Source organism: Pedobacter cryoconitis, from assembly GCF_001590605.1.
GTDB lineage: Bacteria > Bacteroidota > Bacteroidia > Sphingobacteriales > Sphingobacteriaceae > Pedobacter > Pedobacter cryoconitis_A.
Map to the genome: position 1 here is coordinate 5708523 of NZ_CP014504.1, position 115343 is coordinate 5823865.

The window sequence follows — 115343 nt, forward strand, 5'->3', positions numbered from 1 at the left end:
AGCAATTTAAATTTATGATAGTCTCTTGTGAAATTCGCATAAATCCTGTCTGGTTCAGCATGCCTGATTAAAATATACATAATCAGAATTGCACTGCAAAAAAGTGCAGAAAGTATAAGCAGGTTTTTTTTCATAAAAAAGAAGGCCGCGCAAGCGGCCTTTTTGTTTTAAAATTTAGAGCGCATTAAAATTTACGATAAGTATTTTCTGTTTTTGAATTAAGGACAGATTTGAGTTTTAATACCCCACGCCCCGGTAGAATTGCATTTGATATCCGGCTCACAATGGCAGAAAGCTGCTAATTTTGATTGATTGGCTTTAACAGCAAAAGCGGTGAAAGTGCCTGCAATAAGCACCAGTGAAAGTAAAGCTAGTTTTTTCATAGTTTTGTTTGTTTTAGGTTATTGGTTTGAAAATAATAGTTAACAAAAGTAAATCTGATAGTTTTTCAGTAGAATATTTGTCTAATTGTTAGTTTAAATTTATTCATTTAGTTCGTGTTAACTAATTTAAAGAAATTTTTTACACTTCCAATTTTTTTTCATTTAAATTTTTTATTTATGTGTGTTGTAAGACAGGGTCTTAGGTCTGAGATTAGCTAAAAAAAAAGAGATGCTAAAAGCATCTCCTTTTGAATAAAATATTAAATTTAACTTAATAACCGAATATTTGTTCCAGTGTAAGTGTATTCAACTTACCAAATTTCTCTATATCCTGCGTTTTTACTTTTTTATCAGAAGCTACTATACAATAGTTATAGGGCTTATTGGCTACCTGGCTAGTATGAAAAGCTTTGATATCTGCGAAAGTTAAAGGCTGTAAACCTTTATACTCATCGATTCTGGAATCATGATCAAGACCTAATCTCTGATCAGCATAATAATGATCGATAATTGCATTTTTGGTGATCCTTGAAGTTTCTAAAGAGTTTAAAGTATTAGATCTCGATGACTGAAAGTTTTTCTCAGACTCAGGTAATACATTCAATAGCTCATTCATTGCACCAACAGCATCATTCATTTTATCTGCCTGACTCCCTACATAAGCAATCATTGAATAGTCTTTTTCTTTTTTATCCGGAGCTGAATAATACGCATAAGTTGAATAGGCTAAAGCTTTGGACTCTCTGATCGTCTGAAAAACTATAGAACCCATGCCACCCCCAAAATAGCTGTTAAACAGGTCAATTTTAGCCGCCTCCGAAGGGTTGTAAACACCACTGTTTCTTATCCAGCGAATTTCGGACTGTACCATATCATAGTTTGCGAAATAAACCTGGTTGTCCTTATGATCAGTGTAAACAAACTGCTGCGCAGGAGCTGTTTCAATGAAAGCTTTAGGCAAGGCATGAGCTTTTTCAATGTTTTTAGTGAACACCTCAATTGATTCAGGACCATAATAATTTATAGAATGCTTAGTTTCATTGATATGGTGTAAAACGTCCAATAATTGTGCAGAAGTTAGTTGTTGTACCTCTTCATTGGATAAAACAAAATTAGTCGGATTTTTTGGACCATACTGCGCGTAACTCATCAGGCCGGAAAGTATTGCACTCTTGTTGAGCTTTGTATTCTCCCTTGATTTAAGAATACTGCTTTTCATCTCTTTCAATGCCTCCTCATTTGCTTTACAATTTGCAAACACATGTTCGACTAAATTTACCGCCTTGTCAAAATTCTCCTGAAGGCCGCTGATTTCAATCGTAGTTACCTCATTTTTTACAGAGAATGAATAATTACAAGCAATGTTATAGAACTGCTTGCTGATCTCTTCTGCAGTATATTTATCGGTACTTAAAAAAGCAAGATATTTTGCAGCATAAGGCATTAATTTAGAATTCCAGGCACCCATGTCAAAACGATAGGTCAAGTTGAAAATGCTGTTCTCTTTATTTTGAACAGTTACTACATCAGCAATACCAGCTTTGCCGAAGTTCAGATCCTTCTGGTAATCAAGGAATCTTGCTTCAATAGGCTTTGAAGGTGTATCCAGTAAGGTTTTGGTGAAAACAGAAGTCTCATTTGTATTCGTTTTAACCGGAGTGATTGCCGGTTTATCTACCTTTTGAATACTCTTGTCTTCTCCTTTATGTTTCAAAATAACCACATAATTATCCTTGAAGAACTTGTTCGCAAAATCAACAACTTCTTTCTTGCTGATTTTAGCCATCTCATCAGGATTTCTTAATGATTTGTCCCATTTCGTTGCACGGTTTGAGATAAACTCAGTGGTGACTGCTTCTACACGGAAATCATTTTTATCGAATGACTCTAACAAGCTTAATTTACTATTGGCAACTGTTGCCTTAATCAGACTCTCGTTAAAATCACCTTTTTTTAATAAAGTAAGCTGATCTAGTAATAATTGTTTGGCCTGATCCAGTGACTGGCCCTCTTTAGGTTGGGCAACTAAAAGGAAAGTACCATAATCTTTCATCTGCTGATAACCCGCACCCGCATTTAATACTTTCTGTTGTTTGTTTAAATTAATATCCATTAAACCAGCTTTACCATTAGCAAGAATGCTGGAAATTAAATCAAGCATCATACTTTCCTTCGTATTTTCCGCATACCCTCTGTAACCGATTCTAACTGCTTCGGCACTTGGGCCATTGATATTGGCAGTCTGAATTTTGGTTAATGGTTTTTCAGCAGCAGGATTGTATAATTCAAGAGGTTTTGCTTTCATATAAGAGAAAGACTGATCCACCTTTTTAATCATCTCATCGGCTTTAAAATCGCCAGAAAGAATAACAGCCATATTATTAGGAACATAATATTTGTTATAATACTTGCGGATTTCTACCAGAGAAGGATTCTTTAAATGTTCAATTGTTCCGATGGTAGTTTGCTGTCCATAGTTATGCGTAGGGAACAACAAATCATTCATCTTCTCACTGATTTTCCAGGAATCATTGTCAAGTCCGCGGTTTTTCTCCTCATAAACAGCTTCTAGTTCTGTATGGAAAATACGGAATACTGGGTTGCGGAAACGTTCAGCCTGTAAAGCAAGAAATTTATCAGTCGCATTAGCAGGTAAATCTTCATTGTAAACAGTTTCCTCATACCACGTATGTGCATTTGTCGACTGTCCGCCGATAGATTTCATCATTTTATCATACTCATTTGCAATAGAGTAATTAGAAGCTTCACCAGAGGTTTTATCTATTTGGGCATAGATTTCTTTCCGTTTAGCAGGATCAGTTGTTGCATGGTATTTTTCATATAATCCTTCTATTTTGTCCAGTAAAGGTTTTTCTTTAGCATAATCCAGCGTACCAAAGCGGTCGGTCCCTTTAAATAAAAGATGCTCCAGGTAGTGTGCTAATCCAGTAGAAGTACGCGGGTCGTTATTGCTACCAGCTCTCACAGCCATACGAAATTCGATGCTAGGTTCCTTTGCATTTTCAGAAAGAATTACTGTGAGACCATTTTGCAAAGTATAAAAACGGGATTTGGTAGGATCGTTGGTCACATACTTATAAGTATATCCACCAGAGGATGCCGTTTTCCACTCATATCCCACCTGCGCCATTAAGGACGATCCAGCAAGGATAAAGCAGGATAAGAGTAATAGTTTTTTTTTCATGTTTAATAAGTTATGACCAAATATACTTTTGAAATATGAGAAACTAGTTATATATATCCTATAATCTTGTACTTTTACCCCCATGAAGAAAGAGCAATCCAGACCCAATATTTTAGTAGTAAATGATGATGGTGTTACCGCGCCAGGTATCAGGAATCTGATTGAAGCCGTTAAGGAATTTGGTAATGTTGTAGTGGTCGCCCCCGATGGGCCACAGTCAGGAATGGGACACGCAATTACCATTGGAAAGCCCTTGCGTTTTGACAGGGTACACCTGTATGAAGGCGTTGAAATGTATAAATGTTCTGGTACACCTGTTGATTGCGTTAAACTTGCAGTAAACAGAATATTTAAAGGTAAGAAACCTGACTTGTGTGTTTCAGGTATTAATCATGGATTGAACAATTCCATTAATGTTATTTATTCGGGAACGATGTCAGCTGCTATGGAAGGTGCAATTGAAGGCATTCCTTCTGTTGGTTTCTCTTTAGATGATTTCTCTGAAGAAGCTGATTTCAGTCACTGCATTAAATTTGTTAAAACAATAGTCCGCCAGGTACTTGATCATGGTTTGCCACAAGCTACCCTGCTGAATGTTAATTTCCCTAAAGGCGCAGACCTGAAAGGAATTAAAATTTGCAGACAAGCAAATGCAAAATGGGCAGAAGAATTTGATGAACGTAAAGATCCATATGGCCGTCCTTACTACTGGTTATCCGGAGTATTTCAGAATAACGATAAAGGAGAAGATACAGATGTATGGGCATTGGAAAATGGTTTTGTATCGGTTGTACCCGTTCAATTTGATTTAACAGCACATCATGTAATTCCAATATTAAACTCATGGACATTTAATGATTAATCAGATTAAAGACAATGTATGGGTAGGTTTTGGAATCGGTATTTTCCTTCCGGGAGTACTGCTTTCCATCGTCTGGTTTATTATGCACCAGATAGCCTACCTCGCTAAAGCAGACCTGTTGCTGATTGGCTGTATTGCCGTGAATGCTTTACTGCTGAAGTACTTTTTTAAGGTGAATAAAGAAAATACCGGGAGAGGCGTATTAGGTGCAACATTTATATGGGGGATGCTTTTCTTTTTCTATAAAATATCACAATCATGAAATATTATCTTGTAGCCGGCGAAGCTTCCGGAGATCTCCATGGAGCTAATTTAATGAAGGCGCTGAAGGATCAGGATCCTGAGGCTGAATTCAGATATTTCGGCGGGGATAAAATGAAAGCAGAAGGAGGAACGCTCGCAAAGCATTATGCAGAGATGGCATTTATGGGCTTTACAGAAGTACTGCTTAACCTGAGGACGATATTCAGGAACTTAAAGACCTGTAAAGAAGATATCCTGGCCTATTCGCCCGATGTTTTGATTCTGATTGATTTTCCTGGCTTTAATTTAAAGATTGCTGGTTTTGGAAAAGAGAAAGATATTAAAGTGTGTTACTATATTTCTCCAAAAGTCTGGGCGTGGAACCAAAAGCGGGTACTGAAGATAAAAAAAGTAGTTGATAAAATGTTTTGTATCCTTCCATTTGAGGTAGATTTCTACAAAGGCTGGGGGATGAAGGTGGATTATGTAGGTAATCCTTTACTGGATGAAAAAGCTTCCTTTATACCAGATCCGGATTTCCGGGTACAACATCAATTCAATGAAAATAACATAATTGCTTTGCTTCCGGGAAGCCGTAAGCAGGAAATAGAACGCCTGTTGCCTGCAATGCTCAGCGTTACTGAACAGTTTCCAGCTCAGCAATTTGTTGTTGCGGCAGCACCAGGATTTCCGGTAGTTTATTATCAGCAATTTATTGGCGCAAAAAATGTAAAGCTCGTTTTCGGAAAAACCTATGATCTGCTTCATGTGGCAACAGCAGCTGTTGTGGCTTCAGGCACTGCAACTTTAGAAACTGCTTTATTTCATGTACCACAAGTGGTGGTTTATAAAGGAGGGACAATTTCTATTGCAATTGCAAGAATGCTGGTAAAGATCCGGTTTATATCTCTGGTGAATTTGATTATGGATAGAGAAGTAGTCACTGAACTGATTCAGGAGGATTGCAATACCGTGAATATTACAGACCAGCTGCACAGGGTGATTGAAGGGGCGGGGAGAACGAAAATGATGGAAGATTATAAGGAATTGTCGGTCATTATGGGCAAACCCGGAGCTTCTGCCAGGACTGCGTCACTGATTTCAGCATTTCTGCTAAAAGGTTAAATAAAATATCTGCCTTGAGACCTTCATGGCAGATATCCGCAGCTGTTTTAAGCAGTCTTTTTGACTAATAAATTACTGATTCTTTTGACCACATCATCCAGATCAAATGGCTTGCTGATATAATCATCTGCACAAGCCTGCGAACTCATTTGTTTACTTCTTGGATTTGCAGACATCACGATAACCGGAATATGTTTGGTAAACATGTCATTTTTAAGATCATCACAAATTTCAATTCCATTCCCGTCAGGCAGCATCACATCAATAATAAACAGATCAGGCAAAGAGTCTCTTAGTTTACTTTTTAGTTCACTAACCGACGAAGAAAGCTGCAGTTCATACCCCTCATCCTTCAATAAATATTCAATGATATACCTGATATCACTGTCATCTTCAAGTACGTGTATCCTTTTAATCATAATTAATTATGTTTGGCCATTATTTGAACCAAAAGTTCATCAAATAGTGTTCCATAATAGCGATAAAGGACTATGTCGGGTTAAATATTACATAGCATTGTGTAGAACTTATTCTTTTAAAAAATGAAAGACGGATCAATATTATTGACCCGTCTTTCCAGTGAAATAATTTTAATTATACAGCATCAATTGCTTCGCGTAAAGCTTTTGCAGCAGCAGCAGGGTCTTCTGCACCATAAATTGCAGCACCAGCAACCGCTACTATTGCACCTGCTTTAATCACAGCTGTCACATTGTTGATGTTTACACCACCAGCGATAGAAACAGGGACACCAGCACGGGCAGCCTCATCAATTAAAACCTGGATAGAATAACCTTCAGTCCATTGCTCATCTAAACCTGCATGTAATTCTACGAATTCAGCACCCAGTTTAGTTACTTCCTGTGCACGTTTAACACGGTCAGCTACACCAATTGTATCTACAACGATACCTTTACCATGCGCTTTGGCAGCTTTAATTGCACCAGCAATAGTAGCATCTCCGGCAGCACCTAAAACCGTAACTAAATCAGCACCCGCTTTAAAAGCAATATCAGCCTCTAATTCACCAGCATCCATTGTTTTTAAATCAGCAAATACTAATTTATCAGGGTGCGCTTGTTTCATTGCTGTAACTACTGCAATACCTTCATTTTTAATTAATGGAGTACCTAATTCAATAATATCAATATAAGGGGCGATTTTAGCAGCTAATGCTAAAGCATCTTTTGTAGTTAATAAATCTATTGCGACTTGTAATTTTGCCATTGTAATTTGTTTTTAATTATTGTTTGTATTTCTTTAAAATCGATTGTGTAAGCGGGTATCTCTTATTCAAGATTAGCATGTCTTTTCCATAACTCTTCAGCAGGAGTGCCATCAGCAGCCCACATGGTCTGAAAAAGTGCATCTGTCAGTAAGAATAAAGCTTGTTCAAATAAACTGCCTGCATACTGCTCAGAAATAGTCTTTCCATGATCCTGTTTTTGTGCAGCAGGAATTAGCAGCACAAGCGTAGCTAAACTCGCAAGAGGAGAATCGCTGGTTGTAGAAAAGGCAATGACCTTTGCACCAGCAGCCACAGCTTTCTCCGCTGCCTTTACGATAGTACTGGTCGTTCCTGAACCGGAAGCTGCAATCAAAAGATCCCCCTTTTTAATTGCAGGTGTGGTTGTTTCTCCCGCAACAAATACAGTGAACCCAAAATGCATTAAGCGCATTGCAGCAGCTTTCAATGCTAAACCTGTACGGCCGGCACCAATCACAAACACACGTTCTGCCTGCTGTAAATGAGGTATTATTGCTGTTAACTGAATAAAATCCAGTTGCGTTGCTAACTTCTGGTTCTCTTGTAAAATCAATTCCAGGTTTGCCTGTAAACTGGCTGCCTGGTCATTTATGTTTGCACTACCCATCTCTTTTTTGTCTGCGTCAAAGGTAGTGGGGGCATGCAGTCTTTACGTTACACTATATGCGCATAGTATGGGACTATTTGGAAACGACTACTAATACATCCTTAACTATTAATATATTTGACCCAGATGGAAGAAAGTACCGGCCTTGGATTAGAAAAGTCATTAATATATATCAGAAACCTGGAGAAATGTCCGCCCAGTTATCTGAATGATCCGGGAAGAAAAGACTTTTTTGAAATTGTCTGGCTGCAAAATGAATTTCCATTACATGCCGTTAAAGAAGAAGAGAAACCAGTAGCAGGACACTGGATCTATCTTATTCCACCATACCGGGTGCATCAATTGAACAAAGCAGGTAAAAATGGTATCTTATTATCATTTAAAAGAGACTTTCTGGATGAAGAAGACAAAGAATTCTACCTCGACATCTTTAAAATCTTTAATATTCAGGGAGAATTTTCATGTCTGCCCTTAACCAAAGAAAATGCTGTCGAACTGGATAAAATTTATCAGTTGCTCGAAGAAGAGTACAAACAGCAAAGCAACAGCTTTTTGATCCTGAAAGCATTACTGAAAGTTTTTCTGCTGAAACTCATCCGCATTAAAGAACACGTATTTACCACACAAGACGTCAATCAGAAAAGAGTATACGAATTTATGATGCTGCTGGAAGAGAATTATCAAGTGGAAAGGAATGCAGACTTTTATGCCGGAGAATTGGGTTTAAGTGCCAAACGCCTCAACCAGATCTTAAAAGATAAACTGGATAAAACAGGCATGCAACTCATCCATGACAGGATTATTCTGGAAGCTAAAAGGCAAATCATCCACAGCGAAAACACACTCAAAGAAATAGCTTATAACCTGAACTTTACAGACCGTTCTTACTTTAGCCGTTTCTTTAAAAAGCAAAGCGGGCAATCTCCTGAAGATTTTCAAAAACAAGCTAAAAGCCATATTGAATCCAGATTTAATACCCTGATCGAATAGACAGAACCTGATAAATATTGACTAGCTTTATTTTCTAAACTCAAAATTTATGAAAAGAATAGCCTTTGTTCTTCTGTTTGCTGGTACTATGGCGGCTTGTAAACAGGGAGACCAAAAAAGTAATGCGAATCCGCAATTCAGCAAATTATGTGATCAGTATTACGAAGATTATTTAAAATTAAATCCAATTTCTGCTACCTACGCAGGAGATAACAGGTATAACAGCGAGTTGCCCAATGATGGTTCTGTCGCTTATCTGAATACCACTAAAAACTTCTACAAACAATATCTGGATAGTTTGGGCAAATACAAACGTGACCAGCTCGATGAAAACGATAAGTTATCTTTTGATGTGTTAAAAGATAACCTGGAAACTGGTCTTGAAGGTTTAAAATATCATTTTGAATATCTTCCTTTTAATCAGATGAATGCCTTACCCTTAACTATCGGGCAATTGGGATCTGGTACAGGTGCACAACCATTTAAAACAGTTAAAGACTATGAAGACTGGTTAAAACGTGTCAATGCATTTTCCGTATGGGCAGATACAGCTATTGGAAACTTTAAGAAAGGAATAGCATCTGGTATCGTTTTACCTAAAGCATTGGTCGTGAAAATGTATCCTCAAATGCTGAGTATGGTCGTTACCGACCCTGCAAAGAGTTTATTTTATGCACCGGTTACCCAAATGCCAAAAGACTTTGCAGACGCAGATAAAAAAAGACTGACCGAGGCTTATCGCAATACCATTCTGAATGTTATCGTTCCAACGTATAAAAAGCTTGGCACGTTTCTGAAAAATGAATATCTGCCGAAATCCAGAACTACTTCTGGCTTTTCTTCTTTACCAGAGGGTACAGCCATGTATACTTACCTGGTTAAACAACAAACTACGACAACCAAAACCCCTGAAGAAATTTATCAGACCGGACTGAAAGAAGTAGCAAGGATCCATTCATTGATGGATAGCATCAAAAATAAAACAGGATTTAAAGGTGACCTTAAGGCATTTTTTGAGTACATGAAAACGGATCCTAAATTCATGCCTTATAAAACATCTGCTGAAATTCTGGCTGCTTTTGATAACATTCATAAACGAATGGAACCAAACCTGAAAACCATGTTTACGACCGTTCCCAAAACACCATTTGAAATCCGTCAAACAGAAGCTTTCAGGGCAGCGTCTGCCAGTGCAGAATACAATCAGGGATCTGCCGACGGTAAACGTCCTGGGATTTTTTACGTACCTATACTGGATGCCACCAAGTTTAATACCACTTCTGGGATGGAATCTCTATTTCTTCATGAAGCAATTCCTGGTCATCATTACCAGATCTCCTTAACACAGGAAAATACAGAACTTCCTAAATTCAGACGCTTTGGAATGCACAACGCTTACGTAGAAGGCTGGGCATTATATTGTGAATCCTTAGGTAAAGAGCTTGGTTTATATACTGATCCTTACCAGTATATGGGCGCATTGGGTGATGAAATGCATCGTGCTATCCGCTTGGTTGTAGATGTAGCGATACATACCAAAAACATGGCCAGAGAACAAGCTATCAAGTATATGATGGACAACGAAGCCATTAACGAACAAGGAGCAACAGCCGAAATTGAACGCTATATGGGAATGCCTGCACAAGCATTAGGTTATAAAATAGGGGCGATGAAGATTCGTGAATTGCGCAGCAGATATGAAAAACAACAAGGTGCTAAATTTAAGCTTGCCGAATTCCATCATCAAGTACTTAAAGATGGTTCATTGCCGCTTAGTGTTTTTGAAAATAAAATGGACAACTGGTCAGCTACAGTAAAATAATTCCGTTCAAACGTGATCAGGAAATATCCTGATCACGGAGAAACCTCAGGTATTTAGCCTGTAGCCCTATGTAACAGATATAAATTCTCAATTTCAGGTCCTATAAAAGAGGCCGAGATCAGGTCATCAGGATTGGAACGGAAAAGCACCGACCATTTTCCTGATGACCTATTTTTATATATTTCCAAAATTCCCCGTCTATGTACTATTCTGAATAAGGAAATATGGAGTGACAGTCGTTTCACCTGGAAATTTTCGCCTAAAAGTGACATCTTGTAATAAATCATAGTGGCTTTTTAAGGTTCTAAGCTAATTGATTCTCAACACGCTTTAATAAATCGTCTAAATCAAATGGTTTACTTATAAAATCATCTGCAAAAGCTTCTTTACTGCTTTGTTCAGCATTGGCATGTGCAGAAATGATAATTACCGGAATATGCCTGGTGTCCAGGCTCTGTTTCAATTTCCGGCACAACTGTATCCCATTTCCATCCGGAAGTCTTACATCCATCAGAATAAGATCAGGCAAGGTATTAAAGAGGTTAATTTTAAATTCTTTAGCATTGGCAGCCACTGTAACATCAAATTCTGACTGTTGCAGAATATATTCTATTACATCTCGTATAGCTTCGTCGTCTTCTATGATTTGAATCAGTTTTGACATAATATCTATTGGTGAAAAATATGTTTATTAAACAAGGCGTTCTGTACATTGTTTAACAAATTATTTATTATTAATAAACGAAGAGTTGAGGCGAATTGTTGTGACGGCATGACGAAAAATCTGTAAATCAATTGATTAGTTTAATATTATTGTCATGAAAGGAATTTAGACTGGATATTGTGGGGAAAGTTAAATAGTATAAAAATTTATCTTTTAATTTCGGATCAAGTCATCAACTTTTGGAGCAGGCTCTTTTTTAAGCATAAATTTTGACACGCTAAACAGAAAGTCTTTGCTGTCACGGATGCTCTTATGTCTCTGGAATTTGCGCTGAAAGCTTTCAATTTGCATGGGAATGACTCAGCCGAAACAAGGCCGGCTGTTCGTAAATAAATTCAAAATAGCTAAATAATAAATCTATATCTGCCGGGTACTGCCTGAGTACTGGTCGGGTACTCGTTAGGGTAAGAGCAGTGCTAAAGTAACGCGAGAGCATGGCAAGTCCAAGTCAAAACAACTAGTTGAAATGACTTGGACTTGCCATAGTTAAAGCCTGTTTTCAACCTGGTGTCACCCCGACCACCACTCAGGCACAACCAAACCATAACTAGTTGAAGATTAATGAAATTATAATTTTCCCTTGGGCTAACCCACGGACAACTGCGGACAGCTGCGGACAATTACGGACATTTTTACGCATCAGGATAATCTTCAACGCTAATAGCCTACATTGGTGGAAAGGCATTTATTTATTATGGGAAGTTTAACGGGTAAATTTTCAAAGGGAATCCTGGACGATTTCATTTTTAAAGCAGCAGTTTGGCGTACAAGTTGTTTCAAAAGTTCTGACTTGATCCTTAATTTCTCCAGAGTTGATTTAATTCAATGCGCAAAAAAAAAGTCTTCCAGAATTAACTGAAAGACTTTTTTGTAGTGGGGGGAGAAGGATTCGAACCTTCGAAGTCTCGCGACAACAGAGTTACAGTCTGTCCCATTTGGCCACTCTGGTATCCCCCCGATCATTTTGCCTATATCCCTGCGGCACTGAAGGGTTTATAAAGCTAAAAAAGAAAGCTTCAGTTTTTCTCTGAAATTCTCTGTGGAGAATAGCGGAGTCGAACCGCTGACCTCTTGCCTGCCAGTAGAACGCCGTATCGTCCTCTGATAGGCTTTTAGCCCCATTTAAGCCCTCTATTGTTAATTTGCACTAACTATGTACTAACATGCAACCTCGTTAAGAAATAATTTGATTGGTAGTTTAATTCGTTGTGTTGGAAATTTATATTAAGCCTTCATCAGCAAAACTGTAAAAGGTATCCTTACTTATGATCAAATGATCCATGATTATTAAGTCTAGTAATACACCTCCGTCTTTGAGTTTGTTAGTTAATGAAATATCTTCACTGCTTGGATCTATTTCTCCACTAGGGTGATTATGACAGAGGATAATGCTACTTGCACATGCTTTTAACGCTGATGCAAATACAACTTTAGAATCTACTGCTGTTGCAGCAACACCACCATGTGAAATATTAACCACTCTCAATACCCTGCTTTTTCTGTTTAATAACAGGATTTTAAACTCTTCCAGAAACTCAATCTTACCTGAATCCCATTGCTGTATCAATATTCGATAGGCGTCGTTAGAGCTTCTTATTTGCGATCTTTCTGAGACCTTAAATTTTGGATTGTAACTGATCTGCACTTCTGTAACCTTGAATAATTCTGATTGTAATACCATATGATTTATATTAATTATGGATACCTAACCAAGCTTTCAGCCTCAATCTAAGTCAAGAAGCAACGGGATAAATGGATAGTGCGTAATGGCTATTGGAGCGTTTATGCCGGAATTTCTTGAAACGTGTTGAGGTGAGAAGCTTAGCTTTGTGCAATGATTAATAAAACATGTAAGGATATTCACTTAGTACTCTTTCTTGCCTTGATATGCCACAGAAGTCAACGGCCTTAGGACAGTAATCGTAGATATCCTAAAAATCAAAACTTTCGTATTTAATAGCTTGATCATTGATTTCTTTTTTTCTCTGGACTGCAAAAGGTTTTACAATCGTTTCATATATCAATTCCACTTCAGATGCAACAATTTTTGAAATCTCAAATGTCTTATTACCACCAATGCCATTAATTGATCCTCCGAGGCGCAATCCTAATCTTTTATCATATAGTAGCATGTACCTATCATGAAATGGAGACTTATCAATTTGGTTTTTCACGGATATATAAGAGTTTTGCGGGGGAGGCTCTGCTGAGAATTTAGTCCATTCATTTAAGTAAGAACTCCGACCAAAATCTCCTTTTGACTCACAGCTTGTGAGAATTGTTACATGGGCATCAAGAGTCCAATCATCCATCTTCTTTATGAAGCTCATCTCACGCTCTGAGAAATATGGATCTATAATATATATTTCCTTAGCTTCACTATTTTCAACTAAATTTCTTATAAATTGAAATACTTCTGTTTTTTTATCCGCCGTAACCAATATGCTGTTTGTTGCGGCATTAATATTATAATTCATAGTACTGACTTTTTTATTTGAAATATTACAGATGAGATTGTAGCATAATTTAGCATTTTCATTAGCTGCTTCATAGTACTTCAACAAAAGATTATCACGATCTCCATTTTTAATTAGGTTTTCAAGGAAGAATTCATAAAGGGGCATCGAATAGAATATAGGCATTTTCGAAGCAGAATGTAAGAAAGTCAAAGTTTCGTTTACATCTTTTACTTTTCTTTTGCTAGAATTCAATTGCCCAAGTAGTGACCAAGCTAAATTTCCTTTTTCCCTTCTATCTTTGATTTTTCCAATTTGGGAATAATCAGATTCTGCAGACTTCCTCAAATCTATACGGTCATAGTGATTGTTAGCTGGCTCCGCCATTTTTTTACGTGCCGGATCTGTATCTAAATTCGAAATGAGACGCTGGGCAACAGTCTTATCATATCTGTAGGCAAGATCAATTAATTTTTTAAATGAAGGATATTGATCATTTTCATCTAAATTGTAAATGTCAGCTTCAATTTTTTTCAAATAATGATTAAATAAATCAGTAGAAGCCTTAATTGTAAGTTCTAAAATGCTTTCATACATTTCGATCCTTTCAGTTAGAGATAAAATTTGATCAGCTTCGTCGAAAGCTTTTTTGAGAAATTCAATCTTTTTCTTTTTATTGTCACCACTTTCAGTGGCAAGATTACAATAAATTACAGCCCTATCACATGTGTTCTTTATTTTCTTGATTTTTTCTTCGAGATCTGCAAATTCTTTATATATCTTCTCAAAACCGCCTATATTAAATTGTTCTGCGCATGCTTTTGAGCTTATTGCATATCCGTCATGTTTAATTCCACGACTTACATTGGGTAATTTTTGCGCAATTAGTTTATTAATCTTACTATATATTTCAGGTTTCTGAACACGTGTAAAGTTATTCGGATTTAATCGTGATAAATTTGATAATTTTCTAATATAGTGGTGTATTAATGCGTCGTCTTGGCACAATTCTAATAGATTAATGTATTCAATAGCATTTTGATACGTAAAATGAGTTGCACCTTTCAAATCATCATAAGGTTCAGATTCATAGCAGTTAGTTAACAACACAACACATGTAGAAGATACAATATTTTCCCGTTCAATAATCTTTAAGTTCTTTAAATATAGAAGAAGTGTTTCAGGCTGTGCACAATGAATTGCCGAAGCTGATCTTGTTAAAACGTCAACGAACTGTTCATTATTCTCCTTTTTATAAAGTTCAAGAGTTGGGATTATCTTTGCTGTGACTATTTCAGCGGTAACCCTCTTTTTTCCTATTAAGCCTATTCGCGTTGCTAACTCTGCCCATAATGCTATCTGATCTAGTTTCTCTGGAACATAATTAATTAAATAAGCAATCTTATCATATGAATAATCTTTTTTCTGAGTTAATCCCGCATAAATCCTGATCATTAGCCTAATCGATAAAATCAAAGAACCTGTATGAGTCATATCCTCGAAAATATTATCCTTCGATAAGTATTCAGCCTTTGTAAAATAAGTAGTCGCCAATTCAAGATCATATTCCGCAAGAGTTGATGCCAAGCTATAACCAAGACTTGCCTTGTCGGCTTGATCCACAATTGCATCGTAATGTTTTAGTAAAAATGCGCTTAGTTTATCTATAAGTTTATCATAGCGAGCATTGAATGTATTAGCATCGGTTTGTTTGACACGTAATAAAATTATGGCTGTTGATAACACCTCACATTTGTGTGAATTGCTTTCTATCCGCCCAATTAGAGGCAGCAATTTGGTAATCATAAATTTATTATTTTTACTTGATTTTATTTGTTCAAAAGCTCCATCAAATATTAAGGTAATGCATTCCGTGATATACTTTTCAGAGTCCAAGCATGATATAGTAAATTCTAAGTCGTCCAGATTCCAAGTAGAAAACTCCTTCTTTATGTATATTCTGAAACAAGAAAAAAGTGCCTTATTTCTTCTCGCAGAAGTATTCAAAGAGTTTGCAACCTCGATCGCAAATGGATAATTAACTTCAGCAAGAACTTCTAAAGTACTTTCAAGCTCAGAATGTTGATCTGCGGAGGATTCAAGAAAAAGAAGTAAACCTGAGGATAATTTTTCTTTCAGGTACTTTTCATCCAAATATAGGCTCTCTAATATGGTAGTTGCATTTTTCTCAAGCTCCTTATAGAGCTGCCAAAAGTGAGCATAAGCTTCTAATTTTATAGAAATATCAGATATAGTTTCTATGAATTTGGAAAGTTCAATAGTTCTATCATTCGCTCGGTCTATATCCAGCATTGTTAATGCCTGAATTATAGTCAATTCTAATGATACTTTTCCAATCGTCGGACTGTTTATGGAAATCATTAGATCGTCGATTCGTAGAATCATTTCTTCAACTCTTTCAGGATCTGCAAGATTTTTAATTGGAAAAACTATATCATATAAAACTTCAGTTGAAGGTTTTGTGATGGAAGACTCTTGGATAAGAAGATTTAATGAATAGTCCATTATATGAAAAATTCCAGAAGAGCCCGAATGTGCCTTGATCCACTTTCTTAAAAGAAAAAGCCTATCAGAGCTTTTCTCCACTTTCTCGATTTCTTCTATCAAATCCTTTTCAGGTAGATCATTTATTCCGTGTAAGATGGAGTTTCCAAACTTATCAAAAAACGAGTATTTGATTATTTTATCGGATTCAATTTTTAGATCGTCTTCTTTTTTGCCAGCTCCATTTTCTTTTGCAATAATAGATATTATTCCCATGAGCCATTCAATAGAAGTGTTATTTTGTTTCAATCCAAGTGAACCTTCAATCATTTCTATCGCCCTTTGGGGTAAAAAGTAAGCGAGCCCTATTGCAATTTCTGTTAGGTTTTCTTTAATATAACCTTCATCAGCATCATTTAATAGCTCTTCAATCTCATCAATTATTAAAGGATCAATATCTTTTTTTGCGATTTTAGACTCTTGAACATAAAACACTAACATTTTTAACCTATCTTCTTTTAAAACTGAATTAGCTATAACTGTGAATGCATCCTCGGATTTATTTAAATGTATGTAGGCCTTAATTTGCTCTTTCTTCCCATCACTGGATTGTAACCCAATCAATATACTTCTATGTAATGAAAATCGGAATACATTCTCAAATGAGTTTTTTAATGATGTTGAAGCTTTAAAACCATAATTAATTTGTTTTTTAATTTCTGCAAATGACTGGCTATTGGAAATAATTAAGTCTAGGTTATCTATTGTGAGTAAGTCTACAATATTATTCCACTCGTCATTTTTGTGAAACAATGTGGGTAAATTCAAAACTGAGTTGATATCATCCATCGTCGTATAGAACTCAATTAATTTTGCATTAATTTGCTTCTCAAATCGCTTCAGTTTTATTATTGAATATTGTCGATAAGAATTTGAGACAAAACTTATATTATCCATTTTGAGAGTTAGAAATGAGACGTTCTCAACTAATGTTCTAATCTCCTCACTGGTTATATTTAGAATGTTCGCAAGACGATCTATAGATCTAATGTTATCACCAAATGCAAGTAGCGATGTGATCATTATGATAGGATTGTCGAATTCAATGTCTGATATATTAGCAGTTTTCCATTCGACTTCTAGTAAGTCATTCTTTTCGGTAATCTCCATATTTGACAGGAAATCATCAGGGCTGATCCCGCTGTCAATAATTCTTTTTACTTGACTTAAGTTTTCGGGGTGTCCTTTCCAAGTATTATGAATTTCAGTAATAAACTCTTTTGCTTTGAGGGTATCCTCCAAATTAAAAAGCAGTTTAGTTTCATTTTCTGTAAAACGAGGTACTCTTAATATTTTCGAGCTTTTAAATGTAAGTGGTGGAAGTATTTCTTTTAGTTCCTCAAGAATACCTGAAACGATGAAATAAAAATTATTGGTTCCCCAAGGGAGGATATATAATGCACTTTTTAGCAATTCAATATCCGATTTTTCTATCTGATCCAATCCATCTAATATAAAATATAGAGGTTTGTTTTTTTTTCCAGGACTTGTTGTTAAATCGAAAACCAGCTTATTAAAAACTCCCTCTGTAATGGCAAAATCACTTGGCGGCGATTCACTCTTATTATAAAAATATATTTGACGCCCCAAATCCTCCATAAGATAATCTAGTCTATAAGATGTTCTAAACGCGGGATTAATAAAATAAGTGAATGAATTAAATATATATTTTTCAGAGAACTGAAGAAGGATATCAGTTTTTCCTGCACCTTCTTTACCTTCAATAATTACTAATTTGCAGGATTTGTCAAAAAGATCTTCTATTTCGTGAACAAGATTGTTCCGGACAACCCTGAATTCAGAAGTGATATGCTGATATGATAATGAATGAGTTCTTAAAGAAATGAGATTAGTGTCCATAGAGAGGTTAAGTAATTTGGTGATTATTTGTACGAAAGATAACGAAACTTTTATCTTTCTATATCGTCATACATCTATTTATGATTTGTTATAAATCTCCGTTGTTTATAATTTATATTCAAAATCCGAAAATTATATTAAGATTCTTTTATTATATTTATAGTGAAGCTTGTTGTTTGATAAATTTAACAAAAACAATTATAGTTATGGATGTAAAACTCGATATCAATACTTTACCTAGAGATAATCAACATGTAAAATTCCAAGTAGCGGAAGAGGAAGTGAAAGGAATATGGCATCAAGGGAAGTACAAATCAAATGAGGAATCCATATATGAAACAGACATCTTAATATATGACATGTGGTCAGAAGTGGTACGTTGGGAACCTATTCAAGATCTTCATCAAAAAGCAGAAATTGATGCTTTAATCGTAAATCCAGATAGACTCGATCCTGATATCAGGGATTTTGTTATAAAAGAATATAAGGATTTCATTGATTCTAATGGATAGAAATAAAGCAGTCTTTAAAAAACGCAATGTAAGCTTATTAGAGTATGATTTACAATAGAACACCTTGTTTACATTGAATCATTGTCTAAGGTATATTAATAAACAGTATCAATTGGATACGTTTACTATAAAATGGACGAACCATTTCCTCCTTACAAAAGATGGTATGCAACTACAGACTATACCCAATTATACCTTTTAGAACTAAGCTTGTTTATTGAATCAATTCAAAATTAAGTAGGTCTGTATGCAGAGCTTTGAAATTATAGTTGATGGTTTATCACTTAAAGTAATTGCAAATTACCACCTGAACACTTATCAGATAATTTCCAACGGAGACCGAATAGGTTTTATTTATTATTTCCAATATAGAAGTTGAAACTAAGTCAGCAGTTTGGTTAGGCTCAAATGCTTTTACAAACAAATATGCTGCGGTTCTTGGTGGTTTTGCTGAAAGATATGGTATATAAGATACACTTCTATATCGATTGATGAACTGGTAAAGATTAGGAAACCACTTATTAGAAAAACTTCACAAGATAGTTTCTCACTTCTTCTAAGCGAACCTAACCAAGCGAATTTGAGGTTAAAATGTACAAGCATGCGATATTCCTATAATAAGCATCTATATAATTAGTTCAACTCGGTTTAAAAAATTCAAATAATAATGATAAAATAAATTACTATATTTAATTACAAACCTCTCATTATGAATAATTTAAAAATATTTAGTTACTTCGCGCTATGCGCCTCACTTATCAATTTTTCAATTGGATGTAGTTCTACCAGACTAGCGGAATCAACGGTTGACTTCAAGAGTACTTCAAAACGACTTTTATCGTTGGACTCATCTCTGGTTATTGCTGATGCTTTGATATTGGATGTAGATACTTCATCTGTTGAACATGCGCACAAAGAATCCTTTGTGACTTTGAAAGATGTCGTTGCCGAACTTTTCGACCCAGCATCACATCCCTGTCCTTTGCCATCAAATGTTGCTAAAAAGCTCATTTCCAAAATGAAAAAAAAGGAACCTTGGATCCCAATTTATATAGATTCATATTTAAAGGGCTTACCTCCAACAGCTAGGTTAGTAAAAGGAACAAGCATCACAGGAGTTTTACATACCGTGACATTAAAGAGAGCAGACGGGAGTACATACGAGCGGTTGTTGAAAGATTCTCCAACTTATAAAAATTTGAACATTAATGATTACATCAATACAATTGCGTACGGAAACTTTGCCTATAGCCTTGATTGTTCAGGATATATCAATGCTGCTATAGTAGCTTCAGGCATTGCACCATCCGGAGATTTTAAAGCAACTGCTAAAAGCGCGCTTGACAAAAAAAGCTCTATGTTTATAGCAGGGGGCACACTTAGTTCCCCAATCATCGGGGCTATATATCCCAGTGGTCTGGACACGGAAATGGATAAAGATACAAGACTATCAATCTTAAAGTCAATACTGTTGATTCCTGATCTATCAGATTCGGATCTTCTTATCACACCGGAATTGATAGAAGTGATATGGGCTTCAAAACAAGGTGGTTCTAATTTTAATGGTGAAGCTGACTTTTCTGCTAGAGGCGGTATCGGTATGGGAGTAGCTCAAGTTTCTGGATCTTTAGGCGCAGGGGGAACTGTTTCACGAACAGGATCCTTTTCTAGCTTCGACACTTATGTCACTGATACAAAGAAGTCCGAATTAAAACCAATTACTATAAAACAAATTAGGGATCTTACGAGCTCGCTTAGTGGTAAATAGTTAACATTTTTTAGCTCACCGCCTGCGAATGGAGCTTTAGGTCTTTGCAGAGACAATGCAAAGCATGGCTGCAAAGAATGTCCACACAAGAAACTGGCGTAACCTTTGACATCGGCAGAAGCGTTGGGCATTCAAAGGGCATGACAGTTTTGTGGCCTAAAGTGACCGCAGGTGAGCCCATACTAAAAGATAGCTGATTCATTAAAATGAAGGAGTTCAACGAGTATCATTTTGAATGAGAGAGAAGCTATCATGGAGCGATGACTTTGCGGAAAGCATTCATGTATGACAGATTCTGGGCTGGGATGTGAAGCCAGGATAAACTTATCCTAGCTGAACGGAATTGCGATCTGGCAAACTTAATGCACCGCTTAGGAATGCGGAATACCTTTTTTCCTGCGACTTGCTTTGTTAATCCTCAGCCAGAATGATAGGACGAATAGTCCGTACTGCCACGGGTTTGATACCACAGCAAGAAGTTTATAATATAACCGAATGACCACTCCATCCCTTTCACGGCTTAAGCCGCTTTTCTGTGTAAGGGATGTTGTTGGGAATTCTATTATTTACTATAAGTAAAAGTAATTAATATTGATCAAGCCCTTTAATTACTGTAAGCTCTTAGCCCGTTTCATGTAACCATCAAGATAACCAGAGACACTATGAATCATTGTTTGAAATATGGATTCTTCCGTAATGGCTTCATTATGTTTATTGATGATGTTCCTGCGAAATGCACGTGTAATGTGACCAGTTGAGTCCCTTAAACTATCATTTTCTCTATCAAAATCTAATACAATTACAGGTTCTTTTGTTGATTGTTTTACAAGGTTCTCGTACAAGTTACTGAAAGAAACATCGGTAACTAAGCCCACAGATTGAGTTCCAAGCCCAATATAAGAAAACGTTTTGGCTGCATAAGAAGCTGCTGCACCAGCAGTAAATACTGATCCTAATAAAGGCCCTGTTGAGCCTAATGTAAATGCACCATCCATATATTTTTTACCATAGCCTTTACGTTCAGTATAGAAGTTCTTTCCTTCGCTGAAATGGGCTTTGTTATATGATCTAATATTATAAATCAGGTTATTGAAATTACGTATGCCTTGTGGGAATAAGGATTGTAGTCCGTTTACGTTCATTAAGTTTTGGTGATGAGTCGGAGAATTCTCTGTTTTCAACTTACCAAAAACTTCCTCTATTTTGCCATCAGATCTTGTCGTTTCACCACTCCGTATTCTGCCTTGTTGACCATCAGCAGTTACAGTATCTATAAACCTGCATTGATGTGTTTGGGTTATTATAGTACGCCCCTGTTCTATAAATTTAATCCATATTCCGTTAAATTGAAGAGAACTAGTATTTGCTCCGTCTCCAGATAACAGAATATTGTGAGATTTTATATGCCACGTTTTCATAACTGTATATTTAAGAACCTAATAAGGTAGATTATAAAGGAAATGAAGAGTATATACGCGATCATTCCGAAGAATCCCGCCTTTTTATTTCCCTCTTTAAAATACCTAAAGGTTGTGAGTCCAAATAAAAATGTAATGGCTATAAATATTAATCCAATTATTACACCCTGACGTTGATGGCTATAATATGCTATAAAAGGTAATATCCATAAAATAACCAAAAATGGCTTAACAATCTTATCAGATTTGTATTTCTTATCTGTTAGCATGAGAATGGCGGGTAAATGTCTATCTATCAAATATAAACAACGGATCAATATATCTTGTTTTATTTGAATGAATTTTATCCATTAGTTAATTAACAGTATACTTAGCTTTTCATTTCTAATAATCACACTAATTTGTGTAATAGAACATAAGGAAGTTATCTAATTCCTCTAAATGCTCTTCCATAATTATTGTAGAGAAGAAGGTTAAATGAAAAGAGCCACAAATGCGGCTCTAATCTTGGTGTGTTGCAATATGTTTTTATACATTATTGGCATTGGTAAGTGAAGTTTACGGTATTCACTCCGTTAAAATAACCGCCACTTGCTTGCCTTTTAATCTCCAATGATACAATTTTACCGTCCGTATCCTTTTTATAAACATAAGTATCATTAAAATTCTGTGTAATTCCTGATATTGTCCTCTGCTTGGTAATGCTTTTAACTAAATTCTTTGATCCTTTACCAAGGAAAGCAATATTAAAGTTTGAATAAGTACTCTCATTGAATATTAGCGAGCTATGGAGAGCATTCTCATATCCTAACAGGTTTTGTACTGCTTCGGCATCATAATAAGTAATGTTCACTGTTTCAAAGCCATCAATAATAACCTTCGTTAAATTGCCATTGGTATAGGAAAGTATAAAGTTAGATGTCGTTGGATTCGGTCTGTAAGCTTTTTCTATTAGATAACCATCAGAGTTATATTTATAGGTATCAAACTTATCTAAGGTAATACGACCAGAAGCATCAATATTGAAGGACTGGTTTTCAGTTCCTTTAGCATCTGTAAAGTTTACCTTATCTGTTTGATATGTGAATATTCCATTGCCGTAACCATAAAGGTTAGTTACTTTGGAAATCTTACCAGAAGCATCATAACTGTAAGTAGATGCAGGATCATTATCTTCTTTTATTGAGACAATCTTGCAATTACCAGAGATTTTCTCAGGCTCATTAATACCATTTTTCTTACAAGCACTAAAACAAAGTACCGCCATTAACATTAACATGTTTGCTGTTTTCATTTACGATTATATTTTATAGTTTAATTATTAGAATCAATACTGATGTCGACCTCACTTCTTAATTCTTTGATTGGTAAAAATAATAAATACTTAGTTATAACTAAGTAATATACGCAGATTTAATTTCGTCATTAGAGCGTGTCTAAATCAGTTGTAAAATCAGAAATAGAATTATTTGCAATTAATAAAGCAAAGAAGCTGAGAGAAGAAGCAAACCTCTCACAATCAGAGCTTGCATTTAAACTGGGAGTTTCCAACGGTTTCATAGGTCAAGTAGAAAGTATTAAATTCCCATCTAAGTATAATCTGGATCATATAGACAAATTAGCTTTGATCTTTAATTGCTCTCCTAAAGAATTTCTTCCAGAACTGCCAATCAACAAAAACTCCGAAGAGTTTTTGTTGTAGCTTATCTTTCATGAAGGAACCTTCTCTTCTGTTGTTACAGTCACATAATCCTTTTCCTGATTGAATAACCTGTTAATAAAGAATGGCTGAATATCTGTAGCGGAATGATCTATACGGATACAGTTTTCAATATTAATATCTGAGGATTCCAGATTGGTACATCTAAATACAATCCGTAGCATTCTGTTGAACAGTTTATCCCCGAAGCGTGTTAGAGCGTCTTCATCGTAGGATACGTAAATCATCTTATATCCAAATCTGTTCATTGTTAGGGTGTAGTTATAAAAGAAGCATAGCCATTCATTTATAAGTTTAGTTTCCTTTCCAGACTTAGCATGATCCACAGTTACAGAAATCCGGTATTTCAGCGTTTCAAATGCTGTTAGTAGTTCTTTAGTTCCTTTAACAATGTTGTAATATGCTTTTTCAACATTTTCATTTCTTAATTCTAAGTTCTGCGCGAGAATAGTTTCCTCACTTGGTGCAATTACTGTCATTTCATCTGGGGTTTTAAGGGTTTGTAATTTGGTTAATGATTGTGTTTTTTTTGACATAACGATATGATGCCCTGAGATTTCAGAGCTTGCTTTTAATTGGGTTTAATGAATTATTACTGATTTATATATATGTATTGTGGGAAGGAAAATGGATGGATTAGACATGCGTAATTTTATGCAATGAAATTGTCGCGTATGTCTATCAAGTGGTTTTAGGATTCTCTTCGGGTGAGTTTTATCTATTATAAAAGAAAAGATGCAGTCTGATTCAGCCGCCATGTTCTTAACTGAGGTTTGTCTTTTCTAATAGGCAATCGTTTCCCATCGAGATAATGTAAGGGGGCTGTTTATGACAGAGGATCTGCTCGAAAATGCCTCAGAAATTAAAAAATAAAATTTTACTTTAAGTAGGTGCTGATCTTAATCTGCTAAAATCATTACTCCTTTTCCACAGATATTGTCTGTAAGTCTAATCATAAGCTCTGTTCCTGTAAAATTGACATTTTCTGCATCTCCCTTATAGAAGAAGTTTAAGTATATTTAAGAAGAACAGGAAGAATTAGTATTCCTTTATGATATATCCATTTTTTGATGTGTCATCATCCATCTTACACGTTGTCACTTTGGTGTAGTAGTCTTTTAGATGAATAGCCTTAGCAACCATAATTGTGTCAGGACTTTTCTTTGGATCTAAGACACCAAGTTCACTATAGATCCTGTCCAATGTCTCTGTAATCCAATGATTGGGCTGTTTATCATAGCCAGCCATTTTAAAATATTCTTCGCTTATGAATACTTTTTTCTTTTCGAATTGAGATTCAAGAACCTTGCGCCTTATGGCTTTCATATCACCGTTTAGACTCTTTACCACTTCAGCTCCAATCTCGTAATAAGCTATTCTGATACTTTCGCATTCGATCGGGAGGAACTTCGCCAACTGTTTGTATTTGGGAAACTCTTCATCACTATTTATATCAAGTTCCTCTAAATAAGCTAATGTTGCATTTATACGGTGCGTTTTATTTCTAAGAATGGCACTAGTTGGGATGTTAGGTGTAAATAGCTTTTTGATTACCGTTTTATATCCCATTAACTCCCAGGCTTCTTTTATAAAAGTGATATTATTAAATTCCTGATTGCAATGTTCTTCGTTTACAATCTGATCAACCTTAAAGTTGTCAAGACTAGCCTTTGATCCTTCATGCTTTATATGGCTTTCGGAATATTTGTCAATTGAGGCTTTAAGTTGTTTATCAGGACTAAACTTTATTTTGCCCTGAGAATCATCCAAATGTTCATTATATAACCTAACTGCACTCTCGGCCTTTGTAAGAGTCATAGATACCAGTTCATCAAATGAATGGTGTGAATTAATTTGTCTATCATTAGTAATATGCAGGATTTCATGTGATATCTTTCTGTTACGCCCTGCTGCTTGGATACACTTGTTGGATACTCCAAATTTTAGTGTAGATACTTTATAATCTGAAACTATTATAGTAGTGGAATTAGCATCTTCCAAGTCCCATCCTTCAAAGTATTTAGAAGTGTAAAAGTTAAATTTACTGTAGTTGGCTTCGTTTGGTTTAGCTTTTATAAAAGGAGAAAGACCATCTAACTTATCCTTGTTTTGCTTACTTTCTTTACAAAATATACTGCATTCAGTAAGTTCAGCCATTTTTATAATAGAATCGATTTGCTTGATTGAATTTAAAAATATATGTACACGTCCCGGGAACTTATCCGGATTCAATAGCTCTATGTAAAGAGCAGATAGTACGTTAACTGCGGATAGTACATTGATAGTACCTATTTTATTATTGAATTTAATATTATGAACGTCAAAGGACTTGAATCTGTTATCAGAGAATCTATAGGGAGTTGCGCTAATTAATGCTGCATGTTTAAAATTGAAGAGATATTGGAACGGTATTAGAACATCAGCTCTAAAGCTATCCGTAATTGCAGTATGAGATTCGTCCAGTAAGAGGAACCAATTATTGTACAGATCATCCTGTAAAGCTCCGCACTCCATAATCTTTTTAATGCCGGCAGGAGTAGAGAAGATCTTCTTTTTTGGCAAGTCTGACTCAATGAATAGCTTTAACCTTCCCGCATCAAATGATTTCTTGCTTCCTCTTACGACGAAATAGTTTGGGAGAAGGTTATTGTCTTCATCGTAGCATTTATCTTCGATGATGGAATGAGTAGGAACTATTATGATAGAATTTCTGTTTGCCTTGATTTCAAGATAAGTTCCTCCTATACCGCATCTTCCTTTATTTATTATGGAATTTGAAGGAATTACTTCAAATGCTTTAGATAATCTATCTGTTACACCTAGCGTATAATTATATGTGGTCTGTTGGTCTGTCTTTATAACTGAAGGTAAGCGTCTGTTAGTATCGAAATTTTTCATATCTGTGCTTATAATAGCAAGCTTTACCACTTGCTTGGCACAAATATTCACCTAGTTTGAATGTTAAACTTCACAATGGAAATAAGTATAATGTGGTAGTTTTATAGCTTTGTAAATCAATGTGTTATTTGTAGTGTAAAAAAAAGAGATGGATCAGAACCCATCTCTTATACCTTAATTAATAATGTGTAACTAGTCTCCTTCCTCTTGTCCGCCTTGGTTTACTATGGTGTTTTCTGATTTTGTAAATTCGTCAGCTAAACATTGATCCATTTCAACAGCAGAAAGTTCTAAGTCTATATACTCTTTATTAGAAAACATGACTTGATCACATAACAAGAAATCAGCTGCAATCTCATTATCCTCCTCAATTAGTTCATTATAATTATCCGGCTTAATAACTTCCCATTTAACACAATACTGAGGTTTCTCAGAAATATTCGTCTCGTGCATCTCGTTTATAAGCAAATAATGAAGATAAAGCTTATCAATTGGGAAGTCTTGTTTTGGCCCTTCTGAATTTGAATTATACAGAGATCTTAATCTTACCTTCCTAATCTTGGTGTCAAACTCTGTCCAGTTAAATTGCATATAAAGAACTTCCGCTACGGGTGTTTCTTTACCGTTGTGCATTTCATTGTAAGCCTTTAAAACTTGGTATCTTCCGATCTGTGGTGCTTGATGTTTCATATTGTTTTTATTATGTTAATTATGAACACAAATCTGATCAAACTCTAAAACTGAAACTGCACAATGGATTTTATTAAATAAAAGTAATTTTATAGCACTATCTATTAGTTAGTTATGATTCCATTCATTGGTTTGATATTGCTGTTGTTCTTCAATAACATTCGTGTATAGTTGAGTGCATCACGTTCCACATCGTGCGTCACAGATAATAATCCATGAATTTTACAGGTATAGTATATTACTCGTGCTTGATCACTCGGGAACTCAGCGTTATTTGGATTAAGAAGAGACCAATCATTTAAAAATCTTCGCAGAGTTAGGCAAACTGTGTATAATAACTGCATTTTGAATGGTTTCATGCTGACTGCACTAGCTTTGGTTACAAGGTTACTTATATTTTCCACGCTAGGTTCTTTAATCGTTGATAGTGAATTAGCTATGTCAAATGAGTAAGAATATGATTTACTTTTAATAATTTCAAACTGTGAGTTGATTGCGCTGGCAACTGTAGCCTTTATAAATGGCTTATTAGATATTAAACAATAGTGTTCAAATTTCTTGTTATCAATTCCCTTCTTACTGGTAAACTCTAGGTTTAGAGTTTCATAGGCTTCATCTCTTTGAATGATAAGTAATCTTTCTAATAATTTTAAATCATCGATGACCAGATCGTTCTTGACCGCATCGTCATTTATGTAGTTGCCTTCAAATTTGATAAGACTCTGCGTAATGAAAGCTAAATGACCTGCATGATGAGCAATTCCAAGATCATTTAATTTTCCTATGTAATCAAGAAATACTTGTTTAGCTTCCTTTTCAGACTCAACATCCATAAGGATCTCATAGGTGAAGTCTTCTTCTAATGGGAGAGCTTGCTTAAGCTTTTCTTCATAAAGTGCTTGAGCAGAAAAGTGGTAGTCCTTAATGGCCTTATAACTTATTAGACATCCACCTGTTACGGTTATTAATGGCATAAAATGAGTGTGATTTGTAAAATGTGTACCTCAGAATAAATCTGTTGGTAGATCATTTATGGTTTATTGACATGTATAAAAATATGATCGAAATAAAAGCGGAGCAGTTGTGCCACTCCGCTGTAAAGATATTTAACTAGGTCAAACATTCAAGCACTTTATCATTTACCTCATCAACTATTGATTGTTCAAAGGCATCTAAATAGATGTTTGTTATTTTATTCCCGTACTCGTGTCCTAATGCTTCTGCTATCAATTCATTTGAAAAACCTAATCGTTTTGCTGTAGTAGCCCATGTATGTCTGGCAACGTAAGTGGTAAGCTCATCGATTTCCAATTCTGTAGCCATCCTCTTCAAATATTTATTTGTTGTCTTTATGCATTGTTTGATGATTTTATGTGCCGTCAAAGAGTCTTCAACAGTTGTAGAGGGAAGGATTGGAAGTAAGTACTTTTCGCTCCTGCCTTTGTATATCTGAATTATTGAATTGGCAAGTGGAGTGAGTTTTATATTGTATTCTTTGTGCGTTTTTCTCCTTCTATATATCAGCCTGCCTTTTTGAATGTCTTTGTGTCTTAAATAAGCCAGGTCGGTGAATGCTATTCCAACTAAAGATATGCTGAGCATGAAGTAATTCCTGCTATGCCATGCTGATGTCTCTGGTTTAATAATTATTGTTTTCAATCGAGCAATATCAGTTATGTTTACTGCTCGCTTCGTTGTTCGTTCTGATTTTATTGTTACATCATGAAAGGGGTAACATGATCGATCCACAAGTCTCGCTTTGATTCCACGATTGTATAATGCCCTTATTGTCCTGAAATAATTACTTATTGTGTTTGTCTTAACACCATCCTTCATTAGGTGTTGTTTGAATGCCTCCAGTAACGTATAATCAATATCAGTAAAATTAAGCCTCTTGTTTTTGATGAAGCTGGATAATCTGTTCCATGAAGCTTGATAAACTAACGCATTGCCAGACTTGTTAGATTCGTGAAGTTCCCTTATTATCTGTTCTGCGAACTCATTAAATGAGATCTTCGCTTGGATTGAAGTTTGTACAGGCTGTTCTTTTAAACTCAGTTTAAGATTCTCGAATGAGAAGTCTTGCTGATCTTGAAGTTTAAGAATAGACCGCTGTACTTTGGTGTAAAAGTCTAAAAGCTGATGATTCAGTATATGGCAATTTGGATGACTATTTTTAATAACGGCTTTAATTGCATCCCATTCTTTAATGTGAACTCTTAATCCGGTAGAAACTGTAGTACTGATTCTGTTACTTGTAACTCTTACTACGATTGGGTAAATCTGATCTGATTTAGATCGTTTGTCATTTAGGATAAGTTTATAATAAACCATAATTAGTGATTATGGTCACATGTTGTACTAACAATGTACTAACAATAGAGTGCTTTATAGAGACAGAATCGCTTGTTATTGGCTAACTCCCGTAAACAAAAAAACCTTTCAGAATTAACTGAAAGGTTTCTGATAAGAGTGGGGGGAGAAGGATTCGAACCTTCGAAGTCTCGCGACAACAGAGTTACAGTCTGTCCCATTTGGCCACTCTGGTATCCCCCCGATCATTTTGATTCTCTGGTGGAGAATAGCGGAGTCGAACCGCTGACCTCTTGCCTGCCAGGCAAGCGCTCTAGCCAACTGAGCTAATCCCCCGGGGTGGCAAAAGTAATTAAATTTGAATGGGATGCAAATTAAATAATGAAAATATTGTGGCTTACATACATAGCTATAGCCATAATGAGGATTAATCGATTGAATATGTTAGACTTGTACGAAATTAAATAAGTTGAGAAATTATTGAATTATTCCTTTTAAGCTGAAAAGCAATGAATATTTTGCATGGAGTTAACAGTATAAATGCAAATTGCTCTGGAATTTACGCTTACAGACTTGCTCATGCGAAAACCTTTACTTCTTTTGTTCGTCTTTGTTTTGGGGTGTATCAGGATTGCTGTTGCTGGTTTACCATCAGAAAATATTTTTTTGCTCTCAAAGAGCGCTACTGTAAACCTCCTCACCTGCAGCAAAACCAGTAAATATATTTACGCCTTATTCGGTCATAGCGCAATCAGGATTACAGATGAAGAAAAACAGCTGGACCTGGTCTATAACTACGGAACATTTGATAATGAGGATCCTGATTTTTATATCAACTTCATCAGCGGAAGAATGAAGTATTTCTTATCTGTTTCGTCTTATCACTCATTTTTGCAAGGATATATAAAAGATCAGCAAGCAGTCTCCACACAAAAACTTAACCTGACACAGCGAGAGAAAGATAAACTCTTTTTCCTGCTCAACGAACAACTCAAACCAGCGAATAAATATTATTACTATAATTTTATAAAGAACAACTGCGCAACAAAAATAGTAGACTTGTTAACACAAAGCATAGGCCCTGATTTTGAGCATTCGCTTTCTATTACTAATCAGGGAACAGGTAACCCGGTCAGAATGCTGGTAAGTAATTACCTGACCAATAATGAAATTTCTATGATCGGAATGAATGTATTGTTAGGGAGAAAAGCAGATGTGATTTCCAGTAAAGCTATCAACCTATTTCTGCCTGATACTTTGCAAAAAAGATTAGACCAGATTCAATTGGGAAAGCGCAAAATGGCTAACTCTGCTATTTATTTATTTAAACCCGGCAAAATAGAGCCTGTTTACCCGAATATTTTTGCCATAACTCTTTATAGTTTTTTACTCCTGCTCCTGCTGCTCAGTCCATTTATAGAAAAGACAAGCGGGGCGAATAAACTGATGAAATGGGTAACATTTACCGTTTTTACAATGATTAGTCTGGTGGGATGTTTACTACTCTACCTATCTCTTTTTTCCAGTCTGGAATTAGTGAAGTATAATTTAAACCTGCTATGGTGCCATCCTTTTTATCTGCTGGTTTTTTTCAAAAAACTAAGTAAACCCTTATCCGTAGTTTTCCTCGCCAGCATTTTAATATTCGTCATTTTATATTTTAAAACAATAAGTTTTCCGGTTATGTTCCCGGTCCTGATCTTACTGATTGTTTTATTATCTCTTTACCACAATGCTTCTGCCAGTCACCAGATTAAAAGTGTAGATCCGGTATAATCCATCATCACTGATCTCAATTGTTTCTACCAGGCCTGTTTTACTAAAAGTATCCGTTACTAAGCTACCTTTCTTAACCTCCTGCAATATATCGGTGGGTGTTTCATTGTTCAATCTGACCATGGTGTGTGCTGTGAAATATTAAGATAAGCTATGAGAACCAAAGATAAGGGCATCTATTCGCTTATTAGTTATTTCTTTTGTAAAAACAACGGAGTTTCTTTTTTGACGATATTTAGAAACTTGAGGAGTTCGTGGCTAAATTGCACTGGCTTTTCATAATGAATGTTGTGTTCAACTCCGGCAAATTCAATCCTGGTTATCAGCTCTGGAAATTGATTGGCCAAGGCAATGTTATCTTTTTCGAAAGGCATGGGGTCATGATCAGATACCGGATCAAGTATTAATAGAGGTACACGCAGATTTCTAAAGATAATTTTCGGTTGAACCATTGTGATCGAGGCCCCATACAATGGCGAATTATTTGGCTTTAAAACCAGGTTTTTAAATTGCTGATCATCTTTCATATAGAAAAAGTCACTTAACCCTGCATAAGTAACCCACTGATTGCCTTTTCGTTTGACAATATTTAATAATTCAAATTGATTGCCACCAGCACTCTTGTCATATAGGCTCTCATAAGCCGCCATTGGCGAATCAAAAGAGGCTTCATAAATACTATTGACTCCTTGTTCAGGTACCCTAGATCTGATTTTAGTAAGGAGCGCTTCTTCGCTCATTTGATGGTTAAATGTATTAAATGCTACAGAGCCTCCATCCTCTAATATTAAGGCCTTAACTCTGTCCGGATAACTTTGATAAAAAGCAGCAGCAATATATCCTCCCCTGGAAAATCCTCCAAGGATAGCCTGATCAATCTTTAAAGAATCCATTAATACCCGGATATCGTCCGCAGAATTATAAAGTGATACTTCTTTTTCAGGAATCGGTGTCTGACCATGTCCATAATAATCAACAGCAATTAAATAATATCCTCCATCAGTGAGCAGCTTTGCCAGACCAGCCAGTTCATAACTGTGACTAAAGCTTCCATGTGACCAGATTAAAGGAACATTTTTTGGATTTCCCCAGCACAGATAATGCATCAATACATTAGCTGTTTGAATATAACCTCCACGTTTCCTTTCAAATTCCCGATAAGAAGAGTTTGCCTGAGCATATACTTGTTCCATATTCATTTCAGCAGCTTTCCTGGATTGTGCCATCAGACAGGAATTTCCTAAAGTGAGCGACAGATAAGTAAATAAGAAGAATATTTTCATTTGGGGCTTATTTATTTTTCTTTTTAAAATAATAGTATTAAATTAACTAATTAAAAACAAGACTGTGATGAGAAAAAGTATTTGCTATTTATTCCTGGTGCTATTTTTCTGTTCCTTTAAAAATGGAGATCAGAAAAACCAGGTTGCACAATTTAACGCTTCAAAGATAACCAAAGCTAAGCCTGTTACCGGGACAGGCTGGTTAGGAAATGTTCAGACAGTTGTCACATTCAAGCCTTATATACTCTGCGACAATAACTATTCCTTTATTTTATATGCAAACCCGGTAGCTGGAGCATCAAACAGAAAATGGGTAGCCCGCACAGCGCAGGGAAATATCGAACTTACGGAATACAATTCCTGGAGTGTTGAAGTTCCGCCGCATACCTTATGGGTAGAATTGACAGTGACTACAAATTCTGGTGAAATCAAAGGCAGAGAACGTATCGGATTGACGAATTGCCTGAATTGACAAACAGGCAGCATTTCTTTTTATAATTTAAAACTGAATATTATTCAATGTGTTTGTATTGAAATAATGACTTTCCATGAGAACGTTATTAATTGGTTTTTATATATTTATATTCTACCGTGGAGAATATTGATTTATAGTTATTAACTGATATTTGAAACAACCATCATATGTTTAATGAATTGAATAAATACAAAAAGAACGGGCATTTCTTTTTGATGCCGGAAGATAAATTAAAGGACGTGTGTAACGCACCCGAGAAGCAAGTCGGTATATTCCTTACTTATGCCCTGAAAAATGGGAGAGTTGAACTTGTATTTATAGGAGGGACAGGGGAAGTTACCAAGAAAGGATTAAATTCTATTCAGAATACAGGAATTGGAGGACTCAAAGATCAGCTGATTAACGGGATGCAATTTACAGACATACCAAGAGAAATATCCTGGCCTGCCCAAATGAAGAAGGAAAACGTGGAGGCGCTGGATGTTTACTGGTACATTACTTATAATGAGAAGTATACAGACAGCCCGGGTAAAGTGGAAAATATATTGTTTGAAAGACATTATCAGCTCTTTCAACGGATGCCAAGGTGGAACGCAGACTTGTAAAATAGGTTTTAGGCATTTTGACTATATTTGCCGGAATGAAAAATTCAGTATATAACTCCAGGTATTTAATTACCATCGGAGTATTTATCTTACTGTGTTTTAGTGGGATTGGGTTTTTTATAACCAGTAAATTCAATAAGCGCACAGAACGGATCAGCATGGATATGGCAACCAGCATTTATCAGCTGAAATCCAACGTTATCAATAATGAGTTCAGAGGTTTTATCGGAGGATTGAACAATGCTGAACTCATTATACCACAATTTAAGTCGGCAAATGATTTTCTGAAAGGCGAAAAGCTGATCAATGCACTTTTACTGAGCCACTCTAAAATAAAACATGGTTGGTATGCGATGATCAATGGCCGGGATACGGTTTACAGGACAATCAGAGAAAATGGTACTCATGATCAGCATGGTGAGATCTTACCCTATCAGAAGAAATGGATTCATAGTCAACTTCTTTCAAAAGATACTATCACAAGAATAGGGACTATTATTAATGTAGAAGATTCTATTCACGGCCTGCTGGCTACCCGGCATCGCCTTGCAGATTCCTCTACGCTTATTCTGGGTCTGGATATAAATTTCAAAGAATTACAACGTTATTTATGGGGGGTAGACAGTAAAAGCCGTGCATCTATCTATATTGTTGACGAGCAGGGAGATTATGTCCTGAGTCCAGATGAAAAGCAGATTGGAAAACAAATGCCTGGCGGAGTCAGAACAACTGGTCTTGAAAAGCTTGCCGATAGTATAAGCTTCTATGAAATAGCCACCTCTTCTTACCTTGGGATGCCAGTTTTTAGATTTTATACTCCATTTGGCATCAGCCGGATGAAATGGACCATGGTGCTGGAAACACCTGTTTTTGTGATAGATGAAGACGTAAAAGCGATCGAAAAATATGTATTCCTGATGCTGATTGCTACCACCCTGATTATTCTGGTCCTAATTGAATGGTCACAAGTCAAATGGCAAAAGCAATTTATGCTGAGGCAGCAAGCCGAAATACTCGCTGCACAACAGGAAAAAGAAAATGCAATTCTGCAACTCGATAAACTCAAAGAAAAGCTCGACCCGCATTTTCTGTTTAATTCATTAAGCTCTCTGAATGGTTTAATCGAAGAACAACCCGATCTGGCTAAAGCATTTGTCGTTAAACTTTCGAGAGTATATCGCTATGTTTTAGACCCTACACCAAATGGATTGGAAGAAGTTTCCAGAGAAGTAAGTTTTGCCAGTGAATACTTTTTCCTGTTAAAAATACGGTTTGGTGAAGCACTGGCATCTTTGGAAATCGATATTGATCCTCAACACTCTTCCGCTTATATTCCATTTATGAGTGTGCAGACTTTAGTCGAGAATGCAGTAAAGCACAATATTGTTTCTAAACCTCAGCCCCTTCATATCAGTATCAGGAGTGTGGGAGAAGGTATAGTGGTCACCAATAACTTGCAGTTGCGCAACGATGTGAAAGATTCAGGGAAACAAGGGTTGAAATATCTGCAGGGTATTTATGCGCACTTTGGAGACTTCCAGCTGAGCTATGGAATTAAAAATGGGACCTATCAATGTTTCTTGCCACTGATTAAAAAACCTTCCACTCCTTAAAACTGCGCTTTCACTTCACATAACAGGACTTTCACTTTTAATAATTTCATAATCTCCTAACTAAGGGGGATTTTGTAGCATGATTTTGACTAAAAAACTTTTGAAATTGTCTTTTACGGCGCTCTTTTTATTCTTGTGCAACGTAAACGGTTTTACCCAGATACCTAAAAAACTACCTGTACAGCCTAAGAAATTACCTCTGCATAAAGGTAAGATTACCAGTAAAAAATCAGTTACAGATACGGTTAAAAAGAAAACAGATAGCACTAGTAAAAAGGAAGAAAAAAGTTATGCCGAATTAGTAAAGAAAGCAACTACAATAAAAGGTCTATTTAAAGTACACCAGGTGGAAAACGATTACTACTTCGAAATTCCACTGAACCTGATGGAAAAAGACTTTTTAGTAGTCAATAAAATATCCTCAGTACCATTGGCACTTAACGAGTCGGGTGTCAATAAAGGAATGAACTTCGATAACAGAGTTATTCGGTTTTCAAGAAATAAAGCGGCTAAAACAGTATGGGTTAAGGTTATCGTACCTCAGGTTGAATCCCCTGCGGGCGATGCCATTACGCGCTCAGTGAAAGATAACTTTACCGGTTCTGTGATCGAATCATTTAAAATCGAAGCTTACTCGCCAGATTCGTCGGCCGTTGTGGTGAAGATGAATAAGGTTTTTGATGGAACAGAGAAAAGTTTCAATGATGTATTTAACGATATGGGATTAGGGGCAACACCTAAAACTTCCCTGTCAGCTATTGAAAAAATTAAAAGTTTCCCTCAGAATATTGTTGTTCGTGCATTAATGAGCACCAGGGTAATGGATGCGGGAATCAGCGTACCTATTAGTATTACGGTAACCACTAATATTCTTTTATTACCTGAAAAACCAATGAAACCTCGTTTTGCAGATAACAGAGTTGGTTTTTTCAGTACACCAAGATGGTATTTTTCAGATGCACAGCATAAACTGGAAACCAGAGAACTAGTTACCCGCTGGAGAATGGAACCTAAACCAGAAGACCGCGCAAGATATCTTAAAGGTGAACTGGTAGAACCAGTTAAACCGATCATTTTTTATATAGATCCTGCAACTCCGCCAAAATGGAGAAAAGAAATTATAGCCGGGGTATATGACTGGCAGAAAGCCTTTGAACAAGCAGGTTTCAAAAACGCAATTCAAGCCCGTGAAGTTACAGATACCACAGATTACGATGGGGACGATGTACGTTACTCAGAAATTACTTATGCCGCTTCGCCTAAATCAAATGCAATGGGCCCGGCTGTAGTAGATCCGCGATCAGGAGAAATTCTGGAATCTGATGTCATCTGGTGGCATAATGTAATGACTTCAGTTCAATACTGGATGCGTGTGCAAACCGGGATCATTGATCCTGAAGTAAGAAATAATGACGTGTCTGATCAAAGAATGGGACATGCAATCCGTTTCGTTTCTTCTCATGAAATTGGGCATACTTTAGGGCTGAAACACAATATGTCTTCTTCGGCATCCTTCCCGGTCGACTCTTTACGTTCCCCGGCTTTTACCAATCGTATGGGCGGAACAGCTTCTTCCATTATGGATTATGCACGTTTTAATTATGTAGCACAACCAGAAGATAAAGTCACTAATATCACCCCTCAAATCGGTATTTATGATAAATACGCTATTGCCTGGGGATACCGCTGGTTACCGGCAGAAGATCCGCATCAGGAACTGCCAATCCTTAAAGAATGGATTAAAGTACATGCAAATGATCCTTTGTACCATTATGGAGAACAGCAGCAAGCGAAAAACATCGTAGATCCAAGAGCGCAATCCGAAGACCTTGGTGATGATGCAGTAAAAGCAAGCCGTTATGGACTGGCGAACTTAAAACGCCTGATCCCACAAATTTTAACCTGGTCTGCACCAGAAGGTGATAATTATTACCAGGCCGGTAAACTTTACCTGGCTGCAATCTGGCAATGGCAAACCTATGCAGAACATGTAACTGCAAACATCGGTGGTTATTATCTGGAAAACCCAGTGAGCGGAGACGGTAAAGATGCTTATGCCCCAGTGCCTGTAAAGATTCAGAAAGGTGCATTGGGATATTTCAAAGACCAGGTATTTACTATGCCGGAATGGTTGTTCAACAAAGAGTTACTTAAAAAAACCTTCCCGATAAAAGATACACCAATAGGCCCGATGGAATATGCACCATTAAACCTGAGACGTGAATATCAGTATGGTTTGCTTTACAGTTTACTGGGCGAAGACCGGCTATTGAGAATGTTGGAAATGGAAGTTCAGTTTGGCAAAGAAAACGTATTCACTGTTGGTGAATTGTTTCAAGATATCCGCCCTGTAATTTTCGCAAAGACCCTGAAAGGAAAAACATTGTCTATCACAGACCGTATGTTACAGCAAAACTATGTAGATGTATTATTGGTGAGTACCGATAAGATGCTGGAGAAAATTACGAAGAAATCATTGTTCCAAACCAGCCTGAATAACTTACCACAGACCTGCGATTTGGGTTTAAATCAAGAGGAAACTGACTTGAATCATGCGATGGAAAATAATATCAATCCATCGGCAAACCTGAGAAATATTTATGTCACTGCAATGACCCGGACTTCGGAAGTTGCAGCGGCCAAAAGAGGAGAACTTTTACAAATCTTAACCCTATTGGAAAACAATAAGAACAGAGGAGATGAGGCAACTAAGGGCCACTACATGGACTTGATCCTTCGTATCCGTCAAAGTCTTCAAACTAAATAAAAATACACAAAAACACACACAAATAAACACACCACACACACCAATTCACACATTCTCAAACACACCTAAACAACAAACTATGATTAAAAATCTACTGTTAATACTCTTCCTGACCGGCCTCAGTCTTTCAGGATACAGTCAGAAACAAACCACTATCAGTGGACAGGTTCTGGATCCGGAAGGATTGCCAATACCAGGTGCATCTGTTTATGTGGACAAATCCACGATAGGTGAACAGACCGGCGTCACCGGAGTAATCCAGAATACAGCAATCGGTACCGTAACTAACGCGGAGGGTAAATTTACATTAACTGTTCCCGAAGGCACACCAGCCATTCGCGTGAGTTATATGGGGTATAGTTCTGTATTGGTAAATATCATCAATAAGACTAAGCTCACTATCTCTATGGCGAGTAGCGACAATAACCTGGGCGAAGTAGTTGTAAACGGTTATACTGCGATTTCAAAACGTAAGAATACTACAGCTACCACTGTATTGGAATACGACAAAGTTCGCCAGTCTGGTGTTTCAGGAATTGACCAGATGCTGGAAGGTCAGATTGCTGGTGTCGCAGTAACCTCATTGGGTGGCGGCCCATCGGGAGCACCAAAAATCCGTATCCGTGGTACAGTTTCATTGAACGGCGGACAGGATCCTTTATGGGTATTAGACGGGATTCCATTAGAAGGAACAAATTTACCCAATAACCTGACAGATAAAGACAACATTGACCAGCTGCGTAACTTGCCAATTGCCGGCTTAAACCCTGATGATATCGCTGACATTACAATTTTAAAGGATGCAGCAGCAACCTCTATTTATGGGGCCAGAGCAGCAAACGGCGTTATTGTGATCACGACTAAAAAAGGGAAGAAAGGACCGATATCGATAAATTTTAATGCCAATACTTTCATCTCTGAACGTCCCAACCTGGATAAACTGAACCTGATGAACTCAACTGAAAAAGTTGACTTTGAATTAGGACTTGCCGCAAGACCAGATCTTCTTTACCGGAACAGTCAGGGTGGGGTGGCCAGGATTCTTAACCAGAACACAGAATTGGAAAACTACCAGACCAATGGTTTTTCAGCTTTGAGCCCTGCTACTCAGCAAGCAATTAACGCACTGCGTGGAAACAATACAGACTGGGGTAAAGAGCTTTATCAGACAGCGATTAACCAACAATACAGCTTAAGTCTTTCTGGTGGGAATGACCAGGCCAATTATTATTTTTCTGGTGGCTATTACGATGAAAAAGGAACAACCATAGGGACAGGGCTGAAAAGATATAATATGACTTTGAAGACTGATTTTAATATCTCTCAGAAGTTAAAACTTGGTGTTGCGATTTTCGGTTCCAAATCAGATCGTAAAAATTACCTGGCAGACGTAGATGGTTTTACGAATCCTGCAAGATATTCCAGGAATGTTAACCCATACCAGCAGGTTAGAAATGCTGATGGAAGCTATTCTTATGATAGGGATATTTTCGGGACCAATAACCTGCGTGGTGATATTTATGTCCCTTTCAACATTATTGAAGAAAGAAATAACACCCGTTATACTTTAGGAAATAAAAGTGTAAAGAGTATTATTGATATGGATTATCAAATCATTAAAGATTTGAAATTACATTCTGAACTGGGTTTGCAGTTTGAAGAGACAGGTATTGAAAAATATGCAGGTGAAGATTCTTATTTTACCCGTAAATTCAAACAAGGTACAAGTTATTATAACGCTAAAACCAAACAGTACGAATACTTTTTACCTGCCGGTGGAATTATGCAAAATCAGCAGACTTCTTTCTTCCAGTACAACTGGAAAACTTTACTGGAATATAAAAAAGTAATCAACCAGAAACATGAAATCGAAGCGCTTGCTGGTACTGAATTCAGGAAAAATAACAATGATGACCTGGCTACTAAAGCTTTCGGTTATAACGAACGCACTTTAACCAACCAGAATATCCTATTCCCAAGTTCAGACAGGATAAACGATGAAATTTATCGTGCGTACAGAAAGTCAAAACTGAGCAATGCTTATGCTTCTTTCTATGGTACACTTTCTTATACTTATGACAGAAAATATACGGCTTACGGAAGTATTCGTTACGATGGATCAGATTTATTCGGTGTAGATCCTAAATACAGGTACCTGCCAATTTACTCTATCTCGGGCGCATGGAATGCGAATGAGGAAGATTTTATAAAAAAAGCAAAATGGATCTCGAATCTGCGTTTCCGTACTTCATACGGTATACAGGGGAATATTGACAAAAACACTACGCCGAAAATTGTTGGCAGATATGGTAGTGCTGATATATTACCAGGAGGCACACAAGAAACAATTAACGTAGAAAACCCGCCTAACAATAAACTTCGATGGGAAAAAACAACAACTTTTAATGCAGGTGTAGATCTGGGTTTATTTAACAATGCTTTCCAGATTACTTTCGATTATTACAACAGGAACAGTAAAGACCTGATCGGCTTACAATCTTTACCGTTGGAGAATGGTTTTGAATTTACCAACTCTAACTTTGCACAGGTTAAGAATAAAGGATTAGAGCTGACTATTTCGACAAGAAATATCAGTACTAAAGGATTCCAATGGTGGACTGATTTCAACATCGCCCATAATAAAAGTAAAGTTACCCGTGAAATGGCCAGAGCGAATCAATTCACGCCATCAAGAGAAGGTTATCCTGTAAATGCATTATTCGTTTTGAAAACAGCAGGATTGGACGCGAATGGAATTCCACAATTCATCCAGGATGGTAAAGTGGTATCTGTAGAAAACTTCTATAAATTATATGATCCATATGCAGATTTCTTCCCTGGAAACGCTACAGCTTCTTCTTTAACTAATAAAGAATACCAAGGGCTATTTACTTATGCAGGCGATAGAGATCCTAAATATACAGGAGGCTTGATTAACCGTTTCCGTTTTGGAAATATTGATTTGTCTATTTCAGCGATCTTTAACATCAGTCAGCTGATGACTGCTACACCTGCTTATAATCCAGCAGCCGTTGACCGTGGAATGAATTTCTCTAAAGATATTTTAAACGCATGGACACCTGCCAATACAAACACCAATCAGCCACAGATTTTTGATAGTGCAACTGGTGATGGTAGCCGCTGGATGGCTTTTAACTGGTATAACAATACTGATCCTGGAAACTCTTACAAATCTTTAGACGTTTTCGCTAAAAGAATGAGCTATCTGCGTGTAAATAGTGTCCGCGTAGGTTATACTTTACCAGCAAAAATTTCATCGAAAATTAAAGCGAATTCATTGAGATTTAGTATTGAAGGCAGGAACTTATTCGTATTGAGTACAGGATACAAAGGATATACTGATCCTGAAACTTACGGTAATATTTATGCTCAACCTATTTCCAGAAGTATTTCAGTTGGTTTAAACGCAACATTTTAGACTTAAAAACAGATTCAAAATGAAGAAAATTATAAAATTATCTGCTGTACTATTGGTGTTACTCACCCTGGGCAGTTGTAAAAAATATTTAGATATAGAACCCATAGGAAAAGTTGTCCCTAAAACTGCAGCCGATTTCAGGGATTTATTGAATACAGCTTATGCCGGTTTCTCCACAAATAAATCACTTTTGGCTATACGGACAGATGAATTGGCTATCGATGAATCTGGTGTTGATATTGCATTTTATCGTGATATTTTTAAATGGAACGATGCTTCTCCAGATCCGGTAACCACTTCTTTCCAATACCTGGAATTTTATAGAACTATATTTTATGCCAATGAGGTAATTGCAGAAGTACAGGATAAGGCAGGTAAAAATGCAGAAACAGATCAATTGAAAGGGGAGGCTTACTTGTTAAGAGCTTATAGCCACTTTGAATTATTGAATGTATATGCGAAACCATACCAGGCAGCTACTGCTGGAACTGACCGCGGAGTACCTTTATCAATCAAAATGGATTTGGAACAAAAATATGCTCCTGCCACCGTTGAGGCTGTCTATAATCAGGTAATTGAAGATATTAATGAAGGTCAGAAATTATTGAATGTGGCTACCTTCGAAGCTGGAAAAAACTATCGTTTTACCACACGTGCGGCATTGGCGCTGAAAGCCAGAGTCTATGAATTTAAAGGTGACTGGAACAATTCATTAGCAGCAGCGCAACAGGCTTTAGCACTAAACAATCAATTAGAAGATCTGAATGTTACAGGTAGTAAATTGCCAAATCATTTTCAGGCCAAAGAGAATATCCTGTCGATGGAGAAAACACTGGTAATTTCTGTAGCGCAGTCGTTCTTTATCTCATCGCATTTATTGAGTATTTACAATCAGGCGAATGATCTTCGTTTTCCAATGTATTTTAGTAAATCAAGCAATGGATATGTTTCTCAGAAAACGACAGGTAACGAATCTAAGATTTCCTTCCGCAACGGAGAATTATATCTGATCCAGGCTGAAGCAGCTTTGCAAACTGGCAATACAGCATTGGCAACAGAAAGTTTACTGGCACTAAAAGCGAAGCGTTTAAAACCAGCCTACTTCGAAACAGAGCAAACAAGAATTCAGGCCTTGGCGAAAACAGATCTTTTAAAAGAGATTTATGCAGAGCGTGAAAGAGAATTAGCTTTAGAAGGTCACCGTTGGTATGATTTAAGAAGATACGGACAACCTGCTTTAACGCATACTATAGCTGGAACAACTTACACTTTACAGCTAAATGATCCAAGATACACGCTGAGATTTCCTAAGGAAGCTGTCGTGAATAACCCAAATCTATTATAGCATTTGAGTTAAACTATCAAATGCTATATTAAAGCTGATTTAACTCCGGTCTGTTTCTGCAGGCCGGAGTTTTTTTTTACATTTACAGTTAAGCAATTCAAGCATGACTGTACTGATTATTGAGGACGAAGAACTAGCTGCAGTTACCCTGCAGAATATGCTCGTGCACATTAATCCAGAAATAAAAGTACATGCCATAGTCGGGACAGTTGAAGCTGCGGTAAACTGGCTGCAAAACCATCAGGCAGATCTTCTCTTTATGGATATTCATTTGGGTGACGGAGAGAGTTTCCAGATCTTCCAAAGGGTAGAAGTGAGCAGTCCGGTCATCTTTACTACAGCATACGATCAATATACTTTAAAAGCTTTTAAGAACCAGGGAATTGATTACCTGCTTAAACCATTTGATGAAGAAGATGTGCGCAGCGCATTAACTAAGCTGAGTAATATCCGCCAGACCAACATCAATACTCCCCAGCTGGTGCAAAAGGTAGAAGAAGTATTAGGGAGAACGCGTAACCGGTTTATGGTGAAAGTAGGCAAGCTGATTAAAACAGTAGCCGCCGATCAGGTGGCTTATTTTATGGCCGATGATAAGTATCTTTTCCTGGTTACTAAAGATCAGCAAAACTATATTATTGAAGAAACGATCGGCAGTCTGGAACCCAAACTGGATCAGGACAGTTTCTTCCGGATCAATCGCAAGTTTATCATTCATATCAATGCAATCAAGGAAATGTACAAACTTTCCCGCAACCGGGTCAGGATACATTTATCCCCAAAACCAGAAACTGCTGAGGTCGTTGTCAGTGAAGAAAGAGCCGAAGCTTTTAAGAAATGGCTTGACCAGTAAAAAAATAAATTTTACCGTTTATCTGTGGTTAAAGGTGAAAAGATAACGGGATATTGTAAGCCACTCTTACGGGTTCACCTCTCATTTTTCCAGGTTCCCATTTTGGAGATGCACGCATCACTCTGGTTGCTTCTGCTGCGATATCGGGATGTATGGCATTCAGCACTTTGATATCAGTCAGGGTACCATCTCTTTCTATGGTAAATTTCATTTGTGCCACGCCTTGAATCCCTGCTTTATAACAACTTGGCGGATATTTAATATGGCTGGCCAGATAACTATAGAATCTCTTCATTCCACCTTTAAATACGGGCTGAATATAGGCTTCAGTGTATTTATAGGTGATATGCTGCGCATTTATACTTTCTCCGGAAATTAGTTTACCATGAACATAAGTCTCTGTATAATTCGCGGAAGAGTCTTTTGTTTTTCCTGTCCAGACTCCTTCGTGCAGACCCTCCTTAAGCTGGCCTCTTTCCAGAATTTCTTTAAAATCATTATCATAAGCGATGTATTCACCATTTCCGTTGACTGTCAAATCTTTACCGGTCATATCTTTGACGGTTAGTATCTTTTCATCAGGTGCCACCCAAAGTAATTGTTTAGCCTGTTCGGGAGTGATACTGTAGACCCGCACACTATATAATTTGCCATCCGGATAATAACTGGTTGCCGTATCTATTTCATGACCTTTAATAAAATGAGCTGTTTCCTCCAGATTACCGTTCGGATAAAAGGTAGTGCGTAGCCCTTCATAAAGCGGAGGGTAAATTTTGCTGGAAAATCCAGTGCTCTTCACAGTACCATCCAGATAGTATTCCTTAACCTTATAAAATTCACTGCCCGGATCTGGTTCTATGACGTGACGAATAAAATCAGCACTGTCACGTTCGGTAACACGGGCTCCATTGTTTTTGATAAAATAAGTGTTCCTGCGTTGTGCGGATGCGGTTAAAAAGACGCAACACAAACCAAAGAAAAGAAAATTGAAGCGATACATATACTGGCGAAATTGAAGTGCAAGTTATCTACTGTTATTTTAAATTAAAAATTAATCTGATTTTTAATTCGGAGTAGTTGATACCTGTTTAAACAAGCTTTAAAAACCATCATGTTTTAATCTTATATTTTGTTAGAAATGCTGTAATTTTATAACATCATATAAATGCTATCTGCTCATGAAACCAGCATGATTTTTCAAATCACAAATAGAATGAACATAAAATCAGGATAGCTTCATCACTGCTGAAAAAAAAACAAATACAGACCCATGAAAAATGTTACGCTCTTACTTTTCTTTTTACTTAGTGCTGCTTTTGTTAAAGCACAAGATTCTTTAAAATACAGGGTGATCTTTATTGGCGATGCTGGTGAAATGAATACAGCACAAAGAGCGTCTTTGAAGAATGCGGCGAAACATGTCATCGCTGGAAAAACAACAGTAATGTACCTGGGAGATAATATATATCCAGCAGGAATGGGCTTGCCTGGAAGTAAAGAAGAAGAAACAACCAAGCAGATTCTGCAATCCCAATTTCAGCCGATGCGTCAAATGGGAGCCGCGGTGTATTTTATTCCGGGAAACCACGATTGGGATAAAATGGGACCTGATGGTTTAGCTAAAATTATCCGTCAGGGAGAATACCTGGCTGAGCAAAATGACTCTTTATTAAAAATGATCCCGCCAAGCGGATGTCCTGATCCGACAGCGATCCAACTCACAGACAATTTAGCGATTATTGCATTTGACAGCGAATGGTGGTTATATCCTTACGCTAAACAAAACCCTGAATCTGAATGCAGCTGCAAGACTAAGGATGATGTGATTGCCCGTATGCAGGAATTGCTGGAAGCTAACCGCGGAAAAGTTATTTTATTTGCTGATCATCACCCATTGCAGAGTTATGGGGCCCACGGCGGATATTTCACCTTAAAAAATCATATATTCCCTTTAACCTCACTGAATAAAAATCTATATATTCCTTTACCTATTATCGGTTCTTTGTATCCTTTGCTGCGGTCTTCTTTTTTAAGCCCTGAAGATTTGAAGCATCCTTTTTATAAGGATATGATTAAAAAGATAAACGGTGTTTTCGGTGCTTATCCTAATCTTACTTATTTCTCTGGACATGACCATGGCTTACAACTGATCAAAAGTGAACAGTTGAATCTGCAGGTAGTTAGTGGTGGTGGTGCTAAACATTCTGCCAATAAGAAAGGTAAAAACTCTATTTTCCAGGAATCAGAACAAGGCTACGTAATTGCCGATTTGCTGATGAACAATGATATGCGTTATGATTTTTACGTATATACAGCGGATGGTGTCAAAAAGGTATATAGTTATACTAAAACCTTTGTACCTGTTGCCCGTGAATCTGCAAATACAGTGAAGGTGATCACAAAAGATAGTATTTCTATCAAAATATATCCGAAATATGATAGTGTAAGTAAAGTTCACCGTTTCTTTTTCGGAGAGAATTACCGGAAAGAATATGCATTGGAAACTAAAGTACCAGTAATCCGGCTTTCTGAAATTAAGGGTGGTCTGACACCGCTGCAACGCGGTGGTGGTTTCCAGTCACACTCCTTGCGTATGGTGGATAAGCAGGGAAAAGAATGGGTATTAAGAAGTGTAGAAAAATATCCGGAATCCCTGTTGCCGGAAAACCTGAGAGAGACTTTTGCGAAGGATATTTTAAAAGATAACATGTCTGCACAGCATCCGTTTTCGGCATTAATTGTACCGGATATTGCTGAAGCTGTAGGTGTGGCTCATGCTAATCCAATTATCGGGTGGATTTCTCCGGATGCTAACCTGGGTAAATATGGAAGGGTGTTTGAAAATACGCTTTGTCTTTTGGAAGAAAGGGAGCCAACTGGCAAGTCTGATAATACTTATAAAATGTATAAGAAACTGGCCAGGGACAATGACTATACTTATGATGGACCTCAATACCTGAAAGCGAAAGCACTGGATATTTTGATTGGAGATTGGGACAGACATTTTGATCAGTGGAGATGGACGCTGGATAAATCTGGAGAAAGAGAAGTTTATCAACCCGTTCCACGTGACCGTGACCAGGTGTTTTATTTGAGTCAGGGACTGATTCCAAGATATGCACAATCTTCTTACCTGTTGCCAATGATCCAGGGATATGAAAGAAATGTGAAGGATGTAAACTGGTTTGTTTGGGAAAGCAGAGCAATGGCCACCCGCTTATTAAGTCAGTTATCAGAAAAACAATGGATGGATGTTATTCATACTTTTTGTACTGATTTAACGGATGAAGTGCTGGAGAAAGCATTGAGGAAATTGCCGGAGCCAGGTTATTCTTTACGCCACGATCAGCTGCTGGCACAATTGAAAGAGAGAAGAGCGAAATTACCAGAAATGATGAATGAATATTATCATTTCTTTAATAAAATTGTAGACATACAAGCAAGTGATAAGGGTGAACTGATAGAAATTTCGGATGCTGCTGGTGGCGGATTAACGGTGGACATCCACCAGTTATCAAAAAATAAAAAGGTGAAAACGCAAATGTTCATCAAGACTTTTGATCCGAAAATTACAAAAGAAATCAGGTTATATACTCACAATGGAAATGATAGTCTTGTTTTAAACAACAAAGCAACTGATATTAAATTGCGTATTATCGGCGGGCATGGAATTAAAGCCTATCATATAGAGAACTCTTATCACAAAGTAAAACTTTATGATAAAATTGATAGTGCTGTTTTTACTGGTGATGCGGGCAGGTTTACTAAAATATTGTCAAATGATACGGGCAATGTTTCTTACAAGCAAACAGATTTATACCACAGAAGTATGTATTTGCTGAATGGTGGATTTAATAAGGATGATGGATTGTCATTAGGCTTCTCTATTAAATTTATGAACCCTGGATTCAGAAAATTCCCTTATGGAAATACACAGCAGTTCTCTTTTATCCACTCTTTTAGTACCAAGGCCTTTAAGTTTGATTATCGCGGAGAATGGATGCACACTTTCGGAAAAGCAGATCTGATTCTGCAGGCCAGTGCATATGCACCACACAACACACAGAATTTCTTTGGCGCAGGAAATGAAACTTCTTTTGATCAATCCATTGATGGGATCAGCTATTACCGGGCAAGATTTAGTTTATATCAGTTTGATCCGGCATTGCGCTGGAAACGGCCAAAATCTTCATTCAGTATTGGTCCGTCTTTTCAATATTATAGTTTCAACAAGGATGACAATACCGGAAGGTTTATTAATAACAGTACGAACCTGCACTCATCAGATAGCCTGACTATCTCAAAAGATAAATTATATACAGGTGTTGTAGTTAATTTTATCAACAATACCCGTAACAATGAAATCCTGCCTTCTTTAGGAAGTTATATCAACTTGAAGTTGCAGGGTTATACCGGTCTGAATAAATATGCGAACACCTTTGGTCAGTTCCTGGGAAGTGTCGCCTTATATAAAAACCTCGATAGTAAGTCTAATTTTGTAATCGCAGAGCGTTTTGGTGGTGCAATAACTGTCGGTAAACAACCCTTCTATCAATCTGCATTTTTAGGTGGAGAAGGTACTTTATTAGGCTTCCGTCAATTCAGATTTGCTGGTGATCATAGTTTTTATAATAACCTTGAAATGCGGGTTAAACTGGCAGATTTTGTGAGTTATGTATTACCGGGGCAATTAGGCTTGGTTGGTTTTCATGATATAGGCAGGGTCTGGAAAAAAGGGGAAGAATCAACTAAATGGCATAATGGCGTAGGTGGGGGATTGTATTTTGCCCCTGCTTCGATGGCAGTTGTGCGTCTTGTTGCCGGACATTCTGAAGAGGGCTGGTATCCTTATATCTCTTTAAATTTCCGTTATTAGGCCTGAGCTGAAATTGAATTGGATACAGGAGTTATCAACAATTTATAGTGCCTGGTTTATTAGGTTTTTAAATTGTTTATAGCATCTTAGTGAAAAATTATTACCTTAAGGAATGAGCGAATTACTGAAAGAAACTACAATTATATTAGAGAATGAACGCGCTTTAATCCGCCCGCTTAGTGTAGCAGATCATGAACATTTATTGCCTTTTTCATTGAATGAACCTGAAATCTGGCACTATTCGTTAACGCGTCCGGATAGTGCTGAAAATCTGACTGGCTATCTCCAGGCGGCGATGGAGGATAAGGAAAAAGGAAACGCTTACCCATTTATTATTTTTGATAAGCTAACCAATAGTTATGCTGGTTCTACAAGATATTATGATATACAACCAACTTATAAAACCCTGCTTTTTGGCTACACCTGGTATGGTGGTGATTTCCAGGGAACCGGGCTTAATAAAAACTGTAAATATCTTTTATTAAAATATGCTTTCGAAGATTTGGGTATGGAAAGGGTTGAATTCAGAGCAGACAACAGCAACCACAGAAGTATAGCTGCGATGAAAAGTATAGGCTGCAAAATTGAAGGGGTGCTTCGGAATCACATGCCCGATGGACATGGTGGCAGAAGGGATAGTGCCATTCTCAGTATTTTGAGAAAAGAGTGGTTTGATTTTGTAAAAGCAAAACTGGAAGAAAAGATCGCAAGTTAATCTGGAAAAAAGATCGCAGGTTAAACTGGAAGAAAAGATTGCAAGTTAAACTGGAAGAAAAGATCTCCAGTTGAAATAGATTTGATGTGGCCGCAAAGGAGAGCCACATCAAAATCTGAAAAATTAAAAGTTATATTTTCTCTTTTTTCTTATTAAAAGAAAATCTTCTGGCAATACTGAAACCCCACCTGTATTGTCCTTTTAGCCAGGAACTGGTTGTTTGAGAGATATACTGCATCTCTTCTATGGCGGCAGCATTAGTAAAGTTCAGGTGGAAAACGTGTCCGCCTGTTTCAATCTCCAAGCCTACACCTAAGGGATTATAAAACTTCACCCCACTGGTTTGTTCCAGATAAGCCTTGTCATCTTTGTTCCGGAACGGAATAAAATAATCAACTACAATAGCCATTCGCTTACTGATTTTAGCTCTTGCTCCTGCACCAATAGCAAAAAGATCATTCTGATCTCTGAAGGCGGTAAAGTTTTTATGCAGGTAAGTTGGCGTCAGGCTAAACGAGAAGTTTGAATTAAACTTCCTGGCCAGAATAACCTGGCTGACAAAATTCATCCGGTCACTGAACTTGCGGTAAGCGGTAGCTGCGGCAGGATCATCACTGGCTTTAACAGCGGCAATTGTATTACTTCCAAATAAAGTAACCGCAAAAGGAATATAATCGTCAGTGGTCTGTTCCAGTAGCCTGTATTTTATGCTTCCTTCATAGAGCTGTTGTACATTAGTTGCACCTTTTGCTCTGGCCAGACCAATGCTCAACCGGTCGGTCAGCCCATAATCAAAACCAATCCGTACATCAGTAGAATTGTCCAGTCCAAAAAACTGTTTTAACCCACCATTGCTGCCTGCGATATCTCCAAAGCGGTGATCGACTTTAAATTCCAGCTCATTTTTATGGATCGTTTCGTTGGTATGCCCATTAATTAATTTGGTGTCTTTAAAGGTGGCAAATACCTTTTCATGAACAGGATTCGTATTGGTCAGTTCTTTCTCCAGGTCCTGCTGTCCAAAACCACGAAAGCTGCTGAGAACAAGTCCTATCAGCAGCAGGTTTTTCCGGAATGACGTTAATCGTTTTTGTATCATTTTATACTATTTACTTAAATGGTCGGTTGATGAAAATCAGGATGATTTTTTAGGTTGGTAAACTGCGGATAAACGTACTTCTACGAATTCGGCAATATGCTTGAAAACCAGAGAAGGTACTTTGATATTGTGATCTTCGATTTTTACTTTAAAGGTTGTTTTTGCAGTAATAACTCCCTGAGCGATAGCCAGGGTTACTTTGCCTTGATAAGGCTTCACTACCCCGTGGATATCCAGATTTCCTGCTACAGAAACGGTGTAATTTCCGTCTTTGCTCAGGTCAACATTATCAGTAATTTTTCCGCTAAACTTAGAAAATGGAAATTTGTCGCTCTCCATATAGTTCTCATTAAAGTGCTCCTGCATCAGTTTTTTTTGGAACTGAAAAGAAGTGTTGCTCACTTTAAAAACAAGCTCTTTCGTTTTAGCATTAATGACAGAACTTGCTGTATTGCTTTTTCCTTCTATATCTTCCATGACTGTACTGGAAAAGAAAGAAACGGATGCGTTTTTGCTAATTAAAATATCCTGGGCACGGGCATGGATTGCGAACAGGCAAATACAGATAAAGAGTGATACCCTTTTCATTATATAGTATGTTTTCATTGGATAGTATAATTTCATATGGTGATGATTAAATAATTATTGAAGCATACCCTGGTCAAACCAGTCTTTGATAGACTGAAGTTCTGTGGCAGAGAGTGTTCCTCCGATTGGCATGGTTTTGCTGACTAAAACAGCCTGTTTAATTCTATCTGCATTACCAGTAACGGAAGTATACCCGTTAAAACTCCAGGCAGTAGAGGCTCTATTACCCGGAGCATGGCATCCGGCACATTTGGCCTGAAGCAGCGGTTGCAATACTTCGGCATAAGAAACCTTGGTACCGGGTTTTTCCGGTACCACAGGTTTAGGTTCATCAGCCTGGTTTTTTGAACAGGCAGATAAAATAAGTAAAGTCATCATGATCGTAATCACAGGATAGGTGAATTTTGACATAGTAGTTAAATTAAGGAGTTAATGCAATTGTGTTTACAGTAAGAATCGGCCACAAACCTGCGCCTACGTTGACTCCTCTAGTGTCACCGCGTTTGGCGTCAGCCCCGAAATAATAGAGTGGATGGCCTTTGTAGGTTAATTGTTTTTTGCCCGCAGCTGTAATCTGTACAAGCATATCTTTTTTGATTACTGAGGGTACATTGAGCACGTCTGATTCATAGATAGGCCAGGCGCCATCATTACTCAAATCGGCTTTGGTATAGGTATTCAGGTTAAACTGATCAGGTGCATATGCATACAAAGTTCTGCCGGCTGCATCAGTCAGATATTGGGTAATTCCTGTACCTTCTTTTCCATCAGCGGTATAATTTTTACCGTCAATGCCGCCTACCAGCTGATTGTTCGCGAACATCAAGGAGTAATCCGGTTTAGCGATAAACCATGTTCCGCCTGAGCCATCTCCATTCACGTCTCCTTTAGTTGCATCTCCTGAGAAATAGTATAAAGGCCATCCTTTATAAACAGTTTGTTTTTTGCCGTCTGCACGGGTAATGGTACTGATGTCTTTTGCTGTAATTCCTGTAGGAGCAGTTTCATTTCCTGCATAATAAGGCATCCATGCAATCGCACATGAGCCTGAGCATCCTGATGTACCATTGGCATCAATAGCAAAAGCATAAAGTGATTTTCCATTGGCATCGGTCAGGATACTGCCAAATTTTGCATTGGTAGTCAACGCAAGACTGGATGTGGCTGGTGTAGTGACCGGTGGGTTACCATAAGGATTTTGCCCGCCAGGTGTGGAGTCATTGTTTTTTGAACAGGCCGAGAGCATAACTATCAATGTTAAACTGCAAAGAGCCATCCCTTTTCTAAAAGATAAATTCATGGTTGCTGAGGATAAATGTGAATAATGTTTTTAATTATTGCGGTTACGGCGAATAAGAGCTAAAGGTTGTGTGGAATAGAAATTAAATATTATTAATAAAAATAATGGTCTGTTATACAGGTTTTTAGGTGTGAAAACAAATTTTATGATTAGGTTTGGCAACCTTTCGTCTATAAGCGACGTATTGGTAGGAAAATGGCTCAGGTTAAATTATAAGAATAGGTGCAAAGTATCATTATTGGGTGCATCAAGAAGGAAAGGTCAAGTCAGTATTTACTCTATAAAGAATTTTATAGTTATTGCATGGCTATATGCCGTCGGTACGCTTTAAATGATTTTGACGCTGCCGAAGTATTAAATGATGGATTCCTGAAAGTTTTTACACATATAGAAAAATATGATCTTGAAAAACCCTTTAAGCCATGGCTTGCACGCATTATTACAAACACGGCGATTGATCGTTACCGGATGAATCTGAAGTTTTCGGATCATGATGACGTAAATGATCATGAGGAAATTGGCCAGGCTGCTTCGATTTATGAGCAACTGGCTTATAAAGATTTACTGGTTTTAGTCCAAAAACTTTCCCCGGCTTATCGTACCGTATTTAATTTGTATGCTATTGATGGTTATTCGCATGAAGAAATAGCCAGTCTCTTAAAAATATCAACAGGAACATCTAAATCTAATCTATTTAAAGCACGACAACAGTTAAGAGAAAAACTTGCGGTCTTGAATGTAAACAAGCCAGCAGAAGGAACTGCCGATTTACAACAGATTGCGGAAAGGGGCATTGGGTATAATGGAAGATAAATCTGGTTTTAACAATGAATGCAAAGAAAATAATAAATACTGATGAACGAAGATAACGAGATAGATCAGCTATTTAAAGATAGATTAAGTGATCCTGAGATCCCTTTCAATGAAATGAACTGGGAAAAGATGGAGCGTATGCTTGATGGGAAGACGAAAAAAAGAGTTATTCCATTATGGGTATATACTGCGTGCGGTATTGCTGCGGTATTGCTGATTTCTTTATACTTGATTTTCCTTGCTCCTGTAAGTTCAGATCAGCAGCTTGTTAAAGATCCGTTAACGAGTAGTGCGGTGAAACCAGGGAAAGGATTTGTTCCTTTAACGGCCGTAGATTCACTGAAAGCGCCGGGTGTGGAAGTACCAGTTACGGAGAAATCCGCAGGTATCCAAAATAGATATACCACTGATCCTATAGATTTCTCTGTTGCACGAATGACTCCTGTTTTTTCAGGGACCAGTGTTTCATTAGCACGCTCTGCTGAAAATAAGGGGATCGCTACAACATTACCTTTGGTAGGGAATGTGTCTCCGCTATTGGATTTTTCATCCATGGTCTCAAATCCTATAACCCCTGTATTAGCCCCTGCAACCACTATTGCTGCAAATTCTAAAACAAAACCTGCTGTTCCAGCAGTGGAAACAGACAGCGCAATACTGGTTAGAAAGGCGAATGCTTTAGCGCAGAGTAAAGATCCGTTTGAAAGGGTTGAAGCTTCAGAAATCGCACGTAGCGTGAAAAATAAAATGGAGAAAGCTTTGCAGCCACAAAACGATTTGATATTAAGTGCAATGGCTGCACCAGATATGTCTTTTGCAAAATCAAGTAAGCCTTCCAAAGTAAGTTCTAATGTGGGTGTGCTTGCTACTTATGCTTTCACATCGAAGATCAGTATGACTTCGGGAGCCGTTTATGCGCGAAAGTTCTATAATTCTGGTAATTCTGGTAATTCTGGTGGTGGAGGGAACTGGGCTAACACCACTTATGTACCGGGTTCAGACTGGCAGGTCAATGCAGATTGTAATGTACTGGATATTCCATTGAATGTGAACTATAAGATCTTTAACAAGAAAAAACTATCAGTAAGTTTGAATACCGGAGTTTCCAGTTATTTTATGCTGAAAGAAAAATATCAAATTACAACAGGGCAGGGGGCAGCGGCAAAGGTCACAAATCTGGAAATCGACAACGAGAACCAACATCTTTTCGGAATTGCGAATGTATCAGTTAGTTTTGACCATCAGCTCACGCCATCGGTTAGTGTAGGTGTGCAGCCTTTTGCAAAGTTGCCATTGACAGGAATTGGCTATGGGGATGCAAGTTTAAAATCAGCAGGGGTATCTTTCTCTCTGAATATTGGTTTATTCCCTGCTAAAAAACCTGGAAAATACGCAGCTGTCCGGTATTAATCCAATCGCATAAAATTGCACCCGGTTTGCGCTCTTAAATTGCAAGTCATTTATTTGATCTATATCCATCGTACATAAAACATTATTCTGTTGTATAGGGGCTGTTTTGTTGATTCTCAATTTATTATTCCGAAAATTAACCCTTAATCAGTTTATTTGTCTTTAATATAGTTCTTTAGCGATATCGAACAATCTTTGGTGCATCTTTATGAGTTTCTTAACCAAATATAAATTAAAGATGACGATCCAGATTAAACATAATTTTGGGGCGGGACCATGTATCCTTCCTGCCAGCGTATTGGAACAAGCTGCTGAGGCAGTAAAAAACTGGGATAACAGTGGCCTGTCTATCCTGGAAGTTTCTCACCGCTCTCCAAAATTTGAAGAAGTAATGCGCAAAACAGAACAATTGGTAAGAGAACTTCTGGAGGTACCAGAGGATTATGCAGTCCTGTTTTTACAAGGTGGTGCAAGTACACAATTTTCAATGATCCCACAAAATTTCTTACAGAAACATCAAAAAGCAGCTTACCTGGATGCCGGCTTATTCGGACATAAATCCATTAAAGAAGCAAAGTATTTTGGTCAGGTAGATATCGTTGGCTCTTCCGCCGGCACCAGTTATTCAAGAGTACCTGAAATCGGAGCGGTGAGCAAAGATACCGCGTATTTTCATTGTACATCCAACAATACTATTGAGGGCACAGAAATGTTCAGCTTTCCGGATTTAGGTGTACCGCTGATCTGTGACATGTCTTCAGATATTTTTAGCCGGGTAATTCCGATCAGCCAGTTTGATCTGGTTTATGCCGGTGCACAGAAAAATATGGGCCCTGCAGGAATGACCCTGGTTTTAGTGAAAAATGAATTGCTGGATACAGTAGAACATCCGGTTCCCTCGATGTCTGATTACCGCATTTACCGGGACAACCAAAGTATGTTCAATACACCGCCTGTCTATTCTATTTATGTGGCGATGTTAAATCTTCAATGGTTAAAGGCCAATGGTGGGGTTGCAGAGATTGAAAAAGAGAATATCGCTAAAGCTGCTTTGTTATATGCAGAGATAGAAAGAAATCCGCTGTTTTTTGGAATGGCTGATCAGGAACACCGTTCCAGGGTCAACGTTTGTTTTAAAATGCATGACCTGGCTAAGGAAGAAGATTTTCTGTCATTTGCCGCAGAAAGAGGAATGGTAGGGATCAAAGGCTACCGGACAGCCGGAGGTTTCAGAGCTTCGCTTTACAATGCATTAAGACTAGACTCTGTAAAAGCACTGGTAGCTTGTATGCAAGATTACGAGAAACAGAACTATGGCAACAATTAGACCTTTCGTCGCTTTAAGACCACAGGAAGTTTATTTAGATAAAATGTTAACCCTCAAAGCCTCTCCCTGTAATGGAGGAAGCAATGGGTTCATTGCCAGGATGCTGGATAACGGACATCCTGAAAATAAAGAACTGACTAACGCGCATTTGCTGGCGAATCTGAAAAAAATGATGCTTAAAGGTGATTTTTACCAGGAAGAGCATCCTTGTATTTTTATTTATGAAATCACAAAGGGTACCCATACCCAAACGGGAGTTTGGGCGGTAACTGATCTGGATGATTTTGACCGCGGACATATCAAGACCCATGAATCTACGGTGAATTGTAATTCCTATAGTTTAATGAACTACCGGAATGAAGTAGGGCTGGAAGGAGATCCTTTACTGTTGACATACCGGCCAAACCGGACCATCAGTTTACTGTTAAATCAAATTAAGCAGGCCGAAGCCAGCTCTGTTTATTATTCCAATAAGATTTTTCACAGAATATGGCGGGTATATGATCTAAAGGCAATCCGCGAGCTGAGTTTATGTTTTTCAGCGTTACAGCATGTATATCTTGCAGATGGTCATCATCGCCTGGTCGCAGCCGCTAAATGCAGGAATATTGAATCTAAAACTTCACAGGAAGCAAAGAATTTTAATTATATCTCTTCTTTTTATCTTTCCAGTGATCAATTGAGTATAAAAGGATCTCACCGGGTTATTATTCCTGCTGACGATGTTTATATCGATCAGGTTTTCAGAGCTTTAAAAAAGCTCTTTTCGGTCACTAAATCACCGCGTAATGAACCTGTAATTCCTTCAATGCCACGTGAATTTGGGTTGTTTATGGAAGATAAATGGTACCGGATGGTTTATAAACTGGTTGATAAGAATGTCATGCCAGATGCTTGTCTTTTGCAGCAAAGGGTATTTGAGCCCTTATTTAATATTGAAAATCCGGAAACCGATGAACAGTTAATTGCGGTAGGTGGTGCTGATGCATTGAGTGAGATCCAGCAGATTTTAGCAGAGAATCCTGCAGCTATTGCTTTTACACTGGCAGTGATGAATGCAGATCAGTTAATGGATATTGCCCAGCAAGGGATTGTTCTTCCTCCAAAATCTACCTGGATAGAACCGAAGGTCCCTTTTGGTTTATTGTTAAGGAAATTATAGCCTGCCACAGGATTTTACCTTATTAAAATGAAAATGGACCTTTCCATTTCGGAAGGGTAAGGGGACTGCTTTCTTCAGCCCGAAAAATATAATCCTGCTTTAAATTGCTTTAAAAAGTATTTATCAGCAATTGTCCGCCCGGGCATATCATTTGGGTTTAGGTTTATAACAAATTTAGACTAAAATGGAGAATCAAATGATATTCGTGCGTGTTGCCACATTAAATGATATCAGATATGCCGGTGAAATAGTTAAAGAGACCGAAGCCTCAGCAATTGTAAGAGGATCAGGAATTGCGAAACGTACTCCTGAATCTATAGCACAAAAAATGCGTGATGGAAAAGCCGTGATTGCGGTGACCAGCAGCGGACAGTGGGTAGGTTTCGCTTATTTTCAATCCTATGAAAACAATAAGTTCGTTTCTAACTCTGGTTTGATTGTCTCTCCTGCATTCAGGAATTCGGGAGTAGCCAAAGCAATTAAAGAAAGAGTTTTTAAGCTATCCCGAAGAATGTATCCGGAGGCAAAAATCATCAGTATTACCTCGGGGGCAGCAATTATGAAAATGAATTCTGCCCTGGGGTTTGAACCCGTTACTTTCGCTGAGATTACCCATGATGAATTCTTTTGGGAAGGCTGTAAAAGCTGTGTCAACTATGACATTTTACAGGGTAAGAAAAAATGTAACTGTTTGTGTACGGCTATGTTGTTCGATCCCGGAAAAGAACAGGCAGATACTACTCCTGCCGAAGTGTCAAGGCATTTTCCTATGTATTTTTTCAGAAGTTAATTAAACTTTGTATTTATGAAACCAGATTTTGAATATCAAACTGATCAGGATTCTTTCTATACCAGGTAGAATCCATTGAATTATTAAAAAAATTAATTTCAGCTCCTTCCTTTAGCGGGCAGGAGGAAATGACTGCAAATTTAATTGAATCATTCCTCCGGGACAACTATGTATTTACTTTAAGAAAGCACAATAATATATGGTGTTATAATCTTCATTTCGACCATACCAAGCCTACCATTTTGCTGAATTCGCATCATGATACAGTTCGCCCTACAGCTGCTTATACGAAAAACCCTTTTGAACCCTTAGTTTGTGATGGCAAACTATATGGTTTGGGAAGTAATGATGCAGGAGGGGCATTGGTCTCACTGATCGCAACCTTTCTTCATTTCTTTAAAAGAAGAGATTTGCCTTTCAATATTTGTTTAGCGGCAACGGCCGAAGAAGAGAATTCAGGAGAAAAGGGGCTTAAATCTATATTGGATGATCTGTTGCCTGTTTCTTTTGCGATTGTTGGAGAACCAACCAATATGCAGATGGCCATTGCAGAGAAAGGTTCAATGGTTTTGGATTGTACAGCTTTTGGACGTTCCGGACATGCGGCACGAGAGGAGGGTGATAATGCCATTTACAGGGCGCTAAAAGATATCCAGTGGTTTTCCTCTTATGTATTTCCTATTGAATCCAGAATAATGGGGCCTGTAAAGATGACTGTGACCGAGGTGAACGCTGGTATACAACATAATATAGTGCCTGCAGAATGTAAGTTCACCGTAGATGTCCGGTTAACAGATGCTTATACTGAAAAAGAGCTTTTACATATTATCCAGAACCATACCTTTTGTGAGTTTACAGTTCGTCCGGGAGTATTGAAACCTTCTTGTATCAATCAGTTGCACCCAATTGTTAAAACCGGGCTTTCTATTGGAAGAGCTGCTTATATTTCTCCAACAAGTTCTGATCAGGGCTGGCTGGATATGCCTTCCGTGAAAATGGGGCCTGGGGAATCTGCCCGTTCTCATACAGCAGATGAGTTTATCTACCTGGAAGAAATTAAAGAAGGCATGGATATTTACGTGCAATTACTGGAATCTTTATTTCCTTACCTGGTGAACAATCCAGATTCCAAAAATCAATAAAAACTTTCATTAGTGCTTTTTCCTGGCCCTGGTATTTTAAATACCGGGGTTTTTCTGTTTATATTTAGAAACAGGATCCATGCAGATGTTAAAATAGCTTAATAACTGGATAAACAGGTATTGCTTTTTTTGGTGAAAACATCCTTTCTTTAACCTAACCAATATAAACCAAAAACGTATAAAACGATAAGAATGAGAAAGAATCAATTTGCTGTAGTGCTGATCATCTCCCTGTTTTTTTTGTGGGGCTTTGCACTCAATTTAAATCCTATCCTTATTCCTCATTTAAAGAAAGCGTGCCAGCTTTCTGACACACAATCTGCATTTATAGACTCTGCTTCTTATATCGCTTATTTCCTGCTGGCTATTCCCGCCGGCAAATTCATGAAAAGGTTTGGCTATAAAGGTGGGATTGTATTGGGATTATTGCTATTTGCTACCGGGGCTTTTCTTTTTTATCCCGCAGCAATAACCAGGTCTTATATCTTCTTTTTAATTGCACTATTCATTATAGCCAGTGGGCTCGCTTTCCTGGAAACCGCTGCCAATCCATATATTACAGTACTGGGAGATGAAAAAGGAGCAACCCAGCGCTTAAACTTCGCACAATCTTTCAATGGACTTGCTTCTACGCTGGCGCCTTTTCTAGGAGGAATGTTTATTCTCTCGGGGCAAACGCTGGATGCAAAGAAAGAAGCTGCAATGAGTCCGGAACAGCTGAATATTTATTTAAACCATGAAGCCTCTTCTGTTAAAATACCTTTTTTAATTATTGGGGCCGTGGTCTTACTGGTCGCTATTTTTCTGATCAGGACCCCCTTGCCCGAAATTGAAGACCGTGAGGGAGATTCTGCCAGTGAAGGATCTTTATTAAAGGAAAAAAATCTGATGCTTGGGGTAACTGCCCAGTTTTTCTATGTAGGAGCACAGGTCTGTGTAGCAAGCTTTTTTATCCGGTTCTCCTCACAAGTAGCCGGCATTTTGGAGAAATCTGCAGCAATGTATCTTTCGGGAGCATTACTTGGATTTATGGCCGGCCGGTTTATAGGGACTTTCTTAATGCAGTATATTTCTCCTTCTAAACTGCTGGCAATTTATAGTGTCATTAACATTGTATTGATCTTTGCTGCGGTAACCACTACGGGTATGACGGCGGTATATTGTTTATTGGGTGTGGAGTTTTTTATGTCTATTATGTTCCCTACTATCTTTTCACTGAGTATCCGCGGGCTTGGTTCCAGAATGAAAGAAGGTTCTTCTCTGGTTATTATGGCTATTGTCGGTGGGGCAGTATTTCCTGTGATTATGGGTAAAGTATCAGATATGACCAATATCCAAACTGCTTATATTGTACCAGCTGCGTGTTTTGCTGTTGTTTTCTATTTTGCACTGACTAACCTTAAGGTAAAGAAAATCAAGTTGAGCACCGCACATTAAAGTCTGAATACTGTAATTAAAATCTGAATACTATATTGAAATTTGATCACTGTTATTAGAATTTGATCACTGTACCCTAAAACCGAACCACTACACCTTAAAATTAGCGGGAATGAAGATTGATGCACACCAGCATTTCTGGAAATATGATACTCTGAGACAGGGCTGGATCAGTGATGAAATGGCTGTGATCCGCCGTGACTTTTTACCTGAGCATCTTGTTGGTGTACTTCAGGAAAATGACATAGACGGATGTATCGCTGTTCAGGCAGATCAGTCAGTTGAAGAAACGGAATTTTTGCTGCAGTTAGCTGCCTCGCATGATTTTATCAAAGGGGTCGTTGGGTGGGTAGATTTTCAGGCAGCAGATCTGCAAACAAAACTTGAATATTATAGTCAGTTTAAGAAACTGAAAGGCTTCAGACATATTCTGCAGGGGGAAACACAACGCGATCTTTGTCTGGAAAAATCTTTTCAGGATGGAATTGCTTTATTGGCACCCTATGGATTTACTTATGATATTCTGATTCATCAGGATCAGTTGCCATTTATTCCTGCATTTGTAGCCCGTTTTCCGGATCAGCGTTTTGTAATTGATCATATCGCAAAACCAGGCATCAAAGAAAAAGATATCAGGAATTGGAAAAAGGATATAGAATTGGTTGCTTTGCAGGAGAATGTTTCCTGTAAAATTTCTGGTCTGGTCACAGAAGCAGACCTGAAAGCATGGACAAAGGAAGACTTTATTCCTTACCTTGATGTAGTAGTAAATGCTTTTGGTAAAGACAGGATCATGTATGGGTCGGATTGGCCGGTATGTTTAGCTGCAGGAAATTATAAAATGGTGCTGGAACTAATGAAATCGTATTTTAATTCTTTTTCTACCCTAGAACAGCAGCTTTTTTTTGGAGGAAATGCGATTGCATTTTATCAGTTAAATAAATAAAGTTATTTGAGGGCGATAGAGATGACAAATTCAACTGTAATTACAAAAGATATTGATATTTCTTTAGCGGATTCCTTTTCGACTGCTTATTTAATTGCAGAATCTTTTGAGCTGAATCAGGATTATAAGATTAGTTTCAATCAGTTTCTTTTTTTTAAAAAGGGAAAAGGCAAAATAAAGATTGACGGAGAAGATTATCCCATTTCTGCCAACAGCCTGATTTTGATTGCTAAAAATCAAGTTTATTCTTTTCAGGCTAACCAGGGGTTAGCAGCATATAGCCTTTGTTTTGGAGATTGTTTCTGGGAGAGAACACCGGTTAGCGCAAATAATTGTAAGGCCACTTTATTCAATGAGGCCTCAGCACATCAATTTCTGCAACTGCAAAAAGAAGAAGCTGCAGATCTTTCCAGTTTATTTAATGCTATTCTGGTGGAATTTGAATCAGCAGATTATACCAATAAAGGAGATGTTCTTGCTGCATTTCTTAAAATTCTGATGATTAAGATCGCTAACCTGCATGCGTTGCTGGCGAAGATTACCGATCAGAACGACCATAAAATTTACCAGCAATTTATAGCGTTCCTAGCCACTGATTATAAAGTATCACATGATGTGGCTTTCTTTGCTGATAAACTCAATATTTCCAACAGAAAACTGACTGCTTTGTGCAGGAAACATGCTGATAAAGGAGCAAAAGAAATTATTCAGTTGCAATTGGTGGTAGAAGCAAAGCGATTTTTGCAATTCAGTTCCAGCTCAATTAAGGAAATAGCTGCAATGCTGAATTTCTCCAACCCTTACCAGTTTAGTCACTTTTTTAAGAAAAACACTTCTTTCCCACCGGAAAGGTACCGGAAACAAGTGACCGGTTTTGGCATGTGATTTACGCATTCTGACATTTTATACCGCTGCGGAAGCCCTTAATTTTGGAGGTATAAAAAATAGCATTTATGACAGTTACTCCACCAAAATCTGTTGCCGGAATTGTAATTCCCGACAGTAAAATTGCAACTCAGGCTACCGAATTACTTCGTGAATATGGTACTGAATTTATCTACAACCATTCCTTAAGAGTCTTTCTTTTTTCCGCTTTAAAAGGAAACAGGGAAAAATTTGTTTATAACCCTGAGCTATTATATGTGAGCTCCGTTTTTCATGATCTGGGCTTGACTAAAAAATATTCAAGTGCAGATAAGCGTTTTGAGGTAGACGGTGCGAATGCAGCACGCGATTTCCTTAAAGGTCATGGTTTACCGAAAGATTCTTTACAATTGGTTTGGGATACCATTGCTTTTCATACCACTATTGGCATTGCTGAATACAAAGAACCTGAAGTTGCTTTAATGTATTCTGGTGTTGGTTTAGATGTGATGGGTGAGGGATATGAACAATTAAGTACAGCACATAGAGAAGAGATCATTTCGGTCTTTCCAAGAACAGACTTCAAAAAGAAAATCATTCCGGTTTTCTTCTCTGGTTTTGAACATAAAACAGACACTACTTTTGGGAATATTAAAGCAGATGTATGTGCTTATATGGTTCCGAACTTCCAGCGGAAGAACTTTTGTGACTGTATTTTATGCTCACCCTGGTCTGAATAATGCAGGATGGCTTGCTGCTATTTTGATTATTTGTAATAAATTGAGCAAAATTTGTCAGCATGAAGAAAACTATCCTTTATTTAGCCGTTGCCGGTTCCTGCTTTGCTGCCTGTAAATCAGGTGAAAATAGCCAGACAGCAGCCTCTCCAGATTCTGTAGCCATTAAAATGATTAATGATTCCAGTTTTGCCAGCCATATTCGTGTTTTAGCTTCGGATGAATTTCAAGGGCGTAAACCGTTCACTGCCGGAGAAACGAAAGCTATCAATTACCTGAAAGAACAATTCAGTTTGCTTGGACTTAAACCTGGAAACGGGGATAGTTATTTTCAGGAAGTACCGATGGTAGAGCTTAAATCTGCTCCTGAAAGTAAAATGGTATTCAAGGGAGCAGGTGGCGAGGTAACAGCAGGTTACCTGACTGGTTTTGTTGCCGCAACCAAAAGGGTACAGCCAGAAGTGAAACTGACGAATTCAAATCTTGTATTTGCAGGTTATGGAATTGTTGCCCCTGAATATAAGTGGAACGATTACGCAGGCCTGGATGTGAAAGGGAAAACTGTAGTCGTGCTGATCAATGATCCTGGATTTGCAGATTCAACGCAATTCAGAGGAAAAAATATGACTTATTATGGTCGCTGGACTTATAAATTTGAAGAAGCTGCCCGTCAGGGAGCGGCTGGTATATTGATTATCCATGATACTGAACCAGCGGCTTATCCGTGGTCTGTAGTGCGTAGTGGCTGGTCAAAATCCAAGTTGCAGGCAGAAGAAAAAGATAACAATAGGTCGAGGGCTATCGTAGAAGGATGGATCAGCATGGACATTGCCAAATCTTTACTGAAGCTTGGTGGTCAGTCCGAAGCTATCTTTAAAGCAGCAGGTAAACCAGGTTTCACAGCGGTAGACTTGAAATTGAGTACTTCATTGACGATTAAGAATACGATTAAAAAATCGATATCAAATAATGTAGTGGCTATCATTCCCGGTACCAAAAGACCAAAAGAAAATATCATTTATTCTGCACACTGGGATCATTTAGGTATTGGCGAGAAAGTGAATGGTGATTCTATTTATAACGGAGCGGTTGATAATGCCACAGGTGTGGCGGCTTTACTGGAAATTGCGTCAGCTTTTCAAAAGTCAGCGCACAAACCTGAACGTTCTATTGTATTTGTCTCTTTTACCGGAGAAGAACAAGGTTTAATAGGCTCAGCGTATTATGCTAAACATCCGGTTTATCCGGTTAGCCAGACGGTTGCTGATATCAATATGGATATGATGGGGATTGCCGGGAAAACAAAGGACATCGTTGTTTATGGTTATGGTCAATCAGATTTAGAAGACTATGCAGAAGTGTCCGCGAAGAAACAAGGCAGAGTGATTGTAAAAGATCCTGTTCCTTCGTCTGGCCTGTATTACCGTTCTGACCATTTTAACTTTGCGAAAGTGGGAATTCCGTCCTTATTTACAGGCTCGGGAGTGGATAACCTGCAGCATGGAAGAGCATGGGGACTAAAACAGGTGGCTGAATATACGAAATCACGTTACCATGCACCTGGTGATAGCTTTGATGCGATTACAGACAGAAGTGGAATGGTAGAAGATGCGCGTTTATTATTTGATATGGGCTATCGCTTAAGCAATGAAACAACCTATCCGAAATGGAAGGATGGTTCTGAATTTAAAGCGATAAGAGAAAAAAAGTAATAAGAGAAAAGTAATATTAAATTGATCAGGAGATTCATTTTATAAATCTTCTGATCAATTTATCATTTTTGTTAATCAATAATCAGCAGGATATTGTCAGTCATCTTGCTGGATACTGTTTTTGGGGCACTGCCATCAATAACAATTACCATAGACTGATCGAAATCTAATTTATCCACCACTTCTATTTTCGAGCCCAGGCCTAAGTTGAGCTGTTTCAGGTATTTTAAAAATGGGGTAGAGGTATCTCTTACGCTGCCCACTTTACCTGCCTGGTTAATTTCCAATTCGCTCAGACGTTTGTTTGCATAGATTGGCATTTTGCCATTGGAAGCAGGAATAGGATCTCCATGCGGGTCAAATGCTGGATTTCCTAAAAAGTCATCCAGTTTTTTTGCCAGTTGTTCGTCATGAATATGCTCTAGCTGTTCTGCGATGTGATGAACCTCGTGCCAGTCGTAATTTAGTTTTTCTACTAAAAAGACTTCCCATAATCTATGTTTACGGATAATATCAAGCGCAACAGTTTCTCCGGCAACAGTTAGAATTGCCCCCTGAGTTTTATCATAAGTAATTAATTCTTTCTCTTTTAATTTTCTCAGCATATCAATTACTGAAGCAGGATTGTTTTCCAGCGCATCAGCTATGGCCTTAAGACTGACCTTGTTTTCACTTTTACTGATGTGATAAATCGTTTTCAGATAGTTTTCCTCAGAATAGGTTTTCTTCATTTTATAGCTTCTCCGGCACAAAAGTAAATAAATATTACTTACACTGTTTAATTAGATAAAACTAATTATATATATATGTGTTAACATATTAATAGATTTAAATAGATCTAAATGTTGAAATATAAAATAACTGGTATTAAACAGGCTACCTGGCTGCCGGTTTCTGTAAAAGCAAAACCGCATAGTATGCGATTTAAAGCAGGACTGCGTTAAATACACAGGTGATGTCTAATTCACCATTAATATTATTGATAGTATTTACTTACAAATTATGGAAGTAGCAATTACCGTACTCGAAAATGAAATCAGAAATAAGTCAGCATTTCTGAAAAAAGAAGACCTGATGAGAAAAGATCTCAAACAAGCCACTATAGTGATGAAAGATATTTCTAAACTTAAAACGGCAGTTAAACTATTAAAAGATCACCATCAGAGAAAAGAAAGGATACACTTGTAAAGGTGTTTATAAGCATAAGAGCAGTTCACCTGAAAGAACAATCTTCAAATTTTTTCAAAAGTCAGATTTAAGTAGATAGCGGCCTCGGTATGGTTCCCGGGGCCATATCTTTTTATTTTAATTATTTTTTACTTATTTAATTCATCTTTAGGTGATTGGTTAATAATTATTCTATATTTATATTTAAATTCTATAGCAAAATTATTATTAACCCATGCAACCTCAACCCACTCAAAACTCTGAGGAGTTACTACAAAATCAGGATGAATACAGCTACGTCCCTTTTGATGGTTTTGTAAACGTAAATGATATCGTTACCAGAAGAAGGCAGTTAAGAAGCACTGAATTCAATGCTCCCGAACAAACCTGGGAAATAAATATCGAGCAACCTTCAGCATCATTGTAGCCTGACCGGTTTTAGGTAATCAATTCATCAATTCTTTGAGTAGATTAATTTTTTATCTGTATTCAGCGTATCTATTATATCGTTTGATATACCGCTGATGAAATGACAATACCGAGGTGAGGGGAAACTGGTCAGAAGCATCTGACTGGGTTTCCATAGTATGTTTACCGGCGTTAAAAGAAGCCGGAGTCCAATATCTGGCCTGGATCTATTCGCCAAGCAGCTTTAGCCAGTTTGCAGCTGCTATACGCTGGCGTGACTCTTTGTCCTGAGTATCAGTAAATTCAGTTATTAGCATTTATTTGTGTAATACATAGGCAATTTCTTACATTGTATATAAATCAATTTATTAAATGAGGATCTTATGAAAAAATTACTTTCGCTAGTGGCTATATTAAGTTTATGGGTAAGCTTAACAATGGCACAAACCGCTGCACCTGCAACAGTTAAGGTAAAAAAAGATGGTACGCCAGATAAGCGCTATACACCCGCAAAATCAACAACAACTACAAAATTAAAGAAAGATGGTACGCCAGATAAGCGCTATACGACGACCACAACTACTAAAGTATCTCCCCCTGATAAAACAGTACAAAAAGAAAAAGCAAGTAAAGTAACCAGGGTTACCACCACTACAAAACCAGTTCCGGCAGCACCAGCTTCATCTGGAAATGTCAGACTTAAAAAAGATGGTACACCAGATAAGCGCTATACAAATTCAGCTGCGCCCGCGGCTGCTCCTGTGCAAGAGACAAAAACCACGGTAACGAAATCAACCAGAGCTCCTAAAGTTACTGCTGCACCAGCTGCAAAAGATTATAAACCGACAGTTGACAGAAGTATTTCGGGACCAAATGGTGAAGAAATCCTTACTGGCCCTCGCGGTGGAAAATATTATATCAATAAAAATGGGAATAAAACCTACATAAAAAGAGAAGGATAAGGTCAGACTTTAAGTTAAATAACTTGTAAATGGTCTTGCAAAAACATTTTTGCTAAAGGAGAATAAAACACCTTTATGTCTTTTTATTAATTATAGTTAGCTGAAATTTAAGTAATTAACATTTTTATTTATTGTTTAATTCTAAAGATATTTTATATTTGTATTGTCCTTATGACACCACCAGTTCATATGAATTGATGACACGGGGCCGGGTAGACTGAACAATGCCCGGCCTTTCTTATTTCAACCCCCTTTTAACCTAACCACTCCACATGAAACCTCCTGTTTTTTTGCTTGCGCTTTGCTTATTTGCAGGCGCTGTAAGTCAATCATTTGCACAAACATCTGCCACAAAAGAACCTGCAGTACTCAATCACATTGCCGTTTATGTGACGGATCTTACAAAAAGTACAGCATTTTATGAAAAACTATTGCACCTCCAGCAAATTCAGGAACCCTTTAAAGACGGTAAACATATATGGTTTACGTTGGGTGCGGCCGGACAAATGCATTTGATACTCGGTGCAAAACAAACCACTGTTCATGATAAAAATGAGCACTTGTGTTTTAGCGTAAGTTCAATCCCTGATTTTATCCAGTTGCTGGATCAGGAGAAAATTGACTATGCCAATTGGCCGGGGACAGCTAAAGAACCGACCATCAGGGTAGATGGCGTGAAGCAAATCTATTTCCAGGATCCTGACGGACACTGGCTTGAAGTAAACGATGAAGTGAAACATAGAAAGTAAAATGGCGTAAAGCATAAAGTAAAATGGTGTAAAGCATAACAAATAAGATGAAGACAGATTATTCCAAAAGCGCAACAACAGAAGAAATCAGGACAAGATTTGACCAGGATGTAGAAAGGTTTGCTAACCTGGATACCGGGCAGCTGACTACCATAGACGCACCATTAACAATGGAGCTGTGTACCGCAGCAGCACATTATATAAACCCTGCCGCAACGGAACTGCTTGACGTGGGCTGTGGCGCGGGTAATTATACTTTAAAGATGCTGAGTAAAACAGCCAATTTAAATTGTACGCTCAATGATTTGAGCTTACCTATGCTGGAAAGGGCGAAAGAAAGAGTCACTGCTCAAACCACCGGGACAGTAACGACCATACAATCAGATATGCGTGAGCTTGAATTGCCAGCTGCACATTTTGATATTATCCTTGCTGCCGCAGTTTTACATCATCTTCGCGGGGATGCAGATTGGGAATTGGTTTTTAGCAAATTATATCAGAGTTTGAAACCTGGCGGAAGTATTTGGATCTCCGATCTGATTGCACATGACTCGCCAGCGGTGACCCAACTATTTAAAGACCAGTACGGCACTTATCTGGAAACACTGGGTGGGGAAGAATATCGTGAAAAAGTATTCGATTATATCGCCTATGAAGATACACCACGTTCGGTCAATTACCAGATAGATTTACTTCGGAAAGTGGGCTTCAAAAACATAGAAATACTGCATAAAAACTCATGTTTTGCCGCTTTTGGTGGTGTAAAATAGGATTATTAATCTTATTTTTGAGTTTATCAGACAACTATGGAATTAATACCTAAATCACCCTTTGAAAAAATTATTGCCCCGGTAAGCAGATTCATTCACCTTGAATATACTGGCGGAATAGTCCTGTTTTTAAGTGTGATCGTTGCCATTATATGGGCCAATTCACCGTTTCATGAAGCGTATCATCACTTGTGGGATATTAAATTCTCTATTGGCTTTGATGACTATGTGTTGAACAAGCCACTTCATATCTGGATTAACGATGGGCTGATGGCCTTGTTCTTCTTTGTGATTGGATTAGAGTTGAAAAGGGAGTTCATGGAAGGCGAATTGTCTACTTTAAAGAAGGCTTCTTTACCGATGATGGCAGCTTTGGGCGGAATGCTGGTCCCTGCAGCAATTTTCTTTATGCTCAACAAAGGACTGGCTTCTGAACATGGCTGGGGTATTCCAATGGCTACAGATATTGCTTTTGCACTGGCGCTGCTTTCTATGGCTGGAAAACATATTCCAGGTTCAGTGAAAGTATTTCTATCTGCGCTGGCAGTGGCAGACGATCTGGGCGCTGTTTTAGTAATTGCATTTTTTTATACCAGCGATTTAAATTTCGTTCCGCTGGGTATAGCAGCAGTCTTTCTGCTGGTCTTGATAGCGGGTAATAAATTAGGAATCAGAAGTACGGCCTTTTATCTCTTAATAGGAATCGCAGTTTGGATAGGATTTTTACTTTCAGGAGTCCACGCCACAATAGCGGGCGTATTGGTTGCATTTACTATTCCTGCGGTCACTAAGATTAATGAAAATAGCTTCTCAGAAAACCTGAGAAAGTTATCAAATGATTTTGAAAAGGAGATCCCGAATAGTGGTTTGCTGACCACTTCAGAACAACATAGAACCATTGAACAAGTGAAAAGCCTGACACTGGCAGCAGAAACTCCTTTGCAGAAAATAGAGTACGCCTTGCATCCATGGGTAGCTTTCATCATTATGCCGCTTTTCGCGCTCGCTAATGCAGGTATAATTATAGGGGCAGACTTCTTCTCTGCTTTGATGAATCCGGTGAGTATCGGGGTGATATCGGGCTTGATCATAGGTAAGTTTGTGGGGGTACTTTTGTTCACCTGGTTAATGGTGAAAACAGGACTGGCACAATTACCGGATCAGGCGAACTGGAAACATATTACAGGCGTTGCATTACTGGCCGGGGTAGGTTTTACAATGTCACTGTTTATCAGTAACCTGGCATTCGAACAACCAGAATTCATTGAACAGGCTAAATACGGTATCCTAATTGCCTCGCTCATTGCGGGTATATCAGGGATAACGCTGTTGAAAAGTTTTAAAAAAGCTTAAGCAATCCATCACTTCTGTCAGCTCACCATAATTTTACCTGCTAAATATGCAGAATTGAAACAAGCTGATCACTATTTTGTTTTATCACTAAAACCTGGAAATTATGATTATTACAGAAAATAATACACCCTACAATAACGAAGAAGAGGAAGATGACCAATTAAGTCAGCAAGACGTGCAATCTGATGGAATAGATGCTATTCCTCCCTCAGAAACAGATACCCTGGCTACCGAAATTGAAAATTTAAAACAAGCAGATAAATCTTCAGAAGCTGCTTATACTTTAGATGCGGATCGGGGAATCGCTCCGAAAAAAGAAGAAGAATAAGGTTTCTTACCCTCATAAAATCAGGCTGTCTCCAATGAGGCAGCCTTTTATTGTTAAGAATATTTATATATTTCCTGCAGATTCAAATCTCAGAAACAACAAATTTCATGTATAACAAATATAAAGTGCTGGCATTCGGGCTGGCTATTACCCTTGCTTCCTGTCAAAATAATAACAAAGAAACAAAAGCAGTTGCTACCGCTGCAGATGCTACCTCAACCCAGGTTCCCAAAAATCTGACTTATAAAGTTGCTGGTACATTACCACATGATACTGCTGCTTATACTGAAGGATTTGAACTTCATGGCGGGAAAATTTACGAGGGGACCGGAACCTATGAGAATTCATATGTTGCTGTTTCAGATACCAGCTCTGGTCAGTTGGAGAAAAAGTTTCCACTGAAAGACAAAAGCATTTATGGGGAAGGGATTTCTATATTGGGCAATCAGCTTTTTCAGCTCACTTATCAAAATCATATCGCTTATGTCTATGACCTGAAAGATCTGACCAAACCAACAGGGACTTTCAAGTGGCCTCAGGAAGGTTGGGGAATGACTAATGATGGTAAAAACCTTTACGTGAGCGTAGGAAGCTCTATTATCTATAAACTTGACCCAAAAAGCTTTGCTGTTGTCGGGCAAATACAAGTCACTGATAACTTAGGAACAGTAGATCAGCTGAATGAACTGGAATATGTAGATGGATTTCTTTACATCAATCAATGGCAAACTACAAAAATATTAAAGGTAGATGTGTCCAGCGGAAAGGTGGTTGGAACTATTGATTGCTTCGGGCTGTTGTCAAATTATGCGCCTGATTATACGCCTAAATCTGAAGACAGTGTACTGAATGGCATTGCCTGGGACAAAACACATCAATTATTGTATGTAACAGGTAAAAACTGGCCGCTGATTTTCAAGCTGAGGTTAGACTAACAATCAGCAATACCTTAATTCAAACAACGGTAGACCTGGCGATGCGCGGAAGAGCCATCAGTTTTTATGCGATGGCTTTTTTCGGAATCCGGCCGTTTTTTATGGATTGATGAAGCTAAAAAAATAAAAGCCGGGCAGGAGGTTTTATCCTCCCGCCCGGCTTCCTTTTTATATCGTTTCCAGGTATAACTTTTGCAAATCATTCGCAGAAATATCCTTTGCATTCAACGTGTGAATGAGCGATCCCTGGCGCATAATTCCAATCCTTGTCCCTACATTTACCGCATTAAAAATATCATGGGTGGCCATAAACACAGTTCTTCCATCCTTGGAAAGCTGTTTGACAATTTCACTGAATTCATGGGTTGCTTTTGGATCAAGCCCGCTGGTTGGCTCATCCATTAAGATCACTTCTGCATTTTTAGCAACAGCAATGGCGATCCCTACTTTCTGGCGCATCCCCTTACTGTAATTTCCAACCCGTTTATGGAAAGCTTCCGGCTGTAAACCTGCTTGTAATAAATACTTTTCCAGTTCTTCTTTTTTATAGTTGAATCCGGCTATCCGGCTAAAAAAATCAAGATTCTCTAAACTGGTCAGGTTTGCATACAGCATGACAATCTCCGGGATATAGGCCAGAAATTTTTTAGTCTCAGGCTGGTCTGGGCTCACCAAAACCCCATTAACCAGTGCCTTTCCGGATGAAGCTCCTGTAAAACCTAAGAATAAATTAATCGTTGTGGTTTTACCTGCACCGTTCTGGCCTAATAAACAAAACACTTCTCCAGGTTCAACGTTCAGATTTAAGCCATTAAGTGCTACCTGATCCCCATATTTTTTAGTCAGTTCTATTGCTTGTAACATGCTGTTTATAATTTAAAACTTGATTCCTATAGAAACTTTTACATTAAACGGATCACCATCGATATAGTAGAAATTACGGCCGTCATAAGGATAACCCGTAATCAAATCACCAGATGACATGTAACGTTTACCAGTCAGGTTATCTGCGATTAAGCGAAAGAAATATTTATCCTGCACATAACTCAGTCCTGCATCATATTTAGTAAAATCAGGGATATACTGATTTTTCTCTGAAGTACTGCGTTTGATCATCGTGGTCTGCCCTAAACTCAGGTTCAGACTTGCTTTGTTTCTCAATGGAAAACTGTACTGTACCCAGGTATTAAAGATCTGCTGCGGGGTTTGCGGAAGTTCTTTGCCCAGTAATTCCGGATCCTCATCTTTAGTGATGGTTGATTTCACATAGGTGTAGTTCGTGGAAATAGAAAGCTGATCAGTGATGTTTCCAATCACATCAACCTCAATTCCGTTACTTGTGACCTGGCCTGCAGGTTTTACAAACCCGGCATTGATCAGATCTGTTACCGGAACGTTTGATTTTAAAGTATGAAACCCATTTAAAGTTGTGTATAAGCGGGAGTTGAACCAGTTTCTTTTAATGCCCAGTTCCATATCCTTACCTTTTTGAGGGTCGATGGCTTCTGTTCCGGTTATTTCTTTTGTTGTGGGATCAACAATCGCACGCTGATAGCTTTGAGGGACAAAAGACTGGTCATACAAGAAGAAGATTGACGTAGCTGGATTAACCAGGTAAGTTAACGCAGCACGTGGGGAAAGTGCTTTTTGATCATAATTATTGGTTTTAACGACACCTCTGGCATTCGTTGTTTCTTTGTCGTTCTTATACCAGGTATATCTTGCACCAAGCGTTAATAGAAGCTTTTTCTGCAATTGAATATTGTCATAAATAAAAGCTGATTTTATAAAAGTATTGTTGTTTGTCCTGTTAATCCTGGTAATCTGATTGACTGTCTCTGCTCTTGCCGTATTTATTGTCCCGGATTTGTTGTAGTCTGATTCTATCTTTCCGTTATTCAGGGATAAAGAATCCCTGCTGTTGGTATAATCAGCCCCAATTAACAATTGATGTTGAATACCTCCGGTTTTAAGCTGACCGTTTGCAAATAGTTGAGTAGAGAAGGTTTTGCCTGCACCCATCGATAAGCTGGCTCTGCGTTTCGTATTTCCATTGGCATCAAAATTCACCATACTCCCTTTGGAAGTCATATTCCAGTTTTTATAAGGTGATGATAAATAAGAAGATTGTGAAGTAACCTGCCAGTTATCATTGAATTTATGGACCGCATAGATTCTTGCAGTCTCATTTTGTGTATAACTTGTGGGTAAACTACGCTCTGAGCTATAGTTGGTGCTGATCGGGCCTTTTAAAATGTCTTGTTCGCTGCGGACTTTGACAATTGCAGAACCATTTTGAACTTCGCCTCTGATAAAATCATACTCTGCCAGCACATAAGTATTTGGACTGAAATTATACTGTATAACCGGGGCGACCACATATTTATTGGTTTTGAGATCATTCAGGTAAGAATCTTTATGCTGATAAGCCGTATTAAAGCGGTAAGAGAATCCTTTTTTCTGAACCTCAGAACCAATATCTGCGGCTATACGGTACAGGTTGAAACTTCCTGCTGTTTGTACGATATTTAACATTTTATGCCCCGGAGTTTTGGTCAGGATATTAATGGACCCGCCCGGTTCACCCACAGAATTCAGGAAGCCGGCAGGGCCCTTAACAAATTCTACATTCTCTATCAGCGCATCATCGTCAATAGAAGCGCCATAACTAAAACGGCGTGACATTCCATTCAGTGTAGTATACGCTGCGAAACCGCGGATTTGTGCGACAGCAGAATTATCAAATGGGGTACTGTTGTAGCCGAAATAAACACCGCTGGCATTACGCGCCGCATCTTTGAGTTCCAGTGCACCTTGTTGTTGCAATAAACCTGTCGATATGCTGATGATGTTCTGAGGGATCTGAATTAACGGCTGTTGAAGCTTTAAGCTATTGGAAAGCGTATCGGTTTTAATCCTGACCTTTTTTTTACTGGTTACGTTAATCTGTTCGAGTTTATTGAGCTGACCCGTGGTATCGGTTAACTTTTTTGGTTGTTGAGCATATAGCAAGTTTGGCAGAACGCTCAAACTAAAGATAAATAAGTAAAAGATTTTTTTCATTTGGTGTGGCAATTAGTGGAGTTGTTAATTAGTATGTTGACTTGTTTTTTCTTTTGAAGGCAATCTGATTGGCAATCTGGCGGGCAATCAGTAAGGTCAGTAAGATGGCCAGCCAGATAGATAAGGTATTGACCAGAATACGAGAGGTTCTGGTTTGATCTTTTGCAGGATGAAACGCAGGCAGGTTCTGGACTTCGATCAGGCTGAGTTTCTTGTTAGACAACAGATAACCGTTGATGAGTTTTACCCACTGGTTTTGAAATAGGCTGGTTTGATTTTGATAATACAGATAGTCACTGAGTCCGGTTTGTGCAGTTGCATTCAGTAGCGCCTGCATTTGAGCTACTGGATTAAGCCAGGCCATTTGACTTAGCCAGGCATTATGCTTTGCAGCGGCAGTAGTATATTCCATCACATTTTTGTTCATCCGCCTGCCTAGCAGGTCATAATAAGCCACGAATCTTTTATTGCCATAGCGCGCAGTATCTCCGTCAGTTTTCAGACTAAGGTATTGCGGATTGTTTTGATAGAATTCCTTCAATAATTGCGGGATCGGCATTTCCCAGGTATGGGTCATCGTTTGCCGCTGATTAGATACGAGTTCAGTACGCAGCGGCATCGGATATTTAAGTCCTGCAAATTTGTTGGTGATCGCTGGTAAGATCAAGGTAAGCAGCAACCAGATGCCGATTAATATCAAAGCATTGAGCTGTGAAGATTTGCGAAGGATGATCATCAGCCAGCAGACTGCGAACCAAAATATCAGGTAAGTATTGGTCACCAGGATCCATAAAAGAACATCAGGCAGATGCAGGGCAGCAGCAGCTGGGTGGATAAAGAAACCAATGATGCTGAGCATATTGGTTAGCAGGCTGATTAATAGCAGCCGGAAAAGGATTTTATGCCTTAGAATCCGGTTGATTGCGCCACTTTGAACAGCGAGCAGACGGTCAGTTTGCTGCTCGGCTTCTCTGGAAAAAAGATCGTAACTCAGGATGATGATCAAGAGTGGAAACAAATAGATCAGCACAAAAGAAAAATCGAAATTACCCGACGCCAGTTTCTCCGGATTAGCGATTTCTGCATTGGGTGGCGTTAAAATATCACGTTTACTGCTAATGATATCAAAATATGGAAGTAAATCACGCTGACCAATAGCCAGCGCAGCCAATGCTTGTGGCGGATTAGTTGCAATAGGTGGAGCTTTGAATTCCACGACCTTTGGCAAACCTGCCTGCTGGGCCAGAATTTTTCCTTGTGCAGTAGTGGTATCTGTATGAAACCTGCTGATTAGTTCCTGGAGATTCGCTTGCTGATTGTTAGTCAGCGTATCCAGCCCGGTTAATTGCTTTTGTACAAAACTCTGGCCGTTGTACAGGCTGTATACGCTCATCAACAGGAAAAATAGCAGTAACAATAGTTGAACGGGCTGACGTAAGAATTGCCGCCACTCGAAACGGAAAATTAAAAGGAATAACTGCATATTTATTGCAATGAAGGTTTGGTAATGAAGTATAAAGCCATGGAAAGCAGCGCTATCCATGCGCAAAGTGAACCTAATGCCAATCGTTGTAAATACAAGGTTTCCAGCAAGGTTGGCGCCTGATAACTGAAATCTTTGAGTTGCAGAAAAAACCGGGGGCTTGCCTGGTAACTTTCATTCGGTTTTACAGGATGGCTGGCCAATTGAAGATTCAATTTGCGGATCAGGTTATTGCGGTATTCTTTTGCCTGCAGGAAGAAGCTTTGGTGGTGGTAGAAATCGGTACCAGACATCGCCATAGAAAGGCGCTTTAAACTCATAAAGGGATCTGCCAGCCCTGCATAATTCAGAGAAGACTGCTGCTGATTGAACGTGTTTGCCAGCGCTGTATAATAATGATCGAATACCTTGTTCTGGTAATCTTCATTGTATTGCAGCATTAAACCGTCAGCATTAACCGGAAGCTGCGCTGCGCTGTCTGCCCCGTATTTTTTTAATAAAGCTGCATAGTGTTTCTCTGCCCTTTCGTGATAAGGTGCATCTCCGTTAATCCCCTTTAAAAATCCTTGTTTAACGTTATTATTGAAAGCTGCGCGGGAGATTAAAGGATATTGATCCGCTGCATGACCAGCTGCTATTTTCGGAAAGAGGATACTGCTGAATAGCCATACTGTTAAAACAGTAAGTGTTGCCGTTCTTGAAGTCCCGCTAAGTGCAGATACGATGACTCCGGTTAAGGTGACCAGCAAATAAAAAAGCAGGTAACCACAAAGCAGTATTAAGAACCGGCCCAATAAAGCAATGCCAGAAGGGGAGCAAAGGACCACAAAAAACAGGACTACAAAAATTGGCATGACCAGGAAAACCACCAATAAATAATTTGACCAAACCTTTCCCCAAGCCAATTGTGAAGGCTTTATCCCTTGGGCCATCAGCATTTTAAAAGTGCCGGATTCTTTTTCATAAGTCAGTGCAGAAGAACTGATAAAGAGCAGCAGCAAGGGAATCAGCATTTGCATAATCAAAGCGAGGGTGAACTGGCCGAACCGCATCAAGGCGTCATTACGTTCGGCATTGCTATAATCTACCTCATGCTGTACATGGGCTTCTACACGATAAGTAGTTCCGGAATAATCATTAAGTCCTGGATCAAAGGCACTTAAAAGATTTAAAGGTTTAAAAAGATAGGTGCCGAAATGTGCGGCCTCATGTGGATTGTTATGTTGGGCTTCCCACTGCTGACGGAATTTTTTGTTGGATAGTTCCCGGCTTTGCTGATCGTTTTGATACTGCAAAACAGTTAACAGCCCGCTTGCAATGAACAAAGTATAAATAATGATAGCCAATGTGCTCATTATTTTATCGCGGAAAGCTAACCTGAGTTCTTTCCAGATTAGAGTACGTAAAGGAGTGTATTGGAGTGGAGACATTTATTAATTATTAATTGCATCAAAGTTGCATTATATTTATAATATTTGCAACAGTGTTGTATTTAAGAATCGTTTAGCTATGTTTCAACTTTTCTCTTCTGGCAGGAAATTTCCGTTTTATAAACAACCAGATGCAATGGATTGCGGACCGGTTTGTCTTAAAATAATCTCGGCATATTACGGGAAAACTTTTCCAATTGCTTATTTCAGAAAGCTTTGCAGTATAGGTAAGCAGGGGACTACGATGACGAGTATGCTGGAAGCAGCAGGTTTACTGGGCTTCAAAACACTCGCAGCAGAAATCCCTTATGAACAATTGTTGAATAGGGTCCGGTTACCTTGTATTCTTCATTGGGAAAAGGAACATTATGTGGTTTTATACCGCATGACCAGCAAATATGCCTACCTGGCTGATCCCGCACTTAGTGGAAAAGTTAAGGTGCGAAAGGAAGATTTTATCCGCTCCTGGCAAATTAAAGAAGGCAGCACTATTGGCAGGGCTTTATTGCTGGAAACTACGCCGGCTTTCCAGGAAAAACAAAGTATTGCTGATCATTCGGCTTCCTTATGGTCTTTAATGCCTTACCTCAAATTACACCGTAAAAGTTTAATCCCTGTTGGTATCAGCCTTTTGCTGGCCTGCGGTTTCTCTCTGATTATTCCATTTTTAACCCAGCTGATTGTGGATAAAGGGATCCAGGGGAAAAATACAAATTTGCTTTTTCTGATCTGTATCGGACAGTTGATGTTGTTTTCCGGAAGGATGCTGATGGACTTTCTCCGTGCAAGGTTGCTTTTCAGGTTAGGCGCCAGGACCAGTATCGTTTTATTGAAAGAGTTTCTGGCCAAGCTGATGCAATTGCCTTTTTCATTTTTTGATAACCGGCAAGCAGGTGATAATATGCAACGCGTAAATGATAACCAGCGGGTCGAGGAATTTCTGACGAATTCCCTGATTAGTTTTATTCTTTCGGCAATTACGCTGGTCGTATTGGGCGGGGTACTGTGTTATTACAATTGGCAAATCTTTTTAATCTTCCTGATTGGTGCAGTAATCAGTGTGACCTGGTCTAATTCTTTCCAGCAAAAAAGAAAGGTCATTGACCAGAAGAAATTTAAAGTCCTTTCTGCTAATCAGCAGCTTTTACTGGAGATTTTTTATGCGATGCAGGAAATTAAACTTACAGGCAGTGAACAGGAAAAGCAGGAGTTATGGGAAGGCTTGCAAGATCAGTCTTATGGGCTTAAACTGGAAGCGCTGCAACTGGATCAGTTGATGCAGGGGATTGGTTACTTCATTAATGAAGTCAAAAATGTGTTGATTACTTATGCGGCAGCGATGCTGGTGATCAATGATCAGGTTACCCTGGGCGGGATGCTGGCCATTACTTATATCTGTGGTCAACTTAACACGCCTATTACACAGCTCGTTGAGTTTGCGCGGGTCTCTCAGAATACAAAGTTTAGTTTACAGCGGATGGCAGAAGTGCATCAGGAAGCGGAAGAAGATTTTGAAGTCGGCTACCGGGATATGACCAGCGCTCCTGAAAATATCGAACTGAAACAGGTGAGTTTTCAATATGGAAACAGCCATGCACCATTCGTCTTAAAAAATCTGGATCTGTTGATTCCTGCGGGTAAAGTTACGGCTATCGTAGGGATGAGCGGAAGCGGCAAGACTACTTTAATTAAACTGTTATTGAAGTTTTACCAGGTGAGCAAAGGCTCGGTTACGATTGGTAATCTTTCCGTGGATCAGGTACATGCTAAACAGTGGAGAGCCGCTTGCGGCGTAGTGATGCAGGATGGTTATGTTTTCATGGACACTATCGCGAATAATATTTTTGCTGGCTCAGTGGTCAAGGATAAAGAACGTCTTTATGAAGTTTCCAAACTGGCCAATATGCATGATTTCTTTATGGCCATGCCATTTGGCTATGATACGGTAGTTGGCAAAGATGGATATGGCTTGAGTGAGGGACAAAAACAAAGGCTCTTAATTGCCAGGCTGATCTATAGAAATCCGGCCTATATATTCCTGGATGAAGCAACGAATTCGCTGGATGCACATAATGAGTTGTCCATCGTCAACAACCTGAATAATTTCTTTACCGGGAAAACAGTGCTGATTGTTGCGCATCGGTTGAGTACCGTAAAAAATGCGGATCAGATCGTTGTATTGCATCAGGGGGAGCTGGTGGAAAAAGGAACACATCAGGAGTTGATTGCCAGGAAAGGGAATTATTACCAACTCATCAAAAATCAACTGGAGCTAAGTAAATAACCTAAACAACTAACACATGAGCATTGAGATATTTCCACACTCTTTAGTAAGATATGCAGGGATGAATTATCAGGTTTTTGATTCGTTTAAACTCAAAGGATCGAAGGGGATACTGCAAAAAGATCACCAGATGAAAGCGGCAAAAACAAAGCTTAAAGCATTGATTTGTGATGGACTATTTGAGCTGATTACGCTTCAGACCGATGATTTGCTCCGGCAGCAGCTGATTAATCTTAAGAGGCAGGTTTTTAATGATAAAAAAGTAAATCCGCAAAAACTGGAGGAGTTGCTGGGCCTGTTTCCAGCAGACCTGACGTTGGACTTTCATAACTACCTACAGGTAAGCCAGAATATGGAAACTTTCCATCAGACCAATACTTTGAATTATCAGCAACTGCTGATGGAGCAAAGTAAGAAACTTCAGGAACTGGCTATGGATCCGCATTTGCAAAACGGACTGCTTTTGTCAAGTCCGGTTTTACTGGAGCAATTACCCGGCTATTTGCAAAAAGAACCAGCTTCCTTCCGGCAAAAGGAATTGCGAATAGAGTTCAGTTTGCTGCGTTACTTAACCAGGATGTGTTTTAAGACTTCGCCATTCAGCACTTTTACCTATACCGGGATCATGCAGTTAGCGGATAACGGGGCTGTAATCCCTTCGCCCATGGCTAAAGCTGTTAAAAATAGTCTCCGGCTTAACAATGCATTATTTGAATACCTGAAATCTATCCTGATCCATCATCCGGGGGTGAATGAATTGCTGACTGTAAAACTTAATAAAACGGCTACTATCAAGGCCGGTAAAATCCAATTCCTGGTTAATTTTAATAATATTGAATCTTTTCAGCTATTACCGGCTTCGGGTTTACAATTACTTGTTTTCAATTATTTTAATTCGGCTCAGGAATCAATAAATATTAAAGAATTGGCAAATTATATGGCTTATGCTGTGGAGGAAGCCAATTATACGTCAATTAAAAACTATCTTCTTAAACTGGTTGCTGCGGGTTTACTGGAAGTTGGCATGGAAACTTCTGGAATTGATCCGCAATGGAGTCTAAAATTATTGAATTTCTTTACCAAATTGGAGAGTAGCGAACCGGCTGTTCTTCAAATCATTTATCTGTTTAAGCAGTTACAGCAATATCAACTGGCTTATGCGAAGGGAGATACTGCAAAACGAAAATTGATCCTGGCTTATGCAGAAAAAACTGTAGCAGCTGTTTTTCAGAAATTACAGGCCGAGGCAGGTTTGCCGTTAAGCAGGGATACGACAAAAGAAGTAGATGACCAGTCAAAAAAACAAGCTGTCAACGGGGTTTTTGAAACTCAGAATTTTATACCACATCATTTCTCTGGCAGACAACTATTTTATGAAGATTGTTATACGCCTGAACTGGAAATTCTGGAAGATGGCTGTCTTCAGGATTTTGCGGCAAAGGCCGATCAGCTTTTAAATCACTTGCTTCCGCTTGATTTACTAAAAACTGAGCGCGAAAAAATGAGCAGTTTCTTTCTGGAACATTATCCTGCTCAGGCACAGGTTAAGGTAATTGATTTTTACCAGGCTTATTATTTTTATGTTAAAAAACCTGAAAAGGAGAAATCGGCAAAGCTAGGGCCGGCTATACCTGATCCCAGTGAATGGGAGAAAACGATCAGTGAAAAACTAGCCTTGATTACCCAGCATAAACCAAATATCCTGAACCTGGGAAATGATTTTTTTCCTGAAGCCTTATCAACAGAAGCTCCTGTTGCAGCAGTTCAGTATTCAAGGGGGCTTTTCGTTCAATTTTATAAAGGGAAATTACAGCAGGAAGCGGAACATAAGGAATGTTTTTTTGGAGTGATCAATACTGTGCTGCCGGGAATGGGGAAGGTAAGTGGCCGCTTTTTGCCCTTATTTACACCCGATATGACTACAGATTTTGTCAAATATAATACACAGCTTCATCCTGAAGTGCTCAAAGTAGAGCTCAATGATGCTTCAAGTTTTAATGCGAATATTCATCCTTCTTTACTTACTCGCGAACTTGCTTTGCCCGGTGGAAATAAAAGTTATCCGGAAAAACAACAGCTTCCCGTAGATGGGTTAACAGTAAGTTTTGAACAGCAGACAAGTGCTTTAAAGCTAAACTATCAGCAGGAGCAGGTTTTTACCTATGATTTATGTCTGGAATCTTTTTATAACCGTTCCAACCTGTACCAGCTTCTGGCTCATTTTAACCAGGACACCAAGCTTTCTTTACAGCCATTTATTAACCTGGTGGACGCCTGTTATCTGGATGTTGAGGAGCAAGAACAGGAAATTGAGTCTCTGCCAAGAATTACCTACGAAAATTCAGTTATTCTCAGGAGAAGGACCTGGCGTATAAAAACAGCGTCGATACCTGTGCAGCAGGCAGGAGAAAATGCTTATGCTTATTTTATCAGGATCAATACCTGGAGGGCTCAGCACGGAATCCCTGTAACCTTCTTTTTATTTCTGAGAAAAAGATCTTTTGTCATTAAACCAGCTGCTCAGCCAAATGGCAAAAAGGAAGGACTTAGTGATGATTATAAACCTCAGTTTATATCTTTTGAACAGCCTTTATTAGTTGAAATGTTTAAGCGTTTACTGGCCAGGGCAGGGACTCATGTGATCGTGGAAGAAATGCTGCCTTTGACTAATGCGGCTACAGACCAAGCAGGTTACGTTGAGCCAGTTAAAGAATATTTGTTGCAATGGTATAAATATGAATGATGGAAAGGAAAGATAAAGCTGTTCAGTATCAATGGTTTGCCGCTTACCTGTTTTATCCCGGAGATCTGGATTTGATGTTGCGGGAATTAGTCGCGCCATTTATCCGGGAATTCTTCCCTGATGAGCAGACGGATGCGCAATACTTCTTTATTCGTTACTGGGAAAATGGAAGTCATATCAGGCTCAGGATCAATGTTGAGTATGCTTTACACCAGGTTTTAGCTAAAGCATTGGAACAAAAAACAAATGATTTTTTTAGTCAGTACCCGGCTGTCAGGAAATTAAAAGATTCTTTGAATCAGCCTGTTTCTCAGCCTTTAGCTGCTGACCACGCGATACAGTTTTCTGTTTATGAGCCCGAAATCATACGTTATGGAAATCAGCAAAGTTTGAGCTGGGCCGAACAGCATTTTTTTAAGTCTTCAATTTTTATTCTGGACTGGATCTGTACCAAAAAACCGGGAACTTCTGCTTTAATACAAGCTTTGCGGTTACACCTGATTTTATTGCTGGCCACTGGTTGGGAAATTCCCAGGCTGATTGCAGTTTGTGATTTTTTTATTGATGGATGGCTGCCTCGTTTGTATATTTCGGGAGCGGATATCGAAGCTCAGAAAATATTTTGGGTAAAAGAATTTGAGACTTCGTTTGACCGGACAAAAGCGGTTATTTTACCGGCTTCAAAAGTCTTTTGGGAAGAACTGACTACTGGGACGGCAAATCAAAAAGTACAAGATTTGCTAAAGACAAATATCATGATCCTGCAAAATTATCAGCAGGCAGATTTTAAGGAAACCAAATTCATTGAAATCATGACGAGTCTGATGCATATGAATAACAATCGCCTGGGGATAAGTAATCATGAAGAAGCCTATGGAATGTATTGTACACGCCAATGCCTTGATTTTATAGCCAATTCTTAATTCAAAAATATATGCCTCTGTTTACCCAACTGCAAACTCGAAGAATTCAAAAGCAATTAGCACAGCTCAAAAGTGATTTACTGGCTTCCTCCAGAAGAGATGAAACTGGTGTATATTGGCAGAGTCCTTTTTATGAGACTATTGACAAGTTCTCTTTTCAAACGACATTTGATATTTTTAACGGAAATAGTGGTATTGCTTTATTCTATATCGGTCTTTTTGAACTTTCTGGTGAGCCGAAAGATTTAAAAATGGCAGAAGATATTATGCATAAAGTGCTGAAGGAGGAAGCTGTATTAAAGCCACGTTCTTTTGGTTTTTATACGGGCATAACGGGGGTGATTTATGTTTGTATTAAATTATATGCGCATACTAATGAGGAGAAATATCTGCGGCGTGCCTCGTATTTATTGCTGGATAATCAGGAAAATATTGTCAATAATACGGCTAAAGCTGACTTGTTAAGCGGTTATTGTGGAAGTTTATTCGTAATCACTTTACTTTATCATCATTTAAGGACTAAAAAACTGCTGGCAATTGTTCATCAGTTAATTGATCGGGTGATCAACGAGGCAAGGATTTCCGAAGCAGGGCTGAAATGGGATTATAACCAATCGAAGTCTTCTTTTGATAGTTTGGCTGGATTCTCTCATGGGGCATCAGGGATTGCTTGTGTTTTAATGCAGGTAGGCAATTATTTTAAGCATGATGGCTTGATTTATCTTGCTGAACAAGTACTGGCTTATGAAATGCAATATTTTGATCCTGTTACTGGAAATTGGCTGGACCTGAGATTGGGTAAATTCAGGCTGAATTTGCCGGATGCACACCGCTGGGAGCTGAATGTGTTTATACCGGAAATGAATAAGGTAAATTCCTGGGCACATGGTGCTGGTGGAATTGGGCTTGCCAGATTAATGGCTTATGAACTAACGGGGAAGGAAATTTATTTGCAGCAGTGTCAGTTGGTGATGAAAAGATGTTTAAAGGATCTTGAAAAGATGCACCGTACCGATTTTACGCTCTGCAGTGGGTATATGGGAATGCTGCCTTTTTTATCCAGGTTTGCCGGCCTGTTGCAGAAGAATTATGCCGAATCAATTTTATCAGTAGTTGATCAGGCTGGTGTTCAGTATGCGCGCAAACGGAGCTACAATACTTATATTTCTGCTAATCAGTTTGATTATGGTTTGCTATCTGGCAAATCTGGGGTTGGTTATATCTTAATACAATTGCTGAATAAAGAAATGGACAGCGTGGTTTACCCCGTTTTGCCTCCGAATAAAAAACTGCCGCCAGTTATAACCAGTTATAGTCAGTTTGCGGTCAAACAGCGGATTTTCTCTACCTATTATGCTAAAACAATTTATCTTCTGGAACAGTTTGAGCCTGGCTCTATGCTTAAAATGCAAGCTGAAGATTTTAATGGGTTTGAGGAATGGCTTTATCAAAGAATAAGAAGTTTACCAGCACTTGAAGAGTCAGGAATTACGGCATTATTTGATTTTGAACATCAGCTGGCCATCAGGTGGAAGTTACATAAAGGTTATTTATGCTATAAAAAGAAGAATGAATTTATACAGGATCAGGCGAAGCAATTGTCTTTAGTAACTGCTGAAGAATTGTGCAACTTATCTTTCAAATTAAATGACCATGTCGGTTTTTATCCGCTGAGTACTAAACTTAAAAATGTGATGGGATTACCGGAAACTTATCAGGCCGCATTATTTATGTCTGATGAACATGGGGTGAAAGCTATCTACATAGGTCAGTTGAGTTCGTTGATTCTGAGTGGTCTTGCTGAACAGGCTGTGACCGGACAAGAACTGATCAGCTTAATTTTAGAAAACTTTTCGGGGAATGCGAAGCTGAAGCCGGAAACTACCGTATTGCGGGAGAGGATTTTATTACAAATGAGATCATTGATCATTAGTGGAATGATCGGCTTAAAAGAAGAAGTATAAAAGAGGACCGGAAGCCGGCCCTCTTTTTTGAACTCTTTGTACTAAATTAACTTAAACTAGCAAATAACTGTAGTACACTTAATGGCAGGTGTATGGTGGTCATCTGTTGGCTCAGTATGGGTTGGTTCTGATACATTACCCAAACCGCCTGATAAACGCATGGCAACTTCACTGTCAATACTTGTTACAAAACTTTCTAATTGAAGATCTTCAAGATTTAACTTGATTTTTTCTGATTGATTTTTCATAAGATTATAATTTGTTTTAATGTTCATGAAACATCCTGGACGAGCCACAATGGTTCATCAAAATTCATGAAGTATAATGCCACTGTGATAACGGGTTTTTGGCTTATCCCCGGTTGCAACAATGCTAATATAGTTATTTGCAACATAGTTGCAAAGTATATTTGAAGGAAAATTAAAATAAATATTCAGTTCATTGAAGGCTCGTAATAACCGGGATGAAGGCAATGATAAATGGATGATTCCAGCCTCTTTTTACTCTAAAATATAATAGCGGGTTTGCAGAGGTTCTGGCTAGGTACCGTAGGGGTTGTGGTACACATTGAACTAGTATTGAAGTAGGGTTGAAGTAGGATTGAAGTAGCCTGGGCTACTTCAAGGGTAGTCGAATACTAGTTCAATGCTAGTTCAACCTACAACACAACCCCTACAGTACCTAGCCAAAACCCCTATAAAAAAAGAGCAGTAATCCGGTGTAATCCCAGAATGATTTAGTGAAGTTAAATGACAGGTTCCTGCATAGCTGCAGTACGCACTTTTTTAAGCTCCCATGGAGAAATTTTCTTCTTCAGGACCATTTTTTCCTGAACCAATGGTTTCTTCCCTTTTTTCTTTTTGAATTTCTTACCGTACCATACTAAAAATCCGGTAATTGGCAGACTTGCAGAGATCAGGCTGGCTAAAAAGGCTATGATTTTGGTGGGAAGGCCCATCACCGAGCCCACGTGCAGGTCATAGTTCATTCTCCTGATTTTATCGGGAATACTCGCATCCTCGTATTTCCCCAGCAGCGGAGAGTTACCAGCAAATTGCTTCATCGTATACTGATCGAAAGCGTATCTGTCTGCTTTATAAAATGTACCTGCTTTTAAATAAACAATAAAGCCTATGGCATCAGAAGATTTTGCAGGAAGCGTAATAAACATACCTGCTGCCTGACTTGTCGTAGCCAGTTTACTGTAAATTTTATCAATATTTTTGGGCTGAAACACAGCATTTGTAGTTGTATCTGATAAAGGCCTTGGCTTTGCTTCTAAAGATTTTCCACCCGAAGTTACCCAGTATAAAGATTTGCTATACCATTTATAACTGTAGACAAGACCTGTTAATGAAATCAGCAGTAAGACCAGAAAGACATAAAACCCTGCAACTTTATGCAGATCATAGTTCACGCGTTTAAAGCTGCCACTCCATTTAATTTTAAAGCTTTGATCCTTGATTGATTTGATCCACTTTTTAGGCCACCACAAAACGATACCGGAAATTAGTAGGCACACAAAGATCAATACACCAACTCCGATTACCTTGGAACCTGTTTTTCCCATCCAGAGTGTACGGTGGCCGTTCAGAATAAACCGGAAGAAATCGACATTGCTCCTTTTGCTCTTGCGGTCAATGTGAATGATCTCGGCGGTGTAAGGATTCATATAAATAACCAGGCTTGTCCCTTTTTTACGGTTTAGAGAATTAACGGTAGCTGCTTCATTTTTCTGTCCGTAATTGATAGAAGTAGGTTTTAATTTGCCTAATTCTGGCTTTGCATGCGCGATTAGCTGGGTCGGTAACAGGAAAGATTTTTCCTGAGGTTGTACAAACTGCCATGGCTGATAGAGGCTTCTTATTTCTTTTTCAAAAACATAAATACATCCTGTAATACTTACAATAAATACAATCAGGCCTGAAGCAAGTCCCAGCCATAAATGTAACCATGCATTGATCTTTTTTAAAGTCATAACCGGAGCCTAATTGTAAATCGGGGGAAGGTCAAAGGCCTTCATACCATTTATTTAGAATGAATTAAGATAAAGAACGCAAAGTAAATGATATTAATTTAAGATTCCTAGAGATGTGTGTAATGATTCTAAATAAATAGGCGTAATACAAATTTGCTAATTCTACTCAGTTATTTATTTTAAACTATTTCACGTCTTATTTAACAATGACTATAAGAACTGAATTTTGTTGATGAGGATCATATTTTGTGATGATCACAGACATGCGCCAGCACACCATTTTCCCTGACCTTTATATAGGCTTAACAGATCACCACAGGTTTTTTTAGCTGATAATTAAAATGATATGAATAAATTCTTAATCCTAGTGGTACTCTCCTTAACTGGCGTTTTCCAAATCCGGGCGCAGGAGCCTGTGAAACAAGATTCCACAGCTAAAGGAAAGATTACCATGCGGGGGCTATTTCAGGCCCGGTATCTTTTCAGCGGCAATAAAAATATTGATTTAAATGGTCTGCATCATCTTGATGGTAAAGCGGTTTATAATGATTTTGATATTAAACGTGCAAGGTTGCAATTTACCTCGAAAATATCAGATCGTACGGATGTGGTGTTATTGCTGAACCTGGCAGATTTTAAAACTGACCCCAAGAATAAAGTATTGGAGAATGCTTATATCACCTATAGGCTGGATAATTTTATAAATCTGAAGATGGGGCAATTCAGACCTGCTTTCGGTCTGGAGGATATGTATCCTGTTGATGTGATTAAATCCATGGATTATTCTAATCAGTACACCGCTTTCGGGAATAATGGCTGGCAAAGTTTCCAGATTGGGGCCAGTATTTATGGGGCAACGCATGGAGAGATCCCTGTCAAATATGAACTTTCTGTAATCAACGGAAATAACAGGAATCAACTGATGGATAATGACAATGGAAAACACTTTTCTACCCGGGTAGAATTAGGCTTGCAAAAAAGTCTGAAGATTAAATTAGGATTGAATGGTGGCCTGGCAACCGTCTTAGGAAGCAACGTATATGCTGCTGGTGTAGATTTATCTGGTGTTGTTCCCCTGGGCAAAAAGTGGTCGTTGGAAATAGAAACAGAATTTAAGCAGGGAAATAACCATACCTTTTATTATGGACTGGATTCTGCTAAACGTGTTGGCGGAGTGGACAATTACCAGATGCATGGTCTGTATTTTCTACCCAATCTCAGGTATGCGATCAATTATCACCGTTTAAGTTCTCTGGAATTTTCTTGCCGGTACGAGAATTTTAACAACGATTTTAAACATGCTGCTAATAATCCAAGACAAACCTGGACTCCTATGGTCAGTGCAGAGTTTTTAAAGGCTTATAGTGCCCGTATCCAGTTTGGGGTTAATATCGACCGGTATAAAAGAAATATTCCCGGAACTATACAATATAATAATGAAATGTTTATTGTACAGGTCCAATCAAGACTATAAGTTAAAATACGATCATGAAATCTACAGCTACTACAGCGGCGGCGGCGCCTCCAAAAAAAGAAATTCAACCTATTCCATTGCTGATTACCGTGGTATTCGGACTCGCGATCTGGTTTATTCCGGCGCCAGAAGGTGTTAAACCTGAAGCCTGGCATTTACTGGCGATCTTTCTGGCTACTATTGTCGGGATCATCCTGAAAGCTGCCAGTATGGGCACGCTTTGTATGATGGCTATCGCGCTGGTTGCCATGACCGGTGTGCTTGCTCCGGGCAATCCGGGAAAATCAATTACACTCGCCTTAAGAAGTTTTGGGGATAAGGTAATCTGGCTGATCGGGATCAGTTTTTTTATCGCCCGTGGCTTTATCAAAACTGGTTTAGGAAGCAGGATCGCTTATATTTTTATCAAATTATTTGGTAAAAGTTCTTTGGGGCTGGCTTATAGTCTGGGCGCTGCCGATTTAATACTTGCTCCGGCTATTCCAAGTAATACAGCCAGAGGCGGAGGGATTATTTATCCGATTATGAAATCTATGGCCATGAGCCTGGGTTCTATGCCCGATAAAGCGGAAACGCACCGTAAAGTAGGGGCATACCTGACTTTGAACAGTTATTATATGAACCTGATTGCTTCGGCTATGTTCCTGACTGGAACTGCGAGTAACCCGATGTGTCAGAAATTTGCAGCAGATATGGGTATCCATATCAGCTGGATGTCGTGGTTCTGGGCGGCAATTGTTCCCGGACTGGCCTCCGTAATTATTATACCTTTTTTATTGTACAAGATTTTTCCTCCTGAGTTGAAAAAAACAACAGAAGCACCAGCAATGGCTATAGCAAAGTTGAAAGAGATGGGGGAAATTACAAAAAATGAATGGCTGATGCTGTTGGCATTCGTAATCTTACTGGTACTTTGGGTAACTGGAGATCTGTTTAAAATTGATGCGACAACAACTGCATTTATCGGGCTTTCTATTTTATTACTTACTCAGGTATTGACCTGGGAAGATGTCAAAGCTGAAAAAGGAGCCTGGGATACTATTGTCTGGTTTGCAACGCTGGTGATGATGGCCGGATCACTCAACGAACTTGGTTTCATTCCCTGGTTTGGACATTTAATACAAACTTTACTTTTAGGAATGTCCTGGACATTGGCTTTCCCAATTATTATCGTTGTTTATTTTCTGAGCCATTACCTGTTTGCCAGCGCAACTGCGCATGTAGCCGCAATGTATGCCGCTTTATTAGCCGTAGGCATCGCTATGGGCGTCCCTCCATTGTTACTGGCACTGATGCTAGGTTTTACAGGTTCCTTGTTTGGGACCATTACACATTATGCACATGGCCCTGCACCAGTATATTTTGGAAGTGGGTATGTGGATGTTAAACAGTGGTGGATTATGGGATTGATCGTCGGGATAGCATTATTGGCAATCTGGATGGGATTAGGTGGTTTATGGTGGAAAGTCACCGGAGTTTATTAAATAAAAAGACATGAAGTTAACCTTTCTTAAAAGCACTTTATCACGGAAAAACCTGATGGCCCTGACCGGACTGTTCCTGTGTTTTTTCCTGGTGATCCATTTACTGGGAAATTTACAGTTGCTGCTGCCAGCAGACCGGGCAGCAGAGCGTTTTAATCACTATTCTGATCTTTTATCAGGCAATATATTTATTAAAATGATTTCTTATGTACTGTATCTTTCACTGATTGCGCATGCAGTGGATGCATTAATCATCACCGTGAGAAATAAACAAACGGCAACAAAATATGCTTATGATAACCGGAAACAGGCCAGTAAATGGTATTCAAGAAATATGGGGATACTAGGTACAATACTCTTGATTTTCCTGGTCATCCATTTCAAAGATTTCTGGTATGTCTATAAATTCGGGACGGTACCCTTTGATCGAAATGGAAATAAGGATTTATATGTAGTAGTTGTCCATGCCTTTAAATCATGGTGGTATGTATTGCTTTATGTACTGTCGATGTTTGCCTTAGGCTTTCACCTTTTACATGGTTTTAAAAGTGCTGTCAGAACATTGGGCTTATACCATCCGGGATATGCCGCGCTCGTACAAACCTTTGGTACAGTGTACAGTTATGCAATTACTATCGGTTTTGCAGTGATACCGGTTTATGTTCACCTTACTCAATTCGGATTATGGAATTAGATGCTAAAATACCAGCTGGCCCGTTAGAGACTAAATGGAGTCAGTACAAAGCGCAGGCTAAACTGGTCAATCCTGCAAACCGGAAAAAATTACCTGTTATTGTGGTTGGAACCGGGCTTGCTGGCGCATCTGCTGCTGCTTCTTTAGCTGAACAGGGTTATCCGGTCACTTCTTTCTGTTTCCAGGATTCTGCCAGAAGAGCACATTCAGTAGCTGCTCAGGGCGGCGTGAATGCAGCCAAGAACTATCAGAATGATGGAGACTCTGTTTACAGGATGTTTTATGATACGCTGAAAGGCGGGGATTTCCGGGCACGTGAAGCTAATGTATACCGTTTAGCGGAATGTTCTTTAAATCTGATCGATCAGGCAGTAGCACAAGGTGTACCTTTTGCGAGGGAATATGGCGGATACCTGAGTAACCGTTCTTTTGGCGGAGTGCAGGTGAGCCGTACTTTTTATGCGCGGGGACAAACCGGACAGCAATTGCTGCTGGGTGCTTATCAGGCATTGATGCGGCAGGTTTCTCTTGGGAAAGTTAATTTATACAGCAGGCATGAAATGCTGGATCTGGTGGTCATAGAAGGGAAAGCTAAAGGAATTATTGCAAGAAATCTGGACACTGGATTAATAGAACGTTTTGCTGCCGAAGCTGTAGTGATAGCTACAGGCGGGTTTGGTAAGATTTATTATTTATCCACGCTGGCTATGGGCTGTAATGGCTCGGCCATTTGGCGGGCACATAAAAGAGGAGCGCTGATGGCTTGTCCAAGCTGGACACAAATTCACCCGACGAGTTTACCTCAATCGGGAGATTATCAGTCGAAATTAACGCTGATGTCAGAATCATTGCGGAATGACGGAAGAATCTGGGTTCCTCAATTACCAGATGAACAAAGGGCTGCAAATGATATTCCTGAACAGGAAAGAGATTATTATCTGGAAAGACGTTATCCTTCGTTTGGTAATCTGGCACCAAGAGACATTTCTTCCAGAGCAGCTAAAGAAAGAATTGATGCTGGTTTCGGGGTCGGCGCACAGCGGAATGCAGTGTATCTCGATTTTTCAAAAGCAATCAAAGAGCAGGGCAAGGAGAAGATCAAAGAGAAGTATGGAAACCTGTTTTCTATGTATAAAAAGATAACTGCCGATGATGCGTATGCTGCACCAATGAAGATTTCTCCTGCTGCACATTTTTCAATGGGTGGTTTATGGGTGGACTATGAACTGATGACTACTATTCCAGGTTTATTTGCCATTGGAGAGGCTAATTTTGCAGACCATGGTGCAAACAGGCTAGGGGCAAATTCTTTGTTGCAAGCCTGTGTAGATGGTTATTTCATCCTTCCATATACCCTGGCTAATTATTTATCAGGGGAGTTGAAGAAAGAAAAGATAACGACTGATCATCCTGAATTTGACCGGACTGAAAAAGAAGTTGTCACGCAGCTGACCGGACTTTGTGAGCTCAAAGGCACAAAAACAGCAGATTACTTCCATAAAAAATTAGGGAAATTATTATATGATAAATGTGGTTTGTCACGCTCTGCTGAAGGGTTGACAGCAGCTATTGAAGGGATTAAAATATTAAGAACAGCGTTTTATAAAGACCTGATTGTTCCTGGAACAGCTGGTGAAATTAACAGCGAACTGGAAAAAGCAGGCAGGGTGGCTGATTACCTGGAGATCGCAGAGCTGATGTGTCATGATGCATTAAGCAGAGAAGAATCATGCGGTGCACATTTCAGGGAAGAATATCAAACTGCGGATGGCGAAGCGTTAAGGGACGATGAAAATTATTGTTACGTGTCTGCATGGGAATGGAGGGGAAAAAATAGTCTTCCTGTATTACACCCTGAGCACTTAAAATTCGAATTTATTAAATTATCAGTAAGAAGTTATAGTTAGGAATCATGAAGATACATCTTAAAATATGGCGTCAGAAAGATGCAAAAGCTAAAGGGAAACTGGTAGATTATATGCTGGATCAGGTGGATCACCACATGTCTTTTCTGGAAATGATGGATACTTTAAATGAGCAGCTGATCCTTAAGGGAGAAATGCCAGTGGAGTTCGATCATGATTGCAGGGAGGGAATTTGCGGAACTTGCGGGATGATGATCAATGGGCAGGCTCATGGGCCGGTTCCGGGTTTAACAGCATGCCAGCTGCATATGCGGGAATTTGAAGATGGTGCTACAATTTATGTGGAACCTTTCAGGGCTACTGCTTTTCCTGTAAAGCGCGATCTTAAGGTTGACCGTTCAGCTTTTGACCGTATTATACAGGCGGGTGGATTTATTACGGCTAATACTGGACAGCCTGTGGAGGCCAATACTTTATTGATTACGCACGAAACTGCGGAATCTGCTTTTGATTCGGCTGCTTGTATTGGCTGTGGTGCTTGTGTGGCTACTTGTAAAAATTCAAGTGCTGCCCTTTTTACTTCTGCCAAGGTTTCTCATCTGGCCAAAATTCCGCAGGGAGAAAAAGAAGCGGCGAAAAGGGTACTGAAAATGGTTTCCCGTATGGATGAAGAGGGTTTTGGGCATTGCAGTAATACGGAAGCTTGTGAGGTGGAGTGTCCGCAGGGAATCTCTGTGCTGAATATCGCAAGGATGAACTGGGAGTATACGAAAGCGAATTTGCTGAAAGATTAAAATAAATTTTCAATTGCTGTAGCGTTTGCTGATTTGCTTACGTTTTACAGTCAATAGGTTAGATTCGAACTCCGGAATCGGGTAATGGTAGTTGCCTAAGGGATCTTCATCGGTGTGTTTTGTTGCTTGCCAATGTAGATAATAAAAGGAATTTGAACTTTTGGGTAGATGAAATTCCGTACACACACACACACACAAATGGATACAATAGCCCCTCTTTTTATGGAGGGGCTTTGTTTTTTTTGGGATATTTTATCAATGGGATATTTTACCAGAAAAGGCTGTATAAGGCAACGATAATTCCCCCTACGATCAATGATCCTATAGCGAAACTCTGATTGGTTTTAAACATAGATCTGTCAACCTCAAGTCCTTTAGGGTTGATGCCGTTCCTGTTTTCCAGTTTACTGATGATGAACATGGCAATTACACAAATTGCAAATACAAAGCCCATCCGGTCAATGAATGGGATCTCATACAACATCGCACCATTTTTCTGTTCCACCAATTTTGAAAAACCATAAGGGCTTAACCATTCCAGGTTAGCAAATAATGGCAGGGCTTTAAACACAACGGACAGGATAAAACCACCGATAGTTGCAAATAATGCTGCATTGGAAGTTGTTCTTTTCCAGAAGAACCCCAATAAGAACATGGCAAAAATACCCGGAGAAACAAAACCAGTATATTCCTGGATAAACTGGAAACCTCCTTTTTTATCAATTCCGAGTTGTGGTGCAATAATGATCGCAAGGACCATGGCTACAATAACTGTAATCCGGCCAACGATAACTTGTTTATTCTCGTCCGCATCTTTATTGATTACTTTTTTGTAAACATCAAGTGTAAATATGGTCGCGATGCTGTTTGCTTTTCCTGCAAGAGAAGCTACGATAGCGGCTGTTAAAGCTGCAAAAGATAACCCTTTTAGTCCTTGCGGTAAAAGGTTAAGCAATACAGGATAAGCTGAATCTGCATTTAACGAGCCATCTTTCAACATGGCTTTTTGGAAATCCCCATAGCCTTCTTTGTACAATACATAAGCAGCAATACCTGGTAAAACAACGATGACTGGCATCAGTAATTTCAGGAATGCAGCAAATAATAATCCACTGCGGGCCGTTTTTAAATCAGCACCTAATGCTCTTTGTGTAATATATTGGTTACAGCCCCAGTAGTTGAGGTTAACGATCCACATTCCACCTATCAATACTGATAAACCTGGCAAATCCATATAGTTTGCATCTTCTTTGTGGAAAATCATCTGGAAGTGATCAACAGCTTTTTCTTTGATGAGTGACAACCCGTTAAATACACCGGTGGTCCCAAAATGTGTAGAGACTAATTCCAGCGCAAGGTAGGTTGTGGCCAGACCACCAAGGATCAGGAAAAATACCTGGATAACATCTGTATAACCGATTACTTTCATCCCGCCGAGGGTAATAATTACGGCAAAAACAGAGAGTACGTACATACAGGCGGTAATATTAATCCCTGAGATACTGTTAATAGCTAAAGCGCCGAGGTAAAGGATAGAGGTCAGGTTGACGACCACATACAGTAAGAGCCAGAAAATAGCCATGATCATTGCTACAGTACTGTTGTACCGCTGTCCCAGAAATTGGGGCATCGTATAGATTTTATTCTTGATATAGACAGGAATAAAAAATATAGCGACAATAATCAAGGTGGCAGCGGCTAACCATTCGTAACTGGCAATGGCCAGGCCCATGGTAAAGCCCGATCCGCTCATTCCAATAAATTGTTCTGCTGAAATATTAGAGGCAATAAGAGAGGCGCCGATGGCCCACCAGGTTAAGGAGTCTTTTGCAAGGAAGAAATCTTTTGAATTTTCCTTTTGTGCTTGTTTTTTGCGGTAAACTGTCCAGCCGTAGAGGGCGACGATGAGGAAGTAAACGAGGAAAACGACGTAGTCGTAAATGCCTAATGTGTTCATAGTTTAAGTGGTTCGGATTTAAAGGGGATATGGCCTCTAATCCATTTCCTTTATCAGGAGGTTGGTTTATAATTGGTTATCGAAAATAAATTTAGTATAATAATTTTACTATGCAATTATTATACGAAGCTGTTTAGGATTCTTCTGAGAATTTGTTACGTAAGCTATGGTTTGGGATAGAAATTTTCAGGACTTTTGTTTTATGGATAATGTATTGTCAAAAGCAGAGCGTACCCGTCAGTTTATCATTGAAACTACAGCGGGTATATTTAATACGAAAGGATATGCAGGGACTTCATTGTCAGATTTGACGGAGGCTACTCACCTGACTAAGGGAAGTATTTATGGCAATTTTGAGAATAAGGAGGATGTTGCACTTTCAGTGTTTGATTATAATTTATCCAAGATCAGAAAAACTATTGCACAGCGGATGCAAAAGGCAGTCAGCTATCAGGAAAAACTGATGGTTTATGCACAGGTTTATCATAGCTTCAGCGGAGCATCTTTTCCAACAGGAGGGTGCCCGATCCTGAATACTGCGGTAGAGGCTGATGATACGAATACGTTATTAAAAGCAAAAGCTGCCAAAGCAGTAACGGATTGGAAAAAAGATATTGGTAACCTGATTGCTGCCGGGATGGAAGCTGGGGAGTTTAAAGCAGACATTGATGTTGACCGGATCGCGTATTCTATCATTGCATTGATTGAAGGAGGGATTATGATCGCAAAAATTACTGGTCATTCTTCAAATCTGGATAAAATCCTGATTACTGTAGAGCAGGTTATCCTTCAGCTAAAAGTATAAAACCTTCATTTTAAAACATAAAAAAAGCCGGCATGCTTGAACAACGTGCCGGCTTGAAATGATTTTATTTACAAAGATTTGAAAACAACAATTCCGTTGTGACCACCAAAACCAAAAGTATTACTCATTGCTGAGGTAACTTTAGCTGAGATTGCTTCTTTAATAACAATATTCAGATTTGATGGAATTGCAGGATCAAGTTCGTCTGTATTGATGGTTGGTGGAATAATACTGTCACGCATCGATAATAAACAGATAATTGCTTCAATAGCTCCGGCTGCACCTAATAAGTGCCCGGTCATAGATTTTGTTGCACTAATGAACAAGTCATTTTTACCTGTTCCCAGCAGATTACTTACAGCCTTAGTTTCAGAAAGGTCACCAACCGGGGTAGAAGTAGCGTGCGTATTTAAATAGTTAATATCATGGATCGTTAAACCAGCTTCTGTAAGGGCTAATTTCATCGCATGAGATGCGCCTAAACCTTCAGGATGAGTTGCTGTCATATGGTAAGCGTCCGCAGTCATTGCAGCGCCACCAATTTCTCCATAAATAGTTGCACCACGTTTTACGGCATGCTCGTATTCTTCCAGGACCAGTGCACCTGCACCTTCGCCCATTACAAAACCATCACGTTTAATGTCAAATGGTTTTGAAGCTGTTTCAGGCGTGTCATTTTGTGCTGACATTGCTTTCATTGCACAAAATCCACCTACTGAAGAAGCAGAAATCGGCGCTTCTGAACCACCTGTTACAATGATTTTTGCTTTACCCAAACGGATATAAGTAAATGCATCCATAATTGCTGTGTTAGAGGTTGCACAAGCAGAAACAGTTGTGTAATTGATTCCCATATATCCATTACGGATAGAAATCATTCCTGAAGCCATGTTAGCGATCAGTTTTGGAACAAAGAAAGGGCTGTAACGTGGTGTACCATTTCCCAGCGCAAATTCAGCAGACTGTTGCTCGAAAGTATCCATTCCACCTTGTCCGGATCCCCAGATTACACCCACATCAAATGGGTCCATTTTGTCAAATTCAAAGCCAGAGTCTTTGATTGCCTCATCAGACGCCACCAGCGCATATTGTGTAAAACGGTCTGTTCTTTTAATGTCTGACCTGTCTAAATATTTTGTAACGTCATAATCCTTGAGTTCACAAGCAAATTGCGTGCGGAAGAGGGAGGCATCAAAGCGGGTAATCTTTGCAGCTCCGCTTTTTCCAGCTATGGTATTGCTCCAGAAAGTATTTACATCATTTCCTAAAGGGGTTAATGCCCCAATCCCTGTGATAACAACTCTTTTTAACATATGCATATATAAATTAATGATTCATCATCGCCTTTACAGCGCTGATTAACTCTTTGAGTCTGTTTAAACTTTAGACAAACTCTTACAAAAGTAAGATTATATTTAATACCTAATGGTATAATTAGGATCTGTATTTACCGTTTCCTCCCATTATGACGCGAAAATACAAATATTAAAGTCAAATATTAGCCTGTTTATATTTATGTTGCCTGTGCGTGTTTAAATTTAAACGGGTTCTTTAATGGATTGCGGGGATGTTTATTTGTGTAACTGATATTTTGCAATGCATTTAGGATAGCGAAAGGCTGGGGGACTTTAAATAGGTATTTAGCCTGAACAAATAATCAGATGAATTTTAAACTGTTTCTTATATTTGAGCATTAAAATATTTATATATAATGTCAGATCAGAAAAAAGAAATATTCGACAGTGTTGCACAGCGACTAAAAATTGAAGGTTTTAACGTAGTAAATCGTGATGAGACCCGTCCCTGGGGTGGTTTTTTTGTGATTGATGAAGCACAAGCACAACAGTTTGCCAATGTTTACTTTGACGGACTAAATGTAGAAGAGCTGAAAATTTCAGGAAAATTAAGTCCCAAGATTTTGATCGTTGCACCAAATACACGTTTATCATGGCAATATCACCATCGCCGTGCTGAAATATGGAGAGTGGTAAGCGGTACAGTTGGTGTAATTACAAGCGAAACTGATGAGCAGGGAGCTGTACAACAATTGATTCCTGAACAAACTATTAAATTAAAACAAGGGGAAAGACATCGCCTGGTAGGTTTGGATGACTGGGGTATTGTTTCTGAAATCTGGCAGCATACTGATCCTTCCAATCCATCTGATGAAGCTGATATTGTACGTGTATCGGACGATTTCGGCAGATAATCATATTCCGGCACGTGTTTGATACTGAAATCAAATACGTGCTTTTTTCTTTTTCTGTTTTGCGCATGTCGGTATTCAACAAGAAATTAGTAATCAAAACATTCCGCGCCAAATCCCTTTTCTTTTCCTTACTTTTGTAATCAGAATATCCCGAAAGATGTTCCGTTCTATAGTATACCCAATTCAATATGATCATATTAATATTTTTTCTACTGCACTGGTTCTTGTCACTTTTTTCTCAAACTTTCTTTTTACACCGTTATGCTTCGCATAAAATGTTTAAAATGAATCCGTTCTGGGAGAAGTTTTTCTATACCATTACTTTTCTGTCCCAGGGTTCTTCTTTCTTAAATCCAAGGGCGTATGCGATTCTTCACCGGATGCACCATGCTTTCAGCGATACAGAGAAAGATCCGCACTCTCCGCATTTTGTAAAGGATGTATGGGGAATGATGATACAGACTAAAAATATCTATCTGAACTATGCAAAATATAATGAAGAGCCTGAAGAACAGTTCCGTGATAATTATCCTTCATGGCCGCTGATTGATAAAATCGGTGATTCCTGGATCACAAGAATGGTTTTCATTGGTTTCTATATCTGGTTTTATGTGACTTTTGCTACGGCGTGGTGGATGTTCTTATTGTTGCCAATCCATTTTCTGATGGGACCTTTACATGGGGCAATTGTGAACTGGTGTGGTCATAAATACGGGTATTCAAATCATGATAATAATGATCACAGTAAAAATTCTCTTCCACTGGATTTCCTGATGATGGGAGAGTTATTTCAAAATAACCACCATAAAAAGCCTAATAACCCAAATTTTGCTTCTAAATGGTTCGAATTTGATCCTACTTATCCGTTAATGAAAGTGATGCATTGGTTACATATCATCAGGATCAGAAAGACATAATAGCCAATAGCCACCTTTTTTATAATTGCCAACCACGATTTTGAAGATCTATCCAGCCCTTCTTCTATTCCTGTTTTTAAATACAGTGCTGCTTCTTTCGGTAAATGCGCAAAGTGGTATTCACCTTCGTGGTGTTGTTCAGGATACCACGAAGGTGGGCATCCCGGGGGCAAATGTGCGTTTGATTGCGGGAAAAGATACTTTAAGCAGTAATACAGATACCGGAGGAAGCTTTAGCTTTTCCAATTTGAAGGGTGGAAGCGTTATGCTCCTGATCCGGGGTATAGGTTATGCTCCTTATAACAAAGTCTTTACGCTGAAAGATGGAGTAGCGGAACAAGCTTTACCAACAGTGCTTTTAAAGTCTTCTGCGCTTCAGTTAAATGAGGTTGTGATCAAAGGGAAGGTAGTCCCTATGCGGGTGATGAAAGACACGGTAGAGTTTAATGCCGATGCTTATGCTGTTCATGAAAATGATAAGGTCGAAGATTTACTGAGACAATTGCCGGGTGTAGAGATTGATAAAGATGGAAATGTGTCTTCGGTGGGTAAACAACTGACTAAAATCCGGGTGAATGGGAAGGACTTTTTTACTGGGAATGTGAAGGAGTTTATTTCAAAGTTGCCGGCGGGTACAGTTTCCAAAATCCAGTTTATTGATGATTATGGTGATAAAGCAAACTTCACAGGGATCAAAACAGGAGAGCCACAAAAAATTTTAAATGTTGTCCTGAAGTCAGACCGGAATAGCGGGAATTTTGGCAGTGCAATAGCAAGCGCAGGAACGGACAAGCGTTATGCTTTAAATCTGAATGATTACTTGTGGAAGGATCTCCGGCAAATTGGTGTCAATGCGAATGCAGGCAATACGAATACAGGTGCAGGGATCAATACGAATTCCAATTTGGGGCTCAGTTATAGAGATAAGGTGGCTGAGAAGCTGATTTTCGGCAGTAACTATAATTATGCTTACAATAAAAATGAAAGCATACAACAGAGTTTAATTGAAACGGTAAATCCTCAGGGAATTATCTATGATAAATCTGCAAATACAAATTCTTCTAAAAATAACAGCCATACCCTCGACCTGAGCCTGGAGTCTACAGATGAGGGAAATTATATCAGGGGAGGATTCAGGGGGGGCTTACAAAACACAAATAGTACCTCAATAAATGAGTCGTTACAAACTGGTGTTGTCCGCCGTGATTTGAATACACAACGAATCACCAGGCAGCAGAATCCTAATTTTAATACTGAATTTTCTATGGCCCGTAGGTTAAAAAAACCGGGCAGGATCTTATCTATTGGAATTTATGGGATTTCTGGTCTTACTGCTAATAACAGTGATCTGGATAATCAGATTAAGTATTATGATCCGAAGACGGGTCAAGCAGTTAAAGATTCGTTATTGAATCAATTGGTAGATGACCGTAACCGGACAACTAGTCTGAATGCGAATCTGACTTTCACAGAGCCCTTGAATAAGGGGAAAGATTCACTGGTTAAAAAAAGCCTGGATTTTAGTTATCTTTTTTCATTGAGCCATACAAGAAATAGCCTGGATACTAAAGACAGGGATCAATCGGGAAATATCAGAGAAATAGATTCCTTAAGTAATTCTTATACTTCTTCTTTTAGTAAACATATCATTGGGGTCAATTACCGGTATGAAACGAAAAAAATAAATTATGTTCTTGGGGTAACAGGACAGCCGAGTTTACTAACCGGGGCATATGATGGGCGGGCGGATAAGGTTTACCGTGCGGGTTTTAACTTTTCGCCAATTGCACGTTTAAATTATATGATTTCCACTAAAAATCAGTTCAATGTGTTCTATGAAGGAAATAGTGCAGAGCCTAATTTTAACCAGTTGCAGCCGGTAAGGGATACGCGTAATTTAAACAATATAGTGATTGGGAATCCAGATTTGAAGGCAGCGTTTAATCATATGATTAACCTGAATTATAACCATAGTAATCCACAGAACGGAAGTAATTTACAGGTAGGGTTAAGAGGATCGCTCACACAAAATCAAGTGGTATCGAATACATTATTGATCCCGGATAAGCTGGTTCCGGATTCGTTGAAGAATTTTAACCAGGAGACGCATTATCTGAATACCAATGGTAATTATAATTTCGGTACTAATTATTACTGGTCTTTGCCATTTGGAAAGAAGAAATATACGTTTGAAATGGTTGGTGGTATTAATTATAATCACCGTGTTTCATTTGCAGAGGAGGTGAAGAATATTGGTAAGGGTGTTAATGTGAATCAAAGGGTTGGGATAAGGATGAACCGGAAATGGATTATGCTGCATACCAGTGCGAATTATGCTTACAATAGTAATATGTATTCGATCAGAAGTTTTAATTCGAATACGTTACAGATCTGGACATTTAATATGGATAGCCGGGTGTTTATTTTAAAGAGTTTGATACTGGGGGTGAATGCAAACAAAACTATCAACCAGGGATTCTCTGTTAATGCTACAAACCCGTTTATTATCAATGGTTCTATTGAGAAGACATTCTTCAAGAATAAACAGGCCAGTGTGAAACTGGAAGGAAATGACTTTTTAAATCAAGGCAATAACCTGACCAGATCGATTACAGACAATACGACTACAGAGAGCAGGACTAATCAGATTACCAGGTATTTTCTATTGAGTTTTACCTGGAATCTGCAGAGTTTCGGCGGAGAGAATTAAGATAAATAATTCTATTATCATCCTATGTTCATGCTTTAGCGCAGATAGGTATGAACCTTAGCTTTTTTGAATGGGATTACTCCGGCAGCTGTTTTTAAGTTTACAGTGACTTCGCCATCGTTGGTCACATGTAGTAGCAGATCACAGTTTTCTCCGGGTTTTAATGCAGAAAATATCTGATCAGTTTCTGCCTCATCGAAATCTATCTGAGATCTCATCTCGCGTTTCTTATGATCAACCCAGAAAATGTATAGTTTTTCAATTGCTCCTCTTTGGATATAGCCGACTGGATTTAATCTTTTTCCTATTAGAAAGTCCATCTCTTTGTTGAACATGAACATAGATAGACTGAGGATGTTAACATCTCCCGTTATTACTGGCTTCCAGTTGAAATGTCTTCTCCAGTGATCCCACTTTCCATATGGAATTTTATTTTCAATGATCTGTTGTTGTACTTCTTTTGGTAAATCCGCAATAATATGCTTACCATATTCTTTCATCGTACCATCATAGCCTGGTATTGCACTTTTCCAGTCTACATCATTTGTTTCTTTTCCCTGGTAACGGCCAACTTCTACCTGTTTACCTGGCCCACCAAGCCAAAGGACAACTACTCCGCCCGGAGCCATTCCTACTTTGAAGTAAAAAAAGTCTTCATGCCCCGATGGTAGATCTTCTGCGGGATATCCTGCGCTGAACAATGAATCTATGAGTTTAACATTCAACGGGAATTTACCTGTATAATTTTTGTTCTCAGTAAATGAAATCCAGGTTAACGCTAAAGTGTCGGGTACCTCTTTTAAAGCGTCTCCTGAAGATTCTATTGATCCGGTTGCTCCCCACCCGTAATTTATGGTCGTTCCTTCAGGAATAGCATTAACTGGGTTTTCTCCAGCATAAAAAGTTCCGCTGTAAATCCGCATTGGATATTCTTTTGGTGCATTCTCAGTGGCTATCCAATCGTATCTTTTCATAGTGGTTTCAGATTTATTCTGACAGGAAAAAATAAAGCAAAGCCCGAGGCTTATTATAATCAGACTAGCTATCTTTTTCATTTTAATATTATTTTTTATTGTAAATAACTCTTTGATTATCCCACGTTGGTTGCATACCAAAGTCACCAAAATCCGCAGAGTTATGAAGATAGCGACTTCTGAGCTGCCTGAGCATATTATGATCGTTTGCTAACATTGCAAATTTCTCTTTAGAGAGTAGCCCTTCACGGGCTTTTGCCCTTAAAAGCTCGATTTCATGTTCTGTAAAATAAAGCATTGGTGGCGCATCTTTAAAGGCATACTTGTAAAGTCTGTCATATACCTTTTTGAGGTTCAATTTTGGATCATCTTCGGCTATTTTAAAATCATACGCAAGGACATTTTTATCAAATATTACTCCTCCAAGCGATTTACTAAATTCTGCCATCAGGTGAAGTGGAATATAAGAATAATTATTTCTAATTCTACGGGTGCCAAAAAGCCGCTTTGTTTCATATTTACTTCCTTCAAGGGTAAATTGTTCTTTTGTATACCAGGCTTGTTCTATTAACCTCTTTTTTTCAGCTTCAATTTTAGGGTCAAGCGCAACCAATACTCTTTCTTTATTTTTAGCCTTAACTAGGAATTTATCAACTATATGATCCCTGTATCCTCCGCCAATATCAGAATGTACTCCTGGTAAATTCTTTGTAATACCTTTTGTTATCGCAGTAAGTTCAAAGTTATCTCTGCGCTCATCCGCAGCGGTTAAATGTACCACGTGTGCCATTTTATTAATTGCATTCAAATCTAGTTCCCAAACATCATCCCAATGCATGAGTCCATAAGATGAAACACTATCAAACAATCCTCCAAATCTCAGGTGAAAAGAATTAAACTTTACATGTTTATCTAAAAAATATTGCCCCAGCATTCCTCTTGCAGGTTGTTTTGTTATACCCTTGTTAGTTGATTCAATTTGGATATTAGCTCTTTTTGTCCCATCTGCGCCAAAATAATATCCATTTTTATACTGTCTGTGCTTGAAAAGTGTTGTTGTTTGTTCTGGTTTTGTGATCTCATGTATAAAATTGCGGGCACAGGTTGATCCCCGGCTGAATCCAAAAATATCGATAGTCAGTTTATTTATTTTTACTCCTTCAAGCCTTATTAAATCACCTAATTCTTTGGCTAAAAGTAAACAACCTCTGGTTACTTTATCATGGATTCCGGTTTCAAAATAGCCTAAACCAGCTGCAACACTTTTATCTTTTGCGTAATCAGTTGTCGCTACTCCTTCAATATAAACAGCACGATGGACTGTGTCCTTTATGAATGCTCTTGCCAGATTCTGTACATTTGACGGTGCATTCTGATAACTATCCTGGCCTTCAAGACCCTGGGTTGGATTTTTATTGTTTGTCTGATGCTGGTTTCTAAGTGTGTTATTGATCCTGTTATTTCTTGTTCCATCAAAAAACACCCCGGCCACCACATCAACACTATCGTCCTTAATCCCGTTCATCTTTTTCGGTTCCCCGAAAAAAATTCCCTCCTTGCTATTCTCGGTAATTTTATGTGCCGCGTTTGAACTAATACTTTTCCCACTCGCTACATAATCGCCTTTAGATATTTCCGTAAGATGCCCCCGGGAGATTTTTATGATGTTGCCTTTCTCCATAACTGGGATCTAAATAATTATATAGGGATTTTTGTTCTAATATACTTGTTTTCCTAATAATCAGGTATAATTCTTTAAAGTTTCCTTTAAATTCTTTAAAATTTTTATTTATTTATTTTGCCGAATATAAATCAACTCCTAACCTGATCATCAAAACCCCTGAAACCAAAAAAACCGTTTCCCATAACAGGAAACGGTTTTTAGATCTTAATGTTTAAGATTAATCTGTTTTAGCTTTAGGTCTTGAACCGCTGAATCTGCGGTTACCGCCACCATTGCCACCACCCGGAGTTCTTTTTGCCCCACTAAGGTTTGGCTTATATTCAGTTCTTTCCTGACGGCCACCTCTTGAAGGTTTGCTCTTTCCTTTTACTTTTGCCGCTGCGGCGCCAGACATCAGGCTCTGCCAGCTCATTGCATATGGATGATCTTCCTGTACAGGAATTTTAAGGGCAATTAATTTCTCGATATCATCCAGGTATTCTTTTTCTTCCCCATCGCAGAAAGAGAAGGAAACCCCGCTGTTACCAGCACGGCCTGTACGGCCAATTCTGTGAACATAGGTTTCAGGAACGTTTGGCAATTCATAGTTGATTACATGTGTCAATTCATCTACGTCGATACCACGTGCAGCAATATCAGTAGCCACAAGAATGCGGGTAGTTTTGTCTTTAAAGTTAGTTAAAGCTCTTTGTCTCGCATTCTGTGATTTATTACCGTGAATAGCTTCAGCTTTTACACCAACTTTAATCAGGTCTTTAACAATACGGTCTGCACCATGTTTTGTACGGGTAAAAACAAGTGCTGTAGTAATTGTTTTATCCTTAAGAATATGGATTAATAGATTTTTCTTATCATTCTTATCTACATAATAGATAGATTGCTCAATTTTTTCTGCAGTTGAAGATACAGGCGTTACTTCTACTTTTAACGGATCAGTTAAAATCGTATTCGCCAGTTTTTGAATTTCACCAGGCATCGTTGCTGAGAAAAACAAAGTCTGTCTTTTAGCAGGCAGCTTTGCAATAGTTTTCTTCACATCGTGAATGAAACCCATGTCCAGCATTCTGTCTGCTTCATCCAGTACAAATATTTCAACATCTTTAAGGTTGATGAAACCCTGGTTCATTAAATCAAGCAATCTGCCTGGTGTAGCGATCAGGATATCTACGCCGCGATGTAAAGCATCAGTTTGTGCTTTTTGTCCAACACCACCAAAAATAACCAGGTGGCGCAGCGAAAGGTTTTTACCATAAGCTTTGAAACTTTCTTCAATCTGAATGGCAAGCTCACGCGTTGGCGTTAATACCAGGGCACGGATAGGTCTCGGGCCTTTAGTATTCTGATGTTCTTTATTCAGCAGTTGTAACATAGGAATTGCAAAAGCCGCTGTTTTACCAGTTCCGGTTTGCGCACAGCCTAGTAAGTCTCTGCTTGTTAATATAGTAGGGATAGATTGTTCTTGTATAGGGGTTGGGTTAGTATAACCCTCTGCTTGCAGCGCTTTTAAAATAGGCTCAATCAGGTTTAATTCTTCGAATAACAATGTGTTTGAATTTTAATGTGTATAATAATGAAGAGACGTTAACAATCAGCAGGTGTTTAATTAATGAATTCCTTGCTGATTAAAGAGTTACGTTTCGCTGGCGCAAATATACATATAAGTTCCGTAACTTATTTGTCTTCTTTAAAGCGGGTGAAAAACAATAAGGCGAGCACACATAAAACAAAGCCTGCAACACCATTTAAACGCAGGCCAAAATCGTGTCCCGGATCTTTACCATAAACAGTAAGCATTGCAAAAAGTGCAATTCCTACAGTTTGGCCAAGTTTAACAAAGAGATATTTCACGGCGAAAAACATGCCTTCATGGTTTTCACCGGTCTCCCTGGTGTCTTTTTGGGCGATGTCAGCCAGAATTGCATTAGGCAGAATACCAAGAGCAGCCAGCGGAAAGGAAGCACAGACCACCAGGATATACATTTGCATCGCCGGCGGAAAAGGCAGATGGCCAAGAAAGTAAATAGTGACAAAAATAAGACTAAGAATAGCGAAAGCAGCAAGCACCAGTGCTTTTCTGCCATAGCGTTTTGCCCCGGAATTTACGAAAGGATAAAATAAAAGAGAAAGGAAAACCATAATCCCCATATATTTTCCACCATCAGACTCAGGCAACTTCAATAAAACACTGACGAAATAAAGCAAACCACTCGAAATGATACTTAGCGCCGTATAATAGGCGAAATCTGAAATCAGGTAATATTTGAAATTCGCATTGCGGAAAGTATTTTTGATAGCTGGAAGCAGGGGAATATGTGTAGGCTTGCCATTGCTGTATTCTTTTTCGTTGATGGTAACCACGGGAAGGATCATCACCAGTCCGGAAAAAATACTCAGCCCGATAATGGTATATTGAAGTGCTTCCATTCTTTCCTGAATATGAAAGATAAACTGAATCAGATCTGCAAAATTATTGATCATTGCAGAAAGGATCATTCCCATCACAAATCCAACCTGCTGAAAGGTAGATAGCTTAACTTTTTGCTCGGCTGTATGTGCCAGTTCGGCCAGTAATGCATTATAGGGGATAATATAAGTGGTAACTGACATGAAAAAACCTATCAGCATTAATGTAAGCCACCAGGCGTTTGTAGTCGATTCTGCCTTAACCAAAGGGTGGAAAATCAGTCCGCAAAAAATAACTGCAGGGACAATGGCATAACGCATTATTGGGATACGCCTGCCCTTAGGATTATTACTCGCATCGCTTACTGAAGCAATAAAAGGATCATAAAAGGCATCAAATAATCTGCCTGATGCAGCAATGAGCGCAAGAATGTTAAAGACGCCAAATACAATCAGCTGAGGAACTAAAGGAGTTAAGCCAGAATTGTTAGGCGGCAGGTAGAAATATGGAAGCATGACAATAATAATATTGGTCATAATGCTCCAGCCCATCATTCCGGCTGCATACGTAATCTCTTTACTTAAGGGCAGTTCCTTCTGCTGCATCGGCTATTTTCTTCTTTTTGTTGACTATTTTTGAGATAAAATAAATGGCTATGAATCCTATAAATATATACAATCCGTTGATAGCAGCGGATGGATCATCCTGATAAATACTGATTCCTACGAATAAATAAAAAGAAATAAATAAGATTGGGAGAGCCGGGTACCATTTCATCTTATAAATACTGTTCTGATCTAAATGAGCGGTAGTCCTGCGCAGAATAAACAGGGTCGCAGCTGAACTAGCTGTTCCGATACATTCCAGGATAATAGAGTAGTTGACAATTTTATCAAAAGTCTGGGCAAAAAAGAGCGTGGTCATCACCAGCGCTGTGAAAGTCGTGAGGCTCACCACCATCACTTCTGTTTTCTTATTCTTTTGTGCAAAAATTGAAGGCAGTGCTTTTTCTTCGCCCATGGCAAACATCGCCCTTGGATTACTAAGCAGATTCACATTCACATAACCGAGGACAGATAAAAAGATAACTGCAGAGAGTATAGTGAAGCCTGCGGGACCGAAAATCTTCCCTGCTAATATTGCTGCAATGCTATGGGCAGTTTTTAACTGTTCAAACCCTATAACTTTAACATAAGCATAATTGATTAACAGGTATAGGGAAATGATAATAAACAGTCCCATTTTTATTCCTTTGGGAATCATCTTCTTCGCATCTTTAACTTCACCGCCCAGGTTGATCGTTTGTGTATAGCCAGCGAAGGAAAAAGTTACTGCAATCAGGCAAATTCCCAATGCTTTCCCATAATCTGACCAGACAGGTGAATTACCTGAAACTGTTTTAAATACAGGCGTGATGTTTTCAGTTTGTCCGCCAAAAAATATAGCGCAAATCAAGGTAAGTACGAGTGTAATTTTAATTACAGTCAGGATGTTCTGGACTTTGGAACTCGCCTTTAAACCCATCAGGTTGATACTATAAAATATCAATATAGTGATAGCAGCGATAACAAGCCGGTAAAAATCAGTCTGCATTGCTGGTGGAAAGATAACACTGCTCAGGTATTCTGAACCGATTAAGGTTACTCCAGCCATAGAAGCAGCACTTGTTAACACGACTATTCCGTTGATAGCAAAGGCTACCGAAGGATGATAGCAGGTGGAAAATATCTTATAATAACCACCTGTTACCGGGAAACGTGAACCGATTTCTGCGTAGATCAGTGCCCCGCAATAAGCTACTAAACCACCAATAATCCAGGCCAGAAAGAATAATTCTGGAATCTGTGCCTTGGCAGCTACATTGACTGGTGTACGGAAGATGCCCATTCCAATGACCAGACTGACAACGATCATAGACAAATCAAAAAGGGAAAGCTGTTTTTTAGGCTGCATGTATAGGTGGAGTAAATGCACGAAGGTAAGGCAAAATGTGTATTTGTTGAAACTTTGATGTTTAATTGAGGTAGCTATTCATTAAATTTGCAGTTCTACACAAAGATTATGGCTGAACCTATATATAACGATGACAGTATACGGTCACTGGACTGGAAAGAACACATCAGATTACGCCCTGGTATGTATATCGGGAAGCTGGGTGATGGCTCCGCTCAGGATGATGGTATTTATGTCTTGCTTAAGGAGATCATGGATAACTCTATTGATGAGTTTGTAATGGGATCTGGCCGTATCATTGATATTACTGTTTCTGATTCTAAGGTGAATGTACGTGATTATGGCCGTGGTATTCCATTGGGTAAAGTAATTGACTGTGTGTCAAAGATCAATACTGGTGGTAAATATGATAGTAACGCTTTTCAGAAATCTGTAGGATTAAACGGGGTGGGTACGAAAGCTGTAAATGCTTTATCGACCAATTTCCTGGTACAGTCTTACCGTGATGGAAAAACGAAAAAGGTGGAGTTTTCAAGAGGGGAGATCACCATGGATCATCCTATTATTGATACCACGCAAAGAAATGGTACTGCTATTACTTTCTATCCTGATGAGACTATTTTCAGAAATTACCATTATATCCCTGATTTTGTAGAAAGTATGATCTGGAACTATGTGTTCCTGAATACTGGTTTAACGGTTAATTTTAACAATCAAAAATACTTATCGGAACGTGGTCTGTATGATTTGCTGCATAAGGTAGCAGATGTAGAAAATATCCGTTATCCGATTATTCACCTGAAAGGGAATGATATCGAAATTGCAATGACCCATGGTCAGCAATACGGAGAAGATTATCATTCTTTTGTGAATGGACAGCATACTACTCAGGGGGGTACACACCAGGCTGCTTTCAGAGAAGCGGTGGTGAAAACTATCCGTGAGTTCTATAAAAAAGAATACGAGGCTTCTGATATCCGTTCTTCCATTATTGCTGCGATTTCTGTTCGTGTGCAGGAGCCGGTATTTGAGTCACAGACAAAAACTAAATTGGGTTCTCAAAATATGGGGCCTGAAGGACCGTCTGTGCGTACTTTCATTAATGATTTTGTGAAGAAAGAACTGGATGATTATTTGCATAAGCATACCGATGTCGCTGATGCTTTATTAAAGCGTATCCTGCAATCGGAACGTGAACGTAAGGATATCGCCGGAATCAAGAAATTAGCGAATGACAGAGCTAAAAAAGCGTCTCTTCACAATAAAAAACTCAGAGATTGTAAAGTCCATTTCAGCAGTACGCACGAAAAACGTTATGAAACTACTTTGTTTATTACAGAGGGGGATTCTGCATCGGGATCTATTACGAAATCAAGAGATGTAGATTGCCAGGCTGTATTCAGTTTAAAGGGTAAACCTCTGAATTGTTATGAACTGACCAAAAAGGTGGTTTATGAAAATGAGGAATTCAATTTATTGCAGCATGCGCTGAATATTGAAGACGGGCTGGAAGGTCTGCATTATAATAATATTGTGATTGCAACTGATGCCGATGTGGATGGTATGCACATCAGGTTATTGATGATGACTTTCTTTTTGCAGTTCTTCCCCGATCTGGTCAGAGCAGGACATGTTTATATTCTGCAAACTCCTTTATTCAGGGTACGCAATAAGAAAGAGACAATCTACTGCTATAGTGATGATGAGCGTAAGAGAGCAATTGAGAAATTGGGAAATAAGCCGGAGATTACTCGATTTAAAGGTTTAGGCGAAATTTCTCCTGATGAATTTGGTTTATTTATCGGTAAAGATATCCGCTTAGACCCGGTAATTCTGAAAGACCAGACAATTAAAAGTTTGCTGGAATATTATATGGGTAAAAATACACCAGACAGACAACAGCATATTATCAGAAACTTAAGAGTGGAGAAAGATACTGTGGAAGCTTTGATCTCTGCTGATTTAGATGCAGCAACAGCGGCAGTTTCTGAAGATATCATTACAGATGAAATTGCAGAACCGGCTTAGGCCGGTTCTGTTTTTGTTTCCTCAGGATGCTGCGGAGGCAAAACATCTACTTTCTTTTCGACCACAGTAATTTGTGTATGGACTGCATATTTACTTGGTCTTATTCCTTTATCATATTTTTCTGCGTAAGCTTGCGTAAACTCAGCTCCGAAGTATAAAATAATGGATGTGTAGTAAATCCACAGCAGGATCACAATAATTGAACTTGCAGCACCAAATGCTGATGCCGGATTTCCTTTTTCAATGTATACCCCAATCAGGTATTTACCTAAACTGAATAGCAGCGCAGTAAATAGAGCACCTATAAGAGCTGATTTCCATCTTAAAATTACATCAGGCAATACTTTAAAAATAATAGTAAATACAGCCGTTACAGCTGCTAAAGTAAAAGCATTGTTCAGGATGTAAATTAACAGGGTCGTCGTCGTATCTGCGACAGGAATAATTTCGCTTATTTTACTTCTGGCTACCAGCTCTCCTAATTTAGAACCAAGCCCGACTACAATACTGTTAATAACCAGGGAAACCAATAAAAGGAAACCCATAGATACAATTAATGAGAAAGAAAGTAATCTGTTGGTCAGCATTTTTAACCATCCTTTTTTAGGAACAGCTTTTACTTTCCAGATCATATTGATACTGTCCTGGATTTCAATGAAAATAGCCGTTGAACCGACAATTAATGTTCCGATACCTATAATCAGTCCTATTGTACTTTTACCGGTAAGATTAGCACTAGTAACAAATCCTTGTATTTGTTTAGCTGCTTCAGCTCCTGCTATTTCGTTGATCTGAGCAAATAATTCTGTTCCCGGATTCAGTTTATCACTGAAAAATATACTCGCAGCTGAAATAACGATAATAATCAGGGGTGTTAAGGAGAAGATCGTATAGTAAGCAAGTGCGGCGCTTAACTTCATCACACGGTCTTCGATAAAGCCTGCTCCGGCCGCCACAAACAGGTGGTACAGTGCAATGAAGAAGCGTTTGATTTGATGTAATACTTTCATTTTAGATAAATGTCTTTAGATTGGATTGGTAGTTAGAATGGATAGCCAATTCCTATGTTATAAACTAGGTTTTCTTTTCTCCAGGTTTTATCACCAAAAGCAACCTGATCGATAACCCATCTTTGTCCTTCTGGTAAGTATGGTTTTCTGATCGGGAAGGCTACGTCTAAACGGACAACAAAAATTTTAGCATCTACACGTAGACCTGCTCCGGTAGAGACTGCCATCTGACTTAAAGAGTTTTTTAATTTAAAACCTGAACCTAGCCTATCTGGATCTTCTTTTCTTAGCCAGATATTTCCTGCGTCAGCAAATAATGCTCCATATAATACGCTAACTAGTTTAAAACGTAATTCTGTATTCAGCATAATTTTTACGTCACCACTTTGATCAGCGAATTGTGTGGTGTCTGGCACTTTATAAGTACCAGGACCAAGTGATCTTGAAGCAAAACCACGGATATCATTTGTTCCTCCTGCAAAAAACTGTTTAACAAACGGCATAGAAGAACTATTTCCATAAGTATAGCCATACCCGAGGTTAAGACGATTCGCCCAGATTACATTTCTATTGATTTTATAATAATCTCTTAGGTCTGTCTCTAATCTTACAAACTGAGTTAATGGCACATTGAAAATTGATTTTTCACCCTTGCCATCTTTTGAAATAAATAAACCCCACAGATTACCTCCAGTTTGTATGTTTCCATTAAAGTAAATATTGTTTCTTCTGGACTCTTCCATTTGATTGGTATAATTGAAGTTATAGCTACTTCCAATTATAAACTGTTTATCCAGGATGTTTTTTAAACCAGGTGTAATTCTGAAAATACTATCTTTTTTAGCGGAATCAATACCTGGTTTTACATAGGTAATTGAAATAGGGTTGAAAGTATGTTCTTTATAAATATTTTCCTTCCATACATATCCGTACTCAGCTTTAAACGAACTTAAATCATATAAAGATCCCCGACTTAACAACTCATAAGACAGAGATGCAATAGTTTTTGGAATGAATGCAGTGGTACTGCTAGGCTTGTAAAAAGGAACAATAAATCTTGGAAAAGTTAATTTTCCCTGTGCAGTAAATGAATAAGAGTTCAGGTTCTTTGCTTGTCCGCTTACCTGTGTTTCAAAACCACCGCTTAAACTTACGTCCAGTTGTTCAGCCCCTCTGAACAGGTTTCTTGTAGTCTGAGTTACTTTTACCTCCGAACCTACAAAATTGTTTGATTTACTGGTTCCGGTTACTGAAAATGACAGAGAATTTTTCTTTAAAGGGGTTAGGTAAATATTTAAATCTAATTGGTCGTTTTTAAAACTGTCAACAGGCAAAAACTCTGCTTTAACAGCTTGAAATGCATTGATATTAACCATTCTGTTTAAAGACTGGTTATGGTCTTTTCTGTTATAAGTTTCACCTTTTTTAAAGAAGACCAGTCTATCAAACAAACGAGGTTTAAATGTTTTTTTATCATCATAAATCTCGAAATCATTATACTCGACAGGTTGCAGCTTCCTCAATACAGAATCCCTTCTTAAGGAATAGTTCGGATATATCTTAATCTCTTTGATTGTATAAGGCTTCAAACCTGCATCAGGCGCTATGTCCTTTACTTTAACAGTAATATTAACCTGGCTTTTTCCAATAGTACTGTCAACTTGAAGAATCAGGTAGTCCGGGCTGAAATAGAAATAACCATTTTCTTTCAGGTCGTTATCCATACGGATCCGTTCATTTTTAAAGACCTCAAGATTATAGAAATCTCCTTTCTTAAGTAAAGTGTTTCCTTTGTTCTGATTAATAATATTGGCCAGATTCCCTGTGTCTTTAGGAAAAGTGATATTATTGATTTTATAACGTGTACCTGTTTGTGCTGTATAAACAGCTTTAGCAGAACGTTTTTTAACAATCGTATCTCCGGTTACTACAGATTGCAGGTATCCCTGGCTAATCAGATAACTCGTTAATATGGCATTATTGCTTTTTAATTTGACATCACTCAATAATACAGGTGGTTCTCCAACTTTTGTTCTTAGCCAGTGGCGGATACCTTTCGGTTTTTTAGGTTCACCAGCAAGGTTATAGATATATAATTTTGGTCTTAAGCCAAGAATCGTTTTATTAGGTGCAGGTCTTGTTTTACTTTCCAAATCACTCTTTACATTCTTTTCATCTGCAATTTTTGAAGAAGAATCGGGATTGATCTTTACCTCAGCGCCTGTATATAAAGTCTGTCCGGGTTTCAGGTATTTAGTATTGCTGCAGGCAGCCCACACTAAACATGAAAAGATTAATAAAGAGGGTAGAATTAGTTTTTTCATTCACTATTTATGTTTGTAAGCATCTGAAGGTTTAAACCTGCAGATGCTTTTGTTTTTTAATCTTATTTTTCGTTTTTTGCTGGTGTAGTATTCACAGCTTTTTCTTTTGGTTTTTGCTCAGTGGTAATCTGATACCGCTTCCTTCTTTTCTGGAAGATCTCTTTGAATTTATTATAATCAACAACTAATGCAAATCCAACACCAGTCTCTATAATCTGGCCCTCAATTACACCTTCGTTCTGATTACGTCTGTAAGCTCTCAAACGGTATCTGCCATCAGCAGAAAGTGCATATTCCACATTCACATTACCTGCAATATTTGTTGCATTTTGCCCAGGCGCCTGCGGGCCTTCCAGACCAAATGAACTACCTACAGTTACTGTTAACCTGTCATTCAGTAGTTTTTTAGATAAGCCTACTTCCAAGTCTGTTTTTTGCTGCAATGAGCCTGAAGAGTAATCTTCAGATGAATTCACACCAAAGTTTATATCTACACCTTTAACCAAATCTGAAGCGAGATTATTTAACTGATCGGTCAGCAAATTACTCACACTTGAACGTGCCATCGAGGAAATACCACCACCGCCACCAACAAGACTCTCGAATGGATTATCTGCAATGAAACGGCCCAGCGCTAATAAAGCAAATACCTGTTTATTTAGTTGCCCTTCATCTCTGTTTATATTCTGTATTTTAGTATAAACAACTCCGCCTAAAGCGCCTTGTTCATTCGCAGGCATATCCAGCTTGAATGATATGGTTGGTTTCATCAGCTGATTTTTCATATATAGATAAACCTGGAAAGGCAGTTTTGTTTTAGCCGGAATATTATCAGGTTGATTCAGCAAATCAATTGGCGCTGCATTAACTTCATACAATGCAGTCAGGTCTACATTCGCTTCAGTAGGCTCTCCTGTCCATATAATACTGCTTCCTTTAACCAGTTTAAAGGATCTTTTAGCTAAGCCACCTATAGATAGGTTATAAGAACCCTCATTCAGATCATAACGACCTG

Annotated in this window: 90 protein-coding genes and 3 tRNA genes (2 of these 93 cut by a window edge); 51 read left to right on the forward strand and 42 right to left on the reverse strand. The window is 38.5% G+C overall.

Going from position 1 to position 115343, the window contains the following annotated elements:
* The 3 genes from AY601_RS24180 to AY601_RS24185 form a co-directional block, all read right to left on the reverse strand.
* Window positions 1-134, reverse strand: the beginning of a protein-coding gene (locus AY601_RS24180; RefSeq protein ID WP_068406310.1) for a hypothetical protein. 898 nt of this gene lie to the left of the window's left edge; only the first 134 of its 1032 coding nucleotides appear in the window; the start codon lies at window positions 132-134; its stop codon lies beyond the left edge, outside the window.
* An 84-nt stretch (window positions 135-218) separates the two neighbouring features.
* Window positions 219-383 (reverse strand): hypothetical protein, encoded by a 165-nt coding sequence (locus AY601_RS25825; RefSeq protein WP_157288087.1) that lies wholly within the window; start codon window positions 381-383, stop codon window positions 219-221.
* Between the two features lie 271 nt (window positions 384-654).
* Window positions 655-3588: a M16 family metallopeptidase gene (locus tag AY601_RS24185; protein WP_068407926.1), complete on the reverse strand. Its 2934-nt coding sequence runs from the start codon at window positions 3586-3588 to the stop codon at window positions 655-657.
* A gap of 82 nt (window positions 3589-3670) precedes the next feature.
* On the opposite strand from AY601_RS24185, the gene surE reads away from it, so the two are divergent.
* Genes surE through lpxB form a run of 3 tightly spaced genes read left to right on the forward strand, consistent with a single transcriptional unit; the run spans window position 3671 to window position 5818 of the window.
* Window positions 3671-4450: a 5'/3'-nucleotidase SurE gene (surE, locus tag AY601_RS24190; protein ID WP_068406313.1), complete on the forward strand. Its 780-nt coding sequence runs from the start codon at window positions 3671-3673 to the stop codon at window positions 4448-4450.
* Entirely contained in the window at window positions 4443-4712 is a 270-nt protein-coding gene (locus tag AY601_RS24195) for a stationary phase survival protein SurE (RefSeq protein WP_068406316.1), read from the forward strand. Before surE ends, AY601_RS24195 begins: the two co-directional genes overlap by 8 nt.
* A complete protein-coding gene (gene lpxB, locus AY601_RS24200; protein ID WP_068406319.1) occupies window positions 4709-5818 on the forward strand; it encodes a lipid-A-disaccharide synthase in 1110 nt (369 codons plus the stop codon). Before AY601_RS24195 ends, lpxB begins: the two co-directional genes overlap by 4 nt.
* 47 nt (window positions 5819-5865) lie before the next feature.
* Here the strand turns inward: lpxB and AY601_RS24205 are convergent, their stop codons facing one another.
* From AY601_RS24205 to hxlB, 3 genes are all read right to left on the reverse strand, one after another.
* Complete coding sequence (locus tag AY601_RS24205; protein WP_068406322.1) at window positions 5866-6237, reverse strand: response regulator transcription factor; 372 nt, start codon at window positions 6235-6237, stop codon at window positions 5866-5868.
* A gap of 175 nt (window positions 6238-6412) precedes the next feature.
* Entirely contained in the window at window positions 6413-7045 is a 633-nt protein-coding gene (hxlA, locus tag AY601_RS24210) for a 3-hexulose-6-phosphate synthase (RefSeq protein ID WP_068406325.1), read from the reverse strand.
* Window positions 7046-7107: 62 nt separating this feature from the next.
* The gene (hxlB, locus tag AY601_RS24215) at window positions 7108-7692 is read right to left on the reverse strand and encodes a 6-phospho-3-hexuloisomerase (protein WP_068406331.1); all 585 of its coding nucleotides are present in this window, start codon (window positions 7690-7692) and stop codon (window positions 7108-7110) included.
* Between the two features lie 126 nt (window positions 7693-7818).
* On the opposite strand from hxlB, the gene AY601_RS24220 reads away from it, so the two are divergent.
* Together AY601_RS24220 and AY601_RS24225 are read left to right on the forward strand one after the other, a co-directional pair.
* On the forward strand, window positions 7819-8682 hold the full coding sequence (locus tag AY601_RS24220; protein ID WP_068406334.1) for a helix-turn-helix domain-containing protein: 864 nt from the start codon (window positions 7819-7821) through the stop codon (window positions 8680-8682).
* Between the two features lie 49 nt (window positions 8683-8731).
* On the forward strand, window positions 8732-10504 hold the full coding sequence (locus AY601_RS24225) for a DUF885 domain-containing protein (protein ID WP_068406337.1): 1773 nt from the start codon (window positions 8732-8734) through the stop codon (window positions 10502-10504).
* Between the two features lie 304 nt (window positions 10505-10808).
* Here the strand turns inward: AY601_RS24225 and AY601_RS24230 are convergent, their stop codons facing one another.
* The 4 genes from AY601_RS24230 to AY601_RS24245 form a co-directional block, all read right to left on the reverse strand.
* Complete coding sequence (locus tag AY601_RS24230; protein WP_084359440.1) at window positions 10809-11168, reverse strand: response regulator; 360 nt, start codon at window positions 11166-11168, stop codon at window positions 10809-10811.
* Between the two features lie 934 nt (window positions 11169-12102).
* Window positions 12103-12185: transfer RNA gene (locus AY601_RS24235), tRNA-Tyr, on the reverse strand.
* Window positions 12186-12447: 262 nt separating this feature from the next.
* Window positions 12448-12909, reverse strand: a complete 462-nt coding sequence (locus AY601_RS24240) for a JAB domain-containing protein (protein WP_068406343.1) — start codon at window positions 12907-12909, stop codon at window positions 12448-12450.
* Between the two features lie 250 nt (window positions 12910-13159).
* The gene (locus tag AY601_RS24245) at window positions 13160-18109 is read right to left on the reverse strand and encodes a hypothetical protein (protein ID WP_068406346.1); all 4950 of its coding nucleotides are present in this window, start codon (window positions 18107-18109) and stop codon (window positions 13160-13162) included.
* A gap of 206 nt (window positions 18110-18315) precedes the next feature.
* Between AY601_RS24245 and AY601_RS24250 the strand changes: the two genes are divergently transcribed.
* Together AY601_RS24250 and AY601_RS24255 are read left to right on the forward strand one after the other, a co-directional pair.
* Window positions 18316-18621, forward strand: a complete 306-nt coding sequence (locus tag AY601_RS24250) for a hypothetical protein (RefSeq protein ID WP_157288089.1) — start codon at window positions 18316-18318, stop codon at window positions 18619-18621.
* A gap of 709 nt (window positions 18622-19330) precedes the next feature.
* Window positions 19331-20389 (forward strand): hypothetical protein, encoded by a 1059-nt coding sequence (locus AY601_RS24255; protein WP_157288091.1) that lies wholly within the window; start codon window positions 19331-19333, stop codon window positions 20387-20389.
* Between the two features lie 608 nt (window positions 20390-20997).
* Here AY601_RS24255 and AY601_RS24260 read toward each other — a convergent pair.
* A complete protein-coding gene (locus AY601_RS24260) occupies window positions 20998-21807 on the reverse strand; it encodes a hypothetical protein (RefSeq protein WP_068406360.1) in 810 nt (269 codons plus the stop codon).
* 535 nt (window positions 21808-22342) lie between these two features.
* Window positions 22343-23101, reverse strand: coding sequence for a hypothetical protein (locus tag AY601_RS24270; RefSeq protein ID WP_068406373.1), 759 nt, complete (start codon window positions 23099-23101; stop codon window positions 22343-22345).
* A 138-nt stretch (window positions 23102-23239) separates the two neighbouring features.
* On the opposite strand from AY601_RS24270, the gene AY601_RS24275 reads away from it, so the two are divergent.
* Window positions 23240-23509 carry a helix-turn-helix domain-containing protein gene (locus AY601_RS24275; RefSeq protein WP_068406376.1) on the forward strand — a complete coding sequence of 90 codons (270 nt, stop codon included), beginning with the start codon at window positions 23240-23242 and terminating at the stop codon, window positions 23507-23509.
* Window positions 23510-23517: 8 nt separating this feature from the next.
* Here the strand turns inward: AY601_RS24275 and AY601_RS24280 are convergent, their stop codons facing one another.
* From AY601_RS24280 to AY601_RS24310, 7 genes are all read right to left on the reverse strand, one after another.
* Entirely contained in the window at window positions 23518-24063 is a 546-nt protein-coding gene (locus tag AY601_RS24280; protein ID WP_068406379.1) for a hypothetical protein, read from the reverse strand.
* 502 nt (window positions 24064-24565) lie between these two features.
* On the reverse strand, window positions 24566-26425 hold the full coding sequence (locus tag AY601_RS24285) for a DEAD/DEAH box helicase family protein (RefSeq protein ID WP_157288093.1): 1860 nt from the start codon (window positions 26423-26425) through the stop codon (window positions 24566-24568).
* A 192-nt stretch (window positions 26426-26617) separates the two neighbouring features.
* A complete protein-coding gene (locus AY601_RS24290) occupies window positions 26618-27115 on the reverse strand; it encodes a hypothetical protein (RefSeq protein WP_068406384.1) in 498 nt (165 codons plus the stop codon).
* Window positions 27116-27219: 104 nt separating this feature from the next.
* A complete protein-coding gene (locus tag AY601_RS24295) occupies window positions 27220-28089 on the reverse strand; it encodes a hypothetical protein (RefSeq protein WP_068406387.1) in 870 nt (289 codons plus the stop codon).
* 136 nt (window positions 28090-28225) lie between these two features.
* Window positions 28226-29449: a site-specific integrase gene (locus AY601_RS24300; RefSeq protein WP_068406390.1), complete on the reverse strand. Its 1224-nt coding sequence runs from the start codon at window positions 29447-29449 to the stop codon at window positions 28226-28228.
* Between the two features lie 139 nt (window positions 29450-29588).
* Window positions 29589-29671 (reverse strand) — tRNA-Tyr (locus AY601_RS24305).
* A gap of 16 nt (window positions 29672-29687) precedes the next feature.
* Window positions 29688-29764, reverse strand: a tRNA-Ala gene (locus tag AY601_RS24310).
* A gap of 204 nt (window positions 29765-29968) precedes the next feature.
* On the opposite strand from AY601_RS24310, the gene AY601_RS24315 reads away from it, so the two are divergent.
* Window positions 29969-31204, forward strand: coding sequence for a DUF4105 domain-containing protein (locus tag AY601_RS24315; protein ID WP_068406396.1), 1236 nt, complete (start codon window positions 29969-29971; stop codon window positions 31202-31204).
* A 191-nt stretch (window positions 31205-31395) separates the two neighbouring features.
* Here AY601_RS24315 and AY601_RS24320 read toward each other — a convergent pair whose 3' ends face one another.
* Window positions 31396-32487, reverse strand: a complete 1092-nt coding sequence (locus AY601_RS24320; RefSeq protein WP_068406398.1) for an alpha/beta fold hydrolase — start codon at window positions 32485-32487, stop codon at window positions 31396-31398.
* A 67-nt stretch (window positions 32488-32554) separates the two neighbouring features.
* Here AY601_RS24320 and AY601_RS24325 point away from each other — a divergent pair, with 67 nt between their 5' ends.
* From AY601_RS24325 to AY601_RS24355, 7 genes are all read left to right on the forward strand, one after another.
* Entirely contained in the window at window positions 32555-32959 is a 405-nt protein-coding gene (locus AY601_RS24325; protein ID WP_068406400.1) for a hypothetical protein, read from the forward strand.
* A 170-nt stretch (window positions 32960-33129) separates the two neighbouring features.
* Complete coding sequence (locus AY601_RS24330; RefSeq protein WP_068406402.1) at window positions 33130-33567, forward strand: hypothetical protein; 438 nt, start codon at window positions 33130-33132, stop codon at window positions 33565-33567.
* A gap of 35 nt (window positions 33568-33602) precedes the next feature.
* Window positions 33603-35180 (forward strand): sensor histidine kinase, encoded by a 1578-nt coding sequence (locus AY601_RS24335; protein ID WP_068406405.1) that lies wholly within the window; start codon window positions 33603-33605, stop codon window positions 35178-35180.
* A gap of 106 nt (window positions 35181-35286) precedes the next feature.
* Window positions 35287-37947, forward strand: a complete 2661-nt coding sequence (locus tag AY601_RS24340; RefSeq protein ID WP_232324663.1) for a zinc-dependent metalloprotease — start codon at window positions 35287-35289, stop codon at window positions 37945-37947.
* Window positions 37948-38026: 79 nt separating this feature from the next.
* A complete protein-coding gene (locus AY601_RS24345; protein ID WP_068406408.1) occupies window positions 38027-41386 on the forward strand; it encodes a SusC/RagA family TonB-linked outer membrane protein in 3360 nt (1119 codons plus the stop codon).
* Window positions 41387-41405: 19 nt separating this feature from the next.
* A complete protein-coding gene (locus AY601_RS24350; RefSeq protein WP_068406416.1) occupies window positions 41406-42731 on the forward strand; it encodes a RagB/SusD family nutrient uptake outer membrane protein in 1326 nt (441 codons plus the stop codon).
* A gap of 103 nt (window positions 42732-42834) precedes the next feature.
* Window positions 42835-43584, forward strand: coding sequence for a LytR/AlgR family response regulator transcription factor (locus AY601_RS24355; protein ID WP_068406418.1), 750 nt, complete (start codon window positions 42835-42837; stop codon window positions 43582-43584).
* A gap of 28 nt (window positions 43585-43612) precedes the next feature.
* Here the strand turns inward: AY601_RS24355 and AY601_RS24360 are convergent, their stop codons facing one another.
* Window positions 43613-44584 (reverse strand): energy transducer TonB, encoded by a 972-nt coding sequence (locus AY601_RS24360; RefSeq protein ID WP_068406420.1) that lies wholly within the window; start codon window positions 44582-44584, stop codon window positions 43613-43615.
* A gap of 270 nt (window positions 44585-44854) precedes the next feature.
* On the opposite strand from AY601_RS24360, the gene AY601_RS24365 reads away from it, so the two are divergent.
* Together AY601_RS24365 and AY601_RS24370 are read left to right on the forward strand one after the other, a co-directional pair.
* Window positions 44855-48460 carry a metallophosphoesterase gene (locus tag AY601_RS24365; protein ID WP_084359446.1) on the forward strand — a complete coding sequence of 1202 codons (3606 nt, stop codon included), beginning with the start codon at window positions 44855-44857 and terminating at the stop codon, window positions 48458-48460.
* A 112-nt stretch (window positions 48461-48572) separates the two neighbouring features.
* Window positions 48573-49175 carry a GNAT family N-acetyltransferase gene (locus AY601_RS24370; RefSeq protein ID WP_068406422.1) on the forward strand — a complete coding sequence of 201 codons (603 nt, stop codon included), beginning with the start codon at window positions 48573-48575 and terminating at the stop codon, window positions 49173-49175.
* 130 nt (window positions 49176-49305) lie between these two features.
* Here the strand turns inward: AY601_RS24370 and AY601_RS24375 are convergent, their stop codons facing one another.
* The 4 genes from AY601_RS24375 to AY601_RS24390 are packed head-to-tail and all read right to left on the reverse strand — an operon-like array spanning window position 49306 to window position 52162.
* A complete protein-coding gene (locus AY601_RS24375) occupies window positions 49306-50274 on the reverse strand; it encodes a DUF5777 family beta-barrel protein (RefSeq protein ID WP_068406424.1) in 969 nt (322 codons plus the stop codon).
* 36 nt (window positions 50275-50310) lie between these two features.
* Complete coding sequence (locus AY601_RS24380; protein WP_232324664.1) at window positions 50311-50898, reverse strand: YceI family protein; 588 nt, start codon at window positions 50896-50898, stop codon at window positions 50311-50313.
* An 18-nt stretch (window positions 50899-50916) separates the two neighbouring features.
* Window positions 50917-51273 carry a c-type cytochrome gene (locus tag AY601_RS24385; RefSeq protein WP_068406428.1) on the reverse strand — a complete coding sequence of 119 codons (357 nt, stop codon included), beginning with the start codon at window positions 51271-51273 and terminating at the stop codon, window positions 50917-50919.
* Window positions 51274-51283: 10 nt separating this feature from the next.
* On the reverse strand, window positions 51284-52162 hold the full coding sequence (locus AY601_RS24390; RefSeq protein ID WP_198163574.1) for a hypothetical protein: 879 nt from the start codon (window positions 52160-52162) through the stop codon (window positions 51284-51286).
* A 222-nt stretch (window positions 52163-52384) separates the two neighbouring features.
* Between AY601_RS24390 and AY601_RS24395 the strand changes: the two genes are divergently transcribed.
* From AY601_RS24395 to AY601_RS24445, 11 genes are all read left to right on the forward strand, one after another.
* Window positions 52385-52975: an RNA polymerase sigma factor gene (locus AY601_RS24395; RefSeq protein WP_068406430.1), complete on the forward strand. Its 591-nt coding sequence runs from the start codon at window positions 52385-52387 to the stop codon at window positions 52973-52975.
* A gap of 42 nt (window positions 52976-53017) precedes the next feature.
* On the forward strand, window positions 53018-54385 hold the full coding sequence (locus tag AY601_RS24400; RefSeq protein WP_068406439.1) for a hypothetical protein: 1368 nt from the start codon (window positions 53018-53020) through the stop codon (window positions 54383-54385).
* Window positions 54386-54593: 208 nt separating this feature from the next.
* Entirely contained in the window at window positions 54594-55712 is a 1119-nt protein-coding gene (gene serC / locus AY601_RS24405; RefSeq protein WP_232324665.1) for a 3-phosphoserine/phosphohydroxythreonine transaminase, read from the forward strand.
* Window positions 55699-56874, forward strand: a complete 1176-nt coding sequence (locus AY601_RS24410; RefSeq protein ID WP_068406442.1) for a DUF1015 family protein — start codon at window positions 55699-55701, stop codon at window positions 56872-56874. The genes serC and AY601_RS24410 overlap by 14 nt, the downstream gene beginning before the upstream one ends.
* A 184-nt stretch (window positions 56875-57058) precedes the next feature.
* Window positions 57059-57664 carry a GNAT family N-acetyltransferase gene (locus AY601_RS24415; protein ID WP_068406444.1) on the forward strand — a complete coding sequence of 202 codons (606 nt, stop codon included), beginning with the start codon at window positions 57059-57061 and terminating at the stop codon, window positions 57662-57664.
* Between the two features lie 128 nt (window positions 57665-57792).
* Complete coding sequence (locus AY601_RS24420) at window positions 57793-58806, forward strand: M20/M25/M40 family metallo-hydrolase (protein ID WP_084359450.1); 1014 nt, start codon at window positions 57793-57795, stop codon at window positions 58804-58806.
* Window positions 58807-58998: 192 nt separating this feature from the next.
* Complete coding sequence (fucP, locus tag AY601_RS24425; RefSeq protein ID WP_068406460.1) at window positions 58999-60243, forward strand: L-fucose:H+ symporter permease; 1245 nt, start codon at window positions 58999-59001, stop codon at window positions 60241-60243.
* A 112-nt stretch (window positions 60244-60355) separates the two neighbouring features.
* Window positions 60356-61189, forward strand: a complete 834-nt coding sequence (locus AY601_RS24430; RefSeq protein ID WP_068406471.1) for an amidohydrolase family protein — start codon at window positions 60356-60358, stop codon at window positions 61187-61189.
* A 21-nt stretch (window positions 61190-61210) separates the two neighbouring features.
* Window positions 61211-62074, forward strand: a complete 864-nt coding sequence (locus AY601_RS24435; protein WP_068406474.1) for a helix-turn-helix domain-containing protein — start codon at window positions 61211-61213, stop codon at window positions 62072-62074.
* A gap of 68 nt (window positions 62075-62142) precedes the next feature.
* Window positions 62143-62793, forward strand: a complete 651-nt coding sequence (locus AY601_RS24440) for an HD domain-containing protein (RefSeq protein WP_068406476.1) — start codon at window positions 62143-62145, stop codon at window positions 62791-62793.
* A gap of 59 nt (window positions 62794-62852) precedes the next feature.
* Window positions 62853-64502 (forward strand): M28 family metallopeptidase, encoded by a 1650-nt coding sequence (locus AY601_RS24445; protein ID WP_068406478.1) that lies wholly within the window; start codon window positions 62853-62855, stop codon window positions 64500-64502.
* Between the two features lie 71 nt (window positions 64503-64573).
* Here the strand turns inward: AY601_RS24445 and AY601_RS24450 are convergent, their stop codons facing one another.
* Window positions 64574-65233 (reverse strand): metal-dependent transcriptional regulator, encoded by a 660-nt coding sequence (locus tag AY601_RS24450; RefSeq protein WP_068406480.1) that lies wholly within the window; start codon window positions 65231-65233, stop codon window positions 64574-64576.
* Between the two features lie 271 nt (window positions 65234-65504).
* On the opposite strand from AY601_RS24450, the gene AY601_RS24455 reads away from it, so the two are divergent.
* The 8 genes from AY601_RS24455 (at window position 65505) to AY601_RS24490 (ending at window position 71174) form a co-directional block, all read left to right on the forward strand.
* A complete protein-coding gene (locus tag AY601_RS24455) occupies window positions 65505-65690 on the forward strand; it encodes a hypothetical protein (RefSeq protein WP_068406483.1) in 186 nt (61 codons plus the stop codon).
* Between the two features lie 214 nt (window positions 65691-65904).
* Window positions 65905-66096 carry a hypothetical protein gene (locus tag AY601_RS24460; RefSeq protein ID WP_068406486.1) on the forward strand — a complete coding sequence of 64 codons (192 nt, stop codon included), beginning with the start codon at window positions 65905-65907 and terminating at the stop codon, window positions 66094-66096.
* Window positions 66097-66460: 364 nt separating this feature from the next.
* A complete protein-coding gene (locus tag AY601_RS24465) occupies window positions 66461-67039 on the forward strand; it encodes a hypothetical protein (RefSeq protein ID WP_068406488.1) in 579 nt (192 codons plus the stop codon).
* Window positions 67040-67311: 272 nt separating this feature from the next.
* Window positions 67312-67788: a VOC family protein gene (locus AY601_RS24470; RefSeq protein ID WP_084359452.1), complete on the forward strand. Its 477-nt coding sequence runs from the start codon at window positions 67312-67314 to the stop codon at window positions 67786-67788.
* A gap of 47 nt (window positions 67789-67835) precedes the next feature.
* Window positions 67836-68558 carry a class I SAM-dependent methyltransferase gene (locus AY601_RS24475; protein WP_068406491.1) on the forward strand — a complete coding sequence of 241 codons (723 nt, stop codon included), beginning with the start codon at window positions 67836-67838 and terminating at the stop codon, window positions 68556-68558.
* 36 nt (window positions 68559-68594) lie between these two features.
* Window positions 68595-69911: a Na+/H+ antiporter NhaA gene (gene nhaA / locus AY601_RS24480; protein WP_068406496.1), complete on the forward strand. Its 1317-nt coding sequence runs from the start codon at window positions 68595-68597 to the stop codon at window positions 69909-69911.
* A 103-nt stretch (window positions 69912-70014) separates the two neighbouring features.
* A complete protein-coding gene (locus tag AY601_RS24485; protein ID WP_068406499.1) occupies window positions 70015-70239 on the forward strand; it encodes a hypothetical protein in 225 nt (74 codons plus the stop codon).
* A 107-nt stretch (window positions 70240-70346) separates the two neighbouring features.
* A complete protein-coding gene (locus tag AY601_RS24490; RefSeq protein ID WP_068406502.1) occupies window positions 70347-71174 on the forward strand; it encodes a glutaminyl-peptide cyclotransferase in 828 nt (275 codons plus the stop codon).
* 168 nt (window positions 71175-71342) lie between these two features.
* On the opposite strand, the gene AY601_RS24495 is transcribed toward AY601_RS24490, so the two are convergent.
* From AY601_RS24495 to AY601_RS24510, 4 genes are read right to left on the reverse strand one after another with little or no spacing between them, the layout of a single operon-like run.
* Complete coding sequence (locus AY601_RS24495; RefSeq protein ID WP_068406509.1) at window positions 71343-72038, reverse strand: ABC transporter ATP-binding protein; 696 nt, start codon at window positions 72036-72038, stop codon at window positions 71343-71345.
* Between the two features lie 12 nt (window positions 72039-72050).
* Complete coding sequence (locus AY601_RS24500) at window positions 72051-74237, reverse strand: TonB-dependent siderophore receptor (RefSeq protein ID WP_068406516.1); 2187 nt, start codon at window positions 74235-74237, stop codon at window positions 72051-72053.
* Window positions 74238-74265: 28 nt separating this feature from the next.
* On the reverse strand, window positions 74266-75720 hold the full coding sequence (locus AY601_RS24505) for a DUF3526 domain-containing protein (RefSeq protein WP_068406518.1): 1455 nt from the start codon (window positions 75718-75720) through the stop codon (window positions 74266-74268).
* 2 nt (window positions 75721-75722) lie between these two features.
* Window positions 75723-77150 (reverse strand): ABC transporter permease subunit, encoded by a 1428-nt coding sequence (locus AY601_RS24510; protein ID WP_068406524.1) that lies wholly within the window; start codon window positions 77148-77150, stop codon window positions 75723-75725.
* A 79-nt stretch (window positions 77151-77229) separates the two neighbouring features.
* Here AY601_RS24510 and AY601_RS24515 point away from each other — a divergent pair, with 79 nt between their 5' ends.
* Genes AY601_RS24515 through AY601_RS24530 form a run of 4 tightly spaced genes read left to right on the forward strand, consistent with a single transcriptional unit; the run spans window position 77230 to window position 85064 of the window.
* Window positions 77230-79434, forward strand: a complete 2205-nt coding sequence (locus AY601_RS24515) for a peptidase domain-containing ABC transporter (RefSeq protein ID WP_068406527.1) — start codon at window positions 77230-77232, stop codon at window positions 79432-79434.
* Window positions 79435-79450: 16 nt separating this feature from the next.
* A complete protein-coding gene (locus tag AY601_RS24520; protein ID WP_084359456.1) occupies window positions 79451-82177 on the forward strand; it encodes a lantibiotic dehydratase in 2727 nt (908 codons plus the stop codon).
* Window positions 82174-83100, forward strand: coding sequence for a thiopeptide-type bacteriocin biosynthesis protein (locus AY601_RS24525; RefSeq protein WP_068406532.1), 927 nt, complete (start codon window positions 82174-82176; stop codon window positions 83098-83100). Before AY601_RS24520 ends, AY601_RS24525 begins: the two co-directional genes overlap by 4 nt.
* Before the next feature lie 11 nt (window positions 83101-83111).
* Window positions 83112-85064 (forward strand): lanthionine synthetase LanC family protein, encoded by a 1953-nt coding sequence (locus AY601_RS24530; protein ID WP_068406535.1) that lies wholly within the window; start codon window positions 83112-83114, stop codon window positions 85062-85064.
* Between the two features lie 56 nt (window positions 85065-85120).
* Here AY601_RS24530 and AY601_RS24535 read toward each other — a convergent pair whose 3' ends face one another.
* Both AY601_RS24535 and AY601_RS24540 read right to left on the reverse strand, forming a co-directional pair.
* Window positions 85121-85312 (reverse strand): pinensin family lanthipeptide, encoded by a 192-nt coding sequence (locus tag AY601_RS24535; RefSeq protein ID WP_041882676.1) that lies wholly within the window; start codon window positions 85310-85312, stop codon window positions 85121-85123.
* A 497-nt stretch (window positions 85313-85809) separates the two neighbouring features.
* Window positions 85810-87042: a PepSY-associated TM helix domain-containing protein gene (locus AY601_RS24540; protein ID WP_068406540.1), complete on the reverse strand. Its 1233-nt coding sequence runs from the start codon at window positions 87040-87042 to the stop codon at window positions 85810-85812.
* A 346-nt stretch (window positions 87043-87388) separates the two neighbouring features.
* Between AY601_RS24540 and AY601_RS24545 the strand changes: the two genes are divergently transcribed.
* The 5 genes from AY601_RS24545 to AY601_RS24565 are packed head-to-tail and all read left to right on the forward strand — an operon-like array spanning window position 87389 to window position 93353.
* Window positions 87389-88516 carry a porin gene (locus tag AY601_RS24545; RefSeq protein ID WP_068406543.1) on the forward strand — a complete coding sequence of 376 codons (1128 nt, stop codon included), beginning with the start codon at window positions 87389-87391 and terminating at the stop codon, window positions 88514-88516.
* 14 nt (window positions 88517-88530) lie between these two features.
* Window positions 88531-90000, forward strand: a complete 1470-nt coding sequence (locus AY601_RS24550; protein WP_068406546.1) for an anion permease — start codon at window positions 88531-88533, stop codon at window positions 89998-90000.
* Between the two features lie 10 nt (window positions 90001-90010).
* Window positions 90011-90694, forward strand: a complete 684-nt coding sequence (locus AY601_RS24555; protein ID WP_068406549.1) for a succinate dehydrogenase cytochrome b subunit — start codon at window positions 90011-90013, stop codon at window positions 90692-90694.
* On the forward strand, window positions 90685-92601 hold the full coding sequence (locus AY601_RS24560) for a fumarate reductase/succinate dehydrogenase flavoprotein subunit (protein ID WP_068406551.1): 1917 nt from the start codon (window positions 90685-90687) through the stop codon (window positions 92599-92601). Before AY601_RS24555 ends, AY601_RS24560 begins: the two co-directional genes overlap by 10 nt.
* Window positions 92602-92606: 5 nt before the next feature.
* A complete protein-coding gene (locus AY601_RS24565) occupies window positions 92607-93353 on the forward strand; it encodes a succinate dehydrogenase/fumarate reductase iron-sulfur subunit (RefSeq protein ID WP_068406553.1) in 747 nt (248 codons plus the stop codon).
* Window positions 93354-93621: 268 nt separating this feature from the next.
* Here the strand turns inward: AY601_RS24565 and AY601_RS24570 are convergent, their stop codons facing one another.
* A complete protein-coding gene (locus AY601_RS24570) occupies window positions 93622-95310 on the reverse strand; it encodes a sodium:solute symporter family transporter (RefSeq protein ID WP_068406555.1) in 1689 nt (562 codons plus the stop codon).
* A 202-nt stretch (window positions 95311-95512) separates the two neighbouring features.
* Here AY601_RS24570 and AY601_RS24575 point away from each other — a divergent pair, with 202 nt between their 5' ends.
* On the forward strand, window positions 95513-96115 hold the full coding sequence (locus tag AY601_RS24575; protein ID WP_068406557.1) for a TetR/AcrR family transcriptional regulator: 603 nt from the start codon (window positions 95513-95515) through the stop codon (window positions 96113-96115).
* Window positions 96116-96183: 68 nt separating this feature from the next.
* On the opposite strand, the gene fabF is transcribed toward AY601_RS24575, so the two are convergent.
* Window positions 96184-97428 carry a beta-ketoacyl-ACP synthase II gene (fabF, locus tag AY601_RS24580; protein WP_084359458.1) on the reverse strand — a complete coding sequence of 415 codons (1245 nt, stop codon included), beginning with the start codon at window positions 97426-97428 and terminating at the stop codon, window positions 96184-96186.
* Window positions 97429-97826: 398 nt separating this feature from the next.
* Here fabF and AY601_RS24585 point away from each other — a divergent pair, with 398 nt between their 5' ends.
* The 3 genes from AY601_RS24585 (at window position 97827) to AY601_RS24595 (ending at window position 101951) form a co-directional block, all read left to right on the forward strand.
* A complete protein-coding gene (locus AY601_RS24585) occupies window positions 97827-98324 on the forward strand; it encodes a phosphoheptose isomerase (RefSeq protein WP_068406562.1) in 498 nt (165 codons plus the stop codon).
* 188 nt (window positions 98325-98512) lie between these two features.
* Window positions 98513-99241: an acyl-CoA desaturase gene (locus AY601_RS24590; protein ID WP_068406565.1), complete on the forward strand. Its 729-nt coding sequence runs from the start codon at window positions 98513-98515 to the stop codon at window positions 99239-99241.
* Between the two features lie 40 nt (window positions 99242-99281).
* Window positions 99282-101951 carry an outer membrane beta-barrel protein gene (locus tag AY601_RS24595; protein ID WP_068406572.1) on the forward strand — a complete coding sequence of 890 codons (2670 nt, stop codon included), beginning with the start codon at window positions 99282-99284 and terminating at the stop codon, window positions 101949-101951.
* Window positions 101952-101986: 35 nt separating this feature from the next.
* On the opposite strand, the gene AY601_RS24600 is transcribed toward AY601_RS24595, so the two are convergent.
* The 5 genes from AY601_RS24600 to AY601_RS24620 all read right to left on the reverse strand — a co-directional run bounded on the left by AY601_RS24600 (window position 101987) and on the right by AY601_RS24620 (window position 108966).
* Entirely contained in the window at window positions 101987-103006 is a 1020-nt protein-coding gene (locus tag AY601_RS24600) for a DUF2931 family protein (RefSeq protein WP_068406574.1), read from the reverse strand.
* A 7-nt stretch (window positions 103007-103013) separates the two neighbouring features.
* Window positions 103014-104606, reverse strand: a complete 1593-nt coding sequence (locus AY601_RS24605; RefSeq protein WP_068406575.1) for a T6SS phospholipase effector Tle1-like catalytic domain-containing protein — start codon at window positions 104604-104606, stop codon at window positions 103014-103016.
* Between the two features lie 220 nt (window positions 104607-104826).
* Complete coding sequence (locus AY601_RS24610) at window positions 104827-106152, reverse strand: DEAD/DEAH box helicase (RefSeq protein WP_068406580.1); 1326 nt, start codon at window positions 106150-106152, stop codon at window positions 104827-104829.
* A gap of 128 nt (window positions 106153-106280) precedes the next feature.
* Complete coding sequence (locus tag AY601_RS24615) at window positions 106281-107618, reverse strand: MFS transporter (RefSeq protein ID WP_068406582.1); 1338 nt, start codon at window positions 107616-107618, stop codon at window positions 106281-106283.
* Window positions 107590-108966 (reverse strand): APC family permease, encoded by a 1377-nt coding sequence (locus AY601_RS24620; protein WP_068406584.1) that lies wholly within the window; start codon window positions 108964-108966, stop codon window positions 107590-107592. The genes AY601_RS24615 and AY601_RS24620 overlap by 29 nt, the downstream gene beginning before the upstream one ends.
* Window positions 108967-109074: 108 nt before the next feature.
* On the opposite strand from AY601_RS24620, the gene AY601_RS24625 reads away from it, so the two are divergent.
* Complete coding sequence (locus AY601_RS24625) at window positions 109075-110994, forward strand: DNA topoisomerase IV subunit B (protein WP_068406587.1); 1920 nt, start codon at window positions 109075-109077, stop codon at window positions 110992-110994.
* Here AY601_RS24625 and AY601_RS24630 read toward each other — a convergent pair.
* The 3 genes from AY601_RS24630 to AY601_RS24640 form a co-directional block, all read right to left on the reverse strand.
* Window positions 110991-112004, reverse strand: coding sequence for a YihY/virulence factor BrkB family protein (locus AY601_RS24630; RefSeq protein ID WP_068406591.1), 1014 nt, complete (start codon window positions 112002-112004; stop codon window positions 110991-110993). The two genes, AY601_RS24625 and AY601_RS24630, sit on opposite strands and share 4 nt — an antisense overlap.
* Window positions 112005-112036: 32 nt before the next feature.
* Window positions 112037-114328, reverse strand: coding sequence for a BamA/TamA family outer membrane protein (locus AY601_RS24635; protein ID WP_068406603.1), 2292 nt, complete (start codon window positions 114326-114328; stop codon window positions 112037-112039).
* 62 nt (window positions 114329-114390) lie between these two features.
* Window positions 114391-115343 carry the 3' end of a translocation/assembly module TamB domain-containing protein gene (locus tag AY601_RS24640; protein WP_068406604.1) on the reverse strand. It continues 4066 nt past the right edge of the window, so 953 of the gene's 5019 nt are visible here — the last part of the coding sequence; its start codon lies off the right edge, out of view; the stop codon is at window positions 114391-114393.

Bases quoted from the DNA above. Each gene is read 5' to 3' on its own strand.
- AY601_RS25825 (WP_157288087.1), bottom strand. From the start codon at position 383: ATGAAAAAACTAGCTTTACTTTCACTGGTGCTTATTGCAGGCACTTTC.
- AY601_RS24185 (WP_068407926.1), bottom strand. From the start codon at position 3,588: ATGAAAAAAAAACTATTACTCTTATCCTGCTTTATCCTTGCTGGATCG.
- surE (WP_068406313.1), top strand. From the start codon at position 3,671: ATGAAGAAAGAGCAATCCAGACCCAATATTTTAGTAGTAAATGATGAT.
- AY601_RS24195 (WP_068406316.1), top strand. From the start codon at position 4,443: ATGATTAATCAGATTAAAGACAATGTATGGGTAGGTTTTGGAATCGGT.
- lpxB (WP_068406319.1), top strand. From the start codon at position 4,709: ATGAAATATTATCTTGTAGCCGGCGAAGCTTCCGGAGATCTCCATGGA.
- AY601_RS24205 (WP_068406322.1), bottom strand. From the start codon at position 6,237: ATGATTAAAAGGATACACGTACTTGAAGATGACAGTGATATCAGGTAT.
- hxlA (WP_068406325.1), bottom strand. From the start codon at position 7,045: ATGGCAAAATTACAAGTCGCAATAGATTTATTAACTACAAAAGATGCT.
- hxlB (WP_068406331.1), bottom strand. From the start codon at position 7,692: ATGGGTAGTGCAAACATAAATGACCAGGCAGCCAGTTTACAGGCAAAC.
- AY601_RS24220 (WP_068406334.1), top strand. From the start codon at position 7,819: ATGGAAGAAAGTACCGGCCTTGGATTAGAAAAGTCATTAATATATATC.
- AY601_RS24225 (WP_068406337.1), top strand. From the start codon at position 8,732: ATGAAAAGAATAGCCTTTGTTCTTCTGTTTGCTGGTACTATGGCGGCT.
- AY601_RS24230 (WP_084359440.1), bottom strand. From the start codon at position 11,168: ATGTCAAAACTGATTCAAATCATAGAAGACGACGAAGCTATACGAGAT.
- AY601_RS24240 (WP_068406343.1), bottom strand. From the start codon at position 12,909: ATGGTATTACAATCAGAATTATTCAAGGTTACAGAAGTGCAGATCAGT.
- AY601_RS24245 (WP_068406346.1), bottom strand. From the start codon at position 18,109: ATGGACACTAATCTCATTTCTTTAAGAACTCATTCATTATCATATCAG.
- AY601_RS24250 (WP_157288089.1), top strand. From the start codon at position 18,316: ATGGATGTAAAACTCGATATCAATACTTTACCTAGAGATAATCAACAT.
- AY601_RS24255 (WP_157288091.1), top strand. From the start codon at position 19,331: ATGAATAATTTAAAAATATTTAGTTACTTCGCGCTATGCGCCTCACTT.
- AY601_RS24260 (WP_068406360.1), bottom strand. From the start codon at position 21,807: ATGAAAACGTGGCATATAAAATCTCACAATATTCTGTTATCTGGAGAC.
- AY601_RS24270 (WP_068406373.1), bottom strand. From the start codon at position 23,101: ATGAAAACAGCAAACATGTTAATGTTAATGGCGGTACTTTGTTTTAGT.
- AY601_RS24280 (WP_068406379.1), bottom strand. From the start codon at position 24,063: ATGTCAAAAAAAACACAATCATTAACCAAATTACAAACCCTTAAAACC.
- AY601_RS24285 (WP_157288093.1), bottom strand. From the start codon at position 26,425: ATGAAAAATTTCGATACTAACAGACGCTTACCTTCAGTTATAAAGACA.
- AY601_RS24290 (WP_068406384.1), bottom strand. From the start codon at position 27,115: ATGAAACATCAAGCACCACAGATCGGAAGATACCAAGTTTTAAAGGCT.
- AY601_RS24295 (WP_068406387.1), bottom strand. From the start codon at position 28,089: ATGCCATTAATAACCGTAACAGGTGGATGTCTAATAAGTTATAAGGCC.
- AY601_RS24300 (WP_068406390.1), bottom strand. From the start codon at position 29,449: ATGGTTTATTATAAACTTATCCTAAATGACAAACGATCTAAATCAGAT.
- AY601_RS24315 (WP_068406396.1), top strand. From the start codon at position 29,969: ATGCAAATTGCTCTGGAATTTACGCTTACAGACTTGCTCATGCGAAAA.
- AY601_RS24320 (WP_068406398.1), bottom strand. From the start codon at position 32,487: ATGAAAATATTCTTCTTATTTACTTATCTGTCGCTCACTTTAGGAAAT.
- AY601_RS24325 (WP_068406400.1), top strand. From the start codon at position 32,555: ATGAGAAAAAGTATTTGCTATTTATTCCTGGTGCTATTTTTCTGTTCC.
- AY601_RS24330 (WP_068406402.1), top strand. From the start codon at position 33,130: ATGTTTAATGAATTGAATAAATACAAAAAGAACGGGCATTTCTTTTTG.
- AY601_RS24335 (WP_068406405.1), top strand. From the start codon at position 33,603: ATGAAAAATTCAGTATATAACTCCAGGTATTTAATTACCATCGGAGTA.
- AY601_RS24345 (WP_068406408.1), top strand. From the start codon at position 38,027: ATGATTAAAAATCTACTGTTAATACTCTTCCTGACCGGCCTCAGTCTT.
- AY601_RS24350 (WP_068406416.1), top strand. From the start codon at position 41,406: ATGAAGAAAATTATAAAATTATCTGCTGTACTATTGGTGTTACTCACC.
- AY601_RS24355 (WP_068406418.1), top strand. From the start codon at position 42,835: ATGACTGTACTGATTATTGAGGACGAAGAACTAGCTGCAGTTACCCTG.
- AY601_RS24360 (WP_068406420.1), bottom strand. From the start codon at position 44,584: ATGTATCGCTTCAATTTTCTTTTCTTTGGTTTGTGTTGCGTCTTTTTA.
- AY601_RS24365 (WP_084359446.1), top strand. From the start codon at position 44,855: ATGAAAAATGTTACGCTCTTACTTTTCTTTTTACTTAGTGCTGCTTTT.
- AY601_RS24370 (WP_068406422.1), top strand. From the start codon at position 48,573: ATGAGCGAATTACTGAAAGAAACTACAATTATATTAGAGAATGAACGC.
- AY601_RS24375 (WP_068406424.1), bottom strand. From the start codon at position 50,274: ATGATACAAAAACGATTAACGTCATTCCGGAAAAACCTGCTGCTGATA.
- AY601_RS24380 (WP_232324664.1), bottom strand. From the start codon at position 50,898: ATGAAATTATACTATCCAATGAAAACATACTATATAATGAAAAGGGTA.
- AY601_RS24385 (WP_068406428.1), bottom strand. From the start codon at position 51,273: ATGTCAAAATTCACCTATCCTGTGATTACGATCATGATGACTTTACTT.
- AY601_RS24390 (WP_198163574.1), bottom strand. From the start codon at position 52,162: ATGAATTTATCTTTTAGAAAAGGGATGGCTCTTTGCAGTTTAACATTG.
- AY601_RS24400 (WP_068406439.1), top strand. From the start codon at position 53,018: ATGAACGAAGATAACGAGATAGATCAGCTATTTAAAGATAGATTAAGT.
- serC (WP_232324665.1), top strand. From the start codon at position 54,594: ATGAGTTTCTTAACCAAATATAAATTAAAGATGACGATCCAGATTAAA.
- AY601_RS24410 (WP_068406442.1), top strand. From the start codon at position 55,699: ATGGCAACAATTAGACCTTTCGTCGCTTTAAGACCACAGGAAGTTTAT.
- AY601_RS24415 (WP_068406444.1), top strand. From the start codon at position 57,059: ATGGAGAATCAAATGATATTCGTGCGTGTTGCCACATTAAATGATATC.
- AY601_RS24420 (WP_084359450.1), top strand. From the start codon at position 57,793: ATGACTGCAAATTTAATTGAATCATTCCTCCGGGACAACTATGTATTT.
- fucP (WP_068406460.1), top strand. From the start codon at position 58,999: ATGAGAAAGAATCAATTTGCTGTAGTGCTGATCATCTCCCTGTTTTTT.
- AY601_RS24430 (WP_068406471.1), top strand. From the start codon at position 60,356: ATGAAGATTGATGCACACCAGCATTTCTGGAAATATGATACTCTGAGA.
- AY601_RS24435 (WP_068406474.1), top strand. From the start codon at position 61,211: ATGACAAATTCAACTGTAATTACAAAAGATATTGATATTTCTTTAGCG.
- AY601_RS24440 (WP_068406476.1), top strand. From the start codon at position 62,143: ATGACAGTTACTCCACCAAAATCTGTTGCCGGAATTGTAATTCCCGAC.
- AY601_RS24445 (WP_068406478.1), top strand. From the start codon at position 62,853: ATGAAGAAAACTATCCTTTATTTAGCCGTTGCCGGTTCCTGCTTTGCT.
- AY601_RS24450 (WP_068406480.1), bottom strand. From the start codon at position 65,233: ATGAAGAAAACCTATTCTGAGGAAAACTATCTGAAAACGATTTATCAC.
- AY601_RS24455 (WP_068406483.1), top strand. From the start codon at position 65,505: ATGGAAGTAGCAATTACCGTACTCGAAAATGAAATCAGAAATAAGTCA.
- AY601_RS24460 (WP_068406486.1), top strand. From the start codon at position 65,905: ATGCAACCTCAACCCACTCAAAACTCTGAGGAGTTACTACAAAATCAG.
- AY601_RS24465 (WP_068406488.1), top strand. From the start codon at position 66,461: ATGAAAAAATTACTTTCGCTAGTGGCTATATTAAGTTTATGGGTAAGC.
- AY601_RS24470 (WP_084359452.1), top strand. From the start codon at position 67,312: ATGAAACCTCCTGTTTTTTTGCTTGCGCTTTGCTTATTTGCAGGCGCT.
- AY601_RS24475 (WP_068406491.1), top strand. From the start codon at position 67,836: ATGAAGACAGATTATTCCAAAAGCGCAACAACAGAAGAAATCAGGACA.
- nhaA (WP_068406496.1), top strand. From the start codon at position 68,595: ATGGAATTAATACCTAAATCACCCTTTGAAAAAATTATTGCCCCGGTA.
- AY601_RS24485 (WP_068406499.1), top strand. From the start codon at position 70,015: ATGATTATTACAGAAAATAATACACCCTACAATAACGAAGAAGAGGAA.
- AY601_RS24490 (WP_068406502.1), top strand. From the start codon at position 70,347: ATGTATAACAAATATAAAGTGCTGGCATTCGGGCTGGCTATTACCCTT.
- AY601_RS24495 (WP_068406509.1), bottom strand. From the start codon at position 72,038: ATGTTACAAGCAATAGAACTGACTAAAAAATATGGGGATCAGGTAGCA.
- AY601_RS24500 (WP_068406516.1), bottom strand. From the start codon at position 74,237: ATGAAAAAAATCTTTTACTTATTTATCTTTAGTTTGAGCGTTCTGCCA.
- AY601_RS24505 (WP_068406518.1), bottom strand. From the start codon at position 75,720: ATGCAGTTATTCCTTTTAATTTTCCGTTTCGAGTGGCGGCAATTCTTA.
- AY601_RS24510 (WP_068406524.1), bottom strand. From the start codon at position 77,150: ATGTCTCCACTCCAATACACTCCTTTACGTACTCTAATCTGGAAAGAA.
- AY601_RS24515 (WP_068406527.1), top strand. From the start codon at position 77,230: ATGTTTCAACTTTTCTCTTCTGGCAGGAAATTTCCGTTTTATAAACAA.
- AY601_RS24520 (WP_084359456.1), top strand. From the start codon at position 79,451: ATGAGCATTGAGATATTTCCACACTCTTTAGTAAGATATGCAGGGATG.
- AY601_RS24525 (WP_068406532.1), top strand. From the start codon at position 82,174: ATGATGGAAAGGAAAGATAAAGCTGTTCAGTATCAATGGTTTGCCGCT.
- AY601_RS24530 (WP_068406535.1), top strand. From the start codon at position 83,112: ATGCCTCTGTTTACCCAACTGCAAACTCGAAGAATTCAAAAGCAATTA.
- AY601_RS24535 (WP_041882676.1), bottom strand. From the start codon at position 85,312: ATGAAAAATCAATCAGAAAAAATCAAGTTAAATCTTGAAGATCTTCAA.
- AY601_RS24540 (WP_068406540.1), bottom strand. From the start codon at position 87,042: ATGACTTTAAAAAAGATCAATGCATGGTTACATTTATGGCTGGGACTT.
- AY601_RS24545 (WP_068406543.1), top strand. From the start codon at position 87,389: ATGAATAAATTCTTAATCCTAGTGGTACTCTCCTTAACTGGCGTTTTC.
- AY601_RS24550 (WP_068406546.1), top strand. From the start codon at position 88,531: ATGAAATCTACAGCTACTACAGCGGCGGCGGCGCCTCCAAAAAAAGAA.
- AY601_RS24555 (WP_068406549.1), top strand. From the start codon at position 90,011: ATGAAGTTAACCTTTCTTAAAAGCACTTTATCACGGAAAAACCTGATG.
- AY601_RS24560 (WP_068406551.1), top strand. From the start codon at position 90,685: ATGGAATTAGATGCTAAAATACCAGCTGGCCCGTTAGAGACTAAATGG.
- AY601_RS24565 (WP_068406553.1), top strand. From the start codon at position 92,607: ATGAAGATACATCTTAAAATATGGCGTCAGAAAGATGCAAAAGCTAAA.
- AY601_RS24570 (WP_068406555.1), bottom strand. From the start codon at position 95,310: ATGAACACATTAGGCATTTACGACTACGTCGTTTTCCTCGTTTACTTC.
- AY601_RS24575 (WP_068406557.1), top strand. From the start codon at position 95,513: ATGGATAATGTATTGTCAAAAGCAGAGCGTACCCGTCAGTTTATCATT.
- fabF (WP_084359458.1), bottom strand. From the start codon at position 97,428: ATGTTAAAAAGAGTTGTTATCACAGGGATTGGGGCATTAACCCCTTTA.
- AY601_RS24585 (WP_068406562.1), top strand. From the start codon at position 97,827: ATGTCAGATCAGAAAAAAGAAATATTCGACAGTGTTGCACAGCGACTA.
- AY601_RS24590 (WP_068406565.1), top strand. From the start codon at position 98,513: ATGATCATATTAATATTTTTTCTACTGCACTGGTTCTTGTCACTTTTT.
- AY601_RS24600 (WP_068406574.1), bottom strand. From the start codon at position 103,006: ATGAAAAAGATAGCTAGTCTGATTATAATAAGCCTCGGGCTTTGCTTT.
- AY601_RS24605 (WP_068406575.1), bottom strand. From the start codon at position 104,606: ATGGAGAAAGGCAACATCATAAAAATCTCCCGGGGGCATCTTACGGAA.
- AY601_RS24615 (WP_068406582.1), bottom strand. From the start codon at position 107,618: ATGCAGCAGAAGGAACTGCCCTTAAGTAAAGAGATTACGTATGCAGCC.
- AY601_RS24620 (WP_068406584.1), bottom strand. From the start codon at position 108,966: ATGCAGCCTAAAAAACAGCTTTCCCTTTTTGATTTGTCTATGATCGTT.
- AY601_RS24625 (WP_068406587.1), top strand. From the start codon at position 109,075: ATGGCTGAACCTATATATAACGATGACAGTATACGGTCACTGGACTGG.
- AY601_RS24630 (WP_068406591.1), bottom strand. From the start codon at position 112,004: ATGAAAGTATTACATCAAATCAAACGCTTCTTCATTGCACTGTACCAC.
- AY601_RS24635 (WP_068406603.1), bottom strand. From the start codon at position 114,328: ATGAAAAAACTAATTCTACCCTCTTTATTAATCTTTTCATGTTTAGTG.